At 63.0% G+C, this 115,343-nt stretch carries 107 protein-coding genes, 2 tRNA genes, 1 other RNA gene and 1 pseudogene (2 of these 111 cut by a window edge); 43 read left to right on the top strand and 68 right to left on the bottom strand.

Translation table 11 applies throughout. The annotated features are described in order from the left end of the window. From ligA to P0M12_RS23875, 8 genes are all read right to left on the bottom strand, one after another. Positions 1-1,867, bottom strand: the 5' portion of a protein-coding gene (gene ligA, locus P0M12_RS23910; RefSeq protein WP_277376928.1) for an NAD-dependent DNA ligase LigA. The gene continues 236 nt to the left of window position 1, outside the view; the window shows 1,867 of its 2,103 coding nt (coding positions 1-1,867); it begins with the start codon at positions 1,865-1,867; its stop codon lies beyond the left edge, outside the window. Positions 1,868-1,926: 59 nt separating this feature from the next. Further along, positions 1,927-2,949, bottom strand: a complete 1,023-nt coding sequence (locus tag P0M12_RS23905; protein ID WP_054828364.1) for a methionine synthase — start codon at positions 2,947-2,949, stop codon at positions 1,927-1,929. Continuing rightward, a complete protein-coding gene (gene mnmA / locus P0M12_RS23900; RefSeq protein ID WP_065455554.1) occupies positions 2,946-4,058 on the bottom strand; it encodes a tRNA 2-thiouridine(34) synthase MnmA in 1,113 nt (370 codons plus the stop codon). Before mnmA ends, P0M12_RS23905 begins: the two co-directional genes overlap by 4 nt. Continuing rightward, on the bottom strand, positions 4,058-5,287 hold the full coding sequence (locus P0M12_RS23895; RefSeq protein ID WP_007729397.1) for a cysteine desulfurase family protein: 1,230 nt from the start codon (positions 5,285-5,287) through the stop codon (positions 4,058-4,060). The genes mnmA and P0M12_RS23895 overlap by 1 nt, the downstream gene beginning before the upstream one ends. Before the next feature lie 52 nt (positions 5,288-5,339). Next, positions 5,340-6,239: a lysophospholipid acyltransferase family protein gene (locus P0M12_RS23890; RefSeq protein WP_007729400.1), complete on the bottom strand. Its 900-nt coding sequence runs from the start codon at positions 6,237-6,239 to the stop codon at positions 5,340-5,342. Then, complete coding sequence (locus tag P0M12_RS23885) at positions 6,239-7,075, bottom strand: GNAT family N-acyltransferase (protein ID WP_277376921.1); 837 nt, start codon at positions 7,073-7,075, stop codon at positions 6,239-6,241. The genes P0M12_RS23890 and P0M12_RS23885 overlap by 1 nt, the downstream gene beginning before the upstream one ends. A 135-nt stretch (positions 7,076-7,210) precedes the next feature. After that, on the bottom strand, positions 7,211-8,167 hold the full coding sequence (locus P0M12_RS23880) for an electron transfer flavoprotein subunit alpha/FixB family protein (RefSeq protein WP_003944698.1): 957 nt from the start codon (positions 8,165-8,167) through the stop codon (positions 7,211-7,213). 48 nt (positions 8,168-8,215) lie between these two features. Beyond that, positions 8,216-9,016: an electron transfer flavoprotein subunit beta/FixA family protein gene (locus tag P0M12_RS23875; protein ID WP_003944754.1), complete on the bottom strand. Its 801-nt coding sequence runs from the start codon at positions 9,014-9,016 to the stop codon at positions 8,216-8,218. Positions 9,017-9,287: 271 nt separating this feature from the next. Here P0M12_RS23875 and P0M12_RS23870 point away from each other — a divergent pair, with 271 nt between their 5' ends. From P0M12_RS23870 to P0M12_RS23860, 3 genes are read left to right on the top strand one after another with little or no spacing between them, the layout of a single operon-like run. Continuing rightward, positions 9,288-10,067 carry a class I SAM-dependent methyltransferase gene (locus P0M12_RS23870; protein ID WP_277376920.1) on the top strand — a complete coding sequence of 260 codons (780 nt, stop codon included), beginning with the start codon at positions 9,288-9,290 and terminating at the stop codon, positions 10,065-10,067. Positions 10,068-10,096: 29 nt separating this feature from the next. Then, entirely contained in the window at positions 10,097-11,623 is a 1,527-nt protein-coding gene (locus P0M12_RS23865) for a glycoside hydrolase family 57 protein (RefSeq protein WP_083057535.1), read from the top strand. Then, a complete protein-coding gene (locus P0M12_RS23860) occupies positions 11,620-12,864 on the top strand; it encodes a glycosyltransferase family 4 protein (RefSeq protein ID WP_277376919.1) in 1,245 nt (414 codons plus the stop codon). Before P0M12_RS23865 ends, P0M12_RS23860 begins: the two co-directional genes overlap by 4 nt. A 10-nt stretch (positions 12,865-12,874) precedes the next feature. On the opposite strand, the gene P0M12_RS23855 is transcribed toward P0M12_RS23860, so the two are convergent. Together P0M12_RS23855 and P0M12_RS23850 are read right to left on the bottom strand one after the other, a co-directional pair. Then, a complete protein-coding gene (locus tag P0M12_RS23855) occupies positions 12,875-13,510 on the bottom strand; it encodes a maleylpyruvate isomerase family mycothiol-dependent enzyme (protein ID WP_042451128.1) in 636 nt (211 codons plus the stop codon). 97 nt (positions 13,511-13,607) lie between these two features. Beyond that, on the bottom strand, positions 13,608-14,372 hold the full coding sequence (locus tag P0M12_RS23850; RefSeq protein WP_003944741.1) for an acyltransferase: 765 nt from the start codon (positions 14,370-14,372) through the stop codon (positions 13,608-13,610). Between the two features lie 137 nt (positions 14,373-14,509). Between P0M12_RS23850 and P0M12_RS23845 the strand changes: the two genes are divergently transcribed. Next, on the top strand, positions 14,510-15,817 hold the full coding sequence (locus P0M12_RS23845) for a PQQ-binding-like beta-propeller repeat protein (protein WP_054827839.1): 1,308 nt from the start codon (positions 14,510-14,512) through the stop codon (positions 15,815-15,817). A gap of 1 nt (position 15,818) precedes the next feature. On the opposite strand, the gene P0M12_RS23840 is transcribed toward P0M12_RS23845, so the two are convergent. The 5 genes from P0M12_RS23840 to P0M12_RS23820 are packed head-to-tail and all read right to left on the bottom strand — an operon-like array spanning position 15,819 to position 20,534. Beyond that, on the bottom strand, positions 15,819-16,976 hold the full coding sequence (locus P0M12_RS23840) for a class I SAM-dependent methyltransferase (RefSeq protein ID WP_125050662.1): 1,158 nt from the start codon (positions 16,974-16,976) through the stop codon (positions 15,819-15,821). A 1-nt stretch (position 16,977) separates the two neighbouring features. Beyond that, entirely contained in the window at positions 16,978-17,994 is a 1,017-nt protein-coding gene (locus P0M12_RS23835) for a class I SAM-dependent methyltransferase (RefSeq protein WP_003944733.1), read from the bottom strand. 53 nt (positions 17,995-18,047) lie between these two features. Beyond that, positions 18,048-18,827 (bottom strand): enoyl-CoA hydratase-related protein, encoded by a 780-nt coding sequence (locus P0M12_RS23830; protein WP_003944701.1) that lies wholly within the window; start codon positions 18,825-18,827, stop codon positions 18,048-18,050. Positions 18,828-18,837: 10 nt separating this feature from the next. Then, entirely contained in the window at positions 18,838-19,656 is an 819-nt protein-coding gene (locus P0M12_RS23825) for an NUDIX domain-containing protein (RefSeq protein WP_003944751.1), read from the bottom strand. Between the two features lie 56 nt (positions 19,657-19,712). After that, the gene (locus tag P0M12_RS23820; RefSeq protein WP_003944728.1) at positions 19,713-20,534 is read right to left on the bottom strand and encodes an ABC transporter ATP-binding protein; all 822 of its coding nucleotides are present in this window, start codon (positions 20,532-20,534) and stop codon (positions 19,713-19,715) included. A 51-nt stretch (positions 20,535-20,585) separates the two neighbouring features. Here P0M12_RS23820 and glgX point away from each other — a divergent pair. Continuing rightward, positions 20,586-22,628, top strand: a pseudogene (gene glgX / locus P0M12_RS23815) (glycogen debranching protein GlgX); the annotation flags it as partial. On the opposite strand, the gene P0M12_RS23810 reads toward glgX, so the two are convergent. The 4 genes from P0M12_RS23810 to ctaD form a co-directional block, all read right to left on the bottom strand. Continuing rightward, on the bottom strand, positions 22,541-23,335 hold the full coding sequence (locus tag P0M12_RS23810; RefSeq protein ID WP_257899094.1) for a membrane protein: 795 nt from the start codon (positions 23,333-23,335) through the stop codon (positions 22,541-22,543). The pseudogene glgX and the gene P0M12_RS23810 sit on opposite strands and share 88 nt — an antisense overlap. Before the next feature lie 37 nt (positions 23,336-23,372). Then, complete coding sequence (locus P0M12_RS23805; RefSeq protein WP_063836273.1) at positions 23,373-24,158, bottom strand: peptidyl-tRNA hydrolase; 786 nt, start codon at positions 24,156-24,158, stop codon at positions 23,373-23,375. Next, positions 24,155-25,375 carry a phosphoserine phosphatase SerB gene (gene serB, locus P0M12_RS23800; protein WP_003944761.1) on the bottom strand — a complete coding sequence of 407 codons (1,221 nt, stop codon included), beginning with the start codon at positions 25,373-25,375 and terminating at the stop codon, positions 24,155-24,157. The genes P0M12_RS23805 and serB overlap by 4 nt, the downstream gene beginning before the upstream one ends. Before the next feature lie 116 nt (positions 25,376-25,491). Next, on the bottom strand, positions 25,492-27,282 hold the full coding sequence (gene ctaD, locus P0M12_RS23795; protein WP_020907234.1) for a cytochrome c oxidase subunit I: 1,791 nt from the start codon (positions 27,280-27,282) through the stop codon (positions 25,492-25,494). A 350-nt stretch (positions 27,283-27,632) separates the two neighbouring features. Between ctaD and P0M12_RS23790 the strand changes: the two genes are divergently transcribed. The 3 genes from P0M12_RS23790 to P0M12_RS23780 all read left to right on the top strand — a co-directional run bounded on the left by P0M12_RS23790 (position 27,633) and on the right by P0M12_RS23780 (position 30,312). Beyond that, positions 27,633-28,628, top strand: a complete 996-nt coding sequence (locus P0M12_RS23790) for an iron-siderophore ABC transporter substrate-binding protein (RefSeq protein WP_030534954.1) — start codon at positions 27,633-27,635, stop codon at positions 28,626-28,628. 49 nt (positions 28,629-28,677) lie between these two features. Next, on the top strand, positions 28,678-29,772 hold the full coding sequence (locus P0M12_RS23785; protein ID WP_162114284.1) for an iron-siderophore ABC transporter substrate-binding protein: 1,095 nt from the start codon (positions 28,678-28,680) through the stop codon (positions 29,770-29,772). A 66-nt stretch (positions 29,773-29,838) separates the two neighbouring features. After that, entirely contained in the window at positions 29,839-30,312 is a 474-nt protein-coding gene (locus P0M12_RS23780; protein ID WP_073512987.1) for an NUDIX domain-containing protein, read from the top strand. A gap of 73 nt (positions 30,313-30,385) precedes the next feature. On the opposite strand, the gene nrdF is transcribed toward P0M12_RS23780, so the two are convergent. Next, positions 30,386-31,351 (bottom strand): class 1b ribonucleoside-diphosphate reductase subunit beta, encoded by a 966-nt coding sequence (nrdF, locus tag P0M12_RS23775; RefSeq protein WP_003944744.1) that lies wholly within the window; start codon positions 31,349-31,351, stop codon positions 30,386-30,388. Positions 31,352-31,521: 170 nt separating this feature from the next. Here nrdF and P0M12_RS23770 point away from each other — a divergent pair, with 170 nt between their 5' ends. Both P0M12_RS23770 and P0M12_RS23765 read left to right on the top strand, forming a co-directional pair. Next, the gene (locus tag P0M12_RS23770) at positions 31,522-32,439 is read left to right on the top strand and encodes an SPFH domain-containing protein (RefSeq protein ID WP_003944699.1); all 918 of its coding nucleotides are present in this window, start codon (positions 31,522-31,524) and stop codon (positions 32,437-32,439) included. Between the two features lie 12 nt (positions 32,440-32,451). After that, positions 32,452-32,664 carry a hypothetical protein gene (locus tag P0M12_RS23765; protein WP_003944723.1) on the top strand — a complete coding sequence of 71 codons (213 nt, stop codon included), beginning with the start codon at positions 32,452-32,454 and terminating at the stop codon, positions 32,662-32,664. 61 nt (positions 32,665-32,725) lie between these two features. On the opposite strand, the gene nrdE is transcribed toward P0M12_RS23765, so the two are convergent. The 3 genes from nrdE to nrdH form a co-directional block, all read right to left on the bottom strand. Next, positions 32,726-34,807, bottom strand: coding sequence for a class 1b ribonucleoside-diphosphate reductase subunit alpha (gene nrdE / locus P0M12_RS23760; protein WP_233272402.1), 2,082 nt, complete (start codon positions 34,805-34,807; stop codon positions 32,726-32,728). A gap of 59 nt (positions 34,808-34,866) precedes the next feature. Continuing rightward, complete coding sequence (gene nrdI, locus P0M12_RS23755; protein WP_003944767.1) at positions 34,867-35,346, bottom strand: class Ib ribonucleoside-diphosphate reductase assembly flavoprotein NrdI; 480 nt, start codon at positions 35,344-35,346, stop codon at positions 34,867-34,869. Between the two features lie 82 nt (positions 35,347-35,428). Further along, positions 35,429-35,659 (bottom strand): glutaredoxin-like protein NrdH, encoded by a 231-nt coding sequence (gene nrdH, locus P0M12_RS23750; RefSeq protein ID WP_003944717.1) that lies wholly within the window; start codon positions 35,657-35,659, stop codon positions 35,429-35,431. A gap of 291 nt (positions 35,660-35,950) precedes the next feature. On the opposite strand from nrdH, the gene P0M12_RS23745 reads away from it, so the two are divergent. Next, positions 35,951-36,778: a siderophore-interacting protein gene (locus tag P0M12_RS23745; RefSeq protein ID WP_277376916.1), complete on the top strand. Its 828-nt coding sequence runs from the start codon at positions 35,951-35,953 to the stop codon at positions 36,776-36,778. Between the two features lie 55 nt (positions 36,779-36,833). Here P0M12_RS23745 and P0M12_RS23740 read toward each other — a convergent pair whose 3' ends face one another. After that, positions 36,834-37,400: an NAD(P)H-dependent oxidoreductase gene (locus P0M12_RS23740; protein ID WP_030534957.1), complete on the bottom strand. Its 567-nt coding sequence runs from the start codon at positions 37,398-37,400 to the stop codon at positions 36,834-36,836. A gap of 106 nt (positions 37,401-37,506) precedes the next feature. Here P0M12_RS23740 and P0M12_RS23735 point away from each other — a divergent pair, with 106 nt between their 5' ends. Continuing rightward, positions 37,507-38,106: a TetR/AcrR family transcriptional regulator gene (locus tag P0M12_RS23735; protein WP_003944690.1), complete on the top strand. Its 600-nt coding sequence runs from the start codon at positions 37,507-37,509 to the stop codon at positions 38,104-38,106. 35 nt (positions 38,107-38,141) lie between these two features. Continuing rightward, positions 38,142-38,921: an META domain-containing protein gene (locus P0M12_RS23730; RefSeq protein WP_054187783.1), complete on the top strand. Its 780-nt coding sequence runs from the start codon at positions 38,142-38,144 to the stop codon at positions 38,919-38,921. Positions 38,922-38,940: 19 nt separating this feature from the next. Here P0M12_RS23730 and P0M12_RS23725 read toward each other — a convergent pair whose 3' ends face one another. Beyond that, positions 38,941-39,495: a nucleosidase gene (locus P0M12_RS23725; RefSeq protein ID WP_003944766.1), complete on the bottom strand. Its 555-nt coding sequence runs from the start codon at positions 39,493-39,495 to the stop codon at positions 38,941-38,943. Positions 39,496-39,563: 68 nt separating this feature from the next. Between P0M12_RS23725 and nadE the strand changes: the two genes are divergently transcribed. After that, positions 39,564-40,388: an ammonia-dependent NAD(+) synthetase gene (gene nadE / locus P0M12_RS23720; RefSeq protein ID WP_277376915.1), complete on the top strand. Its 825-nt coding sequence runs from the start codon at positions 39,564-39,566 to the stop codon at positions 40,386-40,388. Positions 40,389-40,413: 25 nt separating this feature from the next. Here the strand turns inward: nadE and P0M12_RS23715 are convergent, their stop codons facing one another. The 3 genes from P0M12_RS23715 to moaA all read right to left on the bottom strand — a co-directional run bounded on the left by P0M12_RS23715 (position 40,414) and on the right by moaA (position 42,792). Then, entirely contained in the window at positions 40,414-41,169 is a 756-nt protein-coding gene (locus P0M12_RS23715; protein WP_003944763.1) for a hypothetical protein, read from the bottom strand. 314 nt (positions 41,170-41,483) lie between these two features. Next, the gene (locus tag P0M12_RS23710) at positions 41,484-41,741 is read right to left on the bottom strand and encodes a MoaD/ThiS family protein (RefSeq protein ID WP_003944706.1); all 258 of its coding nucleotides are present in this window, start codon (positions 41,739-41,741) and stop codon (positions 41,484-41,486) included. Then, positions 41,734-42,792 (bottom strand): GTP 3',8-cyclase MoaA, encoded by a 1,059-nt coding sequence (gene moaA / locus P0M12_RS23705; protein ID WP_047271625.1) that lies wholly within the window; start codon positions 42,790-42,792, stop codon positions 41,734-41,736. Before moaA ends, P0M12_RS23710 begins: the two co-directional genes overlap by 8 nt. Before the next feature lie 111 nt (positions 42,793-42,903). Between moaA and glp the strand changes: the two genes are divergently transcribed. The 4 genes from glp to P0M12_RS23685 all read left to right on the top strand — a co-directional run bounded on the left by glp (position 42,904) and on the right by P0M12_RS23685 (position 47,195). After that, positions 42,904-44,106 (top strand): gephyrin-like molybdotransferase Glp, encoded by a 1,203-nt coding sequence (gene glp, locus P0M12_RS23700; RefSeq protein WP_277376914.1) that lies wholly within the window; start codon positions 42,904-42,906, stop codon positions 44,104-44,106. Between the two features lie 28 nt (positions 44,107-44,134). Continuing rightward, positions 44,135-45,121, top strand: a complete 987-nt coding sequence (moaCB, locus tag P0M12_RS23695) for a bifunctional molybdenum cofactor biosynthesis protein MoaC/MoaB (RefSeq protein ID WP_065455546.1) — start codon at positions 44,135-44,137, stop codon at positions 45,119-45,121. Beyond that, a complete protein-coding gene (locus P0M12_RS23690) occupies positions 45,114-45,527 on the top strand; it encodes a molybdenum cofactor biosynthesis protein MoaE (RefSeq protein WP_003944730.1) in 414 nt (137 codons plus the stop codon). Before moaCB ends, P0M12_RS23690 begins: the two co-directional genes overlap by 8 nt. Before the next feature lie 228 nt (positions 45,528-45,755). Beyond that, positions 45,756-47,195, top strand: a complete 1,440-nt coding sequence (locus P0M12_RS23685; RefSeq protein WP_042450056.1) for a DEAD/DEAH box helicase — start codon at positions 45,756-45,758, stop codon at positions 47,193-47,195. A 14-nt stretch (positions 47,196-47,209) separates the two neighbouring features. Here P0M12_RS23685 and bluB read toward each other — a convergent pair whose 3' ends face one another. The 3 genes from bluB to P0M12_RS23670 form a co-directional block, all read right to left on the bottom strand. Further along, positions 47,210-47,839, bottom strand: coding sequence for a 5,6-dimethylbenzimidazole synthase (bluB, locus tag P0M12_RS23680; protein ID WP_007731309.1), 630 nt, complete (start codon positions 47,837-47,839; stop codon positions 47,210-47,212). After that, positions 47,836-48,888: a GTP-binding protein gene (locus P0M12_RS23675; protein WP_277376913.1), complete on the bottom strand. Its 1,053-nt coding sequence runs from the start codon at positions 48,886-48,888 to the stop codon at positions 47,836-47,838. The genes bluB and P0M12_RS23675 overlap by 4 nt, the downstream gene beginning before the upstream one ends. 81 nt (positions 48,889-48,969) lie before the next feature. Next, a complete protein-coding gene (locus P0M12_RS23670) occupies positions 48,970-49,572 on the bottom strand; it encodes a lipocalin family protein (RefSeq protein WP_277376912.1) in 603 nt (200 codons plus the stop codon). Between the two features lie 178 nt (positions 49,573-49,750). Between P0M12_RS23670 and P0M12_RS23665 the strand changes: the two genes are divergently transcribed. Then, the gene (locus P0M12_RS23665) at positions 49,751-52,285 is read left to right on the top strand and encodes an alpha/beta fold hydrolase (protein WP_003942356.1); all 2,535 of its coding nucleotides are present in this window, start codon (positions 49,751-49,753) and stop codon (positions 52,283-52,285) included. A 10-nt stretch (positions 52,286-52,295) separates the two neighbouring features. On the opposite strand, the gene P0M12_RS23660 is transcribed toward P0M12_RS23665, so the two are convergent. From P0M12_RS23660 to P0M12_RS23595, 14 genes are all read right to left on the bottom strand, one after another. Beyond that, positions 52,296-53,411 (bottom strand): FAD-dependent oxidoreductase, encoded by a 1,116-nt coding sequence (locus tag P0M12_RS23660; RefSeq protein WP_277376911.1) that lies wholly within the window; start codon positions 53,409-53,411, stop codon positions 52,296-52,298. A 225-nt stretch (positions 53,412-53,636) separates the two neighbouring features. Then, positions 53,637-53,709: transfer RNA gene (locus P0M12_RS23655), tRNA-Ala, on the bottom strand. Between the two features lie 145 nt (positions 53,710-53,854). Next, entirely contained in the window at positions 53,855-54,598 is a 744-nt protein-coding gene (locus tag P0M12_RS23650) for a DsbA family protein (RefSeq protein WP_054827383.1), read from the bottom strand. Positions 54,599-54,640: 42 nt separating this feature from the next. Next, positions 54,641-55,129 carry a MauE/DoxX family redox-associated membrane protein gene (locus tag P0M12_RS23645; protein ID WP_003942318.1) on the bottom strand — a complete coding sequence of 163 codons (489 nt, stop codon included), beginning with the start codon at positions 55,127-55,129 and terminating at the stop codon, positions 54,641-54,643. 25 nt (positions 55,130-55,154) lie between these two features. Beyond that, the gene (locus P0M12_RS23640) at positions 55,155-56,408 is read right to left on the bottom strand and encodes an MFS transporter (protein WP_030534968.1); all 1,254 of its coding nucleotides are present in this window, start codon (positions 56,406-56,408) and stop codon (positions 55,155-55,157) included. A gap of 42 nt (positions 56,409-56,450) precedes the next feature. Continuing rightward, complete coding sequence (gene pgm, locus P0M12_RS23635) at positions 56,451-58,088, bottom strand: phosphoglucomutase (alpha-D-glucose-1,6-bisphosphate-dependent) (protein WP_042924497.1); 1,638 nt, start codon at positions 58,086-58,088, stop codon at positions 56,451-56,453. 97 nt (positions 58,089-58,185) lie between these two features. Then, a complete protein-coding gene (gene crcB, locus P0M12_RS23630; RefSeq protein ID WP_003942344.1) occupies positions 58,186-58,530 on the bottom strand; it encodes a fluoride efflux transporter CrcB in 345 nt (114 codons plus the stop codon). Next, positions 58,527-58,904 carry a CrcB family protein gene (locus P0M12_RS23625; RefSeq protein ID WP_007731302.1) on the bottom strand — a complete coding sequence of 126 codons (378 nt, stop codon included), beginning with the start codon at positions 58,902-58,904 and terminating at the stop codon, positions 58,527-58,529. Before P0M12_RS23625 ends, crcB begins: the two co-directional genes overlap by 4 nt. Before the next feature lie 23 nt (positions 58,905-58,927). Then, the gene (locus P0M12_RS23620) at positions 58,928-59,731 is read right to left on the bottom strand and encodes a DUF1295 domain-containing protein (protein ID WP_141487442.1); all 804 of its coding nucleotides are present in this window, start codon (positions 59,729-59,731) and stop codon (positions 58,928-58,930) included. Continuing rightward, positions 59,728-61,044, bottom strand: coding sequence for a cyclopropane-fatty-acyl-phospholipid synthase family protein (locus P0M12_RS23615; RefSeq protein ID WP_277376907.1), 1,317 nt, complete (start codon positions 61,042-61,044; stop codon positions 59,728-59,730). Before P0M12_RS23615 ends, P0M12_RS23620 begins: the two co-directional genes overlap by 4 nt. Continuing rightward, a complete protein-coding gene (locus tag P0M12_RS23610) occupies positions 61,041-62,330 on the bottom strand; it encodes a cyclopropane-fatty-acyl-phospholipid synthase family protein (RefSeq protein WP_277376906.1) in 1,290 nt (429 codons plus the stop codon). The genes P0M12_RS23615 and P0M12_RS23610 overlap by 4 nt, the downstream gene beginning before the upstream one ends. After that, positions 62,327-63,070: a DUF1365 domain-containing protein gene (locus tag P0M12_RS23605; RefSeq protein WP_277376905.1), complete on the bottom strand. Its 744-nt coding sequence runs from the start codon at positions 63,068-63,070 to the stop codon at positions 62,327-62,329. Before P0M12_RS23605 ends, P0M12_RS23610 begins: the two co-directional genes overlap by 4 nt. Then, positions 63,061-64,341, bottom strand: a complete 1,281-nt coding sequence (locus P0M12_RS23600; RefSeq protein WP_277376904.1) for an FAD-dependent oxidoreductase — start codon at positions 64,339-64,341, stop codon at positions 63,061-63,063. Before P0M12_RS23600 ends, P0M12_RS23605 begins: the two co-directional genes overlap by 10 nt. Beyond that, positions 64,338-64,970 (bottom strand): alpha/beta fold hydrolase, encoded by a 633-nt coding sequence (locus P0M12_RS23595; RefSeq protein WP_030534974.1) that lies wholly within the window; start codon positions 64,968-64,970, stop codon positions 64,338-64,340. The genes P0M12_RS23600 and P0M12_RS23595 overlap by 4 nt, the downstream gene beginning before the upstream one ends. Before the next feature lie 53 nt (positions 64,971-65,023). Here P0M12_RS23595 and P0M12_RS23590 point away from each other — a divergent pair, with 53 nt between their 5' ends. The 3 genes from P0M12_RS23590 to P0M12_RS23580 all read left to right on the top strand — a co-directional run bounded on the left by P0M12_RS23590 (position 65,024) and on the right by P0M12_RS23580 (position 68,319). Continuing rightward, on the top strand, positions 65,024-65,845 hold the full coding sequence (locus P0M12_RS23590; RefSeq protein WP_277376903.1) for a GNAT family N-acetyltransferase: 822 nt from the start codon (positions 65,024-65,026) through the stop codon (positions 65,843-65,845). Positions 65,846-65,953: 108 nt separating this feature from the next. Beyond that, a complete protein-coding gene (locus P0M12_RS23585; RefSeq protein ID WP_277376902.1) occupies positions 65,954-67,237 on the top strand; it encodes an HNH endonuclease signature motif containing protein in 1,284 nt (427 codons plus the stop codon). 101 nt (positions 67,238-67,338) lie between these two features. Next, positions 67,339-68,319, top strand: a complete 981-nt coding sequence (locus P0M12_RS23580) for an alkaline phosphatase family protein (RefSeq protein WP_277376901.1) — start codon at positions 67,339-67,341, stop codon at positions 68,317-68,319. Positions 68,320-68,420: 101 nt separating this feature from the next. Here P0M12_RS23580 and ssrA read toward each other — a convergent pair. The 3 genes from ssrA to P0M12_RS23565 form a co-directional block, all read right to left on the bottom strand. Next, positions 68,421-68,791, bottom strand: a transfer-messenger RNA (tmRNA) gene (ssrA, locus tag P0M12_RS23575). A gap of 66 nt (positions 68,792-68,857) precedes the next feature. Next, positions 68,858-70,414 carry an SDR family oxidoreductase gene (locus P0M12_RS23570; RefSeq protein WP_277376900.1) on the bottom strand — a complete coding sequence of 519 codons (1,557 nt, stop codon included), beginning with the start codon at positions 70,412-70,414 and terminating at the stop codon, positions 68,858-68,860. Between the two features lie 20 nt (positions 70,415-70,434). Continuing rightward, entirely contained in the window at positions 70,435-71,382 is a 948-nt protein-coding gene (locus tag P0M12_RS23565) for an NAD(P)/FAD-dependent oxidoreductase (protein WP_054831920.1), read from the bottom strand. 65 nt (positions 71,383-71,447) lie between these two features. Between P0M12_RS23565 and P0M12_RS23560 the strand changes: the two genes are divergently transcribed. From P0M12_RS23560 to P0M12_RS23550, 3 genes are all read left to right on the top strand, one after another. Then, positions 71,448-72,032, top strand: coding sequence for an XRE family transcriptional regulator (locus P0M12_RS23560; RefSeq protein WP_007731290.1), 585 nt, complete (start codon positions 71,448-71,450; stop codon positions 72,030-72,032). A 412-nt stretch (positions 72,033-72,444) separates the two neighbouring features. Further along, positions 72,445-73,371 (top strand): aldo/keto reductase, encoded by a 927-nt coding sequence (locus P0M12_RS23555; protein ID WP_030534980.1) that lies wholly within the window; start codon positions 72,445-72,447, stop codon positions 73,369-73,371. Positions 73,372-73,584: 213 nt separating this feature from the next. Continuing rightward, positions 73,585-74,463, top strand: a complete 879-nt coding sequence (locus P0M12_RS23550) for a sugar phosphate isomerase/epimerase (RefSeq protein ID WP_081305372.1) — start codon at positions 73,585-73,587, stop codon at positions 74,461-74,463. Between the two features lie 225 nt (positions 74,464-74,688). Here P0M12_RS23550 and P0M12_RS23545 read toward each other — a convergent pair whose 3' ends face one another. From P0M12_RS23545 to ftsE, 4 genes are all read right to left on the bottom strand, one after another. Beyond that, on the bottom strand, positions 74,689-75,546 hold the full coding sequence (locus P0M12_RS23545; protein ID WP_218680783.1) for a DMT family transporter: 858 nt from the start codon (positions 75,544-75,546) through the stop codon (positions 74,689-74,691). 8 nt (positions 75,547-75,554) lie between these two features. Then, entirely contained in the window at positions 75,555-76,028 is a 474-nt protein-coding gene (gene smpB / locus P0M12_RS23540; RefSeq protein ID WP_003942330.1) for an SsrA-binding protein SmpB, read from the bottom strand. 76 nt (positions 76,029-76,104) lie between these two features. Further along, positions 76,105-77,010, bottom strand: a complete 906-nt coding sequence (gene ftsX, locus P0M12_RS23535) for a permease-like cell division protein FtsX (RefSeq protein ID WP_003942367.1) — start codon at positions 77,008-77,010, stop codon at positions 76,105-76,107. Positions 77,011-77,091: 81 nt separating this feature from the next. Continuing rightward, entirely contained in the window at positions 77,092-77,781 is a 690-nt protein-coding gene (gene ftsE / locus P0M12_RS23530; protein ID WP_003942294.1) for a cell division ATP-binding protein FtsE, read from the bottom strand. 75 nt (positions 77,782-77,856) lie between these two features. Here ftsE and P0M12_RS23525 point away from each other — a divergent pair, with 75 nt between their 5' ends. After that, a complete protein-coding gene (locus tag P0M12_RS23525) occupies positions 77,857-78,120 on the top strand; it encodes a hypothetical protein (protein ID WP_003942353.1) in 264 nt (87 codons plus the stop codon). A gap of 205 nt (positions 78,121-78,325) precedes the next feature. On the opposite strand, the gene P0M12_RS23520 is transcribed toward P0M12_RS23525, so the two are convergent. Further along, a complete protein-coding gene (locus P0M12_RS23520; protein WP_003942304.1) occupies positions 78,326-79,210 on the bottom strand; it encodes a mechanosensitive ion channel family protein in 885 nt (294 codons plus the stop codon). Between the two features lie 22 nt (positions 79,211-79,232). After that, the gene (gene prfB, locus P0M12_RS23515; protein ID WP_003942364.1) at positions 79,233-80,339 is read right to left on the bottom strand and encodes a peptide chain release factor 2; all 1,107 of its coding nucleotides are present in this window, start codon (positions 80,337-80,339) and stop codon (positions 79,233-79,235) included. 109 nt (positions 80,340-80,448) lie between these two features. On the opposite strand from prfB, the gene P0M12_RS23510 reads away from it, so the two are divergent. The 3 genes from P0M12_RS23510 (at position 80,449) to P0M12_RS23500 (ending at position 83,420) form a co-directional block, all read left to right on the top strand. Beyond that, positions 80,449-80,943, top strand: a complete 495-nt coding sequence (locus P0M12_RS23510; protein WP_007731285.1) for a carbonic anhydrase — start codon at positions 80,449-80,451, stop codon at positions 80,941-80,943. A gap of 19 nt (positions 80,944-80,962) precedes the next feature. After that, the gene (gene hisN, locus P0M12_RS23505) at positions 80,963-81,745 is read left to right on the top strand and encodes a histidinol-phosphatase (protein WP_007731284.1); all 783 of its coding nucleotides are present in this window, start codon (positions 80,963-80,965) and stop codon (positions 81,743-81,745) included. A 136-nt stretch (positions 81,746-81,881) separates the two neighbouring features. Further along, entirely contained in the window at positions 81,882-83,420 is a 1,539-nt protein-coding gene (locus tag P0M12_RS23500) for a multicopper oxidase domain-containing protein (RefSeq protein WP_277376898.1), read from the top strand. Here P0M12_RS23500 and P0M12_RS23495 read toward each other — a convergent pair. Both P0M12_RS23495 and P0M12_RS23490 read right to left on the bottom strand, forming a co-directional pair. Beyond that, complete coding sequence (locus P0M12_RS23495; RefSeq protein ID WP_030534984.1) at positions 83,414-84,052, bottom strand: response regulator transcription factor; 639 nt, start codon at positions 84,050-84,052, stop codon at positions 83,414-83,416. The genes P0M12_RS23500 and P0M12_RS23495 overlap by 7 nt on opposite strands. After that, complete coding sequence (locus tag P0M12_RS23490) at positions 84,049-85,194, bottom strand: histidine kinase (RefSeq protein ID WP_277376897.1); 1,146 nt, start codon at positions 85,192-85,194, stop codon at positions 84,049-84,051. Before P0M12_RS23490 ends, P0M12_RS23495 begins: the two co-directional genes overlap by 4 nt. A 103-nt stretch (positions 85,195-85,297) precedes the next feature. On the opposite strand from P0M12_RS23490, the gene P0M12_RS23485 reads away from it, so the two are divergent. The 3 genes from P0M12_RS23485 (at position 85,298) to P0M12_RS23475 (ending at position 89,770) form a co-directional block, all read left to right on the top strand. Beyond that, positions 85,298-86,746, top strand: coding sequence for an acyl-CoA dehydrogenase family protein (locus P0M12_RS23485; RefSeq protein WP_003942317.1), 1,449 nt, complete (start codon positions 85,298-85,300; stop codon positions 86,744-86,746). A 27-nt stretch (positions 86,747-86,773) separates the two neighbouring features. Further along, positions 86,774-87,979: an acyl-CoA dehydrogenase family protein gene (locus P0M12_RS23480; RefSeq protein WP_003942363.1), complete on the top strand. Its 1,206-nt coding sequence runs from the start codon at positions 86,774-86,776 to the stop codon at positions 87,977-87,979. Positions 87,980-88,135: 156 nt separating this feature from the next. Further along, positions 88,136-89,770, top strand: a complete 1,635-nt coding sequence (locus P0M12_RS23475; protein WP_003942348.1) for an acyl-CoA synthetase — start codon at positions 88,136-88,138, stop codon at positions 89,768-89,770. A 6-nt stretch (positions 89,771-89,776) separates the two neighbouring features. Here the strand turns inward: P0M12_RS23475 and P0M12_RS23470 are convergent, their stop codons facing one another. The 3 genes from P0M12_RS23470 to P0M12_RS23460 are packed head-to-tail and all read right to left on the bottom strand — an operon-like array spanning position 89,777 to position 93,329. After that, positions 89,777-91,105 (bottom strand): amidohydrolase family protein, encoded by a 1,329-nt coding sequence (locus tag P0M12_RS23470; RefSeq protein WP_047271661.1) that lies wholly within the window; start codon positions 91,103-91,105, stop codon positions 89,777-89,779. A 40-nt stretch (positions 91,106-91,145) separates the two neighbouring features. Next, on the bottom strand, positions 91,146-92,123 hold the full coding sequence (locus P0M12_RS23465; RefSeq protein WP_003942293.1) for a 2-oxoglutarate and iron-dependent oxygenase domain-containing protein: 978 nt from the start codon (positions 92,121-92,123) through the stop codon (positions 91,146-91,148). 15 nt (positions 92,124-92,138) lie between these two features. Continuing rightward, on the bottom strand, positions 92,139-93,329 hold the full coding sequence (locus P0M12_RS23460) for a hypothetical protein (protein ID WP_007731279.1): 1,191 nt from the start codon (positions 93,327-93,329) through the stop codon (positions 92,139-92,141). Positions 93,330-93,580: 251 nt separating this feature from the next. Between P0M12_RS23460 and P0M12_RS23455 the strand changes: the two genes are divergently transcribed. The 4 genes from P0M12_RS23455 to P0M12_RS23440 are packed head-to-tail and all read left to right on the top strand — an operon-like array spanning position 93,581 to position 97,024. After that, positions 93,581-94,363 (top strand): ABC transporter ATP-binding protein, encoded by a 783-nt coding sequence (locus P0M12_RS23455; protein WP_003942349.1) that lies wholly within the window; start codon positions 93,581-93,583, stop codon positions 94,361-94,363. After that, the gene (locus P0M12_RS23450; protein ID WP_277376895.1) at positions 94,360-95,265 is read left to right on the top strand and encodes an ABC transporter permease; all 906 of its coding nucleotides are present in this window, start codon (positions 94,360-94,362) and stop codon (positions 95,263-95,265) included. The genes P0M12_RS23455 and P0M12_RS23450 overlap by 4 nt, the downstream gene beginning before the upstream one ends. Then, complete coding sequence (locus P0M12_RS23445; RefSeq protein ID WP_030534989.1) at positions 95,262-96,332, top strand: 2-oxoglutarate and iron-dependent oxygenase domain-containing protein; 1,071 nt, start codon at positions 95,262-95,264, stop codon at positions 96,330-96,332. The genes P0M12_RS23450 and P0M12_RS23445 overlap by 4 nt, the downstream gene beginning before the upstream one ends. Before the next feature lie 47 nt (positions 96,333-96,379). Then, positions 96,380-97,024, top strand: a complete 645-nt coding sequence (locus P0M12_RS23440) for a GntR family transcriptional regulator (RefSeq protein ID WP_007731273.1) — start codon at positions 96,380-96,382, stop codon at positions 97,022-97,024. Between the two features lie 4 nt (positions 97,025-97,028). Here P0M12_RS23440 and P0M12_RS23435 read toward each other — a convergent pair whose 3' ends face one another. Then, positions 97,029-97,805 carry a lipase gene (locus P0M12_RS23435; protein WP_277376894.1) on the bottom strand — a complete coding sequence of 259 codons (777 nt, stop codon included), beginning with the start codon at positions 97,803-97,805 and terminating at the stop codon, positions 97,029-97,031. A 73-nt stretch (positions 97,806-97,878) separates the two neighbouring features. Then, positions 97,879-97,952: transfer RNA gene (locus P0M12_RS23430), tRNA-Met, on the bottom strand. 450 nt (positions 97,953-98,402) lie between these two features. Between P0M12_RS23430 and P0M12_RS23425 the strand changes: the two genes are divergently transcribed. Beyond that, positions 98,403-98,957 carry a transglycosylase family protein gene (locus tag P0M12_RS23425; protein WP_003942299.1) on the top strand — a complete coding sequence of 185 codons (555 nt, stop codon included), beginning with the start codon at positions 98,403-98,405 and terminating at the stop codon, positions 98,955-98,957. Positions 98,958-99,044: 87 nt separating this feature from the next. On the opposite strand, the gene P0M12_RS23420 is transcribed toward P0M12_RS23425, so the two are convergent. Beyond that, on the bottom strand, positions 99,045-101,960 hold the full coding sequence (locus P0M12_RS23420) for a UPF0182 family protein (RefSeq protein ID WP_256082503.1): 2,916 nt from the start codon (positions 101,958-101,960) through the stop codon (positions 99,045-99,047). 189 nt (positions 101,961-102,149) lie between these two features. Here P0M12_RS23420 and P0M12_RS23415 point away from each other — a divergent pair, with 189 nt between their 5' ends. Further along, a complete protein-coding gene (locus P0M12_RS23415) occupies positions 102,150-102,737 on the top strand; it encodes a PPA1309 family protein (protein WP_007731266.1) in 588 nt (195 codons plus the stop codon). A 26-nt stretch (positions 102,738-102,763) separates the two neighbouring features. Here the strand turns inward: P0M12_RS23415 and P0M12_RS23410 are convergent, their stop codons facing one another. Next, positions 102,764-103,786: a PDZ domain-containing protein gene (locus P0M12_RS23410; protein ID WP_058226487.1), complete on the bottom strand. Its 1,023-nt coding sequence runs from the start codon at positions 103,784-103,786 to the stop codon at positions 102,764-102,766. A gap of 123 nt (positions 103,787-103,909) precedes the next feature. Here P0M12_RS23410 and P0M12_RS23405 point away from each other — a divergent pair, with 123 nt between their 5' ends. The 3 genes from P0M12_RS23405 (at position 103,910) to P0M12_RS23395 (ending at position 107,671) form a co-directional block, all read left to right on the top strand. Continuing rightward, positions 103,910-105,310 carry a zinc-dependent metalloprotease gene (locus P0M12_RS23405; protein WP_047271667.1) on the top strand — a complete coding sequence of 467 codons (1,401 nt, stop codon included), beginning with the start codon at positions 103,910-103,912 and terminating at the stop codon, positions 105,308-105,310. Between the two features lie 98 nt (positions 105,311-105,408). Next, positions 105,409-106,323 carry a hypothetical protein gene (locus tag P0M12_RS23400; RefSeq protein WP_311094688.1) on the top strand — a complete coding sequence of 305 codons (915 nt, stop codon included), beginning with the start codon at positions 105,409-105,411 and terminating at the stop codon, positions 106,321-106,323. A 4-nt stretch (positions 106,324-106,327) separates the two neighbouring features. Next, positions 106,328-107,671: an AarF/UbiB family protein gene (locus P0M12_RS23395; protein WP_277376891.1), complete on the top strand. Its 1,344-nt coding sequence runs from the start codon at positions 106,328-106,330 to the stop codon at positions 107,669-107,671. A gap of 26 nt (positions 107,672-107,697) precedes the next feature. Here the strand turns inward: P0M12_RS23395 and P0M12_RS23390 are convergent, their stop codons facing one another. Further along, the gene (locus P0M12_RS23390) at positions 107,698-108,021 is read right to left on the bottom strand and encodes a WhiB family transcriptional regulator (protein WP_003942321.1); all 324 of its coding nucleotides are present in this window, start codon (positions 108,019-108,021) and stop codon (positions 107,698-107,700) included. 513 nt (positions 108,022-108,534) lie between these two features. Next, positions 108,535-110,673 (bottom strand): ATP-dependent DNA helicase UvrD2, encoded by a 2,139-nt coding sequence (locus tag P0M12_RS23385; RefSeq protein ID WP_003942300.1) that lies wholly within the window; start codon positions 110,671-110,673, stop codon positions 108,535-108,537. A gap of 103 nt (positions 110,674-110,776) precedes the next feature. Here P0M12_RS23385 and P0M12_RS23380 point away from each other — a divergent pair, with 103 nt between their 5' ends. After that, positions 110,777-111,034 (top strand): mycoredoxin, encoded by a 258-nt coding sequence (locus tag P0M12_RS23380; protein WP_003942350.1) that lies wholly within the window; start codon positions 110,777-110,779, stop codon positions 111,032-111,034. A gap of 14 nt (positions 111,035-111,048) precedes the next feature. Here P0M12_RS23380 and nudC read toward each other — a convergent pair whose 3' ends face one another. Together nudC and P0M12_RS23370 are read right to left on the bottom strand one after the other, a co-directional pair. Further along, on the bottom strand, positions 111,049-111,948 hold the full coding sequence (gene nudC / locus P0M12_RS23375; RefSeq protein ID WP_007731249.1) for an NAD(+) diphosphatase: 900 nt from the start codon (positions 111,946-111,948) through the stop codon (positions 111,049-111,051). A 38-nt stretch (positions 111,949-111,986) separates the two neighbouring features. Further along, the gene (locus tag P0M12_RS23370; RefSeq protein WP_003942296.1) at positions 111,987-113,054 is read right to left on the bottom strand and encodes a potassium channel family protein; all 1,068 of its coding nucleotides are present in this window, start codon (positions 113,052-113,054) and stop codon (positions 111,987-111,989) included. 156 nt (positions 113,055-113,210) lie between these two features. On the opposite strand from P0M12_RS23370, the gene P0M12_RS23365 reads away from it, so the two are divergent. Beyond that, the gene (locus P0M12_RS23365) at positions 113,211-113,612 is read left to right on the top strand and encodes a hypothetical protein (RefSeq protein WP_003942341.1); all 402 of its coding nucleotides are present in this window, start codon (positions 113,211-113,213) and stop codon (positions 113,610-113,612) included. Here P0M12_RS23365 and P0M12_RS23360 read toward each other — a convergent pair. Then, a protein-coding gene (locus P0M12_RS23360; RefSeq protein ID WP_065352233.1) for an ATP-dependent DNA helicase crosses the window boundary here: on the bottom strand, positions 113,609-115,343 show its 3' portion. It continues 1,658 nt past the right edge of the window; 1,735 of the gene's 3,393 nt are visible here — the last part of the coding sequence; its start codon lies beyond the right edge, outside the window; the stop codon is at positions 113,609-113,611. The two genes, P0M12_RS23365 and P0M12_RS23360, sit on opposite strands and share 4 nt — an antisense overlap.

Here is a 115,343-nt window from a genome sequence, read left to right as displayed (position 1 = left end):
AACCGGTGACGACGATCGAGAGACCCTCGAGATTGCGCGGAATCGAATCGTCGCGTTCGTCCTCCATGCGTACTCCGGCCGACGCCCACTTGTCGACGATCTGCTGGTGCCAGTCGACGGAGAACCACTCCACGACGGCGGCGGCGATAGTCGATCCGACGCCGTCGACTGCAGCCAACTCGTCGACCGAGGCTTCCCGAATGCGTTGCAGCGAGCCGAATTCGCCGGCCAACGCCCTCGCGGCAGTGGGGCCGACGTGCCGAATCGACAGTGCCACAAGCACTCTCCACAGCGGCTTGTCCTTTGCCGAATCCAGGTTGGCCAGCAAGCGTTTTCCGTTGGCGGACAGGGATCCCGCATTGGTGCGGAAGATCGGAACTTCGATCAGTTTCTCGGCGTCGAGTGAGAAGAGATCACCCTCGTCACCGATGACCTTCGCCTCCAACAGCCCGGTCGCGGCCTCGTACCCGAGCACCTCGATGTCGAATGCACCGCGCCCCGAGACGTGGAACACGCGCTCGCGCAACTGCGCCGGACAGTACTGCTGATTGGGGCATCGCACGTCGACGTCGCCCTCTTTCGCGGGTGCCAACAACGTGCCGCACTCGGGACAATGCGTCGGCATGACGAACTCGCGCTCGGTACCGTCACGAACGCCTGCCACGGGCCCGAGGACCTCGGGGATAACGTCTCCGGCCTTACGCAACACCACGGTGTCGCCGATCAGCACACCCTTGCGCTTGACCTCGGATCCGTTGTGCAGCGTGGCCAAGGACACAGTGGAACCCGCCACCGTGACGGGTTCCATGTACGCGAACGGCGTCACACGACCCGTACGTCCGACACTGACCCGGATGTCGAGGAGCTTGGTCGTGACCTCTTCCGGCGGGTACTTGTACGCGATAGCCCACCGTGGTGCGCGCGACGTGGTGCCCAGACGTCGATGTAACGACATCTCGTCTACCTTGACCACCAATCCGTCGATCTCGTGCTCGACGTCGTGGCGGTGTTCTCCCCAGTACTTCATCTTCTCGACCACGGCGTCGGCGCCGACCACCCGTGAGGTGTGCGTGGACACCGGCAGACCCCAGGCGGCGAGGGCCACGTAGGCGTCGTACTGCGAGGCCGGCTCGAAACCTTCCATGCGCCCGAACCCGTGGCAGATCATTCCGAGGCGGCGACGCGCGGTGACGGCAGGATTCTTCTGACGCAGGGAGCCCGCCGCGGAGTTGCGCGGATTGGCGAACGGCGCCTTCCCCTCCTCCACCAGGGAGGCATTGAGTGCTGCGAAGTCCTCGAGGCGGAAGAACACCTCGCCACGCACCTCGAGCAGGCTCGGAATCGGGTACTCGTCCGTGGCGGTAAGGCGCTCCGGGATGTCGTTGATCGTCAAGGCGTTGAGCGTGACCAGCTCGCCCGTACGACCGTCACCGCGGGTTGCGGCACGAACGAGTTTGCCGTTCTCGTAGACGAGATTGAGGGCGACACCATCGATTTTCACTTCACAGAGATAGTGCAGTTCCGGCCCGGTTTCCTGCTCTACCTTGGCGATCCATGCTCGGAGCTCCGACTCGTCGAAGACGTTGTCGAGGCTGAGCATCCGCTCGAGGTGGTCGACGGACGTGAAGTCCGTCGCGAATCCGCCACCGACGAGTTGCGTCGGAGAGTCGGGAGTTCGCAGATCCGGGTACTGCTCTTCGAGAGCATTGAGCTGCCCGAGCAATGTGTCGAATGCACCGTCCGAAATGACGGGCGCATCACGAACGTAGTAGCGGAACTGATGCTGGCGTACCTCTTCGGCCAGCTCCGTCCACTGCTCGCGCGCCTCGTTGGGCGCTGGCTGCATTGCATCCGCGGTTTCAGTCACAGCTAGAAGATTATCGGTTCACACCGACACACCACACGACTCACATCGGAACGCACACACTAGAACGCCGACGGATCGTCCACCAATGCCTTGCCGACGTCTGTACACAGCCGAAGGGCGGCACGAGCCCAGTCGAGGTTCGCACCCGAAAGACCGCAACGCGGAGTGACCGCGACCTGGGTCTGCAGGAGTTCACGAGAGAAGCCGAGACGATCTACCAGTGTGACGGCGGGCATCGCACACTCTTTCCACGTCACCGGCTTTTCCGGCTCCACGGACGGAACCAGACCGAGCGCCAATTCCTTGCCGGCGTCGAACAACTGGCCGATACCGTCGAGATCGCGTGAGCCGATGAGCGACATGTCGAAGCTCACGCCGAACGCCTGGCTTCGCCTCAGTAGATCCCACGGCATGTCTGTGCCGCAACTGTGGACGATTGTGGGCAGTCCGCAACCGCTGATCGTCGAGTCGAGTACGGCGAGTGCCTCGGGTTCCGGCAGTGCCGGAACGCTCTCCATCTTGGTGCGCCCAGGCAGCGAACCGGCCAGAACTGCCGCGATCTGCGGCTCGTCCAACTGAATCACCACTGCGGCGCCGGTGCGGCGAGTGACCTCGGCCGCATGACGCGCGAGACCCTCACCGAGTGATTCTGCGACGTCGCGGAGCGCACCGCGGTCGACGAGAACTCGCGAACCGTTTGCGACTTCGATCTCGGCGCCGAGTGTCAGCGGGCCGGCGACTTGGAGCTTGACGACGTGGTCTTCGCCGACCAAGCGCGCTGACTCCCAGGCTTCCTCGAGCGCGTCGAGATCCTGATTCAGAAAGTCCTCGGCTCGCTTCGCGACATTGCCCCTCCGAGGCACGACTCGATAGGCACGGGTCGAGGCGTCGAGGTTGATATCGACCAGAATTGCCCCCGCCCGGCCGACCATGTCAGCGCCGAGTCCACGGCTCGGCAACTCCACCAGATGCGGGAAACCACCCAGCTCGCCGAGGATGGTTGCGGCACTTTCGCGGGCATCCGTGCCCGGCCAGGATCCGATTCCGGTGACGAGACCACCGATGGAAACCTGCTGCGTCACAGTGTGTTCGGCTCGGATTCGGTACCCGAGATGGTGCCACTGCCGAGGACCTGGTCACCCAGTTCGCGGTCGGGGCGATACAACACGACGGCCTGTCCCTTTGCGACGCCGGTCAGTGGTTCGCGCAACGAGATCGAGATACCGCCGCTTGAAGTACCGTCGTCGACGGCCTCCGCAACGGCCTGCGCCAGTCCACCGTGCGCACGAACCTGCACCATGCATTCGACGGGGCCCTCCGGCGCCTGGCCCGAGGTCCAGATCGCACGCTGCGCCGAGATGGCCCAGACCTCGAGATTCTTGGCCGAACCCACTCGGACCGTTCCGGTTTCGGGCTCGATCGCGGTCACGTACCGCGGACGGCCGTCACCCGCCGGACCTTCGACGCCGAGACCCTTGCGCTGTCCGATCGTGAAGCCGTGTACGCCGTCGTGTGCAGCGAGGACTTCACCCGAATCGGCGTCGACGACGCTTCCCGGACGAACGCCGATGCGCGCACCCAGGAATGCTCGTGTGTCGCCGGTCGGGATGAAGCAGATGTCGTGACTGTCAGGCTTGTTCGCCACAGCCAGACCGCGCTCGGCGGCTTCCTCGCGGATCTGTTCTTTCGGTGTGTCACCGATCGGGAACATCGCTCGCGAAAGCTGCTCAGCCGTCAGCACACCGAGGACATACGACTGGTCCTTGTCAGCGTCGACCGCCCGGCGCAGGACGCCGTCTTCGAGGCGCGCGTAGTGACCGGTCGCCACGGCGTCGAAGCCGAGAGCGACTGCACGGTCGGCGAGTGCGGTGAACTTGATCTTCTCGTTGCAGCGCAGGCACGGATTGGGGGTCTCACCCGCTGCGTACGACGCCACGAAGTCGTCGATCACGTCTTCCTTGAAGCGATCGGCGAAATCCCAGACGTAGAAGGGTATTCCGAGAACGTCGGCGGCGCGCCTGGCGTCGCCGGCATCTTCCTTCGAGCAGCATCCACGCGAACCCGTCCGCAATGCGCCCGGCGCCGTGGACAAAGCAAGATGAACGCCGACGACGTCGTGTCCGGCGGCGACAGCGCGGGCGGCGGCGACAGCGGAGTCGACACCTCCGCTCATGGCTGCGAGTACTCGCATCAGCGATCCCCTCCACGCGAACCGGCACCGGCAAGACCGGCGGCCCGAGCGCGCTCTACTACTTGTGGAAGCGCAGCGATGAGCGCGTCCACATCGGTGACACTCGACGTATGTCCGAGCGAAAATCTCAGTGAGCCACGCGCGACGGGCGATTCGACGCCCATCGCGATCAAGACATGGCTGGCTCTGGCCACACCGGCGGTGCAGGCCGAACCGGTGGAACATTCGATACCGGCGGCGTCGAGCAGCATCAGCAACGAATCGCCCTCGCAGCCGGGGAAGGTGAAGTGCGCGTTACCGGGAAGCCGATCGGATCCGGTCGGGCCGTTGAGCACCGACTCGGGAAGAATCTCCAGGACTCCGTCGATCAAACGGTCACGCAACTGCGCCAATTCCCTTGTGCTGGAATCGAAGTTCTCGACGTTTGCGCGCAGCGCCGCAGCCATCCCGACAACGCCCGCAGTATCCGGAGTGCCCGAACGCAGATCACGTTCGTGTCCGCCGCCGTGAAGGAGCGGCACACACGGAACCTGGCGTCCGAGCAGCAGTGCGCCGACGCCGTGCGGACCACCGAACTTGTGCGCCGCGATGCTCAGCGCGGACAATTTGCTCGCCGCGAAATCGACCGGCAATTGTGCAACTGCCTGAACCGCGTCGCTGTGCATCGGAATCTCGAACTCAGCCGAAATCTCCGCCAACTCCACGATCGGCATGATCGAGCCGACCTCGTTGTTGGCCCACATCACCGTCACGAGTGCGACCTCGTCGGCGTGGACGGAAAGCTCGTCACGCAAGGTCTGCGGATCGACGACACCGTTCTCGTCGACCGGCAACCACGTCACGCGCGCGCCCTCGTGCTGCTCGAGCCACTCGACGGCGTCGAGCACAGCATGATGCTCGACGGAGCTGGCCAGGATGCGATTGCGTCGCGGGTCTGCGTCACGGCGAGCCCAGTAGATGCCCTTGACCGCGAGATTGTCGCTCTCGGTGCCTCCGGAGGTGAAGATGACCTCCGACGGCCGCGCACCCAGGCTGGCGGCGATCGATTCGCGCGATTCCTCGACGCGGCGCCGGGCCGCACGGCCGGAGCCGTGCAGCGAGGACGCGTTGCCCACGGTTTTGAAGGTATCGGTCATCGCCTCGATAGCGGCTGCCGACATCGGAGTCGTGGCGGCATGATCGAGGTACACCGGAAATCCGGCGTGGGCACTGTGTGCAGGCAGAGTCATGGCTTGACAAGGATAGCCCAGCACGAGAGTTCGACCAGCCTCGCTCAGCAGGCTAAGCGCTCATCGCCGGGGAAGGATCGATTTGTCCCACGGCTTGTGTCACGAGTTCCGGTGCGGGGTCGAAGATGTCGTGAGCTGCCAGATCGATGATGTCGACGCCGCGTACGGCTCTCTCGCATCGCTGCGCGAGATCGGCTCGACACTCCCCTGCCTCCTCGAGCGGAGCCAGCCTGACCTTCACCTCGACGTTCTTCTGACGCAGGATCCGACGGATGGACTGACCGATCGTTTCGGTGCCGACAAAGCAGGGTCCGGTGCACAGGGAACCGTCGGCGTTCTCGTAGCGGATCGCCATCGGCTGAACCGGGCATTCGGCGTCGACGGCTGCTTGGAACATCGCCGGACGAAAACCGCCGTACGCCCGCCCGCACCAGGTCGTTCCCTCGGGGAACACCATCACCCGGACACCTCGCTGCAGGCGTTCGCGAACGACGTCGACGGTTCCGGGGAGTTCACGCAGGCGAGCGCGGTCGATGGGGACGACGCGCATCCGGCGCGCGAGACCGCCGAGCACTGCCCAGTCGAGCAGGTCGGCGCGGGCGACGAAGTTGGCCGGAGCAACGGCGCTCGCGACGAGGACGTCGGTCCAGGACACGTGACCGGCGACAACCATGACCCCGTCAGGTTCCGCGCGCCCCAACCGCTGGTCGTCGACCGTCAGCTTCATCCCCAGACAACGAAGCAACGCGCGCGAGTATCCGCGTTGCATCTCAGTACGCCAGGTGCGCGGGAGGAGCCAGCCGGCCGAAAGCACAGGCGCAGTCAACAGTGCGGCACCGACCATGACCCCGCGGGCCATCACGGTGATACTCGACACACCGGGTGCGTCCGCGGGTAGGCACCCGTCGCCGCAGGGGCTCGTCGGCACCCAGTACGGCACCGCCGCGGTCATCAGCCGATCCCCGACTCGTGTGCGGCGGCCGCCGATCGCAGCCGTTCGAGGTACCGCTTGTTGGCGGAGTGAAGGCCTTGCAGCGCAACAAAATCGGCCACACCGAACTCGGGATCGTGAGCAGGTTCCCCGCAGATCATCGCGCCCATCCGCAAGTAACCACGGAGCAACGGTGGCATCGTCACGCGTTCCGGTGCGGCGATCTCGTCGAGCGTCAGACCCCCGAGGACCACCGGGTTTCGTGGGATCACCCGCCGCGACCCCGGACTGGCGTGCTTGTTCATCACGAAGTCACGGACGCCGCGGACATCGGCGCCGGCAATTGAATCGGGGCTCGGCAAGACGGGCACGGAGACGCAGCCCATCACCCACTCGTATCCGGTCAATTCGAGATAGTGCAGGATGCCCGACCACATCAGGCTCAGGACGGATCCGGTGCGGTGAGCGGGATCGACGCACGCGCGACCCATTTCGACGATCCTGTGCGCCACCGGATCGAGCGCGGAGATGTCGAATTCCGTTGCGGTGTAATACCCACCGGCCGCCGCAGCGGAATCCGGCGGCAGCATTCGGTAGCAGCCGACGTACTCCTCGGTGATGTTGTCGCGAACGAGAAGATGATCACAGAATTCGTCGAAGGCGTCGGCGTCGAGTTCGAACACCCCGGCCGAAGCGGGGAGGGAGAAGCCTGGCTCGGAGGCGAACACTCGGTATCGAAGGCGCTGCGCAGCGACACGATGCTCGCGGTCGGAGGAGACGATCAGGGAATATCTCGGCTGGGCGACCTCACGGCCGAGATTGTCACTCGCGGAGCGAAGGACTGACGTAATTGTCATGCGCAAGGTTTATCGAGCGCGAACGGCGTCTCGGTATCGACGAAGTGACATGCCGATGCAGGCCGGGTGAATAAAGCACTGTGCGCCTTTATCAACCGCGGGGGGTTGATAAAGGCGCACAGCAGTTTGTGCTTTTCAGCCCTTGTGGGACTTCACAGCTTCGGTGAGCTGCGGTGCGACGTTGAACAGGTCGCCCACGATGCCGAAGTCGGCGATCTCGAAGATGGGTGCCTCTTCGTCCTTGTTGACCGCGACGATGGTCTTGGACGTCTGCATGCCGGCACGGTGCTGGATGGCACCGGAAATGCCGAGCGCGATGTACAGCTGCGGGGAGACCGTCTTACCGGTCTGACCGACCTGGAACTGTCCGGGGTAGTAACCCGAGTCCACAGCGGCACGCGAAGCACCGACTGCAGCACCGAGGGAATCGGCCAGCTCTTCGACGACGGAGAACTTGTCCGCGCTGCCGACACCACGTCCACCGGAGACGACAACCGACGCCTCGGTGAGCTCCGGGCGGTCGCCGCCGACAATGGGCTCACGCGAGGTGACCTTGACGGCACTCTCGTCCTGAGCCGGAACCTCGACGGTGATCTGCTCGCCTGCGCCGGCCTGCGGAGCAGCCTCGACTGCGCCCGGACGAACCGAGTAGACCGGAACGTCGCCGTTGGCCTTGGCCTCGACGGTGAACGCGCCACCGAAGATGGAGTGGACGCCGGTGCCGTCAGCCTTGATCTCGATGACGTCGGTCAGCAATCCGGAGCCCAGACGTGCGGCCAGACGACCGGCAACCTCTTTGCCCTCGGTGCCGGCTGCGGTGATGACTGCTGCCGGGCTGGTGGACTCGACCAGAGCGGCGAGGACGTCGACCTTGGGGGTGACGAGGTAGCCGTCGATGTCGTCGGACTCGGCGACGTAGATCTTCTCGGCGCCGGCTGCTGCCAGAGCGTCGGCGAGCTTTGCTGCGGTGCCCGCGGGGCCGGCGACAACTGCCGACGGCTCACCGAGTGCGCGTGCAGCGGTGATGAGTTCGGTGCTGACCTTCTTCAGCGCACCCTCTGCGTGCTCTACGAGCACAAGTACTTCTGCCATGACTTAACTCTCCCTGAGTTCTTCTGCTGGATGTCTAGAAGGGCGCGATCAGATGACCTTGTTGCTGACGAGGTACGCGGCAATCTTGGTGCCACCGTCTCCCTCGTCGACGATGCGCTCACCAGCGGTACGGGGGGGCTTGGGGGTGGAGGACGTCACGGTGGTGCCGGCGTTGGCAACTCCGACGGTCTCCGGGTCGACTCCGAGGTCGGCCAGCGTGTAGACGAGAACTTCCTTCTTCTTCGCGGCCATGATGCCCTTGAAGGACGGGAAGCGCGGCTCGTTGATCTTCTCGGTGACCGAGACGATCGCGGGCAGCGAAGCCTCGAGGCCGAAGACGCCCTCGTCGGTCTCGCGCTCACCGGTGATCTTGCCGTCGGCGACGACGACCTTGCGCAGCTGCGTGAGCTGCGGGATGCCCAGGTACTCGGCGATGATGGCCGGAACAGCGCCGACGCGGCCGTCGGTGGCCTCGTTGCCGGCGATGATCAGGTCGGCAGGCTCGTCGTTCTCGAAGGTGATCTGTCCGAGAGCAGCAGCGAGCGTCCATGCGGTCTGGATCGCGTCGGAGCCGTGCAGTGCCGGGTCGTTGATGTGGACGGCCTTGTCGGCGCCCATCGAGAGAGCCTTGCGGATAGCGTCGGTGGCGCGGTCGGGACCTGCGGACAGCACCGTAACCTCACCGCCCTGAGCTTCCTTGATGAGGAGTGCTTCTTCGACGGAGCGCTCGTTGATCTCGTCGAGGACTGCGTCGGCGGCTTCACGGTCAAGCGTGTAGTCGCCGTCGGTCAGCTTGCGCTCGGACCATGTGTCGGGGACCTGCTTGATCAAAACAACGATATTCGTCATGGGTCTTCGTCGACCTCCTGTGTGTAATTCACCTGATAAATCGTCTGTGGTGCTCGCGCAGTCCGAGCGTCCGAAAAGAGAGTCCGACAGGTCTCCCCACGGGCGAATTTCTCGGTTCACGTCGGCTGTGCGTTAGATTACCCCACGTTAAGTTACCGGTGGGTAACTTAACGTGGAACCTCGTCCACCATAACGGCACGAACAGGAATTGACAGCAGTGATCTGGACCACGGCGAACACGTTCTACTCGGATGGCACTAATCTCGCACGGGTGAGTGAAACGAGTGTCAGCAACCACGAGGACGCACCCCTGCCCTTGACGGGCGAACGAACCGTGCCAGGAATCCCCGAGGAGAACTACTGGTTCCGACGCCACGAAGTGGTGTACCGCGCACTTCTGGAGCGCTGCACGGACCGCCGAGTCCTCGAGGCCGGTTCCGGAGAAGGCTACGGCGCCAACATGATTGCGGACGTCGCAATAAAGGTTACCGGCCTCGACTACGACATCTCCGCGGTCGAGCACGTCCGTGCCCGCTACCCCCGCGTCGAGATGCTCCACGGCAACCTCGCCGAGCTTCCACTGGCGGACAACTCGGTTGACGTCGTCGTCAATTTCCAGGTGATCGAGCACCTGTGGGATCAGGGTCAGTTCCTACGCGAATGCTTCCGAGTTCTCGCTCCCGGCGGTGAACTTCTGATCAGCACCCCCAACCGGATCACCTTCTCCCCCGGCCGCGACACGCCGCTCAACCCTTTCCACACTCGTGAGCTCAACGCCTCCGAAATGACCGAATTGCTCGAAGACGCCGGATTCCGCGTTCAGTTGATGACCGGCGTCCATCACGGTTCGCGCCTGAAGGAACTCGACGCCAAGCACGGCGGATCGTTCATCAATGCGCAGATCGACCGCGCGTTGGCCGGCGAGCCCTGGCCGGAAGATCTCACCCGCGACGTCGAGGGCATCACCGTCGACGACTTCAGCATCAGCGAACCCGACATCGACGACAGCCTCGACCTCGTCGCTATTGCCGTGAAGGAAACCGGCGAGTGAGTAACGCAACACCCGTCACCGAACCGGGGATGTTCGCCCTGGTTCTGCACTCCCATCTGCCGTGGCTCGCCAACCACGGCAGATGGCCAGTCGGCGAGGAATGGATCTACCAGTCCTGGGCTGCGTCGTACATTCCGCTCGCCGCCGCGCTACGACGCCTGGCCGACGAGGGCCGATCGCACCTGCTGACGCTGGGAATCACGCCCGTACTCGCGGCCCAGTTGGACGATCCCCACTGCCTCGCCGGGATGCATCACTGGCTCGGCAACTGGCAGATCCGCGCCCACGAGGCTGCCGGCATGCCGGACGCGGCGCACCGCGAACTCGGCGCGCGCGAGCACCGGGCCTCAGCTGCCGCTCTCGCAGATTTCGAGACTCACTGGCAGCACGGCGCCTCACCGGTGTTCCGCGACCTCATCGATCGCGAGGCCTTCGAGCTTCTCGGCGGGCCGCTGGCCCACCCGTTCCAACCGCTGCTCGATCCTCGCTTGCGGGCGTTCTCCCTCCGCGAAGGTCTCGCCGACGCGCATGCCCGGTGGAATCACACTCCGACCGGGATCTGGGGACCCGAGTGCGGGTACACCCCGGGCATGGAGCGCGGGTACGCCGAAGCGGGCGTCACCCACTTCATGGTCGACGGCCCCGCCTTGCGCGGCGACACGTCCCTCGGCCGCCCGGTTCGAGAATCCGACGTGGTCGCATTCGGCCGCGACCTGCAGGTCAGCTACCGGGTCTGGTCCCCCAAGTCCGGATATCCGGGTCACGCCGCCTACCGCGACTTCCACACCTACGACCACGAGACGGGTCTCAAGCCGTCGCGAGTCACCGGACGGACCGTCGACTCCGCCGACAAGTTGCCGTACGACCCCGAACTCGCTGCGGCCGCCGTCGACAAGCATGTTGCCGACTTCGTCGAAACCGTTCGGGCGCGTCTGCGCAGTGAATCCACCCGCATCGGCCGCGACGCCCTCGTGGTCGCAGCTTTCGACACCGAACTGTTCGGGCACTGGTGGCACGAAGGTCCGCAGTGGCTCGAAAAACTCCTGCGCGCGCTTCCCGAGGCCGGAATTCGCGTCGGCACCCTCGCCGACGCCAAGGCATCGGGATACGTCGGCGAACCCGTTCAACTCGAGGATTCGTCCTGGGGATCGGGTAAGGACTGGCGTGTCTGGGCCGGCGATCAGGTGTCCGACCTGGTGCAACTGAACTCCGAAGTGGTGGAGACCGCGCTCGGCACCGTGGACAAGTCTCGCGGACGCGACAACGCACCCGGACGACCGGAACTGCGAAACCGCGTCAACGATCAGATACTTCGCGAGACACTGATGACAGTTTCGAGCGATTGGGCATTCATGGTGAGCAAGGATTCGGCCGCGGGGTACGCCCGCGAACGTGCGCACAAGCACGCCCATGCGACCAGGGAAATCTCCGAAGCGCTCGTTTCCGGCCGCGATGCCGTCGCCGTGCGACTCGCCGAAGGCTGGAATCGCGCCGACGGGTTGTTCCCGGGACTGGATGCTCGCCGTCTACCTGACACAGAACTGAGTCCGTCGTGAAAATTCTCATCGTCTCGTGGGAGTACCCACCGGTCGTCGTCGGCGGGCTCGGTCGACACGTCCACCATCTCGCCACCGAGTTGGCTGCTGCAGGCCACGAGGTCGTGGTTCTCTCGCGTCGCCCCTCCGGAACGGATGCGTCGACGCACCCGACGATCACGCACATTTCCGAGGGCGTCCTTGTCGTCGCAGTGGCCGAGGACCCCGCGCACTTCGTCTTCGGCGAGGACATGCTCGCGTGGACCCTCGCGATGGGTCACGCGATGGTCCGTGCCGGGATGGCGCTGCACAAGCCAGGAGTGGGCGAGGGCTGGCAGCCCGACGTCGTGCACGCGCACGACTGGCTGGTCGCACATCCGGCGATCGCCCTGGCCGAATTCTATGATGTCCCACTGGTTTCCACACTTCACGCCACCGAGGCGGGTCGCCACAGCGGCTGGATCTCCGGACGCATCAACCGCCAGGTCCACTCCGTCGAGTGGTGGCTGGCAAACGAATCCGACTCTCTCATAACTTGTTCGGCGTCCATGCAGGAAGAAGTGACCGAGCTCTACGGCCCGACGCTGCCGCCGATCACCGTCATCCGCAACGGAATCGACGTGACCACGTGGAACTTTCGCGAACGTGGACCGCGATCCGGACCACCGAAACTCCTCTTCGTCGGCCGCCTGGAATACGAGAAGGGCGTGCAGGACGCCATCGCAGCACTCCCCCGAATCCGTCGTAGCCACCCCGGCACGACCCTCGCGATCGCGGGCGAAGGCACCCAGTTCACCTGGCTCTACCACCAGGCACGCACGCATCGCGTCGCGCGGGCGGTGGACTTTCTCGGCAACCTCGATCACACGGAACTGCTCAGCTGGCTGCACGGAGCGGACGCCATCGTCCTGCCGTCGCGCTACGAGCCGTTCGGAATCATCGCCCTCGAAGCGGCGGCGGCCGGCACTCCGCTGATCACGTCCACCGCAGGCGGACTGGGCGAAGCCGTCGTCGACGGGGTGACGGGGATGTCCTTCCAACCGGGCGACATCGCCGGGCTCACCTCGGCTGTCCGCGAGGTACTCGACGATCCCGCCGGGGCGCAGGAACGGGCAGTGGCCGCCCGCGCACGCCTGACATCGGACTTCGACTGGCATCAGGTCGCCGAGGAGACTGCTCACGTCTACGCGGGCGCGAAGCGTCGGGTGCGGCAGCCGTTGGCACGGCCACAGATTCCCGAGCGGCCGCTCCCTGGTCGCTGACGCGCTGACCTCAGCGGGTCGGGAGGGGCGCGGTGAAACGAGAACTCGCATCCCCGAGCAGATGGCCTGGTGGCAGCATCCGGCCGCACAGCACGAGCAGGAGATCCTGCGCCGCCCCGTGAACCTCGGCGCCGGCACCGTACGTCCAGTCTCGGTCGTCGGCGCGCAGCCGAGCGCCGTCGAGGTCAGTTCCGAAATACTTCACGGTTTTGGGCGAGAGTCCGCTGAGCACACGAGTGAGCCGGTCTTCGGGCACCACGTAATCGTCGCCGAGTGCCACGCGAATGTCCTGACCGTGGATCACGTCGTGTGAGAGCGCACCCTCGAAGCCGCCGCCTGGTGGCTTCCACGGGTGTGCAACGTTGTCGCGAAGCGAGGCAAGCAGTTGTCGCTCACCGACTTCGGACGCATCGGCGAGCGCTCGCCGGTTCGACATCTTGTTGAAGTTTCCGCGTGACTTGACCATTTCCACGACGAATCGCGGCGCCGAGTATCGGTAGGGCATGGTGATGTGCGCGATCACTTCGCGGACCCGCCACCCCTCGCACAGGGTCGGCGCGTTCCACTGCTCCGTGCTCAGGCCTTCGAGAAATCCCACCAGTTCGCGGCGCTGCGCCACGACCCATTCGGGTGTCTGTTCGCTCATGTCGGCACTCCTTTCACCGGCGCAGACTTTCGGCGCCGATACCGATACAGACCGGTGGCGGCGCCGAAAGTAATCGCTGGTTCTGCCAAAAAGTGAGCTACGACGTCGACGACGCGTCGGCAGCGTCCGCAGCAGCCTTCTTGCGTGCGATGTCCTCGAGCGCCGCGATGTACTTCGCGCGATCGGCAGCGCCGGCTTCCCAATCGGACTTGCGGTTCTTGACCGCCTTCGCGGGCGAGCCGACCGCGATGCTGTAGTCCGGGATGTCTCCCTTGACGACGGCGTGCGCCCCGAGGACACAACCGCGTCCGACGCGGGTATTTCGCAGCACGGTGACCTTCGCTGCCACCCACGTGTCCGGGCCGATACGGACGGGGCCCTTGACGATGCCCTGGTCCTTGATCGGTGTGTTGATGTCGTCCATGCGGTGGTCGAAGTCGCAGATGTAGCACCAGTCGGCTACGAGCGTCGACGCACCGATTTCGATGTCGAGGTACGTGTTGACGACGTTGTCCTTGCCGAAGACGACCTTGTCGCCGATGCGCAGCGAGCCTTCGTGGCAGCGGATCGCGTTGCCGTCACCGATGTGCACCCAGCGCCCGATCTCGAGGCGGGACAGGTCGGGGGTGGAATGGATTTCGACGTTCTTGCCGAGGAACACCATGCCGCGCAGGATCACGTGCGGGTTGGCCATCTTGAACTTGGCGAGACGGTAGTACCGCACCAGATACCAGGGTGTGTACGCCTTGTTCGCCAGAACCCATTTGAGGGAATCGACCGTCAAGAACTTGGCCTGATCGCTGTCGCCTCGGCGTGATCCCCGCCATCGAGTGCGCAACGGTGCGCCCCACATGCTCGTCATGAGTGTTCAGCCTACGTGGGGCCGACTCACCGACCCTCGGGGTGTGCCCCGTCACGTTGCCCCGGTCGGGATAGTCTCTGGTCCGGGCTTGTGCAGTTACCGAGGGCTCTTGATCAAGTGAAGGCAGGGAGATTGTGATGCGGCGGGTCCTACGGTCGTCCGTGATGGTGTCGACGGCGATCGCTGCGGCCCTGATCGCCGGTTGCGGCAGCGACGACGGACGGGTGGACCGGTACGCGTCGGCGGGTTGGCCGGCCATGCATGCCGACGCCCGCAACAGCGACACGAGCCCGGTCACCGGATCACGCGATGTCGAGTTCGCATGGTCACGCCCTCTCGGCGGTCCGGTTGCCGCGTACGCCTCGGTGGCCGCGAACGGCCAGAGCTTCGTCACCGCCCGCACCGAGAACGGCTGCAATCTCTTCTCGTTCCAGATGGATACGGGTCGCAAGAAGTGGTGCGCTCGACTCAACGACGGAGTAGTCGCGTCCACACCCATCGTCGACACGGCCACCAATGTCTACGTCGGCGAGAGCGGCGCGATGATGTCCTTCACCGAGACTGGTCAATTGCGTTGGCGCACGCTCGTTGTGGGCACTCCTCTCTCGTCACAGTTCACCGGCGACGGAAACCTGTTGTTCATCACCCAATTGGGTCAGATCAACGTGCTCAACCCGCAGACCGGCGCAAAAGTGGTTCCGTCGTTCGACCTGATCCCGCCGCCGTCGATCGACCAGGGCGCGAATGCAGAACTCATTCCCGACAACAAGGGTTTGAACGAGTGCTTCCTCGGCACGTCCGGCTGCCCGGTGGCCAATACCCCGGCAGTGGACCTGGGCACCGGCAAGTTCTACTTCACCTTCTACGGACCCAGTTCTCAGGCAGCCGATCTGGTCGCCATGAAGTACACGGGCGGCGACAATCCGTCCATCACCCGCGAGTGGTCCACCGACGCGCTTCCCGGTGGAACGGCGTCGAGCCCGGACCTGTCGAAGGACGGCAAGACCGTCTACGCCACCGACAACAACGGATCTCTCTGGGCAGTGAACGCCGAAACCGGTGACACCAGGTGGAGTTACGACATCGGCTTCAACTCGGCCGGTAGTGCCTCGACGTCCGACGACGGTTTGATCATTCCCGCCGGCGGCGACAAGGGCCACCTCCTTGCCGTGCGCGACGAGGGAGATCACGCCGAACTGGCCTGGGAACGTAAAGACCTTCTGCAACTGGGCGTTCCGGCGCAGACCGCCGGCGACACCGGATACACCGTCGTCCGCGAGGGTGAGAACGGACTGAGCCTGATCACCTTCGACACCGAAACCGGTGAGACGGTGGATCAGGACACGTTGCCGGGAGCAGTCGGCTTCACCGTCGGCACCTCGATCGGCCCCAAGGGCGAAGTGTTGACGCCCAGCGCAATCGGTGAGCTGTTCGTCTTCAAGTGAGCTAGCGGGACGCCTCACAGATGAAGGCCGACGCCGATCGTCCGATCCGTACGATCACGACGCTCAGTGCACGCGAGCCCTTGAGCTTGAGCCGTGGACGCAGCACTGCCGGGTCCACGTCGACTCCTCGCACCAGGATTTCAGCCACACCGCAGTTCCGCTTGGACAGTGTCTGTTTGAGCAGTTTCTCGGAGTACTTGATCTGCTCGAGGATCCGGAATCCGCGAACTCCCTCAGGGACGCTGTCACCGGTCAGATAAGCGATGCGTGGATCGAGCTGCCAGAGGCCGTGTCTGGCCGCGTAGTGGCGCACGAGGCCCGCGCGCACTACCGCTCCGTCCGGGTCGATGATCCACTCCCCCGGCGCTTGCTCCGGAATCACGTCGTCCTCGGCGTCGGTGATCGCCCACCCGCTCCCGTCGGAGCGAAGCACCGAAGCTCGACGCGTGACGCCGGACTCGGCCAGCCCCGTCGACCACAGGCAGGCTTCCTTGACGCCGCCGTCGAGTGAGACGACCTCGACTTCCCCGTCCCAGCCCAGATTGTCGAAATCGAGTCCGGGAGCACACTTCACCGCGAGATCACGGCCGGAGTACGCCTCTATGAGGTCCGGTAGAGGTGGCATCAACGCTGCCGGATCGTGAGTGCGGCGACCGCCCGATCGCCGTGCGGGGTCTGCCAGTACGACGGTGTCGCGTGTCGTCGGGCGGAGCGCGTCGGCCCGCAGCAACGCTGCGCTCGGCACATTGCGCTGTGCCATCGCCAGGCGAACGGAATCGATGTCGCTGCCGATCACGCGATGCGCAACTCCGGTCAAGGCATGCAGTTCGGCGCCGATGGAGCACGTCACGTCGTGGACGTCGCGCCCGATCAGACGCTGCGCGCGGTGGGCCGCGACAACGCCGGGAGTGGCTTGTTGCATCGCGTCGTCCGTGAACAACCACTGATCACTGCCGGGCAGTTTCGTAGCGGCCTTTCGTCGAAGCAGGACGGTGTCCACGAGCGCAGGCATGTGATCACCGAAACGCGTACGCGCCCGGCCGATGTCGGCCAGACGCGTACGCGTGGACAGTTCGAGCTGATCCACCTCGGCCAAGGCAGCTACGCCGGAATCACTTCCGAGATAGTCGACGTCGCCGAGGGTGAAGTCATAACCCAATTCAGTTGCCGGGCTTCACGCCGGTGATCATGACGTTGTAGAAGAATCCGCGAGGAACGACGTGGCGGAGCACCTTCTCGTCGACCCAGCTGAGCGTCTTCCAACCACCGAAAGCGAAACGCCCCCAGCCCCAACCGAGCTTCTCCGGCGGAACAGCCGCCTCGAAGGTACGGACCGGCCAGCCGAGCAGCGCCGCGGCGAATTCCTCGGTGGCAGCGTGGACCTGATCGGCGCCGGCGGACTTCGCCATGTTCTCGAGGTCCGTGGGGTCGAACGTGTGGATGTCGACGACAGCTTCGAGAGCTGCTGCACGAGAAGACTCGTCGAGTTCCTCTTGCGGACGACGCCAGTCTGCGAGGAACGGCAGCTTGGTCACGCGTGTGGTTGCTTCCCACGTCGCGCGGCCGAGCCAGCGAGCGTAGAAGTTGCCGACAGTGGTGGGCTCACCGGCGAAGACGAAACGTCCGCCGGGTTTGAGGACACGAAGGACCTCACGCAGCGACTTCTCGACGTCCGGAATGTGGTGCAGCACGGCGTGGCCGACCACCAGGTCGAAGGTGTTGTCCTCGTACGGAATGGTCTCGGCATCGGCAACACGGCCGTCGACCGGAAGGCCGAGGCTTTCGGCATTGCGCAGTGCGACCTTGACCATGCCGGGCGAGAGGTCGGTGACCGAACCGGTCTTGGCGACTCCACCCTGCATCAGGTTCAGGAGGAAGAATCCGGTGCCGCAACCGAGTTCGAGCGCGCGCTCGTACGGGAGCGGCTGATCGCCCGCGACGGCGTCGAAACGACCACGTGCGTAGTCGATGCAGCGCTCGTCGTACGAGATGGACCACTTGTCGTCGTAGGTTTCGGCTTCCCAGTCGTGGTAGAGCACCTGGGCGAGCTTGGTGTCCTTACGAGCGGCCTCGACCTCTTCGGCCGTGGCGTGCGGCCGCGGCGCGGGGTCGACTACCGAGGTGTCGGTAGCGGCGGGCGGCGTGACGGTTGCGTCGTCATTCGGGCTGGCTGTCATGGCGGCTATCCTACTCGCTGGTAAGAGATGAACAAGTTCTAGTTTAGGGGAGCCTACTCGCCCGTGAACTCGGCCTTGCCCGGACCGTTGGCGATGAACGACTCCATGCCGATCGCCTGATCCTTGGTCGCGAACAATCCGGCGAACAGATGCTGCTCGATCTTGAGCCCGGATTCCAGGTCGGTGTTCAGACCCTCGTCGATGGCTGCCTTGGCAGCAGCCAACGCACGTGACGCTCCCCCGACGAACTGCGAGGCCCATGTCCGGGCCGCGGTGTACACGTCGTCGGGAGCGACGACCTCGTCGACCAAACCGATGGCCAACGCCTCGTCAGCCCCGACGAAACGGCCGGTGAAGACCAGATCCTTGGCCTTGGCCGGACCGATCAGACGAGCCAGGCGCTGCGTTCCGCCGCCACCGGGAATGATTCCGAGCAGAATCTCCGGAACTCCGAGCTTGGCGTTGTCTCCGACGATCCGGCGATCGGCCGAGAGTGCAACTTCGAGTCCACCACCGAGTGCGTATCCGGTGATCGCGGCAACGGTCGGCTTCGGGATGGACGCCACGGCGCCGAGTCCGGCCTGCATGCCACCGATGGCGTCACGGATCTGGCCGTAATCCATCTCGGCCATCTCCTTGACGTCGGCACCGGCTGCGAAGACTTTCTCGCCGCCGTAGACGATGACGGCCTTGACTGCCTTGTCGACGGTCGCAGCGTGTGCGGCAGCAGCCAACTCGTCCTGAACCTGACGGTTCAGAGCGTTCATGGGCGGACGCGCCAGACGGATGGTGCCGATGCCTTCGGAAACCTCGAGAGTCACAAATTCAGCCATGGTCGAGAGGTTACTTTGCCGCCTTGACCGACCACGGATGCGGCCCGGCGACGTAGTAACCGTCCTGGTTCGGGAACTCGACGCGCAGCGTTTCCTCGTCGGTGATCAACGTAGGCAGGATGACGGGAATCTCCGGCTCGGCTGCGAGTATCTCCGCCACCGAACTGAACTTGGCCAATTCGGTCAGCTGACTCCACGTCGGCGGCAACAGGATGCTGCCACCCTCCCGCCAATGCGCGAGCGCGTCCTGCGGGCTCTGCCAACGCACCTCGGCGGCCTCGGAGGTGACCCCGTCCGCGATCTGTCCGGTCGGTGACGCTGCGACGAAGAAGCGCGTGTCGTAGCGGCGGGTCTCGCCCACCGGCGTGATCCAGTTCGCCCACGGCCGCAGCAGATCCGTGCGCAGGACCAGGTTCTCCTTCTTCAGGAAATCGCTGAACGACAGCTCGTGCTTTTCGAGAGCAACGCGGTCCTGTGCATAGCCGGCCGTGTCCGCGACGACCGTGTCAGCCGTGGGGCCGGCCAGCAGGACACCGCACTCCTCGAAAGTTTCCCGCACCGCAGCCAAGACGAGAGCCTTCGCCCGAGCAACATCCGTGCTGAACCGCTCGGCCCACCACTCGACCGACGGTCCGGCCCACTCGACCTCGGCCGTCGCATCGGACTTGTCGACGCCCCCGCCGGGGAATACCGTCATGCCCCCGGCAAACGCCATCCCCTGTACTCGTTGAAGCAGGAAGATCTCGATACCGGATTCGGCATCGCGCACCAAGATGACGGTCGACGCATCCTTGGGCTCGGGGACAGCGTTTGCATTCTCGTTAGCCATGCTTCGCGAACCTACGCGATCTGTGATCTGGGCCGCATTTCAGGTCCCGCTGAAGCTCACGCGCGATGAGCTCCGGACGGCCTCGCGCGGCGCGCGAAGTATCGGCCGTCCGCCTTGTCGAGGCTGATGGACTGGCTGAATGCCGCGCTCAGATTTTCGGCGGTGATGACGTCGTCCAGAAGGCCCTGAGAGACGACCTCCCCTTCCTTGAGAAGGAGTGCGTGGGTGAATCCCGGCGGGATTTCCTCGACGTGATGGGTGATCAGAACGGTAGCCGGGGCGTCCGGATCGGCAGCCAGTTCGGCGAGTCTGGCCACAAGTTCCTCACGTCCACCGAGATCGAGCCCGGCGGCGGGCTCGTCCAGGAGAAGAAGTTCGGGATCGGTCATCAAGGCTCGCGCGATGAGGACGCGCTTGCGCTCGCCTTCGGAAAGCGTCCCGTACGTCCGATCCGCCAGGTGCTCGGCGCCGAGGCTTTCGAGCATCTCCACAGCGCGCGAGGTGTCCATGGATTCGTACTCCTCGCGCCACCGACCGAGAACGGCGTAGCCCGCCGACACGACGAGGTCGCTGACCTTCTCGTCGCCGGGCACGCGGTTCGCCAACGACGACGAGGACAAACCGATTCGCGGGCGCAACTCGTTGACGTCGACCTTGCCGAGAACTTCGCCAAGGAGGTGGGCAGAACCACTGGTCGGGAAAGTCTCACCGGCCGCGATGCGCAGCAGCGAGGTCTTGCCGGCACCATTGGGTCCGAGCACCACCCATCGCTCGTCCAGCTCCACTTTCCAGGTGACGGGCCCCACGAGAGTGGACCCTCCCCGACGGATGAGTACGTTGTCGAAATCGATGAGCAGATCTGGATCAGGTAGCGGCACCCGAACATCTTCCCGCACATTCTCCGGCCGTTCACGGCAGGATCATCTTGCGTGTCGCCTCTCATCGAAACTCACACCCCGACGCCCGGGTCTCCGTTCCCACTCGGCGCCAACATCGTGGACTCCGGAACCCAGTTCGCGGTCCACGCCCCGGCCGCGTCGAGCGTCCACATCTGCCTGATCGACCAGGACGGAAACGAAGATCGCGTCGAACTTCGGCAACACACGTACGGAATCTGGCATGGAATCATCTCCGGGATCGGTGCGGGGCAGCGTTACGGAATTCGGGCGTCCGGCCCGTGGAATCCGCGCGCCGGGCTGAGACTTAATCCACACAAGCTGCTCGTCGATCCGTGGGCGCGCCGCATCGAGGGGGATCTCGGTGATCACCGTGCCCTCCTGTCGTACGCCGACGATCCCTTCGGCGACCCGTCGACGGTCGACTCGCTCGGCCACGTGCCGCTGTCCGTGGTGACTCCCGGCCTCGCGCCCGCCGGAGCCCGCCTCGAGACGCCGTGGGAGGAAAGCGTCATCTACGAACTGCATGTGGGCGCGTACACCGCCAGTCATCCAGGAGTACCCGCCGCCCACCGCGGAACGTACCTCGGCCTGACGGCACCGGCCGTGATCGATCACCTCGTCTCACTCGGCGTCACTGCCGTGGAACTGCTTCCCGTACAGGCGTTTCTGACCGAACAGAGCGTCCGCGAGCGAGGGATGCGCAACCACTGGGGATACTCGACGGCGTCGTACTTCGCCCCGCATCCCGGATACGCGGCAACTCCGGGCGGCGAAGTCACCGAGTTCCGGATCATGGTCGACGCACTACACGCGGCAGGCATCGAGGTCGTCCTCGACGTCGTCTACAACCACACCTGCGAGCAGAGTGTCGACGGAGTCAGCGTCAGCTGGCGAGGTTTGGACGGCCCCGGCTACTACCTTCTCGACGGCGACGGCCGCGACATCGACCTGACCGGGTGCGGCAACACGGTCGACGCCTGCTCCCCCATCGCCGTCCGCATGATCACCGACAGCCTCCGCTACTGGGCCACCGAAATGGGTGTCGACGGCTTCCGATTCGATCTCGCGAGCGCGTTGGGTAGGCCGCGCGGCGGCGGCTTCGACCAGCGGGCGTCCATCTTGTCGGCCATCTCCTCCGATCCGGTACTGACCCGGTGCAAGCTCATCGCCGAACCGTGGGATGCCACTGCCGACGGTTACCAGGTCGGAAACTTCGGACTCCAATGGTCGGAATGGAACGACAAGTACCGCAGCACCATTCGCCAGTTCTGGAACGGCGGCTCCAGCGTCCGGAAGGTCGCGTCGCGCCTCGCCGGTTCCGAGGACATCTTTGCCGGCAGCGGCAGTCGCCCCTGGGCGTCGATCAACTTCGTCACAGCGCACGACGGGTTCACCGCCGCCGATCTGGTCGCGTACAACCACAAGCACAACGAAGCCAACGGTGAAGACAATCGTGACGGCGCCGATCACAACGATTCGTTCAACCACGGAATCGAAGGCCCGAGCACCGATCCCGAGATTCAGGACGCCAGGGCACGTCATGTACGGGCGCTACTGGCCACGCTCGTGCTGTCGACAGGCACACCGATGCTCACCGCCGGAGACGAGTTCGGCCACAGTCTCGGCGGAAACAACAACGCGTATTGTGTTCCCACACTTGCCTCCCCAGCCGATTCGTGGGCCCTGGACTGGACGGCGGCCGATCAGTCGTTGGTGCAGTTCGTCTCCCGAGCGTTCGGATTACGCCGAGCAGCACCGGCGTTGCGTCAGCCCGAATTCTTCGAAGGCAGAAGAAGACTGGAGCACCCGGACCTCGTCTGGTTCGACGCTGCCGGCGTCGAGTTCGACGACACCGCATGGTACGACGAGAGTCACCGAACGCTGCAGGCCTGGATCGACGGAGCCGACGTTCGGTCTCACACTCGGACCGGGCGCCCGCTCGGTGACGACAGTTGGCTCCTGATCCTGCATTCCGGTGGACCGGTTCAGGTCACCGTCGGCACTCCGGAATGGTTCGACGGCACATTGACTGCATCGTTCGATTCGACGTCACCGACCGGCGAACCCGCTTCCACGGCCGAAGTTCCCGTCGGCACGGAGATCTCATTGACCGGCCCCACGGTCTTGGCCTTACGTTCCGTGACACGTCCTCCGGTCACCGCTGCTGTCATGGAATCCGGCAGCACCTTGATCAGGAATTGAATGGTCGGTCCGATCCCGAAGGCGTACAACACGGTTCCGATGCCAACCGTTCCACCGAGGAGCCATCCGGTAGCGAGGACCGCGATTTCGATGCTGGTACGCACGAGCCTGACCGACAAGCCGGTGCGCGCCACCAGTCCTGTCATCAACCCGTCGCGGGGGCCCGGCCCCATGCCCGCGCCGATGTAGAGAACGCTGGCCAGTCCGTTGAGGAGGATTCCCGCGACCATGATCACGGCTCGAACTGGCATGGAATCAAAGACGGGCAAGAAGGCCAGTGAGGTATCCACCGAGATGGCAATTACAACGACATTGGCGACCGTTCCGAATCCTGGCCGCTGGCGGATCGGAATCCAGAGCAGCAGTACCACCGCACCGGTAATCGCAGTGATCACGCCGAAACTGAGCGAAACGTGCTCGGCCACACCCTGATGAAACACGTCCCAAGGATCCAAACCAAGACCGGCCGTGATCATCATGGCCATCGAGAAGCCGTACAACCACAGACCGACGAACAGCGAGGCGAATCTCCGTATCAACACTCGACCATCTTGAAGGCCACTGGACTGTTCATCCATAGCCAAGTTGCCGATACTGGACTGGTCGGTTATGTCTCTACGGAACCGCGATGACTGTCATGGAGCCTGGTGCCACTTCCGTGAAACCAGCGTCACGAACCGCGACGGCCTCCGACTTCTTCAGCCGAACTACTGCTTCGGCCCACTGTTCCGGGCTCGCGTCGCGCACCGAGCAGCGAAAGTCGTTCTGCGCCCAGGCCCAGCACTGTTTCTCGGACATGGCCGCCGCCAACAACATCGAGGCATGCCCGACCTGTGCCGACGCCTTGCCAACCGTCATCTCGAGCGCCGAGTCGATCCACAGCACCGGAAGACCAGGCTCCGGCGGGCCAGGCTCGTCGTGCTCGAGATCGGTCCCACCGATCTGCAACTTCTTGATTCGCGGGTCCAGTTCTCCGACCGGCCCGGGAACCAGAGCCCGCGCCTGCGCGCCATCCACATCGACGGTGATTCCCGGTACCTCCTGCGCGGCGAGCCACTGTGCTCCTCGCGCTCGACGAGACACCTTCCGAATCCGGGCACCCACCCACGCCGAATAGTCCTCGTGCCAGGGGCCGGGTTCCCCGTCTTCGGTGAACCCGACGCGTTCGTCCAGACACAGAGCCACAGCCGCCGTTGCCGCAGCCTCGAGCAGTGCGGTGCGCTTGGGCGGGTCTGCCTTCGGAATGTGCAGAACGATCGGCATCGCCAACACCAGTGCCGGATCCGCGGGATCGTCTCGCCCTCCGTACCCAGCAGCCAGCACCGCGTGGCGCTCGCGCCAGCGCGAATCGGGGCCGGACATCACAGCTGGATCGGAACTGAATGCTGGATCGGAACTCATGGAATCGGTACGCGTCGCACGCCACCGTCGACGGCGTCCGCAGCCTCGACCTCGTCGCGGGTCACACCGAGAATGAACAGCACAGCATCGAGGAAGGGATGCGACAAAGCAGCGTCCGCGACCTCCCGCAACGCAGGCTTGGCGTTGAACGCCACGCCCAGGCCCGCGGCGTTGAGCATGTCGATGTCGTTGGCACCGTCACCGACGGCGACGGTCTGTTCCATCGGCACACCGACCTGATCGGCGAACTTGCGCAGCGCAACGGCCTTCGCGGCGCGGTCGACGATTTCACCGATCACACGTCCGGTCAGCTTGCCGTCGACGATTTCGAGGGTGTTGGCGTGCACGAAGTCCAGTTCGAGTTCGTGTGCGAGGCCTTCGATGACCTGACGGAAGCCACCCGACACCACGCCGCAGTGGAATCCGAGACGGCGCAAGGTGCGAATCGTGGTTCGCGCACCCGGCGTCAGTTCGATGCTCTCTGCCACCTCGTCGATGACGGAGGCGTCGAGACCGGCGAGTGTCGCCACACGCTGGTGCAGTGATTCGGTGAAGTCGATCTCGCCGCGCATCGCAGCTTCGGTGACGGCGCGGACCTCGTCCTCGACGCCGGCCTTCGCGGCGAGCATCTCGATGACCTCGCCCTGGACGAGCGTCGAGTCCACGTCGAACACGATCAGACGCTTGGCCCGGCGAGCGAGACCTGCGCGCTCGACCGCGATGTCGACGTTTTCGAGAGCGGCGACCTCGGCGAGTCCGGTGCGCAGCTTCGCGTCGCCGTCGGCCGTATCGGCCGCGCTGACGCTGAGTTCGAGGCCGGTGACCGGATAGTCGGCGACACCACGGATGGAATCGATGTTTGCGCCCTGCTTCGCGAGTTCGCGTGCCACCGATCGCATTGCGCGAGCATTGACCGGGCTACCGAGAACAACGACCGCGTGGGTGGACACCGCGGGCCGTCCGGGATCGGCACCGATTTCGATGTCGACGTTCATTCCGACCGTCGCCATCGCCTGTTCGAGTTCTTCCTGAAGCGCTTCGGGATCGTTCGGGCAGGCAACCATGACACCGAGTGTCAGTCGACCTCGAATCACCACCTGCTCCACGTCGAGTAGACGCACATCGTGCCGCGACAGCGCCGCGAACAGTACCGAGGTGACGCCAGGGCGGTCCGGCCCGGTCACAGTCACCAGAACAGTGGTGTCAGAGGCACCCACCGAAAACTCCGATCGTTTCTTCGTTCGCGTCTTGATCGTCACTATTGTGCCAAGCGAAAGGCCCCACCCGTTACTCGGGCGGGGCCTTCGCTGATTACTTCAGTGTGTTACTTCGCTCAGGAGCGGCTGTCGGTTCCGGGGTCGCCTTCGTCCCCGACCGTGAGCGGCTCGTGACGAGCATCTTCGAGCACGGTGCTGGCGTTCTTCCCGCCGTGGCCGGGGCCGACGTGCGCTTCCGCGCGCATCCGCTCCACCATGTGCGGGTAGTGCAGCTCGAACGCCGGACGCTCGCTACGGATGCGCGGCAACTCGGTGAAGTTGTGACGCGGCGGCGGGCAGGTGGTTGCCCACTCCAGCGAGTTTCCGTAACCCCACGGATCGTCGACGGTGACCACCTCGCCGTAGCGGTAGCTCTTGAAGACGTTCCAGATGAACGGAAGCGTCGAGGCACCGAGTACGAAGGCAAAGATCGTGGACACCGAGTTCAGAACCGTGAACCCGTCCGAGGGCAGGTAGTCGGCGTAACGACGCGGCATACCTTCGGCACCGAGCCAGTGCTGAACGAGGAACGTGCCGTGGAAACCGACGAACGTGGTCCAGAAGTGCCACTTGCCGAGGCGCTCGTCCATCATGCGACCGGTCATCTTCGGGAACCAGAAGTAGATACCGGCGTACGTGGCGAACACGACCGTGCCGAAGACCACGTAGTGGAAGTGGGCGACGACGAAGTAGCTGTCCGTGACGTGGAAGTCGAGCGGCGGGCTCGCGAGGATGACACCCGACAGACCACCGAAGAGGAAGGTGATCAGGAAGCCGATCGAGAACAGCATCGGCGATTCGAAGGTCAACTGTCCCTTCCACATCGTGCCGATCCAGTTGAAGATCTTCACACCTGTCGGCACGGCGATCAGGAACGTCATGAACGAGAAGTACGGCAGGAGAACAGCGCCGGTTGCGTACATGTGGTGGGCCCACACCGCGATCGACAGAGCGGCGATGGCCAACGTTGCGTACACCAGGCCGCTGTAGCCGAAGATCGGCTTACGGCTGAAGACCGGGAAGATCTCCGAGACGATGCCGAAGAACGGCAGCGCGATGATGTACACCTCGGGGTGACCGAAGAACCAGAACAGGTGCTGCCACAGGAGCACACCGCCCGTTGCCGGGTCGAAGATGTGCCCACCGAGATGGCGGTCGACGAACAAGCCCATGAATGCAGCGGTCAGCAGCGGGAACGCCAGCAGGATCAGGATGCTGGTGATGAAGATGTTCCAGGTGAAGATCGGCATGCGGAACATGGTCATACCGGGTGCGCGCAGGCAGATCACGGTGGTGACCATGTTGACGCCACCGAGGATGGTGCCGAGGCCGGCGACGGCCAGACCCAGGACCCACAGGTCGGCGCCGACGCCGGGGCTGTGCAGCGCGCTGGTCAGCGGCGTGTATGCCGTCCAACCGAAGTCTGCTGCGCCACCGGGCGTGACGAATCCGGCCGTCGTGATGATCGCACCGAACAGGTACAGCCAGTAGCTGAACGCGTTCAGGCGCGGGAACGCGACGTCGGGTGCACCGATCTGGAGCGGAAGAATGTAGTTCGCGAAGCCGAAGACGATCGGGGTCGCGTACAGCAGCAGCATGATCGTGCCGTGCATGGTGAACAGCTGGTTGAACTGTTCGTTGGAAAGGAACTGCATGCCGGGTACAGCAAGTTCGGCACGCATCATCAGTGCCATGAGGCCACCGATGAGGAAGAAGGCGATGGAAGTCGCCAAGTACATGATTCCGAGCACCTTGGGATCGGTGGTCGTGATCATCTTGAAAATGAATGAGCCCTTGGGTCCCTGCCGCGGCGGGTAAGGCCTGGCCGGCGCTATCGTGGGGACTGGCTGGGGCGCTACGGCAGTCACTGATCCTCCTGAATGTGCCTTTGGTCGCTCCGCAGACTCCGTCAAAGAGCCCTTGGTTGCGCCCGCAGGGTCCGTCGCCCGGGCTGCGGACAACGGCTTCTGGCTTGCGCTCATCGAATCGTAGACCGTGACTCCGAGGCACCGCGACCCGGTCCTACTCTGCGTCGTACTCGAGCATCCGTTTTTCACGGCACCGAACGAACGACCTGCGGTTTATGTTCCCCCGGGAGTCCGAACCCACTTCCGAATCGGCGTGTCGTGCGCGTCGAAGAATTCGGTCGGTGTCCGTTTTCGGCCAACCTCTCCACTGATAAGGTCACCCTCGCCTAACTCATCTCAGGAGCCAATCAGTGAAATTCTTTCCCCGCCGGGCCGCGCTGGTAGCGGTCGCAGCTTCGATCGCCTTGGTCGTTCCAGCGTGCTCGAGTAACGACGAGCCCGCTGCAACCACCATCTCGACCGAGTCGGGCGCATTTCCCCGTACCGTCGAGCACTTCCGCGGAAGCACCGAAATCCCGGCCGCACCCCAGCGGATCGTCGCGCTCGACAACAGCTTCACCGACGCCGTCCTTCTCCTCGAATCCCCGCTCGTCGGCTACGTCGACTACCGCGAGCCCGGTCTGCCCGACTACCTCGGATCCTCCCGGGAGGAATTCGCCCCGGACGCCGTCTCGGTCGGCACGGTCAGCAGCGCAAGCCTCGAGAAGATCGCCGCACTGCAGCCGGACCTCATCATCTCCGCCGAGGTCCGCGACGGGAAGAACTACGAGCAGCTCTCCGCAATCGCGCCCACCGTCTTCACCCAGACAACCGGTCCGACGTGGAAGGACAACATCCGTGTAGTCGGTCAAGCGCTGGGCAAGGAATCGCTGGCCGAGGCGAAAATCTCGGAGTACGAAACTCGCGCGGCTGCCGTCGGCAAGGAAATCAACGAGAAGGCGAACAACCCGGTCATCTCGGTAGTCCGGTTCGCCGGTGAACCGACCGCACGCCTCTACCGCACTACCTCGTTCAGCGGCATCGTTCTTCAGGATGCCGGGCTGAAGCGCCCGGACAACCAGGGACCTGACCCCGCCGATGCCGGCAACATCATGATGAAGATCAGCCCCGAGCTGATCAACGAAGCCGACGCGGACGTCATCTTCATCAGCACCTGGCAGGACGCCGAGGGCAAGAGCGCCGAAGCTGCGAAGCCGTTCCTCGAGAGCCCGCTGTGGCAGACCCTTCGGGGGCGCAAGGTGGACGTGGACGATTCACGGTGGATGTCGCCGGTCAGCATCCAGGGCGCGCACATGATCCTCGACGACCTCTCGGACACGTTCGAGGTGGACAAGCAGAACAGCTGAGTCGAACAGCTAACCTGAACGGCGCCCGCTCACACAGGAAGCCGTCGACTTGTCTGTTCTCTCACGCACGTCTGTTCTCTCACGCACGACCGCCCGCACGTCCGTTCGTCGTGTCTCGATCCTGGGGATCGCCGCCACGATGCTCGTCCTCGGTGGTTGCTCGTCCGACTCGTCGGACGATCCCGCGAGCACCATCGTCCGGACCACTACGTCGATCGCCGGTGCCGGCGTGATGGGCATCGAACGCGACACCGCCACCGCGTGCCCGACGCCGACGCAAGCCGACCCGGGAGCGGGCCCCGGGGTGAAGCGTCGAGTCGTACACACTGCGGGTGAAACCGAGGTTCCTTCCGATCCCCAACGGATCGTGGTCCTCGACAGCGTCTCGATGGACGCCGTGTGCGCCCTCGGCCTGTGGGAGCGGGTAGTGGGCGCCGCGACCGGTGTCGACTCACCTCAACCGTCGTACCTGGGTTTCGGCATCTCGGAGATTCCGAGTGTCGGCCCCGTGAGCGCACCTGACGTCAACGCCGTGAAGGCCGCCGCGCCGGACTTGATCCTCGGGTCCAGTCCGGCGTCCGACGGCTTGTACGGGCAACTCGACGCCATCGCCCCCACCGTGTTCGCGGGCTCGGATCCCGTGTACTGGAAAGCGCAGTTCGCCCTCGCCGGCCAGGCACTGGGCCGTTCGTCCGCGGCTGCGACGGAGCTCGACCGCTACCAGCAGGACGTCGTGCAGCTCGGCGACGCATTGAATGCATCGCAGACGCAGGCATCAGTGGTTCGGTTCGGTTCGAAGGACCTGCAGATCGAGGGCCCTGCATCCTTCGCCGGACAGATCCTCAGCGACGTCGGCGTCCGGCGCCCACCGGCGCAGCGATTGACCGATGCGACCACGGCACCGATTCCGGCCGACGATCTCAGCGCCGCCGAAGGGGACTTGATCTACGTCCTCTTCGACGGGCCGAACGGCCGTACCTACGGCACCGAGATCATGAAGAGCGACCAGTGGCAGGACCTCGCCGCCGCCACCGACCGGCGTGTGTTCGTCGCTGAAGACGAAATCTGGAACGGAAACGGGATGACTGCCGCCCGTGCCGTATTGGCGGACTTGAAGGGAACCTTGAACGGATATGCGAGCTGACCGGAACGAACCACTACTCCCACATTCGAGGCGGCTCGCCACAACTGTGACGGTCGGGTTCTGATCATGCCGATCCCGGAATTCATTGTCGCTTTGCGCGAGAAGGTCGGTCATGCGCCGCTCTGGCTGTCCGGCGTGAGCGTCGTGATCCGCGACGACGACGGCCGGGTCCTGCTCACCCGCCGCGCCGACAACGGTCAGTGGGCCGTCGTGTCCGGCGTTCTCGAGCCCGGAGAGGAACCGTCGGCGGCGGCGGTGCGGGAGGCGAAGGAAGAAACCGGCGTCGACGCCGAATTGATTCGGATCACGAGTGTCGATGTCACAGAACCCATTACGTACCCCAATGGTGACGTGACTCAGTACCTCGACGTCTGCTTCCTGGCCAGGTGGACCGGCGGAGATGCACACGTGGCGGACGACGAAAACCTCGAGGTCGCGTGGTTCGCGCCGAGCGCACTGCCTTCGGACATGACGGAAACCTCGCGTCTGCGCCTCGCAAAAGCGTTGCTGGACAAGCCGGAAGCGTGGTTTCAGCGCTAGTCCGCTCCCAATACACGGCCGAAGCCCGATTCCCGCGCGTGCAGGAGTCGGGCTTCGGCGTGTAGGTCGCTCTCTAGAAATCCCAGTCGTCGTCTTCGGTGTTGACGGCTTTGCCGATGACGTAGGAGCTACCCGAGCCGGAGAAGAAGTCGTGATTCTCGTCCGCATTCGGTGAAAGTGCCGACAGGATAGCCGGATTGACGTCCGTCTCGTCCTTCGGGAAGAGGCCTTCGTAGCCGAGATTGTTGAGCGCCTTGTTGGCGTTGTAGCGCAGGAACTTCTTGACATCCTCGGTCAGACCGACGCCGTCGTAGAGGTCCTGGGTGTAGTCGACCTCGTTCTCGTAGAGCTCGAAGAGCAACTCGAACGTGTAGTTCTTGAGCTCTTCACGCTCGGCCTCGGTGAGCTGTTCGAGGCCCTTCTGGTACTTGTAGCCGATGTAGTACCCGTGCACGGCCTCGTCGCGGATGATGAGGCGGATGAGGTCTGCAGTGTTGGTGAGCTTGGCTCGCGAGGACCAGTACATCGGCAGGTAGAAGCCGGAGTAGAAGAGGAAGCTCTCGAGGAGCGTCGATGCGACCTTGCGCTTGAGCGGCGACTCGCCGTTGTAGTAGTCGAGAACGATCTGCGCCTTGCGCTGCAGGTTGGGGTTCTCCTCCGACCAGCGGAACGCGTCGTCGATGTCCGGGGTGGAGCACAGCGTCGAGAAGATCGAGCTGTAACTCTTCGCGTGCACCGATTCCATGAAGGCGATGTTGGTGTACACCGCTTCTTCGTGGGGAGTGATCGCGTCCGGGATGAGGCTGACGGCGCCGACCGTTCCCTGGATGGTGTCGAGCAGCGTCAGGCCCGTGAAGACGCGCATGGTGAGCTGCTGCTCCTGCGCGGTCAGCGTTCCCCAGGACGGGATGTCGTTGGAGACCGGCACCTTTTCGGGCAGCCAGAAGTTGCTGACGAGGCGATCCCATACCTCGGCGTCCTTCTCGTCCTGGACGCGATTCCAGTTGATGGCGGAAACGCGACTGACCAGCTTGACCATAATTCCTACCTAGCGAGAGAGATACTGCCGAATGTTGGCTTGCCTGAACACTACCCGTTGTGTCGGGTCCGCGATGCCAACACAACAACATGTGTCGCACGCGCCCCTCCACGAGTACAAAAAATGTGATATCAATTAAATATCACTTACCGATGGAAAGCGAGTCTCGCATGACCAGCACACCCACCGTGGCCGAGAAACCGACCGGTGTCGCCACCACAACGATCGCCGAACGCCCAGGCTGGGACCTGTCCGGCAGCTGGATGCTCCTCGGCGGCGTCCTTCTCTTCCTGGCCGGAATCGCGCTGTCCGTCGTTGGCGGAGTTCTGGGACTCTTCGCCCTGATTCCGGTCGGAGTGGTGCTGTTCATCGCGTCACTCCCCCTCCTGATGGGCCTGACCTTGGTGCAACCTAATCAAGCCCGAGTTCTGCAACTTCTCGGAAGCTCGTACAGCGGCACCTTGCGCACGCCGGGACTGCGATGGACAAACCCGCTGACGGTCCGTCGATCGATCTCGACGCGCATCCGAAACCATGAGACCGGTCAGGCGAAAGTGAACGACGCCGACGGCAATCCCATCGAGATCTCGGCGGTGGTCGTCTGGCAGGTGGCCGACACAGCGCTCGCCTCGTTCCAGGTGGACGATTACGAGGAGTTCGTCTCCGTACAGACCGAGGCGGCCGTCCGCCATATCGCCGGTAGCTACCCGTACGACGCCGAAGGCCGAGTCTCGTTGCGCGAGAACGCCGATATCATCACCACCACCTTGTCGGAGGAGGTTCACGCCCGCGTGCGTGCGGCGGGTGTCGAAGTTATCGAGACACGCATCAACAGGCTCTCGTATGCACCGGAGATCGCCAGCGCGATGCTTCGGCGCCAGCAAGCGGGTGCAGTGATCGCCGCCCGCAAGCAAATCGTCGAAGGTGCGGTGTCCATGGTCGACATGGCTCTCAAGCAGCTCGAGGAAAAGCACGTCGTCGAACTCGACGAGGAACGCAAGGCGACGATGATCAGCAACCTTCTGGTCGTGCTGTGCGGCGACCGCGACGCACAACCGGTGCTCAACACCGGTTCGCTCTACCAGTAAAGGAAAGGCCACATGGCCACGGATCCAGCTCCGCGATCCGAGCGTAAGAAGATCCTTCTTCGGTTGGACCCAGCGGTACACGACGCCCTCGCCCGCTGGGCCGCCGACGATCTCCGAAGTACCAACGCCCAGATCGAGTTTCTCCTTCGGCGCGCACTCACCGAGCACGGTCGAATGCCGAAGAACGCCGGCAAGATGCACGGTCCCGGCCGCCCGCCGGCCTGATACCCCTGTGCGCCTTTTTGGTAGTAACCACTACCGAAGAGGCGCACGGGGGCGGAGCCCTCTACAGCATGCAGGAAACGCAGCCCTCGACCTCGGTGCCTTCGAGTGCCATCTGACGCAGACGGATGTAGTACAGCGTCTTGATGCCCTTACGCCACGCGTAGATCTGCGCCTTGTTGATGTCGCGGGTGGTTGCGGTGTCCTTGAAGAACAGCGTCAGCGACAGGCCCTGGTCGACGTGTTGCGTTGCGGCAGCATAGGTGTCGACGATCTTCTCGTACCCGATTTCGTAGGCATCCTGGTAGTACTCCAGGTTGTCGTTGGTCAGGTAGGGCGCCGGGTAGTAGACGCGGCCGATCTTGCCTTCCTTGCGGATCTCGATCTTCGACGCCACCGGGTGGATGGAGCTGGTGGAGTAGTTGATGTACGAGATCGAGCCGGTCGGCGGGACGGCCTGAAGGTTCTGGTTGTAGATACCGTGCTTCTGAACCGAAGCCTTCAGCTCACGCCAGTCGTCCTGGGTGGGGATGTGCAGCTTCGCATCGGCGAAGAGTCCGCGAACCTTGTCGGTTGCAGGCTCCCAGGCCTGGTCGGTGTACTTGTCGAAGAATTCACCCGAGGCGTACTTCGACTCCGGGAAGCCCTTGAAGTACGAGCCGCGCTCGATGGCGATCTTGTTCGACGCACGCAGTGCGTGGAACAGCACAGTGTAGAAGTAGATGTTCGTGAAGTCGATGCCTTCTTCGCTGCCGTAGAAGATCCGCTCACGAGCGAGGTATCCGTGCAGGTTCATCTGACCGAGGCCGATGGCGTGAGAGTCGTTGTTGCCCTGCTCGATCGACGGCACCGAGTAGATGTGCGTCTGGTCGGACACCGCCGTCAATCCGCGGATCGACACTTCGATGGTCTTGGCGAAGTCGGGCGAGTCCATGGTCTTCGCGATGTTCAGAGAACCCAGGTTGCAGGAGATGTCCTTGCCGACCTTCGAGTAGGACAGGTCGTCGTTGAACAGTGAAGGCGTCGAAACCTGCAGGATCTCCGAGCACAGGTTCGAGTGCGTGATCTTGCCTTCGATCGGGTTTGCCCGGTTCACCGTGTCCTCGAACATGATGTAGGGGTAGCCCGATTCGAACTGCAATTCGGCGACGGTCTGGAAGAACTCGCGAGCTTTGATCTTGGACTTGCGAATTCGCTTGTCGTCGACCATCTCGTAGTACTTCTCGGAGACGTTGATGTCGGAGAACGGAACTCCGTAGATGCGCTCGACGTCGTACGGCGAGAACAAGTACATGTCCTCGTTCTTCTTCGCCAGCTCGAACGTGATGTCCGGGATCACGACGCCGAGTGAGAGCGTCTTGATACGGATTTTCTCGTCGGCGTTCTCACGCTTGGTGTCGAGGAACCGGTAGATGTCGGGGTGGTGCGCATGCAGGTACACAGCACCGGCACCCTGACGCGCACCCAACTGGTTGGCGTAGGAGAACGAGTCCTCGAGAAGCTTCATGATCGGGATGACACCCGAACTCTGGTTCTCGATCTTCTTGATCGGGGCGCCGTGCTCACGAACGTTGGTGAGCAGCAAGGCAACTCCGCCACCGCGCTTGGACAGCTGCAGTGCCGAGTTGATGGAGCGACCGATGGACTCCATGTTGTCTTCGATACGAAGCAGGAAGCAGGACACGGGCTCACCGCGCTGCTTCTTGCCCGAGTTCAGGAACGTCGGGGTGGCGGGCTGGAAGCGTCCGGCGATGATCTCGTCGACGAGTTCGACGGCCAGGTCTTCGTTGCCTGCGGCCAGGGTGAGCGCAACCATGCAGACACGATCTTCGAAACGCTCGAGGTAGCGCTTACCGTCGAAGGTCTTGAGCGTGTAGGAGGTGTAGTACTTGAATGCACCCAGGAACGTCGGGAAGCGGAACTTCTTGGCGTACGCGTGATCGATCAGGAACTTCACGAAAGTACGTGAGTACTGATCGAGAACCTCGGGCTCGTAATAGTTTTCCTCGACGAGGTAGTCCAGCTTCTCGTCGAGGTTGTGGAAGAACACGGTGTTCTGGTTGACGTGCTGCAAGAAGTACTGACGGGCTGCAGCGACATCCATGTCGAACTGGATCTCACCGTTGGCGCCGTACAGGTTGAGCATGGCGTTGAGTGCGTGGTAGTCGAGACCGTTGGTGGAATCGCCGCCGCGCGCATCACGCTCTACGCTTCCTGCCGCGATCGTGTCAGTGATGGTTGGCGCCACTGCCCGTGCTCCTTCTCTGTTTCGAGATGATTCCAGAACTCCCCCAAGCCTTCTCGTACCCGGTCGACGTCCTCGGCAGTGCCCATGAGTTCGAACCGGTACAGAAAAGGAACGTGGCATTTCTGGGAAATGATGTTTCCTGCATAGCAAAAGGACTCACCGAAATTGGTGTTTCCCGCCGCGATCACTGCTCTGATCAACGACCTGTTGTGTGGATTGTTCAAAAAACGAATGACCGGCTTCGGTACATAACTGGTGTCGCGCCCTGTCACGGTGACCCCGCCACCATAGGTGGGCAGAATCAGCACATAGGGCTCGTCTACACGAAATGAGCCGTCACGGTCATGGATAGGTATACGTGTCGCAGGCAGGCCGAGACGTTGAACGAATCGGTGGGTGTTCTCCGACACGCTGGAAAAATAGACCAGCGAAGTCATCGGTTGTCACCATTTTCTTGTACGGTGCCCGGAACTACTCAGATGTGTCGGCGGAGGTGTCCACCGCCGACACTGCGGCGCTTCAAGCAGCGACGGTCAGGGTCTTGATGCGATCGGGACGGAAGCCCGACCAGTGATCTTCACCGGCAACCACGATGGGTGCCTGGAGGTACCCGAGAGCCATGACGTAGTCGCGGGCTTCGGCATCCTCGGTGATGTCGATGACGTTGTATTCGAGACCGGCCTTGTCCAGGGCGCGGTAGGTGGCATTGCACTGAACGCAAGCGGGCTTGGTGTAGACGGTGATGCTCATGAGAGTCCCTCTTTCGCTTAGCCAACAAAGGCCGATGTAGTGATGTTCAGCACCGATACGACCGATTGCCGGAGTCTCGCTCGAGGCGTTCCGCGTTGTGGTCTCTCAGTGCTCAAGACACTACACCTAGTGGCCGACAGAAACACATAACGCGAGATGTTGTGAGTCACATCGTTGGAATTCCCAGGTCGCCCCAGTTCAGCGCCTTCATTTCCCGGCGCGTCGGCGTGTCGCGCGTCACAGTTTCTTTTTGTGCTCGCCAGCCCCTGGGAGCCGCGCCACGGACCTACCATGAGCGTCGTGGAAACACCCCCGAAGGACGAGGCTCCACGCCACGAGGCAACCGTGACGAGAACACAGCAGGTGACACCGTTGATGCGCAGAATCACCTTCGGTGGGGAGGGCCTGAGCGACTTCGAGACGAGCGGGAGCCCCGACGAACGGGTGCTCGTCAGATTCCCCCTCGATCCCCCTCACGCCCGTAGTTACACGGTCCGGCGCTGGCAGCCGTCGAAGAACGAACTGGAGATCGACTTCGTTCTCCACGGCCACGGCGGCGCGGCACTCTGGGCCGCGACTGCGCAACCGGGCGAGACCGTTCACCTCTCGACGGCGAGCGGGTGGTTCACGCCGCCGGCAGGTTGCGACTGGCTGCTGATGGTCGCCGATCACGCCGCTCTGCCCGCGATCGGGCGAATTCTCGAAGAAGCACCCGACGGTCTACCGATCCACGTCATCGCGCAGGTACCCGCGCCGAGTGAACGGCAGACGTTCACGACGCGCGCCGACGCTCACTACCGATGGATCGAGGAATCGGACTCGCTGCTCGCCGAATTGGCCGACGCTGCCCTGCCCCCCGGCGAGGGCTACATCTGGTGTGCAGTCGAGGCCGCGGCCGCCAGACGCATCCGCACCCACCTGCGTCGAACATGGGAAATCCCGGCAAACCGCATGCACGTGATGGGTTACTGGCGGGAGGACAAGGAGAACTGGGAGCGTCGGTACGCCGCCGTCGCCGACCGTATCGATGCTGCGATGGGCGAAGCGATGATGGCCGGCAAGGATTTCGAGTCGGTTCGCGACGCGGTCGACGACGCGATGGAACGCGAAGGGCTCTAGCGCGCATACGAGTGAGGACCACACCTTCCGGCATGGCCCTCATTCGTGAAACGGATTACGCGTTGACGAGCTGCTTGCCGGCGTCGACGAGGTCGGAGACGACCTTGGAGACCTGAGCGAGCACCTCTGCGTTCTCACGCGGGTGCAGCTCACCGAACAGTGCGCCGGTTCCACCGATGCTCAGTGCAGTGTCCTCGACGACCTTGCCGCCGGCGATACGGACCGCCTTGGTGGTGTCTTCGTGTGCCCACTTGGCGCCGTTGCCGCTGGGCGAAGCGCTGATGACTGCGACAGCCTTGTCCTTGACTGCACCGACACCGTACGGACGCGAGATCCAGTCGATGGCGTTCTTCAGAACTGCGGGAATGGTGCCGTTGTACTCGGGGGTGACGAGCAGGAACGCGTCCGCGTCGCTCGCAGCGGAGCGCAGTGCGTCGACAGCGGGGATGGAAGCACCCTCGACGTCGATGTCTTCGTTGTAGAAGGGGACGTCGGCGAGGCCTTCGAAGACCGTCAGCGTGGCACCCTCGGGTGCGGCGGACACAGCCGTCTCGGCAAGTTGGCGGTTGACGGATCCGGCGCGCAGGCTGCCGACGAGAACGAGAACATTGGTCTGTGACATAGCGAGTTTCCTTCGAGAGTGGTGCGGTTGGTGGCTCCGGTTGAAAGTTATATCAACTAAACGGACCGCGGTCCACTTACATTCCCCGGCCCTGTAACCTGATCCCGTGAGCGCAATCCCCCTCCCCCAGATCGGCGCCGCGCCGGTCGAGCGCGGTGACGCAGCACGTAACCGCGTACTTCTGCTCGACGCCGCAGCCCTCCTCGTTGCCGAGCGAGGTGTCGACGCGGTGACGATGGACGCTGTCGCGTGCCGGGCAGGTGTGGGCAAGGGCACAGTTTTTCGGCGCTTCGGCAATCGATCGGGACTGATGCAGGCACTGCTCGATCACACCGAGCGAGAACTGCAGCAGGCATTCATGTTCGGCCCCCCACCGTTGGGTCCGGGCGCGCCGCCGATCGAGCGCCTCATCGCGTTCGGACGAGCCCGGATTGCCATGGTGGAAGTACAGGGCGAAGTCCTCCGAGCGGCGGAAAACGCTCCTGAATACCGCTTCGGCGGTCCGGCCCGGGCGCTCGGCATCGCTCACGTCATCGGGCTTCTTCGAGGAGCCGGCGTCGAGGGCGACCTCGATCTGCTCGCTTCAGCACTGTTGGCACCACTCGAAGCGTCGCTCGTCCTTCATCAGGTGCGCGATCTCGGGATGACCACCGAGCGCCTGGCGGCCGGCTGGGAAGACCTTGCCCGGCGCGTTACTCGATGTTGACTCCCCCGATCCGTCCCACCACTTAATGTGAGCCCATGCGCATCGCTGCAGCCGTCATCGGCCTCCTGACCATCGCCGCGGTAAGCGGTTGCTCCGCTTCGTCCGACTCCCCCGAAGACAAGACGGATCCCTCCGGTCGTGTGTTCATCTCGACCTCCGTGGATGGAACACAAATTCCCGGCGGCGGCCCGCTGACTCTCGACTTCAGCCAGGCCGGTCGAGTGTCCGCGAGCGCCGGATGCAACACGGCAAACGGTTCGGTCGAGTTCACCGACGGCAAGCTGACCACCGGCACCATGGCGTCGACCATGATGGGCTGCCCTCCCGGCATCGCCGAATCCGACTCCTGGACAACAACATTGCTGACCGCTGCGCCGGCGTGGAGCCTCGACGGCGACACCCTCGTCCTGACATCGAAGGACGCCACAGTCACCCTGCAGGACAAGAAAATCGTCACGCCGGATCGACCGCTGCAGGGCACGACGTGGACTGTCACGTCCCTCATCAGTCCCGATGCGATCAGTACGAGCCTGGCTCTGGAGACGTCAGCTCCCGAACTGACGATTGCCGCAGACGGTTCGGTCAGCGGGAGCACCGGATGCAATCGCATGACCGGAAGCGCCCAGACGTCCGACACCACAGTCACGTTCACGCCGATGGCAACCACGCGTATGGCTTGCCCCGAGGAGAACATGGACATCGAGCGCCAGATCCTGGCGGTGCTCGACGGCGAAGTGAGCTACACCGTCGACGCCGACACGCTGACCCTGCGCAAGCCCGACGACACCGGATTGATACTGACTGCGCAGGCTTGACCAGACGCTGCAGGTTCGATCAGACGTTGTCGAGCAGCCAGCGCCCCAACTCGCGGGCGCTGGCATCGATCATCGCGGGCCAGTCCAAGGCCGAGTCGTCCGCGTGATCGCTGACGTGTTTGACGAGTCGGCAGGTAGCACCCGCAGCCTGCGCGGCGAATGCGATGGCAAATCCCTCCATGTCGACCAGATCGGCTCGCTGCGCAAGGGCGTCCCGGGTTGCAGCGTCGGCGATGAATGCGTCGCCGGTCGCCAACACCGAGTCGTCACCGCCGGCGAGCACCAAACGGTCCGCGACGTCGTGCCCCAGCGCTCGGATCGCGGTGCTGCTGATGTCGTGATTGATGACGACGCCGGGAACATAGAGGCCGCCGTGGTGCGCGTGCAGCGCACCGGCTGTCCCGATGTTGACGACCAGCGGCAGATCATCCCGCTCGTACCGCGCGAGAGCAGAGGCGACTGCTGTTGCAGCACTGACCTTTCCAATCCCCGTGATCAGCAGTTCGTATCCTTGCGGCACGTATGCCGCTTCCGACTTCGTCGCACTGACCACCAGAACGTTGTTCGCACTCATGTGCGCGACCGTACCGCCCCGGATACGGTGGCACTGCACGCGCCTGCTCACATCGCTAGAGTCCATTCATGGCCACACTGCGTGAAAGCATCATCGAAGAACTCGGCACAAAGCCGACAATCGACGCCGCAGCGGAGGTTCGCGCGCGAGTCCAGTTCCTGAAGGACTACGTGCGCTCGACCCCCGCCAAAGGGTTCGTTCTGGGAATCAGCGGCGGTCAGGACAGCACGCTCGCCGGAGCCCTCGCCCAACGCGCGGTCACGGAACTTCGTGAAGAAGGCCACGAGGCCGAGTTCGTCGCCGTTCGACTCCCCTATGGCGCTCAGGCTGACGAATCCGACGCTCAGATCGCGCTCGGCTTCATCAAGCCGGACCGCTCTCTCACGGTCAACGTCAAGCCTGGCGCCGTCGCGACGGCCCGTGAGGCCTCCGAGGCGTTGGGGAACGGCGAACTACGCGACTTCGTCCGCGGCAACATCAAGGCGCGCGAACGAATGGTCATCCAGTATGCGATTGCCGGTCAGCTCGGCTACCTCGTGATCGGTACCGACCACGCCGCAGAAGCGATTACCGGCTTCTTCACGAAATTCGGTGACGGCGGTGTCGACATCACGCCGCTCACCGGCTTGAGCAAACGCCAGGGCGCTGCATTGCTGCAGGAATTGGGCGCACCCGAGAGCACGTGGCGCAAGGTGCCGACCGCCGACCTCGAGGACGACCGACCCGCGCTACCCGACGAAGTTGCCCTCGGCGTCACGTACTCACAGATAGACGACTACCTCGAAGGAAAGGACGTTTCCTCCGAGGTAGCCGAGAAGCTCGAAAAGATGTTCACCAACACTCGTCACAAGCGCACGGTGCCGGTCACACCCCTCGATGACTGGTGGAAGTAACTCCTACCAGAGCTCTTACCAGCGACTAGCTACCGAACAGGCTGCCGAAGACGTCGCCCAGCGAACCCGTTCCCGAAGCCGGATCCTTCTTCGCGAAGTTGGTGGTGCATCCGTTGAACTGCACTGCATCGACCAGCGTCGACGTGGCGGCGGAACCGGTGCCCACACTGACGCCGTAGTGGTCGACTACCGCGTTCGGGTTCGCGGCGACGATGTCAGCCAAAGGCACTGACACGCGGTCCTTGGCGCCGTCGATGTTCTGAGTGCTCCACCACACGCCCTTCTGGAGATCCGCGTGAACGCCGCCGTCAGCCGTCGGCGTCGCGTCGGGTCCCGGGACCCACACCAGGGTGGTGAATCCGTTCTCGAACTTTCCGCCGGTGGTTCCGGTGAGGCGGAGCTGGAATGCCGCAGTCGGCGTGGCGGCGCGCTCGGCAAAGCCGATCGCCTTGCCGACTGCGTCGGACAGCTTGATACCGCCGGCCGAATGGTAGGAAACCGAACGATCGCCGGTACCGTCGACGGCCAGCTTCAGTGAACCGTCCTTGTCGAGAACGTTGTCGGCCGAGTACGACGCGGTCTGATCCTTCTCGTCGGTGAACGGGATGCCCCAACCGTTCGGCGTCGCTTCGGTGGACAGGGTCGAGCAGGAGGCTTCCGGCGCAGAAGAGCCGAGAGAACCGGTGGACGGAAGCGCAGTAGCAATTGCCGGAGCGGTGAGTGCAGCTGCCCCGAGGAGTGCTACGACGACTCCGACACGGCGCGTGGAATTAATCGACATTGAAATACCTTTCACATATCCCGAGTGGAATTGCGCCAAAATTAACACATGTCGACAATTACCAACAGCGAAGGTATTTCTTTTGTCATCCAAACAGATGACAATTCACCTTGGCAATTCGAAGTGCATTCGCTCCCCCAAAAGTAGGAGAAACTAAACAAAACGACCAATGCTGGACAATTGACCAACAATGGAGAAAACGGAGATAGATGCCACTTGAGCTGGAGTGATCAAGATATGAATATTTGGACCGGCAAACCGAAAAAGGACAATACGTCGGCAGCCCACAAATAGCTACGCCGGCAATTCTCGGACTAGCCTCCAGCGAAAGGCGGAAGAATATCGACAGCGCTACCGGAGGCTCGAGAGACGTCGCGGGTCAACTCGTCACCGACGAGGAAAGCCGAGACCGACAGCACTCGCTCCATCTCCGGTCCGTATCGCCCGACCAGCACCGCCACCAACTCGGCAAGTGTGTTGTCAGGCGAGATGGCGACTACCTCGCTACGGCAACCGGATACATCCGCTGCAGCAGCAAAGTAACGAACCGAGATCGAATGCGGATCAGCCACCAATCGCTCCCATACTTCTTTCCGGCGGAACGAAGTCCGCGGCGTCGATGCCGTGCCCAGCCCACTTGTTCCACATCGCACCGCGCCACAAATCCGCTAGTTCGTCGTCACTTGCTCCGGCCCTGAGCGCGGCACGCAGATCAACTTCACGGTCACTGAACAGACATGACCGAATTGTTCCCTCTGCGGTCATTCGCGTCCGATCGCATTCACTGCAGAACGAGCGGGTCACGGAAGCGATGATCCCTACCGTCATCGTGGTCCCGTCGACACGCCATTCTTCGGCAGGAGCCGACGGATCTTCACGGCCGATTGCTTCCAATTCGAAACGGCTTCCCAAAACGGACAACAATTCAGCCGCGGTCACCATGTTCTCGCGTGCCCATGCATGGTCTGCGTCCAGAGGCATTTGCTCGATAAAGCGCAATTCGACGCCGGCTTCGAGGCACCACTGCAAAAGATCCGCCGCGCCGTGGAGCGTTTCACGCATCAGCACCGCATTGATCTTCAGTGGCGCGAGCCCGGCCGCAGCTGCCGCTCGAATTCCCGCGAGAACGGACGGCAACCTGTCTCGACGCGTCAATTCAGCGAAATGGGCGCGATCAACCGAATCCAGGGAAACATTCACGCGGGTCAAACCAGCTGCAGCCAGCTTTGCGGCACGATGTTCGAGCCCAACGGCGTTGGTAGTCATGGAAAGTGGAATTCCTGGCACGCGCGCGGCGCACCCCCCGATGATCTTTTCGAGGTCACTACGCATCAGCGGTTCGCCGCCGGTGAATCTCACCTCGCGAATACCGACTCGTTCGACGCCGATTCCGACTACTCGAATGATCTCGTCGGCACTCAGAAGATCTTCCGCAGCGATGGCCGGCAAGCCTTCCTCCGGCATGCAATACGTGCAACGAAGTGAACACTTCTCGGTGATCGAGACTCGCAGATCTCTGGCAACACGCCCGAACCTGTCGACCAGGAGATCCGTCTCGGGACGACCGGCGAGGGAGGCAGCGTCGAACCGCACGGTGGGAATTCCCATCGAGACCACTGTCATCACTTCACCAACTTCCGTATTGCTCCAGTATGACCGAAAGCCGTACTCCGTGTGTCGGACGGACCACACCGCCTAGGATCAAAACATGTCGAGGTTGTCGAGGTTACTGTCATGAGCGCGCGTTCGGTCGAGGAACACGCGTCGCACATCTCCGGATTGCTCACCGGCCTGCACACCCTCTCTCCGACGGCAGTTCCGACGGCAGAAGCGTTGGGGCGCATAACTTGCTCGGATATCGCATCGCCGGTAGACCTGCCACTCTTCCGCAACTCGCAGATGGACGGGTATGCCGTCGATGCTGCTTCTGTGGCCTCGGTTCCGACCACACTGACGGTTCGAGGCGTGATCGCCGCTGGAAGCGGAAAACCACCGAAACACCTTCCAGGATCGGCATTTCGCATCATGACCGGTGCTCCGCTCCCCGAGGGTGCCGACGCCGTTGTTCCGGTCGAGGACACAACGGGTGTCACCGAGCACGTCGTCACGATCGAACGGGGCAGGTCGGTAGGCGAATTCGTACGCGAACGTGGCAGCGACATCACCGCCGGAATGCTACTGGTCACGGCCGGAACGCACTTGGAACCTCGCCATATCGCCGCGCTGAGTGCTGTGGGCCTGGCCTCGCTCGACACCTACACGAAGCCACGGGTCGCGATAATTACGACGGGCGCCGAACTGAAAAGTGCCGGAACAACTCTCGAACCCGGTGAGATCTACGATTCCAACGGTCCAGCTTTGGCAACATTGGCCGAAGCCAACGGCGCCGATGTCGTATCCGTCGCCCGAAGCAGCGACGACCCCGCCGAGTTCCGCGAATTGCTCTCGTACGCAACCTCGGTCGCTGATCTGGTGTTCACCTCCGGCGGAGTGTCCATGGGCGACTTCGAGGTGGTGAAGGAAACTCTCACGCCTCTGGGAGCACACTTCGGCCACGTCGCAATGCAGCCGGGCGGTCCGCAAGGCACTGCAGTGGTGAACGAAGTGCCGGTACTGAGCTTCCCGGGCAACCCGGTGAGCACGATGGTCTCCTTCGAGGTCTTCGCACGGGGCGAACTGCGCCGGGCCGCGGGCCTGCCCGAGATCCCACGCGAGCGACTCCCGTTGACTGCACCGCTGCGTTCGGTGGACGGCAAGCGGCAGTTCCTGCGGGCACGCAGAACTGCGGACGGAATCGAACTCGTTGCCGGACCCGGATCGCACCTTGTTGCAGCCATGGCGTGGGGCGACGTCCTGATCGACATCCCCGCCGCCGTGACCGAGCTCGGCGCGGGCGATCTCGTCGACGTCGTCCCGCTCTCGACTTCCTCGATCTGATTCACTCGATCTGATTCAAAGGACACTGATGACCGAATTGACACACGTCGACAGCGAGGGCCGAGCGCGCATGGTCGACGTCAGCGCCAAGGCCGAGACGACGCGTATCGCCGTCGCTGCCGGCGAACTCGTCACGACCGCCGAGGTAGTTCGCCTCGTCCGCGCCGACGGCATGCCCAAGGCTGATGTCCTCACCACCGCGCGCATCGCCGGAATCGCCGGTGCGAAGAAGACCTCCGAACTGATCCCGCTGTGTCATCAACTCGCGCTCTCGTCGGTCAAGGTGGAATTCGGGTTCACCGAAACATCGATCACCGTCGAGGCGACGGCGAAGACTCGCGGACAGACCGGCGTCGAGATGGAAGCACTCACCGCCGTCGCGGTAGCCGGCCTGACCTTGCACGACATGGTCAAAGCGGTGGACCCCGGAGCTACCATGAACGGTGTTCGTCTGCTCACCAAAGACGGTGGTAAGCGCGGACATTGGACCCGCGACACTCAGAACGCACAGACAGCTCCGGCGCACACCTTCACCTCGGCACGGTCCGCGACCGTCCTCGTGGCTTCCACCGGCGGTGCGAACGGCACCAGACCCGACACCACCGGACCCACGATCGCGACCTGGCTACGTGAACGGGACTTCGAGGTACGTGGACCGCTTGTGTACGCCGACGCAGACATAGCGGCGGGCATCACTGACGCCAAGGAGGGCTTCCCGTCACTCGTCATCAGTACCGGCGGCACGGGGGCTTCCCCCACGGATGCCACCCCGGAAGCTACCCGGGCAGTCTTGACCCGTGAGTTGCCCGGCGTCGCAGAAGCGATCCGGACCAAGGGCCTCGAGAAGACACCGCACGCGTCGCTGAGCCGTGGTGTGGCAGGTCTCACAGGTACGACGGTCATCGTCAATCTTCCGGGTTCTCCCGGTGGAGTGAAGGACGGTCTCGCCGTCCTCGGACCCATCATCGATCACCTGCTCGCGCAGGTCGCAGGCGGAGGAGCGCACGATGAGTGAGCTATTGGCTCGGATCTCCGAGCAACCGATTCACGCAGACACCGTCGACGCCGCCGTGGCCGGTCCGAAGAACGGCGCTGTTGTGGTGTTCACGGGAACGGTGCGCAATCACGATGGAGGTCAAGCGGTTTCGGCGTTGGAGTACCAAGCGCATCCGGATGCCGAACGCTTCCTCGAGACGTGCTGCCAAGAGGTTGCGGCCTCGACCGGCCTGCCGGTTGCCGCGATCCATCGCGTCGGTCACCTCGAGATCGGCGACCTCGCACTGGTCGCCGCCGTCGCCGCGCCGCATCGAGCGGAGGCGTTTGCCGCGTGCGCCGAACTGGTGGAGCGCATCAAGCACGAGGTACCGATCTGGAAGCGGCAACACTTCGCGAACGGCGTCTCCGAATGGGTCGGGTTGTAGGTCGAACGCTCCGGGAAGGTAGAGTTGCGATCACTAGGTGCCTGAAATCGGGCATCCAGCGTCGTAGAACGCAAATTTTCTTGCTGAGTGCTCAATGCACCCGCTCTTCTTACGGCGAAGAAGCCTGCCGACCGGCAGCGCCGCCACCACTGTGCTTGATTGTTCGACCGGTTAATTCCCGTGTCGGCATCCGGGCACGAACACGTGCCCGAAAGGCTCTGAACACACTTGTCTGACATCTCTACGCCCGCTACCACCTTCGCAGCCCTCGGTGTGCGCGCACCGCTGGTGAAAGCTCTCGAAGACGGCGGAATCACTTCTCCGTTCCCGATCCAGATCGACACCCTCCCCGACACTCTCTCGGGGCGCGACGTACTGGGCCGCGGAAAGACCGGAAGCGGCAAGACCCTCGCGTTCTCCATCCCCATGGTCTCCCGCCTCGCCGGCGAACTGTCCGGAGGAAAGCGTCGTCCGGGTCGACCGCTCGGCCTGGTGCTCGCACCGACGCGTGAGCTCGCCACCCAGATCACCGCAACCCTCGAACCGTTGGCCGCCGCATACGACTTGCGCGTGACCACGATCTTCGGTGGTGTCTCGCAGCACCGCCAGGTTCAGGCTCTCAAGGCCGGAGTCGACATCGTCGTCGCCTGCCCCGGTCGCCTCGAAGACCTCATGAAGCAGAAGTTCGTCAGTCTCGACGCCGTCGAGATCACCGTGCTCGACGAGGCCGACCACATGGCCGACCTCGGCTTCCTGCCCGTCGTCACCCGCATCCTCTCGTCCACCCCGCAGGACGGGCAGCGTCTACTGTTCTCGGCAACGCTGGACAACGGCGTCGACAAGCTCGTCAAGCGTTTCCTCAAGAACGAGGTCATGCATTCGGTCGACGAGGCCAACTCCCCCGTCGCCGCAATGACGCACCACGTGTTCGACGTCGACGGCGTCGAAGCCAAGAAGGCTCTGGTCGAGAAGCTCGCTTCCGGTACCGGTCGTCGCATCCTGTTCATGCGCACCAAGCACCAGGCTCGCAAGTTGGCTCGCCAGCTCACCGAGTCGGGCATCCCGTCCGTTGACCTTCACGGCAACCTCTCGCAGGCTGCTCGCGACCGTAACCTGGCGGCATTCTCCGCCGGTGAAGCGCGCGTCCTCGTCGCCACCGACGTCGCAGCGCGTGGCGTCCACGTCGACGACGTCGAGTTGGTCGTCCATGTCGATCCGCCGGCCGAGCACAAGGCGTACCTGCACCGCAGTGGTCGCACCGCTCGAGCAGGCAGCGCCGGCGACGTGGTCACCGTGGTTCTGCCCGAGCAGCGTAAGGATCTTGCGATCCTCATGCGCAAGGCAGCCATCAAGGTGACCCCGGTCCGTTCGACTGCCAATTCCGAGCACGTCGTCAAGTTGGTCGGCGACATCGCACCGCACGTCACGCCGGCTCCGAAGGCTCCTGCCCAGCCGAACGGTGGACGCGGGCAGCGTCCCGCCGGCCAGGGTGGACGCGGCGGCGCAGCACGTTCGGGTCAGGCTCGCTCCGGACAGGGCGGTCAGTCACGCGGTGCTCGCACCGGCGGAGCTGCCCGTCAGGAACATGCCGGTGGTGGCGCTCGCCGTCCCCGCACCGGCGGCGGCGCTCGCACCGCAGGCTCCACCGGTGGCCGTCCCGCACGCTAGGCCCCCGGTACAACTCAATAGGTTTCGTAGTGGACAGCGTCGGCCAATGGCCGGCGCTGTCGCCATCCGAAGCGTTCGAGATCCGGAACCTGTTGAAACTCGGTCACCTTCCCGACGCACAGCCACGCAATGGGGCGAACGGGTGACGGAATGCCCATGAGTTCGGTGAGGTACTTCTCGTCGTAGAACGAAACCCAGCCGATGCCGATCTCCTCGGCTACCGCGGCGAGCCACAAATTCTGAATTGCCAGTACCGCCGAGAACAGCCCGGTGTCGTCGACGGTATGACGGCCGAGGATGTTCGGGCCACCGCGCGACGGGTCGTAAGTGACGACGATGCCGGTACCACTCTCGGCGATTCCCTCGATCTTGATGGGGTCGAACGTCGAGCGGCGATCCTCGGGCAAGGACTGCGCGAATTTCACCCGGGCATCGGCGACGTGTGCCGCGAAGGTGTCGAGCGTCTCCGGATTACGAACGACGACAAAATCCCACGGTTGCGTGTTTCCCACGCTCGGCGCGCGATGGGCGGCGTCGAGAATGCGCATCAGAGTTTCGTCGGGGACGATCTCTCCCGAGAACTCGGCGCGAACGTCTCGGCGTCGCCGAATCGCTTCGTACACGGATACAGCTGATTCACTCACGCCCCGACGGTATAGCGGTGCAATCCCAGCATGGCGTCGGGGTGCGGTTCGACCGTTTCTTCGCGCATGCAGGCGCGGAGCGCGCTGCCGACCGCCCCCGAATCCATCCCGGTGCCGATCACGACCAGTTGCGTGGTTCGAGGTTCGCCCGACTTCCATCGCAGCGGCGTGATCCGGACATGATCACCCACCGATTGGATCTCGAATTTTCCTGTGTGGCCCGGAATCTCGAAGTTCACGAAGCCCTTGATGCGGTAAACACCCGACGGCTGATTCTCGAGAAAGTGCGTCAGAGCCCTGGCATCGAGAGGCGTCTCCGATGCGAAATCAACCGATTCGTAGCGGTGGTGCAGGTGATCGTGGTGACACGAGCCGTCCTCGTGATCGTCGTCGTGCCCGTCGCGCAGGAGCTCGTCGAGGCTCAGTTGATCGCCCGGAGCCGGAGGGGTCACCTCGCCGGTATCGAACAACAGAGCGGGGTCTATCCGCGAGTGCGAGGTTTCCACCATCGGCGCTCGCGGATTCAACTTACGAATTTCGGTCGTGAATCGCTCGCGTTCGGCGACCGGAACGCTGTCGATCTTGTTGACTACCACCAGGTCTGCCAGGCGGACATGTTGATCGAGCTCGGGATGTTCGCGGCGAACGGTGGAGAAATTGGCTCCGTCGACCAGGACCACCAGGCCGCCGTAGACGACAGACGGGTTCTCACTTCCGAGGACGAGTCGAATCATGTTCCGCGGCTCGGCAAGCCCGCTGGCCTCGATGACGATCACGTCGATCCCGGACTGCCGGTGCGCCAACTTGTTCAGCATCTCGTCCATGTCCGAGACGTCGACAGCGCAGCACAAACAGCCGTTGCTGAGAGAGACCATCGAATCGACCTGACCGGCGACCATCATCGAGTCGATGTTGACGGAGCCGAAGTCGTTGACGATCACGCCGATGCGTACACCGTCGTTGTTACGCAGAAGATGGTTGAGCAGCGTCGTCTTGCCCGAACCGAGAAAGCCTGCGACGACTATTACGGGAATCTGCTTCTTCGCCACCACACAACCTTCCGAAACCACACGTACCGATCAGTGATCGTAGTGGAGTGTGGCTCCGGAAGGTTCACGCTGACAGCAGACTCACACCGTGCAGAGCGGACGGATGTCCGACGTGCCCTCGGTGGTCGGTGACGTCAGGATCGTGCATGCGTTGTATCCACGGGATTCGGCGACCCGGCGGATCTCACTCCAGCCTGCCGCGTCGACGACCGCCGACCGTGAGAGCACGAACCCGGAAAGCCTGAGCGGATCGCCCACCAGTGCCCACGAATAGTCGTCGGCAATGTAGGTGACGATGTAGTTGGGTGGGCCGTCCAAGCTTTCCTGTGAGGGCACCCCGGGGAAGCTCACATGCAACTGGGCACCCGTTGCTGGATCGGTAACTCGGGCATTCCCGACGATCTCGTTGGCTTGACCGGTCCACGTCGTACACGTGTTCTTCACGCTCACGTTCGTGGAATCGACAATCCCGTAACTCGCCCGGGTGTCCTTCGCGCACGCGAGGTTGAAGGGCTGAGGAATCGCCGCCACCTGGTTCCATTCCCCTGCGTAGCGCGCGACGTCCAGGTTCGCCACCGGCTGCAAGGGTTCCCAGATTGGGCTCGCCTGCGCGGTTCCCGAAAACATCGTCACTGCGGCGCACACTCCCGCAATCGCAATCGCACTTCGCCCCGACCACTTCATGTCACTGCTCCTCGTCTGTACAACGCTCGATCGGCATTGGTTCCTCAAGGCATTCGGAGCTGACGGACTGGAGGATGGGGCGGTATGTAAAACTACTTTTGGTTTGTTATGGACCTACTTCACAAACCTTATGTAGTCTTTGCTAAAAGATAGCTGAAAGTCGGACGGAGCTACTGTGATGAAGGTTGTCGACTTAGGTCTAGAACGCACTCGCTATGCAGTCATCGACGAGACGATCGAGTCGAGGTGGCGCCGAGTCACCTCTATGCAGCACGACGCCGTTGCCGTCGTGACTCCGCGCGACCGGATCACTTTCGCCGAACTCGAACTCCGAACCGACGCATTGGTCCGCGAACTTCGCCTACGTGGGTCACACGGGGCACGCCCGGTTGCGGTCGATCTCGAACCAACGGCCGAGTCGGTGCCCGCCATCCTCGCCACTCTGATTTCCGGTCGGCCCTTGGTCATGATCGACCCACAACTCCCCGAGGCCCGCCGTGCGCACATCATGAGCACCTCGGGCGCCGTCGCGCTGCAGTCGATACTCGACGAGTCTGCTGCGACGGGCTTCAGATTCGACAGCGCGCTGGAACCATCGAGTTCCGACCCTGCCATGATCGCGTTCACATCAGGCACCAGCGGGGCGCCCAAGGGAGTCGTGTTGAGCCACTCCATGTGCCTGAACAAGGCCGACGAACTTGCCGCAGCAATCGACCTGCGACCCGATGATCACATCGGGAACCTGTTGCCCGTCAGTTTCGGAGCCGGAATCACGGCCCTGATCATGGGCCTGATGAACGGAGTCACGGTCTTCTGCTGGGATCCACGTATCGACGGCGTCTCGGGAATCGACGATTGGCTGATCGAGAATTCGATCACGACCACGCACTGTGCGCCGTCCTTTCTGCGGGCGTGGTCGGATCTCGATTGCGATGCAGCAAATGATGATTCGATCGGTTCCCTACGCGTCGTCGTAACGTACGGGGAAGCAGTTCACGGCGAGGACTACGCGCGCCATCGCAGTCACGGCTTCGCTCGCGTCACGTACGTCAACTGGCTGGCCACCACCGAGACCGGTGTCGTCGCGTACAACGCGTTCCCACCACATTCCGAACTACCCGTCGGAGTGGTACCGGCCGGACGTGCTCGCGACGGCAAGGACGTACAGATCGTCGATGTGAACGGCGTGCCTCTCCCCGACGGAGAGATCGGAGAGATTCAGGTTGTCTCCAGTGATCTTGCCGACGGATACCACGGCGACCCGGATCGAACTGCAACACGATTCACGCGCCTGGGCGACGGAGTGAGCATCTACCGGACCGGGGACCGGGGACGCATCGACGAACGCGGAGAACTGCAACTGCGGGGACGCGTCGACGACGCCGTCAAGATTCGGGGCTACCTGGTGGAACCGATGGAAGTCGAGGCGCATATTCGTCGAATTCCCGGCGTCGCCGATGTTTTCGTGGCCGTCGTCCTCGAGAACGATCGACCGGAGATCGTCGCCTACGTGGTCCTGACCAAAGCCGTGATGGCACGGTCGGGCGCCGAGATGCGGCGCGAATTGGCGACATATCTGCCGGCCTGGATGCTCCCCCGACATTTTGTTCTGATGCCGGCGTTGCCCCGCAACGAAAGAGGAAAGGTCGATCGAACAGCGCTGCCCTCCGTCGAGGTGCGGTCCACTCCACCGACTCTCGCCGGGCCCGCCGAATTGTGGTTGTCCTCGATCTGGGAGTCGATTCTCGGTATCGACTCCATCGACCGTGAGGACGACTTCTTCGAACTCGGCGGCGATTCGCTTGCTTCAACCGAAGTGGTGGCAAAGATTCACGACATGTTCCGGATCCGGATCACGGCGGCGGAGTTCGCGGCCGCCAGTACCGTCAAAGACCTTGCAGCGCTGGTGGATCGGCGCAGAATCGATCCCGATGATCGCGTCTGTCACAACACGATGGTGCCACTGAAGCTCGAAGGCTCCGGGCGACCGCTGTTCATCATGAACGGAGCGGGGTGCCCATCGACGACGCTGTCCACCTTGTCGAAAGCGCTTCACACCGATCGGCCGGTTTACGCACTTCAGCCACACGGCTTCGAATCTCGCGGACTACCCGACCGGTCGGTGAAAGCAAGCGCCCGCCGTTTCATTTTCGAAATCAAGAAGATTCAGCCCACCGGGCCATACCTCCTCGCCGGATACTCGTACGGCGGCTACGTGGCGCTGGAAATGGCGACACAGCTGTCCGAGTCAGGTGACACTGTCGAACACGTCACCGTTCTCGACACCAGAATCTCCACCGAGGCTGCCGCACGACTGGCTGGTCGAGCGGGCATCACTTTGGATCCGTCGATCGTCGACCTTGCACCACAACCATCCACCAATGCCCGCTGGAAGCCGACCAGACGCACCGTCGCGGCCATGTGGATCCGCACGCTGTTCGCCGGCATTCTGCAGTACCCGCCGGCCACCCAGTGGACCGTGTTCCTCTACATAGGAGGCCAGGCGCTCCGGAAGCATCGGATACGAGCATGCGCCGCGCCCGTCACCGTGATCCGTGGGGCCACCAACAACCGTGGACGCGAGATCTGGTCACTCATTGCCACGGGCTCACTGGATTTCGACGACGTCGACGCGTGCCACGAAGACGTCGTCCGCCAACCGTACGTCCGCAAGACTGCGGCGATCATCGATCGAGTCTGTGATCGAGCGTGACCAGCGCTCCTCATGTCCAGCTGTAGAAGAAAGAGCGGCGCGGAGTGAGGGCCCAGTCGGTCGTCGACGAACACACTCGTTCCTTGACGAACGCACCCGCCCCGCCTGCGACGAACATGCCCGTTGCGTTGTCGACACGAGTGGTCCGCTGGAACACACCTCGCCGCCTCCCGAGACTGATGCACCGGCCTGCGAACTTCGGAGCCACCGGGCGCGGCGCGGAACCTTCGAGTCGATGCAGGATCGTCTCGGCCGCATGGACTCCCAAGGGAATCGCGGCCTGACAACTCATCCTCAGTAAAAGATCACCGACTGCGACCGCATCACCCGCACCGACGATGTTGGGGTGGGACGAGCATTCGAGTCGGTCGTCGACCTTCAGACGACCGAGACCGTCGACGGGAAGGCCACTTCGGCGCGCCAGATCGGGGACCCCGAATTCTGTCGCGAGAATCGTGCAATCTGCCTCCACCCGTGCGCCTCCCGCAAGCTCGCAGGACGAACCGTCGATCCGCGTCACCCGGGATTCGGTGACGATGTCGACCCCAAGATCGGTCAATGTTCTGAGAATTGCAGATCGCGCACGCTCTGACAGATCCGGGGCCACGATTCCTCCGGTCACCAAAGTGATTCGGCTGCTTCGCTGCTCAGCCAATTCTGCGGCAGTCTCGATTCCGGTGAGACCGCCGCCGACAACGCAGACCGTAGCCTTCCCGTCGAGTGTCGCCAGTCTGGATTCGAGGCGAACCGCGTCCTCGAATTCGGAGACGCTGAACCCGTGCTCCGCCGCCCCGCCGATAGTGCTGGGTAACTGCCCACTTCCGACTGCGTAGACCAGATAGTCGTAGTCGAGCACACTGCCGTCGTCGAGGGTAAGCCTGCCGAGCCCCGCCTCGATCGTCGTCACCTCTCCGAAGACTCGGTGTGCCGCACGCGGTAGCGCCCTGTCGAACGAGACCGTCGCGTCGTAGCCAGCCGCGATCATCTGATGGAGCCTGATTCTTTGCACGAAGTGTGGGCGCGGATTCACGACGGTCACCGTGATGTCCGACCGAGTTCTCAGCAGTCGCTTCGCTGCCATGCCGCCCGCATATCCTGCCCCGATTATCACCACGTGTGCACTCATGGTTCTCCGTTCCGCCAACGGTCCCCATGCTGAGAATGCACGGGATGATCAGGCCTCATCGCGGACGTTATTGAACATTGACGCCCTGGCGTTATGGCGGTCGACACATCTAGGCAGAACTGTGCTGCATGCAATAGAGACTCGAAAAACACAGGGTCGACAACACAACACTGGCTCGAAAACAACAAATGCTCTGCACCAATGGTGCAGAGCATTTGTATTGGGTGGAGCTAAGGGGACTCGAACCCCTGACCCCCACACTGCCAGTGTGGTGCGCTACCAGCTGCGCCATAGCCCCGTATTCAGTTCGCTCTAACAGTCGAACTCGCAGCGGCTGTTCTGCTTTCCGCTTGCTGGAAGAAAGTTACACCACTTGACTCGTGGGCAACAAATCGCCTGGTCAGAGCGAAGCGGCCGCTCCTTGTCGAAGCGGCCGCTCCAGCTCAAGAGGAGAGCTTGGAAACCCAGTCGCTGCTGCCTGTGTCAACGATCTTGCCGTTCGCCACAACCGTGGGCGTCCCGTTCGACCCGACATCCTTGAGCGCCTGGCTGGCGGCCGTGGCATTGGCCGCGGCGGCTTCGACGTTGGTACCGGAAGAGATGCAGGTTGCCACGTCCTCGGATGCGCCCGCATCACGAGCGATCTGGGCGAGGTCGTCGTTGGTGTGGTCGCTGCTGCCGCCCTCGGCAGGCTGCGTGTCGGTCGCGAAAAGCTTGTTGTGGAATGCGGAGTACGCAATCGCGTCACCACCCTGAGCGACGCAGAGCAGAGCGGCGCCGGCCCGTGTGGAGTAGTCACCGCTGCCCGACGCCCGGTTGAGGAAGTTCAGCATGTGGTATCGCACGGCGACGTCACCGTTGTCGACAGCGGCCGCGAGAGCCTGGCCACTGAGGTGTTCGAGAGCGGCACAGGCGGGGCACAGCGGATCCTCGAAGAGATCAATGGTTGTCGCGGCGGAGGGCTTGCCGAGCAGCACCACTCCGTTGTCCTGCACCGTGACGGCAACTTCGGAACTCTGCACGGAGCCGTAGCCGTCGTTCTGGGGCTTGTTCTTGCTGTTCGTCCACAAGACACCGCCGATGACGAGGGCCGCGATCACGAGCACCGCGAGGCCACCGATGATGTAGGTGGAGCGGCTCGAGACCGGTTCCGGCGAGTATTTGTTCTTGCTGCTCTTGGTGCTCACGCTGATGCAGTCCTTCGTGCGTCGAAACGATTTACCGATTGCTTACCTTGCCACTGAAGACTGAGTATCCACTGAGAACGCCGCGCGTGATCCGGGCCCCAATGCGAGTGGCGAACGCGGGAACACGAGCAGCCAGACGGCAAGTGCCAAGAAGCCCAGGTCGCGGAGAATCTCCTTCGAATAGTCCCAAGCGCCGACGTCGGCTGCACCTCCGCCGCCGAAACATCCGCAGTCGATGGACAATCCCCTGGCCCACACCGAAATGATCACCGCAATGAGAACCGTGAGGATGACCACCGAGACTGCAGCGGATGCTCGCACCGCCAACCCGACGAGGATCAGCAGGCCCAGGACTATTTCGACCAGGGGAAGAGCCGTCGCCACCGGACCCACCAGTGACTCGGGCAATAGTTGATAGGCGCGCACCGCGATCTTCGTCTGAACGGGATCAAAGAACTTGAGTCCCCCGGAAATCAGCCAGACGGCCGCCAAACCCAATCGGGCCACAAGACTCACGATGCGAATTGCCACCCGATCGAGAGTACAGAATGCCCGGTCAGTCCAGGTTTGTCCGCGCAGGAGTATCCGTTAGCACCGTCACATCAGTCAGATCTTCTACAACGGATTCGACAGGCTTCGTTCGCGACGGGACGAACAGCCACCCCGTCGCCGACACGACAACGACGGCTCCCATCACTGCGAAGGCCGCCGAGTACGAAACATGTTGGGCGATCAGCCCGGCACAAATCGGCGCCACTACCCCACCGATGTCGGACATCATCTGGAATACCGCCAGAACGGGTCCGCCTCGGGCCGTCGATCCGACAACATCGGCAACCGCGGCCTGCTGGGCCGGACTCATGAGCCCGGAGCCGACACCAGTCACTGCGGCGATGGCGAAGAACACCACGAGGTTGTCGGTGAATCCCATTGCGATGGTTCCCAGACCACAGATGAGCAGACCGCTCACGACAAAGGGCTTGCGTCCGAAGCGGTCGGAGAGTCGTCCGGACACGATCAACACCAACGCATTGCCGACGGCGAAGATCGTCAGGGCGTAGGCCGCAATCGAGGGGTCTCGGCCGAGGAACTCGACGACGAACAGGGGAACCATGGCAACGCGAACTCCGAAGATCACGCCGCCGAAGGCGAGATTCGATCCGAGCGCTGCCCGGTACACCGGAGACTGGAGGCCTTCTGTGAGAGTCATCGACTTCACATCGACAGCCTTGTCCGGTGACGCCAAATGAGATCCACGCAGGCTCACGAAGACAACGAGCGCGGCGATCACCAACGCAATTGCGTAGATGATGAACGGCATCCGCAGACCGAACTGCAACAGCGCACCGCCGACCAGCGGGCCGCCGATCGATCCCATGAGAAAGCTCGTCGCGTACAGACCCGACACGCGGCCGCGACTGTCCGGCGGTGACATGCGAATGATCAGCCCGAGAGCCGACACCGTGAACATGGTCGACCCGATGCCGCCCAACGACCGGAACAGCAGAAGTTGCCAGTACTCCCCCGCGAAAGCGCACGCACCGGTCGAGACCGCGACGATCAAAAGGCCGACGATGTAGACCGGACGCTCACCGAGTTTCTGTACCAAAGTGCCGCTCATCGGCGCGAACACCAACCGCATGAAAGCGAAAGACGAGATCACGATCGTGGCGGCGGTGACCGATACATCGAAGCTGCGTGCGAACTGAGGTAGTGCCGGGGCGACCAACCCGAATCCGAGGGCGATGACGAAGCTGGCGGCGACCAGTACCCAAATTTCCTGTGGCAGCTTGGCTGCACGAGTTTTCATGTCGCCCGGAATTCTAGCCGGGCGACATGAGCGGTCCGCGGGCTAGTTCGCCTTCAAGACGCTGGACACCAAGTCCTTGGCCGCTGCCTGAACCTGAGCCAGATGATCGGCGCCCTTCATCGACTCGGCATAGATCTTGTACACGTCCTCCGTGCCGGACGGCCTCGCTGCAAACCATGCGTTCTCCGTCGTCACCTTGAGACCACCGATCGCCGCGCCGTTTCCGGGCGCGGCAGTCAGTGTCGCGGTGATCGGTTCACCCGCCAGCTCGGTTGCACTCACCTGGTCGGGAGACAGTTTTGCCAAGACTGCCTTCTGTGCGCGTGTCGCGGGCGCATCGATCCGTGCGTACGCCGGGCTCCCGAACTTCTCGGCCAACGCGGCGTAGTGCGCTGACGGAGACTTTCCCGTCACCGCGGTGATTTCCGACGCGAGCAACGCAAGGATGATGCCGTCCTTGTCCGTCGTCCAGACGGAACCGTCGTGTCGGAGGAAGGACGCGCCGGCGCTTTCCTCGCCGCCGAATCCCACAGACCCGTCGAGCAATCCGGGAACGAACCACTTGAACCCGACCGGAACCTCGAGCAATTCGCGGCCCAGGCTGCTCACGACACGGTCGATCATCGAGGAACTCACGAGGGTCTTGCCGACCTTGGTATCTGCGCCCCAACCTGGCCGGTTCGCGAACAGGTACTCGATGGCAACGGCCAGATAGTGATTCGGGTTCATCAAACCGCCGTCGGGAGTGACGATGCCGTGGCGGTCGGAGTCCGCATCGTTTCCGGTCGCGATGTCGTAGCGATCCCGAATCCCGATCAGCGACGCCATCGCGTCGGGCGACGAGCAGTCCATGCGGATCTTGCCGTCCGTATCGAGCGTCATGAACCGCCAGGTCGGATCGACGAGAGGATTCACCACTTCGAGGTCGAGTCGGTGAGTTTCGGCAATCGCGCCCCAGTAGTCGACGCTTGCCCCGCCGAGGGGGTCTGCACCGATCGTGATTCCGGCATCGCGGATCGCGTCGAGGTTGAGGACACTGGGGAGGTCTTCGACGTAGTAGCGGAGGAAGTCGTAGCGTTCGACGCGGTCCAGCGCTTGTGCCGCCGTCACACGCCGTACCCCGGAAAGCCCCTTGCGCAGTAGCTCGTTCGCTCGATCGGCGATAACCGACGTCGCATCCGTGTCCGCGGGCCCGCCGTGCGGCGGGTTGTATTTGAAGCCACCGTCACGAGGCGGATTGTGTGACGGTGTCACGACGATGCCGTCGGCTTTGGCCTCCGGACCCGTCGAGTTGTATCGCAAGATCGCGTGACTGACAGCCGGGGTGGGAGTGTAGGCGTCGCGTGAATCGACGAGGACGACGACGTCGTTGGCGACCAGGACCTCCAAGGCCGACAGCCAGGCCGGCTCCGAGAGCGCATGTGTGTCCCGGCCGATGAACAGCGGGCCGTCGATTCCCTGCGAAGCGCGGTACTCGACGATCGCCTGGGTTGTCGCCAGGATATGAGCTTCGTTGAACGCCGAGTCGAGACTGGAACCGCGATGTCCTGAAGTGCCGAAAAGTACCTGCTGCATCGGGTTCTCAGGATCCGGAGTGCGCGTGTAATACGCGGTGACCAGATGAGGAACATTGATCAGATCCTCTGGCAGAGCCACTTGTCCTGCTCGTTCGTGCGCCACGAATCCCCCTCGGCCCGGTGGTCGACCACTGTGTCGACGCGACTGTGGACAATTGTCTACCCTGGCCGCGTGGCGTGCACGCTCGGCGCCGGATCCGTCAATCCGTGATCTGGATTCCCAACCACGCAGCGGACAGTCCCACGATCAGACTGAGGACGATGTAGATCAGAGAAAGCGCCGTCTGGCGCCTCTCGATCATCCCGACGTTCTCGGTCGCGAATGTCGAATAGGTGGACAAGCCGCCGCAGAAGCCGGTCGCCAGAAGTGCGGCCATCTCGGTGGAAAGAGCTGCCCCGGTGAACAATCCAAGGAGGAAGCAGCCGATCACGTTCGCGGCGAACGTCGCAGCCGGAAATCCCTTGTACGCGGGCACATACCGCGCCAACAGGTACCGGCCACTCGCACCAGCGCCGCCGCCGAGCGCCACCAGGAGAACTGTCATGCCGACGCTCCGTCCCGCGCGCGGATCCAGCGTTCACCGAGCCCTTTGCCCAGTGCTGCAGCGAGGATCGCGGGAATCAACGTCCCGAGAACATAGAGAATCGATCGCCACGGACTCTCCGTCACGGCGTGAACCGCGAAGGACGAGAAGGTGGTGAAGCCGCCGCAGAAGCCCGTGCCGAGAAAGAGGTACCCAACCTTGTTGTGCACGAGCAGGGCCGCGAGAACACCGAGAACGAACGAGCCGACGACGTTGATGACCAGCGTCGTCCAGATGTGGGGAAAGAGCTCCCCCAGACCGTAGCGGCTGAGCGCGCCCAACCCTCCGCCGACGGCAACCGCGCATACCGCAGCCGGCAGTTTCAGATCACCCATGCTCTGGCCTCACCCGAAAGAGCCTACGTCCCGGAGCGGGCTTTCGGCGGGCGAGGAATGAAGTAACTTGTCCGCTGCTGATACTCGCGATAGCCCGGACGCTGTTCCATGTGTCGCTCGAGCAACCGCGCTCCGGTGGCGAAGACCAGGAAGTAGGTCATGGCGATCGGTGAGAGGACGGTCAACACCCCCGGCCACACGGACGCCGAGACGAGGAAGATCCCCCACCAGACACACGCGTCGCCGAAATAGTTGGGATGCCGCGTCCATGCCCACAAACCTTGATCCATGATGTGGCCACGGCTGCCCGGATCGGATTTGAACTCCTCCATCTGTCGGTCGCCGACCGTCTCGAACGTGACGCCGACAATCCACAGCGCGATTCCGAGTACGACAAGAAGTCCGAAGCTGCCGTTCGACACTGCTGCGACCTGGATCGGCAGGGAGACGAACCACAACGAAATCCCCTGCGTGAGATAGATCTTGCGGATCGCATACAGCGTTCGACTACCCGTCGCTCGTCCGAGCATTTCTTCGTACCGCGGGTCTTCACCTTTGCCACGCGATCGAATCGCCATGTGCGTCGCCAACCGCAGACCCCAGATCGCCACGAGCGCAAGCATCAGCAACCGGCGCCAGAGGTCGCCAGTTCCCACTATCGCGGACACGAGCGCGATCAGAACGAAGCCGGCGCCCCATGACACGTCGACAACGTTGTGGCGCCCGATCCGTACACCGATCGTGGCTGTCACCGCCATTCCGACGGCGATCGCCAGCAGACTCGTGAGTGTGACCACTCCGAACGCGCCCCAGTCGAATCCGTTCATCGCCGCGACACCCACTGCGGCCGTACCGGTTCCATACCCGATCGACCATCACCGTGCGGCCGGACCGACAGAATCTGATCGACGCCCATCCTGCCGTCCCGAAATGCCATCCCTCCGCCGACGAGGTAGAGACGCCACACCCGGGCGACTTCGACACCTACGAGTTCCACGACGCGATCCCAGTTCGATTCGAAGGTCTCGACCCACGCGTCGACGGTCCGCACGTAGTGCTCACGCAGGGCGTGGACGTCCCGCACTTCGAGTCCACCTTCCTCGATCATCGCAACAGTGCGACCGACGGGCCGCATGTACATGTCCGGCGCGATGAACGACTCGATGAACGGACCTCCCCCGGGGTGCGAGCCAGTGCGGGACATCTGCTGAATCAGCACACGGCCACCGGCAATAACATTGTCGTGGAGCGCTTTCACGTAGGTCGGATAGTTGTCCTCACCTACATGCTCACCCATCTCGATGGAAGCGACCGCATCGAAGGGACCGTCTGGAATCTCTCGATAATCTTGGAGGCGAATCTCGACCCAGTCTTCCAAACCGAGCGCGCGGACCTTCGCGTCGACAAAAGCCTTCTGCTCCGCCGAGATCGTGATTCCGACAACCCTGGCGCCGTACTCCCGCGCTGCATGCAGGCTGAGCGAGCCCCAACCACAGCCGACATCGAGAAACCGCAAGCCTCGCGCTCGATCGAGACCGACCTTGCGGCACACCAGGTCCAGCTTGTCTGTCTGTGAGTCTTCGAGCGTGTAGTCCGGTGCATCGGAAGTCCAATAGCCCGAGGAGTACGCCATGTTCTCATCGAGGATCAATTGGTAGAAATCGTTCGACAAATCGTAGTGGTGCCCGATTGCCTCGCGGTCGCGGGCGAGGCTGTGCAGGCGCCCCTTCACCTGAGCCTGCGACGCCGGCGGAGCCAAAGGTCTCCCGAAAGCACCGAAGGATCGCGCAGCCTTGACCGCGGCCAAGACGAGCGACGGTGTCGGGGTAATCGACCCGAGCCCCCGCTCGGCAGACACCTTCCACACGTGTGTGAGTGCATCGCCTAGATCGCCCTCGACGTCGAGTTCACCGAGAACATATGCCTGCGCAGCCCCCAACTCGCCGGGATTCCAGAGCAAGCGTCGCAAAACGTTCGGGCTGTAGAGCGTCACTTTCGGAGCATCTTCCGGACCTGCTGTGCTGCCGTCCCAGGCAGTCAATCTCACCGGAAGTTCGCCGCCGACAAGTGGACTGAGGATGTCCGAGAGACGGCCCGCAACGCCGGTACCCTGTGCCGTTCGATCCATCGTGGCGGTCATCGCTGGTTCCTCCGATCGAGAACAATTTGCTGGACGTCGAGATACCCCGACCGAAACCCCGCCTCGGAGTAGCAGAGATAGAAATGCCACATGCGTGCGAACACTGCGTCGAACCCGAGCGCGGACGCCTCGTCGGTGCGAGCGCTGAATCGCTCGTCCCACAGTCGCAACGTCTGCGCGTAGTGATCGCCCATCGACATCCGCTCACGCACCCGCAGGGTTGTCATGCGCTCGGTGACGTCCTCGATCGCCCGCACCGACGGGAGAAATCCGCCGGGGAAGATGTACTTGTGCACCCAGGTGTAGGTGTTGCGGGTCGCGAGCATTCGATCGTGCGGCATCGTGATGGCTTGGATCGCCGCGCGCCCACCCGGCGCCAGCAGGGCGTCGATCGTCTGGAAGTAGCTTCCCCAGTACTGGTGGCCGACGGCCTCGATCATCTCGACCGACACAACGGCGTCGTACTCCCCCTGTACCTGCCGATAGTCGAGAAGGTCGACCTGAACGCGATCTGCCAGTCCCGCAGCGCTTATCCGCTTCGCTGCCAATTCCTGCTGTTCGACCGAAAGTGTCACCGAGCGCACCGTCGCTCCCCGTTGGGCAGCTCGGATCGCCAATTCTCCCCAGCCTGTGCCGATTTCGAGCACTCGCGAACCGGGTCCGACACCTGCGCCATCCAGCAGTCGATCGATCTTCCGATGCTGCGCCGCTGCGAACACGTCCCACGACGGGGTCGCCCCTACCGACAGATCCTCGAAGAGGGCACTGGAATACGTCATGGTGCCGTCGAGGAACAGTTCGAACATCTCGTTCGAGAGGTCGTAGTGCCGGGAGATGTTCGAGCGCGTGTTCTGCGTCGAATTCCGTTCACTGCGAGGCTGCTTCGGAATGTAGAGGCCTCGTAGCCGCTGCAGGAAGTCGGGAATGAGCGTCGCCACGCGGGAGGCGAAGACTTCCAGGACCGCAGTGAGGTCGGACGCTTCCCAATCGCCCGCCATGTACGACTCGCCGAATCCGATCAAACCACTGTCACCCACACGAGCAGCGAAGTCGTCTGGGCGGTGAATGACCATCAACGGCGAATCGGGGCTACCGCCACCGGAGAACTCACCGTTGGGCATCTGGACACGCAGCGGCAAACGTGCGACCGCCTTGTGGAACAGGGCGCGGGCAACCGGTGATGCAACCCGCACTTTGAGCCCGCTCGGCACTGTGGCGACGCCCGGCCACCGCTCGGTTTCGATCGTGTGAGCGGAAGGTTCGGTGCCGAGAGTGGTCGTGGTCATTGCACTGCCTCCTGCGGGTGATGTTGCGGTCGGGGAACGATGGGTAAGCGCCTGGCCCACAGCCGGATTCCTTGAAATCTGATCTGCGCGGAGACTCGGAGCGGAGCCAGCGGGATGGCGAGCGCACTGCGCACGATCTCGCGCGTCGTCGCCGGCACACAACGACCGGACACCGTGGCCACGAAGGGCGCCTTGCCGTCACGGGCCAGAACTATCGAGAGCGCGAGCGCGGTGTCGGGTAGCGGAAGTCGCATCCGGTACTCGCCGTCCAGATCGTTGAACGGAGATACGTAGAACTCTTTGGACGTGCGAACCCCGCCACGTTCGTCGGTTTCGAGCAGGTAGCAGTGCCGTTCGCCGTAGGTGTTGTGAACCTCGGCAACGACGCACCGCTGACTGCCGTCGTCGTTCAGACACCAGAACACACTCAGCGGGTTGAACACATGGCCGAACACACGCGCGTTCGTAAGCATGAGGATGCGACCGCCGGCGAACTCCAGTCCGTTGGTTGTCAGAAAAGTCTCGACGTTGGCACGAATCGATCGAGTGGGGTCGCCGAGGTGATCCCCGGCGTCGAACTTCGCCAAGGGCCGCAAAGCCTTCGGGAGCTCGGGCAAATCGTCGACGTCGACGAGCCAACTGTAGCTTCGGTACTCGAACTCGTTGTGCAACGGCTCCGTTCGTACGTGTCGGATGCTCGTATGAACGATGGACGGCGTGATGGGAGTAGTCACGGCCACCGACCTCCGGCGCGTTCGGCGGCACGCAGGCCAGACAGTGCACCGTCCTCGTGGAAGCCCCATCCGTGGTACGCGCCGGCAAACGCGAGTACGTCCGAGTCCAGCTCGGGAAGCCGCGCTTGAGCGGCGACGGAGGTGGGTGTGTACTGCGGATGCTCGTAGGTCATCTGATCGATCACCGAGTCCGGGGACACCATTTCGCCTCCCCCCAAGGTCACTAGGTAGCGCCGGCCAGTCTCCGGGAGCCGCTGCAACCTCGTCATGTCGTAGCTGACCAGAACGTGATCCGGCTTCGCGTTGCATTCAGGGATGTAGTAGTTCCACGACGCGCGCGCATTGGTGTTGCCGGGCAGCACATTTTCGTCGGTGTGAAGCTGGGTGTGGTTGACGGAGTACGGCATTGCGCCGAGGACCTGGGATTCGACAGGCGTCGGATCCGCCAAAATCTTCAGCGCTTGCTGCGGATGCGTTGCGACCACGGCTGCGTCGAAGGTCTGGATCTGGTCGTCGCCGTCACGAATGTCGACGCGATCATCGAACCGGTGGATTGCGCGCACCGGCGTGTTGAGGCGGATATCCCCGATACTCTTGGCGACGAGACGAACGTATTCGCCCGATCCACCGGTGACTGTTCGCCAGGTCGGCGATCCAGTGACGCTCAGCATTCCGTGGTGATCGAGGAACGAGAACAGGTACCGCGCGGGATATTTCAGCGCCGAGCCGGGATCACACGACCAGACTGCCGACACGAGCGGAGTCATGAAGTGAGCGGTGAAGTAGTCGGAGAACCGGCCGCTGCGCAGAAACACCCCCAGTGTCTGGTCGGGTGCCGACGGATCCGTGTTGTCGAGCAGGGCTCGGGCACGGCGATGGAAGCGCTTGACCTCCATCAACATCGACAGAAAGCTGCCGTTGACAAGGAGCCCCGGCGTCGGGAGAACGCCGCGCAAACCTTGGCCTCCCGAGTACTCGAGCCCGCACCCCCCACACCTGACCGACATGCTCATATCGGATTCCTGCGTAGGCACATCGAGTTCTGCGAACAATCGCAACAATGTCGGATAGGTGCGATCGTTGTGGACGATGAACCCCGTGTCGATGGCGAGGCTTCGCCCTTCCGGGTCGGTGACCGAATGGGTGTCCGCGTGCCCGCCGAGCCGTGAATCCGCTTCGTAGAGGGTGACGTCACTGTCCTTACTGAGCACCCACGCCGCTGTCAGACCTGCGACACCACTACCGACGACGGCCACCTTGCGCTTGTCGGAACTCATCGTCGTTCTCCCATCTTTGTTGCGGCTACCCCGCGACTCATTCCTGCGATTGCATCCGCGACGAGGCGATGCCAAGTCGCCGCCCGACGGAGCATGAAGTGGCCTGCGCCGTCGATGCCGATCCATTCAGCGCTCTTACCCGACTTCTGCAGTTCGTCAACTTTCCGACGAGACGCTGCCGGGTCGGTCCACGAGTCGGCCGTGCCGTGGAGCACAACCAGTGGTGTGTCCGAATGCAGATTCACCGACGTTCCATCGGGCCACCACGGCGCCAGCGCAACCACACCGACCACCGCCGGATCGCCACACAGTTCGGCGGCGACCCGTCCGCCCATCGAGTGCCCCAGCAAAATCACCCGAGCTTGTGCATTACGTTTCGTTATCGCGTCGAGTGCGGCGCGGGCGTCGGCGACCGGACTGCGCTCGGCACCGTTCCAACCTCGAACTCGATAGCGAGCCTGCACCGCTTTCACACCGGAGAGGCGAAGCTGAGCGGTGAACGGGCACATCCGAAGGTTGGACAGATGCCAGGCGCGAGCCGGGCGATGGCTCGATACCTTTCCTCCAGGCAGCACTAGCACCACCAGGTGCTGGTCACCGTCCTGCTGTTGCCGTCGGTTGGGCGTCATACACGGCATTCGGAGCCGAAAACCATTTGGATGGGGTTCGTAGAATTTCTTTTGTGAATCGTGAAGCACTCGTCGGCGATGTCCTCGACGCCATGGACGCCAACTTGGTATCCCATGCCTGCCACCTGCATGAACACTTGCCGACGGGATCGGTCACGGTCTCTGCAGATGTTGTCGTCGCAGACAGCGGCCTCACCGACGACACTTTCAACATCATCGCTGGTGCGCGCTTCGCTGTACCTGCTGCTGAAGGCCCGGAAGAAGACCGACGACTACTCGACGTACTCGCGTGGCTTCGAGCAACCGGTCGTCCGTTCTCCTGGTGGACAGGTCCGCGCGACAAGCCCTCTGACCTCGGCGCTCGCTTGTCAGCCCTCGGCTGCGTGCGCTCCGAGGAAGAAAGAGCGATGACGGCAGACTTGGACGTCGTCCCACGCCCAACGCCTGTCGCAGAACTGTGCGTTCAGCGAGTGACGACTCGTTCGCAGCTCGCCGACTACGCCGCCGTGATGGCCGCCAATTGGTCGCCGCCCTCAACCGCAGTAATACGTTTCTTCGAAGACACCGCCGATGACATCCTCGATGAGCGCTCGCGGAGTTCGTTTGTCGTGGGATACGCGAACTCCCAGCCTGTCGCCGGAGCCGAGGTCCATTTTGCCGCCGACGTCGCCGGACTGTACGGCGTCGTCACACTCGAAACGGCGCGCCGACGCGGATTCGGCTCGGCGGTCACCCTTGCCGCACTCGACATCGCCCGCGAGCGAGGTGCCCGAACAGCAGTACTTCAGGCGTCCAGCGACGGCGCACAGCTCTATCGAAACCTCGGCTTCAAGGATGTCGGCACCTACGCCGAGTACTCGATCGGCAGCAGTTAGACGTCCCCGCGGGGACGCTTTCACCCCGTATCCGTGAAGGTGTCGGCACCCACATCTACCATCGAACGTACATTCGAAATGATGTCGGACGCGAGCCGGGGGGCAACCATGAACGCAGCATTAACCGAGAACGCAGCACTGATCGATGAAGATACGCAGGGTTCCAACCGAGACGACGTGGATCAGCTCGGCTCGGAAATCTGCGCCCTCGCCGGCCAGATCGCCGCGGCCACGGCTCGATTCATTACCCTCCTGTCGAAATTCGACGAAGACCGCGGATGGACCGGTCCGGGACTTCACTCGTGCGCCCACTGGCTGTCGTGGAAGTGCGGAATGAGCCTGCACACCGGCCGTGAATACGTTCGCGTCGCCAAAGCCCTCCGACCTTTGCCCGAGATGCGGAAGGCCTTCGAGCAAGGCCGCCTGTCCTACTCGAAGGTTCGCGCCCTCACCCGGGTCACCACGCCCTCCAACGAAAAGCAGATGGTTCGGTTCGGATGTGAGGCGCCCGCAGCCCAGATCGATCGTCTCGCCGCAGGTCTGCGTAAAGCAACCGACAACGAATCCGGCAAAACCAAAGCGGTCGAACATCTTCAGGTCCGCTGGCATTGGGACCCGGATACGGGCGAATTCGTCATCAAAGGACGCCTGCCTGCGCAGGACGGCGCCCGAATACTCGCAGCGTTAGCTGTGGCGGAACGTGAACGCACCCGAATCGCCGCCATCCGCCCCGTCGACGAGAAGGCCGCAAAGAACCCGGTCGGAAATATCGGGCCAGGACTCGTCGCGATGGCAGAGCTCGCCACCGCCGCAGTCACGGACCGCACGCCCAAGGCCGCCGCGAACGAAGTTGTGTTCTTCCACGAAGCGAACACCGTCCGAGTGCCGAGCGGACCCGCATTGCCTCAAAATGCCGCCGAGGAAGTGCTCTGCAACGCCAAGCTTCGCCTGGGAACGACCAAGGAAGGATGCGTTTTGAATCTGGGCCGACGGACCCGCGTCGTCAGCGCCAAACAAATGCTGGCATTGAATTACCGCGACGGATGTTGCCGCACACCGGGTTGCGGGCGCACTCGCTTCTTACACGCACATCACGTGAAATTCTGGGGACGCGGCGGAAATACGGACTTGGACAATCTGATCATGCTGTGCGGCACCTGCCACCGCGCGCTGCATGACGGCCAGTTCACGATCACTGCTCTCGGGGAGCAGAAGTTCGAGTTCCTTTACGCCAATGGTGACGTCATCGACCCAGCACCACCGACCGAGGGATTCGCTGATGGCCTACTGCGCGGAGACATACCCGACGACGCGATCATCCCAAGATGGGACGGCGAGCCCCTTCACCTCGATCACGCGGTCAGCGCCATCCTCGACGGTTGGGCCGCCTGAGGAAACATTGGTCTAGTCCAATCTGAATCTGCCGTGAACAACAGGACAACCCTCACATCCAGGTAGTGCAATTGGTCTAGTCCTATCGCAAGATGCTTAGCGTGACCAAGAAAATCGCACGCACCTCAGCCGCTATCACACTCCTCCTCGCCGGCGCTGTTGCTGCCGGAACTGCAACTGCTGCAGCAATTCCCGGATCGTCCGACCTCAATCCGTCGGCCGCCGAGAAGACAGTTGTCATCGGCCTTGACGGCACCATGCTCAGCCACATCAAGACCGCCGACGCTCCCCGCCTCCAGAAGCTGATCGCCGAAGGAACCAGCGGAGAATCTTCCATCCTCGGCCACACCACCATCTCCGGACCGTCGTGGTCGACCATCCTGACCGGAGTCTGGGACACCAAGCACGGTGTCAAGGACAACACGTACGCAGGCGCCCGCTTCGACCTCTACCCGAGCGTGTTCACACGGTTGGAAACAGCACAGCCCTCTCTGCTCACCGAGTCGATCTCCACCTGGGGCGGCATCGACAACATCGCATCCAGCGGCACGCCGAAAGCCGACGTTGTCGTCACCACTGCCGATGCAGGTTCCGGAGCGGCCACCGACGCTGCGACGGCAGACGCCGTCGCCCGCGACATCACAGACAAGGGACCTGACCTGATCTTCACCCAACTCGATCAGGTGGACGGCGCGGGACATAGCGGCGGCACCAACGGCGCTGCGTACGAAGAGTCCATCGCCTCGGTCGATGCTCAGGTGGGCAAGATTGTCGATGCCGTCGATCAGCGCGCAGCAAAGACCGGTGAGAAGTGGACCGTACTGGTCACTGCGGATCATGGGCACAAGCCCATCGGCGGGCACGGCGGTCAGACACCCGCGGAAGCAACGACATTCGTCATAGCACGCGGCTCGGGATACGCGGCCGGTAAGAACACAGACTCGTACACGATCGCCGACATCACCCCGACAATCCTCCAGAGCCTGGGCGTTGCATTGCCTACCGATTTGGACGGCAAGCCGCTGGCCAAGGAAGCTCCCGGCTTCGTCGGCTCGGTCGACCTGGGATTCTTCGGCTCCTGATCGCAAGAAGTCCCGAGCGCGGCAGCAAAGCGCCGCAACAAAACAGCAGCAAGGCAACAAAAAGGTCGGGCCGGAGAGCGTGTGCTCTCCGGCCCGACCTGTTGTGGAGCTGCCGGGAATTGAACCCGGGTCCTACGTTGAATCGCTAGGGCTTCTCCGTGTGCAGTTCGCTAAGTCTCTACTTGGATCTCCCAGTCTCGCGAACAAGCCAGGATGACGATCCCAGTCACTGTTTGATGTCCCATCCGACTCCGTGACCGAGCCGAACAGTAAAGCCCTCTAGCTGATGCCAGGAACCGGGTCGAGGGCAACCCCGGGCTGACAGACACGCTTCGCTACTTAGGCAGCGAGAGCGTAGTCGCGCTGATTGGAATCGGCGCTTATAGGTTTGCAGCGACGCTTACGGTGGTCTCTTGCCTGCACCGACACGCTTCCCCTAACTCAACACACGCAGTCGAAACCGTTCAGCCCCGTGTGTGCCCCGCGTCTTTCGTGGGGCTATTCACTATAACGCGCCGAAGTTCGGAAGTCATACCAATTAATCGGCGGCACTTTCCGTGTCCTTCGCCCCAGCTGATTCCTGCACCCCAGCCGTTTCCTGCACTGCAGCCATCTCACGCTCGGCGGCACCAGTGATGTTGGTGATCATCCCCTGGAAGACGACTCCATGGAAAGGCAGGATCGAATACCAGTACGCCCGACCTGCGAGCCCGCGAGGGAAGAAGACCGCACGCTGATCGAGATGCGAACCCACCGGCCGTCCGTCGGCACCGGCTGGGCCTTCTGATACTCGCAACTCCAACCATGCTCCGCCGGGGACCTTCATCTCGGCTCGCAGACGGAGCAACTTGCCTCGGTCGATTTCTTCGACCCTCCAGAAGTCCAGGGCTTCACCGGTGTTGAGCCGACGGGGATCGCGTCGACCTCGGCGCAGTCCGACCCCGCCGACCGCGCGGTCCATCCACCCCCGGATGGCCCACGCCAAAGGGAATGAATACCAACCATTCTCGCCGCCGATCGACTCGACGACCGACCAGAGGGTTTTCGGATCCGCAGCACAGTCACGTTCGCGGTGGTCTACGTAAACTGCCTCCCCTGCCCAGTCCGGGTCGGACGGAAGAGGATCGGACGGCGCTCCCGCGATCGTCGCACCGGACCACGCCGTCTCCACCTCACCGGTCTCGATCTTGCGAAGCGCCAAACGCACAGCTTCCCGGTACGGCGTGAGGCCCTCAGCGGGAGGCGGGATGAAGTCGTCGATGTCGTGGTTGTGCATCACCGCGTCGTTCTGCAGTGATTCGATCAGTGGCATCGCCAAGCCCCGTGGGATCGGCGTGACCAATCCCACCCAGTGACCTGCCAGACGCGGGGTGAGGACCGGCAAGACGAGGATGCGTCGGCGTACCAATCCTGCGACGTCGGCGTAGGTGTTCATCATCTCGCCGTACTGCATGACATCGGGCCCACCGATGTCGAAGGCGCGGTTGACCTCCGGCGTCGTCGCCGCGGCTGCGATCAAATAGTGGAGTACGTCACGCACTGCGATCGGCTGAATGTTGTTGTGCACCCACTTGGGTGTGGTCATCACCGGAAGTCGATTGGTCAAGTGGCGCACCATTTCGAAGGACGCCGAACCCGATCCGATCACCACTCCAGCTTGGAACACAACCGTCGGAACCTCGGAGTCGAGCAGGATCCGACCGACTTCGAGCCGGGACTGCAAGTGAGTCGACAACTCTCGGTCGGACGGATGAAGCCCGCCCAGGTAGACGATCCGTCGCACCCCCGCATCGCGGGCAGCGGCGGCGACGTTCTCCGCGCTTCGCTTGTCGATATCCGAGAACGACCCTCCCCCACCCATGGCGTGAACGAGGTAGTAGACCACGTCGATATCGTCGAAAACACCTGAGAGGGTGGCACTGTCGGTCAGATCCCCACGCTTGATCTCCACGGAATCATGCCAGGGAACATCGCGTAGTTTCTCCGGGCTGCGCACCACCACTCGAACGCGATGGCCCTCTTCGACCAGGCGAGGGGCAAGGCGTCCGCCGATGTATCCGGTCGCACCCGTGATCAACACTCTCACTGCGTCCATCACCCCACGCTACGCACAATTCAACTGCGAAGCGCCAGTGCAACCTCGAGATCGTCGTTGGTCAACATCATGTTGATCCCCGCTCCAGCCTTCGCCCCGGCGGCTGCGGCCATGATGACCTGGGCACCCGGGTCGACGACGTTGCCCGCAGCGAACACGCCGCGCACACTCGTCGCCCCCATCATGTCGACTGTGACGAAATCGCCCATCATCGTCTCAGCGCGCTGCGCACCGAATGCGCGCAAGATCGCATCGTTGGGGTCCATCGTGAGAGCGCCACCGACAAAGACCGCCGAACGCGCGACCACAGTGCCGTCGGCCAATCGCACGCCCACCAACCGATCATCCTCGACGACGGGACCAGCGACCTCACCCTCGACGATCGAAATATCGCGAGCTGCAAGCTTTTCCCGATCTTCGGAACTCAGTTCGGTGATTCGATGGAGGAAGAGAACCACGTCATCGGACCACTGGCGAACCATGAGCGCCTGGTGCATCGCAAATTCCGCGCTCTTGGCGATCACGCCGAGCGGCTGATCACGCACGCCGTACCCGTGGCAGTACGGGCAGTGCAACACATCGCGTCCCCAACGCTCGCCGAAGACTTCGAGTTCTACCGGTAGGCGGTCCGTCAGACCCGTCGAAACAAGCACCTTGCGCACCTGAATCTTGCTGCCGTCAGCCAGTTCTACCGAGAATTTCTCGCCGTCCCGTGTCACGGAGACAACGGTGCCGTCATGGAACTCGCCGCCGAATTTGCGGACCTCACCTCGGCCGATGGTCAACAATTCTGCCGGGTTCATGCCGTCACGGGAGAGGAATCCGTTCATGTGGTCGGCGGCCGCGTTCCGTGGCGATCCGTTGTCGAAGACGATCACGGACCTGCGTGCCTGACCGAGAATGAGTGCGGCGTTGAGGCCTGCCGCACCGGCTCCGATTACTGCTACGTCGAATGAGTTCTGCGTCATGAATCCAGAATGACAAGAGAACGCAGTCTTGACAAACACTGTTGCCACTTTGGCAAAATGAGTGCATGACCGAAACATCGTTCGAAGCCGTACTAGCCGGCATCGGCCCTCGCCTACGTGCGTTGCGCCAACAGTCCGACATGACCCTGGCCGATTTGTCGGAGACCACCGACATCAGCGTCAGCACACTGTCGAGACTCGAATCCGGTACTCGCCGAGCCAACTTGGAGCTTCTGCTGCCGATTGCCAAGGCACACGGCGTCCCCTTGGACGACCTCGTGAACAGCAAGATCAAAGATCCGCGCGTGCGCGAAGAACCTCGGACGGTCGGATGTATGACGGTCATTCCGTTGACGAGTCAACCCGGCAATCTGCAGGCCTACAAGATGATCATCTCGCCCACCGACGACGATCGCGAACCGGGATCCCACGAGGGCTACGAGTGGGTCTACGTTCTGTCCGGGCGCATCCGACTCCAACTCGGCGACCGGGATTTCATCATGGGGGCAGGCGAGGCCGCCGAGTTCGACACGCACATCCCGCACCGCATCAGTGCTGCCGACGGACGGCCGGCCGAGGCGATCAGCCTCTTCGGAAAACAGGGCGAGCGGGTTCACCTACGCGCAGCGCCGGCCGACAGACGCGGCTGAGGAAAATTCTCCGAGAAGCGAGGACATCTACAAGCGGGTGACTCGGTGGAGCGGGTGCACATCGTTGAGAGATGACTGAGAATCCGGCCAAACCAATTCCACCTGTTGTACCGCGCCGCCTGTCTCCGCGCGAGATAGCTAGCCCGATGAATCATCATGACCGAGAAGAGGAATCCCGATGAGTGGAAAAACCACTTCCTACTGCGGTCCGGGCTCGTGCACGATTTGAATCGCTCCGATGAAGTGGTTCGGCGGACCCACCTTGTCGATGTATGGAATGTAGATGTTCGTTCGTCCCACAGGGCCTGCCGACCGCTCAGAGCTCTTGCAGGGTAATTGATCTTGCGTCCAATCATTCGTCGAGTTCGCGGGGCGACGAATTCACGTAAGTGGCGAAAACAAGGGGAATGACATGGAATTACGACAACTCGCGCGCGATCTTCAAGTCTCGCGTATTGGCTTAGGGTGTAACAACTTTGGTACCCGACTGGACCCTGAGGGGAGTACGGAGGTCGTCCGTACTGCTCTCGATGAGGGCGTCACCCACTTTGACACAGCGACGATGTACGGAAACGGGCGCTCGGAGGAAATCCTCGGCAAGGCGCTCGCAGGTCAACGAGACCAGGTGGTAATCGCCACCAAAGCGATTCCACGCCCGCGTGAGGTCGATTACAAGCCCGGAGTACTCGCACGAAGCATCGAGGATAGCTGTGAGGCAAGCTTGCGGCGACTCAGCACCGATCGAATCGACTTGTACTACCAGCATGTCCCTGACCCCGATGCTCCACTGGAGGAGGCCATCGAGGCGTTGAATGGGCTGGTAGCCAAAGGGAAAGCCCGCCACGTAGCTTGCTCGAACTACTCCGCGGATCAGATGAGGCAGGCCGAGGGCATCGCCACCGGTACTGGCGCATCGCATTTATTGGCGAACCAGGTCGAATGGAATTTGCTCAACCGCGCGATCGAGGCAGACATTGTTCCCGCCGCACACGAGGTCGGAATGTCAATCATCCCTTTCTTTCCGCTTGCTTCCGGAATGCTCACCGGTAAGTACACGATGCGACGGCCGTTTCCGACCGGCAGCCGACTAGCCAGTGCGCCGTACTTCGCCACACTGGCAACGGAAGAGAACTTCGAGTACGTGGAGAAACTGTCAGCGTTCGCACAAGCGCACGGACACTCGATACTCGAACTCGCCATAGCGTGGCTGTGCGCGCAGGAGAGCGTTCCCTCTGTGATCATCGGTGCGATGAACCCCGAACAAGTGCGATCAAATGTTGCCGCCGCGGAGTGGAAGCTCGACGACGACGTTCTTGCGGCGCTGCCTTCGCGCCCCTGAAAGTCTGCGGTTCAACTCCTTTTGCTGATTTGACTACTGAGCAGCCAGATAGAAAACAAACGGCCCGCGCACTGGTAGCTCGCTTTCGCAATCCAATGTTGGACTTCCAACCTGTAAGCCGCGTCGACCGTATTCGTTCCGCCGGCAGTCGCAACGACAGGACCAGCACATCACCTCCGAGTGTGTGTGAGTGACGAAGAGAAGTGGCCATCGATGACCTACCAGGCTGTGCAGCCAATCGAGGGCACTGCCCTCTGCTGGGGATGCATCCCACACGCTGATTTGATACAGCTCGCCGAGTTGGCCCGTAGGGGCGGCTTTCCAGAGATCACTGTTCATCCCTCGCAATATTCGATTGTGAAGAGTGCCGACTCCCGAGTGCGGGAGCGCCTGGACGATCTAGGTGTGACTGTTGGCGTGATCGATGCGCTCATGACCTATCTACCCGGCTCTGCTCGACTGGATGAGGTACCTCCACACTGGCGCAAGCTCATGGTAGATCTCGACGAGTGTCTCGAAGCCGCTGAGGCGCTTCACGCTCGCACTCTCAACGTCGCCCATTTCTTGGGTGATCCGACAGTGAAGAGAAACGCGCTGGCGTCGGCGGTGCGACAAGTCGCCGACCGCGCAGCCGAGGTCGGAGTTCGTGTCAGTCTGGAGTTCATCCCCGGCACAGGAATACCGGATCTCGGTGCGGCGTTGGACATCGTCCGGCGAGCCGACCACCCCGGCGTTGGAATCCTGTTCGATACTTGGCACTTTCTGCGCTCGGGTGGTACGCCGACCCAGCTTGCAGAGGTTACCCATGGTCAGGTATTCGAAGTGCAGATCAGCGATCGTGTCCAGCCTGGCCGCCACGATCCCTATGTACCGATGACCGGCCGCCTGGCTCCTGGCGAGGGAACGGCGCCGATCGCGGAGATTGTGCGGGCGTTGGGGGTCGTGGCTCCCGACGTCGTGTTGGGAGTCGAGGTGTTCACCGCTGATATCGGAGATCCGGAGGAAACCGTGGCCCACCTTTCCGCGGCCACTCGGATGTTCCTGCGGAGTACTGAATTTGGTTCGCCCGCGGGCATTGTCGAGCCGTCATGAGCTATTCCGAGGCCCTGAGTTTGGTGCGATACCAAACTCGCACCGCCGCCGCGTTTCCAATTTGGCCACTCCGCCAATCGGAGACCAGTTCAAACCACGCGGGACTCTTTTGACAGGATGGTGGCGGATCGGGGTATCCGGCGTGCAAGTAGCCCAAGTACTCGTCGAGGAATGAAACAGCGCGTTCCTACGATGGGTGCACGGGTCACAGCCGCTGAAAAGGAACTACGCCCCAGCGACGGCAATCATGCCGACTGCCGCCAGCGCCAACAGCATTCCCGCTTGTTGGACGCGGCTTACCCGCTCGCCCAGCATCACCATGGCGAGCAGAACCGTCGCAGCCGGATACAGCGAACCGATCACGCTGACCAGTGAGAGCATTCCGCCTTGGAAGGCGTAGATCATCGTCCCGTTCGCGACGACGTCGAGGACGCTGACGTACACCGCGAGCTTGAGTGGCTCGCGTCGTGGGAGAACGAAGTGACCGGCCGCCAGCGCGACCAACCACACCACGACGGTCGCGGCGCCTCGAGATACGGCCAACGCCCACAGTCCGCTGCCCTCGCCGATCTGGTGAAGTGCGATGAACGAGAGTGCAAATGCGCCACCGCTTCCGACGGTCAGAAGCGCCACTTGCCTGGTGAAGCGGAGAGTGATTCCGCCGGCGACCTCACCCGCGGTGTCGTCAGGCGACTCGCGGCTGACCAGGACGACGGCGACCAGCGCGACGGCAATACCCAGGTACGCGATCAACCCCGGCCGCTCACCGAAAGCGAAGCCGACGAGCACCGGAATACCCGCCACCAGAACAGCTGTCAGCGGCGAGACCACCGACATGGGGCCAGTTGCCAGCGCGAGATAGAACCACCACACCGCCAGACCACTCGTGACGCCCGCGATCGCACCCCAGATCAAACCGTTCAGCGTCAGCGTCCCGGATACGAAAGGTGCTGCGATCAGAACGATGACGAGCGAGAGTGGATACGAGACGATCACCACACGCAGTGCGGCAACTCGTCGTGATGCAACTCCCCCGACGAAGTCGCTGACTCCGTAGGCAACTGCCGCCACGAGGGCAAGCAGGATGGAGGTCAGCGCATGCCCTTGATACGACGACCGAGCTCGCGGGTCACCTCGCGCTCGGCGGTGCGCTTGGCCATGTCCTGGCGCTTGTCGTAGTCCTGCTTACCCTTTGCCAGTGCGAGTTCGACCTTGACCTTGCCGTCGTTGAAGTACATCGACAGCGGGACCAGCGTCTGGTTTCCCTCGCGGGTCTTGCCGACGAGGTGCTCGATCTCACGCTTGTGCAGCAGGAGCTTTCGGGTACGACGTGGCGAATGGTTGTTCCACGTGCCTTGCGTGTACTCCGGAATGTGCAACGAGCGCAACCACACTTCGCCGTTGTCCACCGTGGCGAACGCGTCGACGAGCGACGCCTTGCCTTCACGCAGACTCTTGACCTCGGTCCCGACGAGAGCGATGCCGGCCTCGTAGGTGTCGATGATCGTGTAGTTGTGGCGTGCTTTGCGATTGGTCGCAATGACCTTGCGGCCCTTTTCCTTCACTGTCCGGGCCTCTCAGTCCGCTGTCTTGCTGTCGAATGGTTCTTGCTGTTCCAGCATAGAAGCTCGTGCAAACCGATTATTCGCGGACGTACAGACGCAGTGTCACGTACGCCGTCACCGCGGCCATTCCGACACCGGCAAGTACGAGGATCGGCGAGACGAACAGCACGTCACTGTTGGATATCCGCGCCACGATGTTTGCTTCGTAGACGTCGGACAGGACCCCGTCGATGAAGACGTTCTTCGCCGTGAACAGTCCGGCAATGGCGAGCACCGCACCGATCAAGGCCGCCACGACGGCTTCGAGGAGGAACGGAAGCTGGGTGTACCAACGCGTCGCGCCGACCAACCGCATGATGTTGACCTCGGTACGACGCGTGAACGCGGCGATCTGGACCATGTTGGCGATGAGCAGGATGGCCGCTATCGCCTGGACGATCGCGATCGCGAACGCTGCGTTGCGCACTCCACCGAGCACGCTGAACAGTCGGTCCACCAACTCGCGCTGATTGAGCACACTCTCGACGCCGGGCCTCGAACCGAAGGTGTCGTTGATGACGCCGAACCGCTCCGGGTCACTGAGCTTGACCTTGAACGACGCCGGGAAGCTGTCCGGGCTCACCAGGGCTGCCAGTTCTGGCTGATCCTTGAACACGCGCTCGGTGGCGTCCTTCACGGCGTCTTCGCGGTTGAGGTACTGAACCGCGACGACGGACGGAGTCTGCTCGAGTTCCTTGCGCAACGAACTGCAGATCTCCTGCTCGCAACCGGGATCGGCCGAAGAGATGTCGTCGGTCAGGAAGATCTGCACCTCGACGCGTTCGAGGAAGATCTGCTGGGTCTTGCCTGCCATCTGCACGACCAGCAGACCGCCGCCGAAGAGTCCGAGGGAGATCGCCGTCGTCAAGATCATGGCGATGGTCATCGTGATGTTGCGGCGTAGGCCGGTCAGGACTTCGCTGAAAATAAAGCTGGCGCGCATCGGGGAATCCGATTCCTTTTCGAGAGGCCGGTTGTTTCACGACAACCGGTGGGCGTACGGGACGTGTGGTCGTAGTCGGCGCTACCTGCCGACGCCGTACACACCCCGCGCTTCGTCTCTGGTCACCTTGCCGAGATCGAGTTCGATGACGCGTCGACGCATGGAGTCGACGATGTGGTGATCGTGGGTCGCCATCACGACGGTGGTGCCGGTGCGGTTGATCCGCTCGAGCAGCAGCATGATGTCCTGGCTCGTTTCGGGGTCCAGGTTGCCGGTGGGCTCGTCGGCGAGCAGCACGAGAGGGCGGTTCACGAATGCGCGGGCGATGGCGACGCGCTGCTGCTCACCGCCGGAAAGTTCGGTGGGCAGTCGATCGGCTTTGCCGGCCAGACCGACCATGTCGAGAACCTCGGGCACAGTGCGCGCGATGACGTTGCGGGGCTTGCCGATGACTTCCAACGCAAAGGCCACGTTCTCGGAGACCGTCTTCTGCTGAAGCAAGCGGAAGTCCTGGAACACACAGCCCATGCTCTGGCGAAGCTTCGGCACGCGGCGGGCCGCCAACTTGTTGACGTGGAAATCCGCGACCTCGATGTCGCCGGACGTGGGCGACTCCATCTTGAGCAGCAACCGCATGAACGTCGACTTGCCGGAGCCGGAGGGGCCGATGAGGAAGACGAACTCCCCCTTCTCCACCTCCACACTGACCTTGTCGAGCGCCGGCCTGGTGGAGGCCTTGTAGGACTTCGACACATTCTTCATGCTGATCACAACTAGCCAGTCTAGCCGTTATCTAACGGTGACCTTGGCGCCACGCGCGAGCACCCTCGTCCTTATCCGGTACCGGTGGTCGCGGGTGACTGCGGCACAGACGTCGGTGCCTGCATCGCCGCGCCAGGTTGGGGAACGGTCGTCGTCGCCGGAGTGGTCGGCACCGTGGTCGCGGACTGTTCGGCGTTGCCCGGCGCAGGCGCGGGACCCGAAGTCGGCGTCGGAGAACCTGAGCTGCCCGTGCTCGATTCCGGAGACTGGGTCTCGGACGTAGTCGTCGGCTCGGTCGAGGACGGCACGGGGGTCGTCGTCGACGGTTTGACTGAGGGCGCGACGTAAGGCTCGGTCTGCGACGTGTCCACGCTGGGCGGTGGTGTCACTGCGGTCGGGTCCTCAGGATTGAGATACGTATGCAACAGATAAGTCAATATCCACGCCACGATGAGAATGAAGGTAGAGGTTCGCATCCGGCCGCCGAAAATCCGGGACGGGAGCCAGTCCAGGTGAAACAGTCGGTCGAGTCCGCGGCGCGGTTCCTGATCGGTCATTCGCTCGCCTCCTCGGTCCGTACGGTGTGCAGATCCGGTGACACCGTGATCCCCTGACGTCGCAGTGCTGCGGCGACGCGGACGCGAAGAGCGCGTCCGACCTGGAACTGTTTGCCAGGGAGTGTGCGCGCGACCATCCGCACGTTGACCTGATCGACCTCCAGGCTTTCGACGCCCATGACCGTGGGCTCGTCGAGCAGCAGTTTCTTGAGTCCGCGGTCGGCCATCGCGTCGACTCCGACCTGGCGAAGCACCTCGTTGACCCGGGTGAGATCGGCGGTCGCCGGAACCGGAACGTCGATGACGGCGCGTGCCCAATCCTTGGACAGGTTGGTCGCTTTCACGATCTGGCCGTTGGGAACGGTGATGACCTCGCCGTCGGAGTTCCGCATCCGCGTCACGCGCAGGGTCACGTCCTCGATGACACCCTCGGCGTCGTCGGAGGAGCCGGTGATCGCAAGCCGGACGGTGTCACCGAAGCCGTACTGACGTTCGGTGATGATGAAGAAACCGGCAAGAATGTCCTGCACGACGCGCTGCGCACCGAAACCGAGCGCCGCACCGAGAACGGTCGCCGGCGCGACGAGACTTCCGATCGGCAGGTTCAGTTGGTCGAGAACCTTCAGCGTCGCGATCACGTAGATGAACGTGATGACCACCCAGGTGATGACCTGCGCGACCGAGTGACGATGCTTGGTCGCCTCGGAACGAACCAGCGCATCGCCCAACTGATAGTTGGAGTCGATCTGGTCGGTGACCTTGTTGCCTCCCCAACTGACCAACCGGGCGAGAATCATCGCCCCGAGCACGGTCATGAGGACAGACAAACCGGTGGTTTGAAGCCAATCGAGCAGGTTCTGCCCAGGTCGAAGTAAAGTCATCGTGCCTTTCGGTATCCGAACGCTATGCGGACTGGTTCTCGCTCATGCGCCAGCGGATGCCGGCCTCGAGGAACCCGTCGATGTCGCCGTCGAGCACTGCCGACGGGTTGTTGACCTCGTACTCGGTACGCAGGTCCTTGACCATCTGGTACGGATGCAGAACATAGGAGCGCATCTGGTTGCCCCACGAGCTGCCGCTGTCGCCCTTGAGCGCATCCATCTCGGCGCGCTCTTCCTGACGCTTGACCGCGAGCAGCTTCGCCTGCAGGACGCGCATCGCCGACACCTTGTTCTGGAGCTGCGACTTCTCGTTCTGACAGGTGACGACGATTCCCGTCGGGATGTGCGTGAGTCGAACGGCGGAGTCCGTCGTGTTGACCGACTGGCCGCCGGGACCGGACGAGCGGTAGACGTCGACGCGGATGTCGTTCTCGTTGATCTCGATGTGGTCGGTCGTCTCGACGACCGGCAGTACCTCGACCTCGGCGAACGACGTCTGACGACGCCCCTGGTTGTCGAAGGGGCTGATGCGAACGAGCCGGTGGGTGCCCATCTCGACGGACAACGTGCCGTACGTGTACGGGCCTTTGATCGCGAACGTCGCGCTCTTGAGTCCGGCTTCTTCGGCGTACGACGTGTCGTAGACCTCGACGCCGTAGTCGTGCTTCTCCGCCCAGCGGATGTACATACGCATGAGCATCTCGGCCCAGTCTGCAGCGTCGATACCGCCGGCACCGGAGCGGATGTTGATGAGCGCGTCGCGCTCGTCGTACTCGCCCGAGAGCATGGTCTTGACTTCCATCGCCGCGATGTCGTCTCGCAGGCTCGCGCGCTCGGCGTCGGCGTCGGCCACCGCGTCGGGGCCTTCGTCTTCTGCCAGTTCGTAGAGGATCGGCATCTCGTCGAGTCGCTCGCGTAGTGCCACGATCCGGCGCAGCTCGGCCTGCGCGTGGGAGAGCTGGCTCGTGACCTGCTGGGCGTGTTCCTGGTCGTTCCACAGACCCGGGTCGGCTGCCTGGTGCTCGAGCTCGTCGATGCGTCGGCGCAGCTCCTCGACGTCCACAACCGATTCGCAGGTGCGAAGGGTGGTGTCGAGGGCGTTCAGGTCTGCAATTACGTCGGGATGCACGGTTCTCAAGGCTACCGGGTGCCGACCTCGGCCCTGCCGCCCGTCACGTATTGGGATCACCGGGACTGGAAGCCTTGCCAACCTCGCTCCGAGGGAACCTACTGGAACGATGACTGTCACCGACGAATACCTGCAGAACAACGCCGCCTACGCCGAGCAGTTCACCGGACCGCTCCCCCTCCCACCCAGCAAACACGTCGCCGTACTCGCCTGCATGGACGCCCGCATCGACGTCTATCGGGTGCTCGGAATCAAGGAAGGTGAATCGCACGTCATCCGCAATGCGGGTGGAGTCGTCACCGACGACGAGATCCGATCCCTGGCCATCAGCCAGCGTCTGCTGGGAACTACCGAGATCATCCTCATCCACCACACCGACTGCGGAATGCTGACGTTCACCGACGACGACTTCAAGCGATCCATCCAGGACGAGATCGGCATCAAACCAAATTGGGCTGCCGAATCGTTTCCCGACATCGACGAGGACGTCCGTCAGTCGTTGAAGCGCATCGAGAACAGTCCGTTCGTCACCGCGACGACCTCCCTACGCGGATTCGTCTTCGACGTCGCAACCGGAAAGCTGAACGAGGTCCTCCCCGATTGAGCCGGTAGGTTGTGTACCCGTGACCGATCGCGCATCCGACCTCGCACTCGCCCTCCGTATCGCCGACGAGGCTGACGCGATCACTCGCGCCCGCTTCGGCGCCCTCGACCTTCGAGTGGACGACAAGCCGGACCTCACCCCCGTCTCCGACGCCGATCTGGCTGTCGAGCGAGCAGTGCGCGCGACGCTCGGTGAGCATCGTCCTGCGGATTCCGTACTCGGCGAAGAATTCGGCGGCGACGCAGTCTTCGAGGGCAGACAGTGGGTGGTCGACCCCATCGACGGGACCAAGAACTTCGTCCGCAACGTACCGGTGTGGGCCACGCTGATCAGCTTGCTCGAGGACGGCGTCCCGGTCATCGGCGTCGTGAGCGCACCTGCACTGAATCGGCGATGGTGGGCTGCAACAGGTTTGGGTGCACATACGTCCTTCGGGGACAGTGATGCGCGGGCGATCCAGGTATCCGCCGTCGATCGCAGCGAGTCAGCGAGCCTGAGCTTCTCGAGCCTCTCGGGGTGGAAGGACCGCGGAATTCGCGATCAGTTCGTCGAACTCACCGACCACGTCTGGCGCGTGCGCGGTTACGGGGACTTCTTCTCCTACTGCCTCGTGGCCGAAGGCGCCGTCGACATTGCTGCCGAACCCGAGGTTTCCCTGTGGGATCTGGCAGCGCTCGACGTATTGGTCCGTGAGGCCGGCGGCGCGTTCACCGATCTGGACGGCGGCGCAGGTCCGCACGGCGGCAGCGCGGTCGCCACCAACGGACTGCTGCACGAAGACGTTCTGGCCCGCCTGCGGTAACACCCGAGTACCAGAACATCCCACCCGCCGCAAGGGTCCGAGGGAGGAGTTCCGACAGGCCCGTCGGCAGGATTCGGCACGACATCTCGGCCCGTTGACTGGAAGTAGTTGATCACGCACTACTTCCAGGAGAACGATGAACCGGATTTCCAGGCGCACGATTCTGTTCGGTCTGGCCGCAGCGCCCCTCGGGCTCGCGGTGGGCTGCGGCGCCGACCCGGCAGCGAAGAGCGCCACGTTGGCGGTGGCCGGAACTTCGCGTCCGCTACCGATTCCACCGCTTGCCGAATCCACCGTCGACGACGCCGGTGTTCGCCACTTCACACTTCGTGCCGGTGCCGGGACCACCGAGATCGTCGCGGGAAAACTCACCGACACTTGGGGTTTCAACGGATCCATTCTGGGGCCGACCGTCCGCGCCGAACGCGGAGAATCTGTCGCATTCACGATCGACAACACACTGGCAGAGCCCACGACCGTCCATTGGCACGGCATGCATCTGCCCGCCCGATACGACGGCGGCCCGCACCAGACCATCGAAGCCGGCGGACGCTGGGAACCGGCGTGGACGATCGGCCAGTCGGCGTCGACGCTCTGGTATCACCCACACCCGCACGGATCCACCGAACGGCACGTGCAGCGCGGTCTCGCCGGACTGTTCCTGATCGACGACGCCGACACGCGGGCGTTGGACATCCCCAAAACCTATGGTGTCGACGATGTTCCGCTGATCATCCAGGATCGTCGATTCCTCGCCGACGGCAGCTTCGACGAATCGGATCCGACCGACATAGGCCTGCTCGGCGACACGATAGTCACCAACGGCATCTCCGACGCCTACCTCGACGTCACCACCGGGGTCGTCCGGTTACGCATTCTGAACGGCTCTTCCGGCCGTCTCTACAACCTGGGGTTCCCCGACGACCGCACGTTCGATCTGATTGCCACCGACGGCGGACTGCTCGAATCACCTATTGCGATCAAGCGGATTCAGCTCAGCCCCGGCGAACGAGCCGAGATCGTGGTTCGCGTCGACCCCGGTGCGACGACCACACTGGTGTCGTTCCCGATCGAGGACGGCGGTGGCGTGAGTTCCTCCGACGCCGAGAACTTCGGCATGAACGACCGCTTCGACATCCTCGAACTGCGGGGCGTTGCCAGCCGCGCGTCACGGTCGACTCTCCCGGCGCAGTTGGCCGTACTGCCGAGTCTGGATCCGTCGAAGGCAAGCGTTTCCCGAACCTTCGATCTGCAGTGGTACATGATCAACGGGCAACGAATGGACATGAACCGCATCGACTTCGAGGCCGAGGTCGGCGCGACCGAGGTGTGGACGATCACCAACAAGGACAACTGGCCACACAATTTCCATGTCCACGACGTACAGTTCCAGATCCTCGACGTCGACGGTCGCACTCCTCCGCCTCACTTACGAGGACTCAAGGACACTGTTTACACACCACCGGGCAGTAGGATTCGCGTCGCGCTGCAGTGGTCCGAGTACGCCGATCCCACCTTCCCGTACATGTTCCACTGCCACCTGCTGATGCACGAGGACCAAGGGATGATGGGCCAATTCCTCGTCCTCGAACCGGGGCAGAAGGCGGCTCCGATGCAGATGGACATGCCGATGGACATGCCGATGCCTTCGTCTGGTTCGCACTCCGGTCACTGAAAGTTCTGCAAGTGGTACACGGCGAGGCGAACCCGATTGTCGCAACCGGTCTTCGACATCAGGTTCGCCACGTGCGTCTTCACCGTGGTCACACCGAGATGCAGCGTGTCCGCGATCTCCTGATTGCTCTTCCCTTCTGCCACCAGTGCGAGGACCTGCGATTCGCGATCGGTCAACGGAACCTTGTCCGTCACAGCAGTGTCTGCGATACCACCGATCACCGCTCGATCCACAACGCGGCGGAGAAGTTCCGGAGTGAACACCATCTCGCCCTCGGCGATCCGCCGAATGGCACCGAGCAACTCGGCGGGTTCGGTGTCCTTGACGAAGAATCCCGAAGCCCCCGCGGCGAGTGCGGGATACAGATGATCGTCGTCGTCGAAGGTGGTCAGCACGAGAATGCGCGCTCGACGACCGGCCTTGACGATCTGCTGCGTGGCGCCGATCCCGTCCAGCCCGGGCATTCTCAAGTCCATCAGAATCACGTCGGGATCCAATTCTGCAGCGAGCGCTACCGCCTCGACGCCGTTCGACGCCTCACCGGCCACGGTCATGTCCTCGGCTGCCGCGCACAGCATCCGCAAACCGGCGCGCACAAGTCGCTGGTCGTCGACGATCAGCACGCTGATCACGAGACATCGCCCGAGACAACGAGTGGAATACTCACGTGCACTTCCCATTTCCCGTCACTGTTGGTGCCGGTGGTCATCTCGCCGCCGACCAACTCCGCACGCTCCTGCATTCCCACCAGGCCATGACCTGCACTCCGAGGCGATCCCTCGACGTCGTTGACAACCCTGACATGCACCCGGTTGTCTTCGCGACCGACCGAGACCGATACCAGCCCCTTCTTGTCGCCGTGCTTCATGACGTTGGTCAGTGATTCCTGAATCACCCGCAACAACGTCAGCCTCCCGATCGCGTCGAGATCGGCTGCGCCTGACTCGACATTCTCCTGGGCATCGAAGACTGCCTGCACCTCGAAACCCGCCGCACGCACACGATCTATCGCCGCCTCGATTTCCGCCTCGACGGCATCCGGCTCGACCAGAGCGACCTCACCGAGCGAAGGATCACGAAGTGCGACCAGGAGGCGACGGATATCGGCCAGCGCATCGGACGCAGTCCCACGCACATCCGCGAGGACCTCACGCACGGCCTCGTCCTGGGGCGCCAAGACATGTTGAGCCACGCCGATTCTCAGGACGATCGATGCCATGTGGTGCGCAACCAGGTCGTGCAGTTCGCGGGCGAGCGCACTGCGCTCCGCAGCGCGGGTCTGCGCAAGATTGTTCGCGGCCAATTCACGCTGCGAGCGTAGATACAGCCCGAGCAGCAGTGGCAACCCCACGTACGCAAGCACTTTCACAGCCGTCGTGACAGACCAGAACGCTTCGTGAGATTCGAACCAGATACCCGCGAGCACCGAACCGCACCATCCTGCTGCCGATACGGCAACCATTTCTCTACGCTCGGCCCGCATCGTGACGTCGACGACGGCGACCGCCCCGAGATACGGAACAAGCTCGGACAGCCCCCAGGCGTCGGCGACGAACATCGGAACGGCGAGCGCCGAGATGACCAGGGACGCGAAGACCGGCCATCGACGGCCGACGGCGAAGGCGAGCGACGACAGCATCGACAGAATCCAGTAGGTGAGGGGAACTCGATACTCCCCCGGATACGTGCTGGCGATCAACAGGCACGGGACCACCACCAACGGCGTGTAGCGCACGTACCGCTGTATCCGATCTGGCACCTCTGTCCGGTTCACCCCTCGAGCCTATGACGCGCATCATTTCGCGGTTTCTCGACAACAGACCTTACTGATGAGTAAGATAAGGATCGTCCAACGCCCCAACACCGAGAAACAGCTGGTGATCATGACCAAGCAAGACAGTGTTGCCCCCGACAAGAGCGCTCAGCGCAGCGAATCGGGCGCGCAGCGCGGCGGCGCCAAGGGTGCGCCCCGCGACACGTCCGCCGTCGGCCTGAACCCGATCAAACGCGACGCCATGGGCGCAGCCATGCGTGTGCTTACCAAGATCACCGGTTCGGAACTGGCCGAGAAGTTCAATCTGCGTCAGACCATCGATCGCGTGACCTACGAGGGCACCAAGACGGGCTTCAAAACCCTGGGTGCCGCCACTCGAGGATTCCAGAAGGTCTCGGGCAACGGCGCACCCAAGCGCCTGCCCGACAACCCGAGCAAGAACGCCGACTACTTCGATCTGACCCCCGACGACGACCAGAAGATGATCGTCGAGACCGTGCGCGAGTTCGCGGCCGAAATCCTGCGTCCCGCAGCGCACGACGCCGACGGCGCAGCGCAGGCACCCGCCGATCTCTCCAAGCGCGCAGCCGAGCTCGGCATCACGCTGATCAATGTTCCCGAAGAACTCGACGGAGCAGCTGCCGATCGCGGCGCAGTCACCAATTCTCTTGTTGCCGAGGCACTTGCGCACGGAGACATGGGGCTTGCACTTCCGATCCTCGCACCCAGCGGCGTTGCGGTCGCACTGACGCAGTGGGGCACCGACGCGCAGCAGAAGACCTACCTTCCGGCCTTCACCGGCGAGCAGGTCCCCGGCGCAGCAGTGGTGGTCAACGAACCACGCGCACTGTTCGATCCGTTTGCCCTGCAGACCAAGGCAGTTCGCTCCCCCAGCGGCTACAAGCTCAACGGCGTCAAGAGCTTGGTGCCCGCCGCGGCTACGTCCGAACTCTTCGTGATCGCCGCAGAACTCGACGGCAAGCCCTCCTTCTTCATCGTCGAATCCGACACCAAGGGACTCGTCGTCGAAGCAGATCCCAGCATGGGTCTGCGCGCCGCAGGCCTGGGTCGCCTGATCCTCACCGATGTCGCTGTGTCGGAGTCCGCACTGCTCGGCGACGGTGACGCCGAGCAGCGCAAGGCCGAATACGCCGACGCGATTCGCCTGGCTCGCCTCGGTTGGGCGTCCATGGCCGTCGGAACCAGCCAGGCAGTTCTCGACTACGTGATTCCGTACGTCAACGAGCGCGAAGCGTTCGGCGAGCCGATCAGCCACCGCCAGGCGGTTGCCTTCATGGTCGCCAACATCGGCATCGAACTCGACGGACTGCGTCTGGTCACGCTTCGGGGCGCTTCACGCGCCGAGCAGGGCTTGTCCTTTGCTCGCGAATCCGCTCTGGCCCGGAAGCTGGCTTCCGAGAAGGGCATGCAGATCGGCCTCGACGGTGTGCAACTCCTCGGTGGACACGGGTTCACCAAGGAACACCCGGTCGAGCGCTGGTACCGCGACCTCCGTGCCATCGGCGTTGCCGAGGGCATCGTCCTCATCTGACGCCGCTGAACTTCCAGGAGAACCACGATGATCAACCTCGAACTTCCCAAGAAGCTCAAAGCATCAGCGAACCAGGCACATCAGGTCGCGGCGCAGATCTTCCGACCCATTTCACGTAAGTACGATCTCGCTGAGCACGAGTATCCCGTCGAGCTCGACACCATGGCCGCCATGGTCGAAGGCCTCTCCGATTCCGGTGGAGACATCGGCGGTGCCAGCGGCGGACGGTCCGACGCGAGCGCCAAGGGTGGCAACGCCAACGGCGGCAACATGTCTGCGCTCCTCAACTCGCTCGAAACGTCTTGGGGCGACGTCGGACTCATGCTCTCGATCCCCTACCAGGGGCTCGGCAACGCCGCGATCGCCGCAGTGTCAACCGACGAACAGCTCGAACGTTTCGGTAAGGTGTGGGCCTCGATGGCCATCACCGAACCGAGTTTCGGTTCCGACTCCGCCGCAGTGACCACCACCGCCGTTCTCGACGGCGACGAGTGGGTTCTCAACGGCGAGAAGATCTTCGTCACCGCCGGTGAGCGTTCGACGCACATCGTCGTGTGGGCGTCGGTCGACAAGTCGAAGGGCCGAGCGGCCATCAAGTCGTTCGTCGTTCCGCGTGACGCACCGGGCCTGAGCGTTGCCCGCCTCGAGCACAAGCTGGGCATCAAGGCCTCCGACACCGCAGTACTCCTGCTCCAGGATTGCCGCATTCCCGCGGACAACATCCTCGGCAGCCCGGAGGTCAACGTGGAGCAGGGCTTTGCCGGCGTCATGCAGACGTTCGACAACACCCGGCCCCTCGTTGCAGCCATGGCAGTCGGCGTCGGACGCGCAGCTCTCGAAGAACTGCGCGGCATCCTGACCGAAGCCGGTGTCGAGATCTCCTACGACACACCGGTCTACAACCAGCATGCAGCTGCAGCCGAGTTCATCCGTTTGGAAGCCGACTGGGAGGCCGCGTACCTGCTGTCTCTGCGCGCGGCGTGGATGGCCGACAACAAGAAGCCGAACTCGCTCGAAGCGTCCATGTCCAAGGCGAAGGCCGGCCGCACCGGCACCGACGTGACGCTCAAGGCAGTCGAGTTGGCCGGCACTTACGGCTACTCGCAGCGCCCGTTGCTCGAGAAGTGGGGCCGCGACTCGAAGATTCTCGACATCTTCGAGGGCACCCAGCAGATCCAGCAGCTGATCGTCGCACGCCGCCTGCTCGGAAAGTCGTCCGCCGAACTGAAGTGACGGTCGCACGGACCAGATCCCGAAACACTCCGCCCCGCCACCTTTCGAGGTGGCGGGGCGGAGTGCTCGGTCGCCATCGTGAAACTTCACCACCGAAACCTGATTGCGCATTAGTGTGTAATCAGTCCTACAACGACGCTCGGAAGAGGTTCACGTATGCCCGGATTGGTCACCAAGGTCACTGACACCATCGGCGCGGCGGGGGTCATGTTCCGAGCCGGACTCGTCCCGTTCCCTCGCCTCGATCGCGGACTCAAATCCATTGCAGCCGTGGACAAGTACGGACCCTTCGCCGGGCCGGTCCATGCACACGCCGAGAACGGCTACGACGCGGTGGCGATCATCGACGAGCGCGGCCCCATCACCTATGCCGAGCTCGAGCGTCAGAGCAACGCGTTGGTCCGGGCGTGGCAGGCCGACGGCATCACCTCCGACTCCGTCATGGGTGCGATGTGCCGTAACCATCGAGGCTTGGTCCTGACCATGCTGGCGGCAGCGAAGAACGGAACGAAGCTCGTTCTCATGAACACGGGCTTCGCTCGGCCCCAACTCGTGGACGTCGCCGCGCGGGAGAAGGTGGTCGCCTTCGTCTACGACGACGAGTTCGCGGACATCGCCGATGCCTTGCCGGACGACGTCGTCGTCTATCGTTCCTGGCCAGAGGGCACGGCCGCTGACGGTTCCACGGCAGCCACTCTCGACGAGGCCATCGCCGGACGCACCACGTCGTCGGTGCCGGCACCCGAGAAGAACGGTGGCTTCGTCCTCCTCACCAGCGGCACAACGGGAACTCCCAAGGGTGCGCCGCGTGGCCACACCTCCCCTCTCGCGTCGGCACAGTTCCTCGACCGCGTGCCGTTGCGCCGCGGACAGACCATGATGATGGCGGCCCCCGCCTTCCACGGAACCGGTGTCTCGCAGTTCGCTCTCGCGTTGGCGCTCGGCCAGACCGTCGTCATGCATCGAAAGTTCGATCCGGAGAACACGATCAAGCTTGTCGCCCAGTACAAGTGCGACAGTCTGGTCGTGGTCCCGACGATGCTCACTCGCATCATCGACCTCGGTCCCGACGTGCTGTCCAAGTACGACACGTCGAACCTGAAGATCATCTTCTCGGCAGGTTCGTCACTCTCGCCCGACCTGTGCAAGCGAGTCACGGCCTCGTTCGGGTACGTCCTCTACAACCTGTACGGATCCACCGAGGTCGCAGTGGCCACGGTCGCGACTCCCGAGGATCTGACCATTGCGCCGGGAACCGCGGGCCGCGCTCCGGTGACCTGTCACGTCGAACTGTTCGACGAGAACAACAAGAAGATCACCACCCCACACACGATCGGCAGGATCTTCGTCGCCAGCGGGCTGAGCTTCGAGGGATACACCGACGGGCGCGACAAGGAACGTATCGACGGACTTCTCTCGACCGGCGACGTCGGACACTTCGACGCCAACGGCCTCCTCTTCGTCGACGGCCGCGACGACGACATGATCGTCTCCGGTGGCGAGAACGTCTACCCGCTCGAAGTCGAGAACCTGCTCGCCGATCGAGAGGACGTCTTGGAAGCGGCAGTCATCGGAGTCGAGGACGCCGACTTCGGGCACCGCCTGCGAGCTTTTGTCGTCGTCGCCCACGGCGCCGACCAGAACTCCGACGAGCTGAAGGATCACGTCCGGTCGAATCTCGCGCGCTACAAGGTTCCCCGCGAGATCGTCTTCATCGACGAACTTCCCCGCAACGCCACCGGAAAGCTGTTGCGCCGCGTCCTGATCGAGATGGAGATCAGCGAAGACTGAGCACAGTCACAAAGCGCTGAGCGTGCGGATCAATTCCGCCTCGTCGACGCGAGTCGAGTGCCCGTCGCGGAGCACGACCTCGCCCGCAACCAACACCGTGTCCACTATCTGACGACTGCCCGTCGTGAGAATGGACGCACCCGGATCTCGCACCGGGAGGCAACCGAAGTCGCGTTCGAACCGAATCATGGTGAGGTCGGCGGGATCGCCCACGGAGATCCCGCCGGACCTGGCCGGCAGACCGAGTGCTGCGTTTGCACCGCCGGATGCGATGTCGATCATGGCTTCGAAGCCGAGCAGGTCGGCACGGCCGCGCGCGGCTCGCTGCACATAGGCGCCGGTGCGCAGCGTCTCGAGCATGTCCTGAGTATCGTTGCTGGCTGCGCCGTCCACACCCAACCCCACCGCGATCCCCGCGTCGAGGAAACTCGGGACGGGCGCGATTCCGCTACCGAGCCGCATGTTGCTGACGGGGTTGTACGACACTCCGACGCCGCGCTCCGCCAGCACCTTCTGACCACGGTCGTCGAGTTCGACGCAGTGGACCGCCAGCACCCGGTCCCACAAGAACCCATGGGAATCCAGGTAGTCGACCGCGTTCATGCCCGCGTGTTCGGTACACATCGTGTTGTCGGTCTGCGTCTCGAGCAGGTGAATCGAGACCGTCAGGTCGCGAGCCTGCGCGAACTCACGCACTTCCGACATCCCCTCCGGGGTCAGCGAACGCGGGTTCGGTACCGCGACTGCCACGTCGACGCGGGAACCTGCGATGTCGCGCATCATCTGATCCGTATGTGCGAGAACGTCTCCGAGTGGTTGCATGAGCCGCGGATCGAAGCCCCACTTCCTCGTCTTGTCCGCCCGGTCTGCGGTTCCGCGTCCCAGTACGGCACGAATCCCGGTGTCGTGCAACGCCCGGATCACGGCATCGTGAACCTCGCTGGACGGATGCGGCCACATGTGTTCGACCAGGGTGGTCGTACCGCTGCGCAATGCCTCCAGCGAGGCTGCGACAGTGGCCGTGTATGCGCGCTCCGGCGTGATCTGAACCGACTCTTCTGCGACCGCGAGTAGCCATTCGAGAAGCGGTGTCCCTTCGGCGATCCCACGCATCAGTGACTGCTGAAGGTGCGTATGGGTGTTGACGAACCCAGGGATCAGATACGCCCCCGATCCGTCCACACTTCCAGGTGTGGCGGTGCCGGTCGACTTCTCGATCGATTCGACCACCCCATTCGAGACGACGACGTCGTGGCCGGTCAGCCATTGCCCGCCGCTGTACAACGTCACGTCCCGGATGATCGCGTCGGTCATGTTCTTGGGCGCGGTAGTCATCGCCAGTTCTCCTGAAAGTGTGTGACGGAACGGATACGGATCAACGCGCGAAGTTCGCGCGTACTCGCTGGTCGATGTAGTCCTCGGCAGTGATCGGCGGGTACTTGCCCGCCGGCCCCTCGATGGTCACGTCGCGGTTCGCCTGAGCGAAGAACGCGAGGCTGTAGCGGGCTCCCCGATAGTCGGTGACTCCGGGACTCTTGACTCGATGAAAATTCGACGGCAGGACGTCATCACTCCATCTCATCAGCATGTCGCCGATGTTGCAGGTGATTGCTTCCTCAGCCGGCACCACCGACGTCCATTCCTGGGTGTCCATCTCCTTGCCCGGGCACAGTTGCAAGCCGCCCTGACCGTCACGCTGGAAAAGCAATGTCAGGCAATCGAAATCGGTGTGTGCTCCGGCACGCCACATCCCTTCGACATCTGCGTCGGCGGCAAGGGGGAAGTAGTGGAGTAGTCGCAGCGTGCTCTGGTAGGTGTCCACCGACGGGTCATGTGCCCTGGTGAAGAAGTCTCGTTCGAATCCCAGCTTCTCGGCGAAGCACGACAACAGGTCCATCGCAATGCCCCAGCACTTGGCTTCGAAGTCCAGGATCGTTTCGCGGAATCCGCCCAATTCGTCTGCAGTGGGCCACAGATCACCCATATGCGGGCGGGTCACCTGATAGGACTCTTTCTGATCAGGTGTTCCGATGGACGGACGCACCTGCGTCATGCTCTCCCAGCCGGAGTTGAAACCCTTCTTGAGCGGATACTGCGCTTTGACCTCGGTGGGCAGTGCAAAGAATCGCTCGGCCGCCGCGAAAGCCTCGCGGACCTGGTCCAGATCGATCCCGTGATTGACGATTTGGAAGAATCCGATGTCGGTCGCTGCCGACCACAACTCCTCGGCGATCTCGCTGCGCCGGTTCTCGAAATCCGAGAGATCGATTCTTCGGACCTCGCGGTCGGTGGTCTCCGTGCCCAGGCCACCCATGCGGGTCTCGCGGTTGAGTTCTGTCATGTCGTACGTCATTTGCTGTCAGCTCCTTCAGCGGATTCCGATGGACCGATCGGTGAACTTGTCGGTGTAGATCTCTTCTGCAGTCAATGACTGCGGTATCGCCGCACCCCCGGCGTTCAGGATGGGCTTCAGTTCTTCGACGGTGTGAGCGACTCGCGTCATGTCGAACGTGCCGACGGATCCGTCCGCCTCGTTCGCGATCAGGCCCTTCTCTTTCAAGAGTTGGGCACTGAACGCTGCTTCACCCTCGGTGTAGGGAGAGAACGACACGTCCTGCGAAACGACGTCGACAATGGCAGCATTCGCCGTATCCGGCGCAGTGATGTAGTCCGCGGTGGCCTGCTGAATGATCGGAACCAGCTTGCTCAAACACGGGGAGAGTGTCTCGACCTTGTCGGCACGAACGGAAACATTGGACGCGTAGATGTCGAAACCCGAATCTTTCAGCAGGTCATAGGAAACCGGCTTGTCCCACGCCGGCGTCTCCTTCTCGTACGTGTACGGTTCCGAATTCGCGAATCCTTGCTGAGCGATGGTCGGGTCACCGACAAATCGCGAGGGAGCTCCGTCGTAGCTCGTGTCGAGCTGAGACTGCTTCAGTAGGCCTTTCGCCACGAGCCACTGCGGAAACAGTTGCTCCTTGGAAACGACGACACTCGCGTCGGACTTGCCGATATCGGCAACACTCGCCCATTCCGGATGAGACTCTTTGTCCCACATGAGGATTGCCGGGCTGTACTTGAGCAATGGCGTGACGGCCACAACGGGCTGACTTGCCGCTGCCGCGATCACCTGATCGCCGTGCACCAAGCCGAGAGTGATCGAATCGTCGACGTACATCTGGGAGCTGACGGATTGGAACCCGATTGCCGGTCCCCCGGCCCGCAAGGTCAAGTCGACTCCGGTGTCCTTCCCTCCGGCGACAAGAGTCCCGCTGACGGACTTGTCGTCGGTGTCGACCGAATAGCCGGGACCAAGCATCTCGAAGAGCGCTCCCATATCCGACTGTGGCTGCCATTGGAGTTGAACCACAACGTTTTCCGGACAGAGACCCGCTAGGTTCTGAGCCTCGGCAGCTGGTTCGAGAGATTCAGCCTTGGCCGTCTCAGCCTCACTGGAGCTGCACGCAGTCAATCCGATGGCTGCACACATGGCCAGTGCCGCGCCGGCCGCTCCCACACTTCTGCGATTGGAATGCACCTTGCGATTTGAATACACAGCGTCTCCTTCGTGAAAACAATTGGGATGTGGGCGAACCAGGAAGGATGATCCGATGTGCACACTCTGCAGCACATGGATTACATGCAATCGACTAGTTGTTTCCATCAGGTAACGCGCGTCAGGATTCTCGCTTCACCTGCAATGTCACCTCACCTTTACATTCAGCAATCTAGGCGACATACATGCAATTCAAGATGGTTCATACATCTTGAAGAACTTTTGCATGCATTATTGAACCGGAGGCTCAGATGGAACTCGCGAACACGATGCAGGATGCCGACGCTCGCAAGCTCACCGCACCGATGCAGATGGTCTTTTCCGATGTCGTCAAGAAGTTCGATACCGGAACTGTCGCGCTGGACGGCATCGATCTGAACGTGGAGCGAGGAGACTTCGTCGCCGTGGTCGGACCCTCCGGCTGCGGCAAGTCGACTTTGTTGCGCATGGCGGCCGGCCTCGAGCGACCGACCAGCGGCGCGGTTGCCCTCGACACCGAATCAGTTGGCTTCATCTTCCAGGAGCCGACTCTCCTCCCCTGGCGAACCGTGCAGGCCAACGTCGAATTGTCCGCCGAACTCGGTGGCGGCGACAAAGCAGCCCGAAAATTGCGCGCCGACGAGGCAATTCGCGCAGTGGGACTGGCGGACTTCGCGAAACAACTGCCCAACGCGTTGTCGGGCGGAATGAAGATGCGCGTCTCGTTGGCGCGTGCGCTCACCCTCGCACCTGCTGTGATGCTGCTCGACGAACCTTTCGGTGCTCTCGACGAGATGACACGACTGGAGATGCAGGTAGAGCTGCAAAGGCTCTACACCGACAAGGGTTTCACCTCGATGTTCATCACGCACTCGGTATCCGAGGCCGTGTACCTCGCAAACAAGGTGGTCGTCATGACCGCCCGGCCCGGACGAATCCATTCGGTCGTGGACATCGATTTCCCCTACCCGCGTAGCCCGGAACTGCGCTACGACGCCCGATACACCGAACACGTCGCCGAGATCTCGGCCAGTCTCCATGGGAGCTCACGATGACCGAAGTCCTTGCAGTGCAACAGGGCACCACCGCACGCAATTCCGCCGTTCGCACTGATTCTGCGACCGCTGCGCGAGCACAGTCACAGCCCGGACGGCCCTCTCGAATGAGAGCGCTCGGCACCTTCCTGCTCTATCCGCTGCTCTCACTTGCCGGCGCGGTCGCAGCGTGGTCGATCGTCAGCTACCTCGTTCTCTCCCCGGAACGTCGATTTCTCCTTCCGCCGCCGAGTCAAGTACTGACAAAGTCGCTACTCGACTGGAAGCACCTCTCGCCCATGCTCGAAGCCCTCGCAGTGACGGCACAGGTAGCACTGGTCGGCTTCGTCGTCGCGGTGGCAGTCGGCGTCGGAACCGGCGTGCTGATGAGCCAGGCCAAGTGGATCGAGCGGATCGTCTATCCCTATGCCGTTGTGCTGCAGGTCATTCCCATCCTAGCCATCGTCCCCCTCATCGGGCTCTGGTTCGGCTACGGCATGACCGCGCGCACCCTGGTGTGCGTTCTCATCGCAGCCTTCCCGATCATCACCAACACACACTTCGGATTGCAATCGGTCGATCGCGGACTGCACGAACTCTTCACCCTCGGCCGCGCCTCGCGTTGGGATCGACTTGTGAAACTCGAACTGCGAGCGGCAATGCCGGCCATTCTCACCGGCATCCGCACCGCCTCCGGCCTTGTTGTCGTCGGTGCCATCATCGGCGACATGTTCTTCGCCAAAGGACAACCCGGTATCGGGACCCTGCTCGACGTCTACCGAAGCCGCCTTCAGTCCGAGGATCTGATCGCCGCGATCGTGATCGCGTCGGTGTTCGGTGTCCTCGTCTTCTCTGCCTTTGGATTCCTCTCACGTGCGCTCGTCGGTAAGTGGCACACGTCCGGCCGCAAGGACTTTAAATGACCCACGAAACTCCTGTCTTCGAAATCCCTACGATCGATATCAGCCCGTACCTCCGCGGCGAGGCAGCGGTTGCAAACGCCACCAACAGCACTGCCTGTGCGGAAGTGGCAGCTCAACTCGATCGCGCGTGCCGGGAGGTCGGATTCATACAGATTGTCGGACACAGCATTCCACGATCGGCGACCGAAGGACTGGCCGACGCTCTCGACGAGTTCTTTGCTCTCCCACTGACGGTGAAGAACAACTATCGCCGTCCCTCGTCCGAGAACCGCGGCTACTCACCACCGAAATCGGAATCACTCAGCATGAGCCTGGGCGTCGCCGCTGCGAACCAGATGAACGATTTCTACGAAGCAATAGTCGTGGGCACAGAGGTGAGCGACTATCCGGGCGTCGACCTACCCGAGTCCAGCTACGCCGCCAACACCTGGCCCGTGGCCGCGCCCGGATTCCGACCGGCAATCGAAGAGTATTTCCGTCATGCCCAGGGCTTGGCACGAATCCTGATGTGCGCCTTTACCGACGCTCTCGGATTGCAGCCCGGGTACTTCGATTCGATGCTCGACCATTCGATCGACGCGATGAAGATGAACAACTACGCACTGCCCGAGGGCGAGATCCGCATCTCCGGCGACATGACGGGAATGGGCGCTCACACCGACTTCGGAATCTTGACCATCCTGTGGGCAGATCAAGTTCCGGGCCTTCAAGTTCTGAGTGCCGACGGCGTATGGCACGACGTCCAACCTGCCGACGGCGCACTCTTGATCAACCTCGGCGACGCGATGGCACGCTGGACGAACGACCGATGGCGCTCGACAGTGCACCGAGTCGACCCACCTATCGTCGATGGTCAGATCATCCGACGTCGCTCTGCCGCATTCTTTTTCGACGGGAACTACGACGCCGTCATCGAAGCACTGCCAGGGACTCTCACACCGGGCGAAGTGGGATACCCGCCGATCACGATCGCTGAGAACATCGCGGCCAAAGTGGCCGGACTGAAAGGCGCGACGGCGCCCGACGTCGACAGTCGCAGCGCTGACCGGGTGCGCGCCGCTGGATAGCGCTCCCGGGTACCGTCGACATCGTGCAGGATCGAAGTGAGGACAAGATGACCACCACCGAACGAGCTTTACTCACCGAGTCCGTGCACGAGACGCTTCGCGAACTGATCTTTTCGGGCGAGCTGGCGCCGGGGACACCACTGAGTGTTCCCGCGCTGGCGAGCAAGCTCAATGTCAGTCGAACGCCGGTCCGCGAGGCCGTGCAGCAGTTGATCTACGAGGGCATCGCCGTCCACACACGGAATGCGGGTGCAAAAGTCGATTCGCTGGACGCGGAGTCTCTGCGCGCGGTCTTCGAGGTGCGTGAGGTACTCGACGGTCTCGCGGCGTTCAACGCGACGGCCAATGCCACGCACGAAACCGTGTCACAGCTGAACAAGATGGTGCAGGTGCAACGCGAACTTCTCGAGAGCCCGCCGGATCAGCGTCGGGATTCGAAGCTCGACCTCGAGTTCCACACCTTGATTCGTGAGACTGCATGCAATCACCCGCTCAGCGAAGCCCTGCATCGTCTGGACGGACAGTCACATCTCTACCGTTCGGACATGTGGAGCCTCGAGCTCAATCGGCGGATCGCTGTCACCGAGCACGCACGTATAGTCGCGGCCATCGAATCGGGTGACGCCTTGGGGGCGAGGACTGCCGCGAGCGCACACGTAGCCGGGCTACTCGTCCGAACAACCCGGACCTGAAGCTTTACCGAAATGACGGAAACAGCGTGTCAGGCCAGGTGATGTCGCCGTCGTTCTCGTCCACGAACGTACCGACACAGTCTCGCTCCAAAGCGCTGATCGCTCCCGAGATGACCTCTGGATGCTCGAGCTCGGTGAGATGGTCTCCTCCGGTTCCGGCCCCGGGAACGCCATCGACGTACACCCGGCACTGGCCCCCGTCCAACCGACCGTCCGCCCACTCGCCCGAACTCTGCACCACCGAATAGTAGGCAGATCCAGGAGTGTCCTCACCGGCATTGAGCTTGGTGAGAACTTCGGAGAACATGCAGGTGTCGTAACCGTCGGCAGGGCCTTGTACGCAGCCACCGGGGCTACCGTACTGCGGCGCACCGATGGCGACGAATGAATCCACTACTTCGGAGCCACCGAGGAACTTCGCGTAGTACCGGGAGCTCAGTCCACCCGCACTGTGCGCGATCACCCCGACGGAGTCAGCGCCGGCAGCGTAGGAGCGAATCGAATCGGCAATCAGCTCGGCGTCGGCCGCAATCATCTTGCCGGGTGCGTCGACGAAGTGTGTCTCGTAGCCCGCAGCGCTCAGTGCCTTGTCGAGGGCGCGGTAGGTCGCCTGGTGCGTTTCTCCCGAGTTGTAGAGCTGCTGCCCCGGAACGATGAAGACCACGCGCTTCGCATCGGTGATCCGCCCACCGGCGGCAGCGCTTCCTGCCGAGAACGCCAGAGCGGTGGTCACCAGCGAAGTAGTCACCGCCATCGCCAAGAGAATCTTCGAGAGTCGCACGTCGCCACCCTACGACGGCTGCGCACAAAAAAGGACCGCCGCACTGGAATCCAGTGCGGCGGTCCTTTTCTAGTAGCGGGGACAGGATTTGAACCTGCGACCTCTGGGTTATGAGCCCAGCGAGCTACCGAGCTGCTCCACCCCGCGATGCATGGACAAAGTTACACGAGCAGGTGAACGGAACGCAAATCGCCTGCGCTGGAGCGAAATACACGCCTGAAAGTCGAAGAATCGGGTGACTGGGTTCACAAAATGCCCGTGAGCATCAACACATAACAAGCATGTAACGAACGTACGTCGAAACGGCATCGGAAAGGCTCTACCAGCACAAACGCTAAAATTTTGGGTCGAGAGCAGACCAGACAGTCCGGAAAATTGCGAATCGACCCTCGTTCGACGCTCCCGTACGGTCGGTCCCGGCCCGAATCAACCGGGCGAACGCCGACCCGCCGCTGCTCCACTCTGCCCCGCGGGATCGGAACCCCCGAAACCTTCGAGGGGCAGAGACACGGAGAGACAAGCGCCCGGGAAAGTCAGCATCATCGCCGACCCGCAGGCCCGCCGATGTCAGCAAGCGCGGAGAGGATTTACCCCGACATGACGTACACCAGCATCAGCAAGCGTGCATTCGGCACATTGGCAGTAGCCGGCGCACTTGTCGCAGTGCCCCTCACCATGAGCACCGGCACCGCTTCCGCAGCCACCCACAACTGGGACGGCGTCGCACAGTGCGAGAGCGGTGGCGACTGGAACATCAACACCGGAAACGGCTACTACGGCGGCCTGCAGTTCTCGCAGAGCACCTGGACCGCCAACGGTGGCACCGGCTCGCCCGCCAACGCTTCCAAGGAAGAGCAGATCCGCGTCGCCGAGAACACCCTGCAGAGCCAGGGCCCCGGCGCATGGCCCGTCTGCGGCCAGCGTCTGACCGTCGCGAGCGAGCCTGCAGTCGAAGAAGCTCCCGCCGCAGCGCCGGCTCCCGTCGCCGAGGCACCCGCAGTTGCTCCCGCCATCGAGATCCCGGCCGAGCTCAAGCCCGCCGCACAGCAGGCTTACGACACCGCTCGTGACCTCGCCGGCCAGTACGGCTTCGCCGCACAGTTCCAGCAGCTCTCCGATGCCAACGCACCGATCGTTGCAGCACTGCGCTGATTCAGCTCGTACAGCTTCACCTGAGCACAAGAAGGCCCACCATCCGATCGGATGGTGGGCCTTCTGCTATTCATGAACTGACGCCGCTTACCTCGGCAGCGCCTGGTACGCGTCAACAGCCTTCTGCAGGCGGTCGAGCGCAGCACCGTAGCTGGTGAAGTCACCGCTCTGTTGCGCCGACTTCAATGCCGCCATTGCCGAATTGACCTCGGCCAGCGCCTTCGTGACGTCATCCGAAGAAGCCGGCGGGGCCGGTGCCGTCTGAGTTGTCGGCGTTTCCGGTTGCGCTCCGGTATCCGGATCGGGTGCCGGCTGGGTGACCGTCGCTGCCGAACCTGCGCCCGGCCAAATCTGACTGATCGCCTCGGAGACGGTCGGTGCATAACCGATCCGAATGCCGTTGGTGTCGCTGAAGCTCACCAATACACGCGCCAACTGAGGGAACGCGTTCTGCGAGTTTCGCTGCGAGTACAAAGGCTCGACATAGAGGATTCCGCCCTCGGCAATCGGCAGAGTCAGCAAGTTTCCGTACTGAATCTTGTTCGACTGCTTGAGCAGTGACACTTCCGAAGCAACACGCGAATCCGACGTCATCGCAGACTGAGCCTGCTGTGGACCCTGAGTCTGCGTATCGGTCGGCAACTGCAGCACCGTGAACTTGCCGTAGTTCTCCTTGTCGTTCGCCACCGAGATGTAGGCCGACAGCAACTCACGACTGAACCCGACCATCGGACTGGTCAGACGGAAATCCGCCTTCGCGGTGTCCTTGTCGCCCACCAGCACGTAGTACGGCGGCTGGTTGGCCGACGTGTCGATCGTCGGATCGCTCGGAACCGACCAGAACGCGTTGTTGGTGAAGAACTCACTCGGATCGTCGACGTGGTACTTCGCCAGCATCTCTCGCTGAACCTTGAACATGTCTTCCGGGTAGCGGAAGTGTGCCTGCAAGTCGTCCGAGATTTCGCTCTTCGGCTTCACCGTGTTCGGGAAGACCCCCATCCACGCCTTCAGAACCGGATCCTGCTCGTCGACCTGGTACAGCGTGACAGTGCCGTCGTAGGCATCGACCGTGGCCTTCACTGAGTTACGGATGTACGAGAACTCCTGGCGCGGAATGAGGCGCCCGGTCGTCTGGTCGATACTGTCCTCGACCAACCCGTCGAGCGAACTGCGCTGCGCGTACGGGTAATCCTGGGCCGTGGTGTAGCCGTCGATGATCCACTGCATCTTGCCGTCGACCACTGCGGGGTAAGCAGCGCCGTCGGTCGTCAGCCAAGGCGCGACCTCCTCGACCCTTTCCTTCGGATCACGCTTGAAGATGATCTTCGAGTTCGAGCCGATTGCACTCGAGAACAGGATGTTGCGCTCGGTGTACTTCGCCGCGAATGCAAGACGGTTGAACCAGTTGCCGATCGAAACGCCACCCGAACCTGTGTAGGTGTACTTCGAGGTGTCGGTGTCGTACTCCCGCGGTCCCTCACCGTCGACGGAACCGACGATCGAGTAATCGGCGTCCGACTGACTGATCACCTCGCCGTAGTACGAACGAGGATTGTCCACCTTGAGATTCTCGTTCTCGGGCGTGGTCGTCAGGTCGCTCACCGAGTAGATCGGGTAGCCACCGGTGTTGTTCTGACTGTCGCCCTGCACGGCCGTGACTTCGTTGGCCTGGGCGGCGACGAAACCGTTGCCGTGCGTGTAGACCGTGTGCTTGTTGATCCAGTCCGTCTGGTTGCCGGAAAGGTTGTTCGGCGACAGCTCACGCGCGGCGACAACGAAGTCACGCAACTGGCCGTCTTGTTCGTAACGGTCGACGTTGAGCGTCTGCGGGAACCCGTAGAAGTTCTTGAGCTGACGCTGAGCGGTGAACGTCGGCGACAGAATGGTCGGATCCAACAGGCGTGTGTTCGCGATCGTGGTCCGGTCTGCCGGAACGTCCTGGGGCTGCTTGGTGCCAATTCCCGGATAGTCGACGTAGTCGACGTTTTCTTCCGTGATCCCGTACGCCTGACGGGTCGCTTCGATGTTTCGTTCGATGTACGTGCTCTCCTTCTGCGCCGCATTGGGCTTGACGGAGAACTGCTCGACGATCATCGGGTAGACGGCACCGACGAGGACCGACGAAAGAACCAGTAGAGCGACTGCCATGGCCGGTATCCGAAGATCCCGCGTGAAGATCGAGGCGAAGAACGCCAAGGCGCAGATGACCGCAATGGACAACAGAATGAGCTTCGCAGGCAGAACCGCATTGATGTCGGTGAAGCCCGGGCCGGTGAACGTCGGTTCCTTACGACTACTCGACATCAACGAGTACCGATCAAACCAGTACGCCACCGCCTTGAGAAGCACAAAGGTGCCGGCGATGACAGCCAGCTGAATACGAGCGGCCGTGGTGAACGTCCCATTGCGCCCGGCCAACTTGATCCCACCGAAAACGTAGTGGGTGACCAGGTTTGCCACGAAGGCAAGCAGAATCGAGACGAACAACCAATTCAGAACGAAACGGTAGAACGGCAGATCGAACGTGTAGAAGCCGACGTCCAAGTTGAACTGCGGATCGGTGATCCCGAAAGCCTGGCCGTTGAGGAACAACTGGATAGTGACCCAGTTGGCCTGTGCGATGAGACCGGACAGGATGCCGATCGCTACCGGAATGATCACGCCGAAAAGACGAAGACGCGACATGACGGTGGTGCGGTAGCGCGCGATCGGATCATTGGGTCCGGAGACCGGGACGAACACCGGGCGTGCGCGGTACGCGAGAAGCATCGCGAGCCACACGATGGCGCCGACGACAATTCCGACGACCAGGAAGAGCACGAATCGCGTCAACAGAACCTTGGTGAAGACACCGCGGAAGCCGACTTCGCCGAACCACAACCAGTCCGTGTACATGCCGATCAGTCGCGGCCCCACGAGCAGCAAGGCCGCCACTACGACAGCCACCACCAACAAGATTCGACTGCGTCTGGACAGAGAGGGTAAACCTGCGGGGGGCCGCATGCCCACGTGCCACGCTCCAAGATTTGGCGACGCCGTGGCGTCGCAACCGATTGCATCGATCACTGCGGCCACGCCCGAGTGGACTTGGCCGTTTCCGACCACTCTACGTAACAACGGTCACGGGTTGACAACACGGAGAGCGGGGAGCCGGACAGAAGGTGGGAGGATGAACGTGTGAGTGAAGAGAATATGAGCAGATCACCGAGTGCCCTCGCCCGGTGCGTTCATGAAGTTGTCGACCACATCGACGCCGAAGGCTGGGATCAGCCGCCGAAGCTGTACGCGTTGGTACCCACCGAAATGCTCGCCGCGGCCGAACCCGGACTGCTCGACCAACTCGCCGAGGGCGCCGAATACACACCGATCGAACAGGAATCGCTTCCCGAGGACATCATCGGCGGTTCACGGGCACTCGACGAGTTCCTGGCGACGACGCATTGGCCCGAGTCCGTGCAGGGTTGCATCCTGGTGCAGGAGATCGTCGTCCTGCCGCCCGAGGCGGAATCGGATCTCGACCACGCCACGGCGCCGGTGTTGACCGATCAGCACGCGGCGGACGAGGTCGCGCGGCTGACGGCCAACGCGCATCCCGATCGACGCGAGGCTCGACTGTTCGTCGGCGTGCTCCGTGACGGTCCCTCGCTGTCGCTCCTACAGATGCGTCCCGACGAGGATGCGGATCCGTACGGTGACTTGGAACTGCTCACCTACGACGGTCTTGCACCTCACCTCGTGCACGCCCTGTACGCGACGCTCGACGAGGTCGAAGAAGACTGACAGAGTCGTCGGCGGCCAGGCAGCTTTCAGCAGCGGGGTGCGTCGCCACCCGTGTTGAGGCTCTCGAGTGAGTCCACTGCGCCGGGCAGGTTGTCGACCTTGACGAGTCGAAGCCCGTCCGGCGCATTCTGTTTCGCCTCGTCACAGTTCTGGGCCGGCACGAGGAAGGTCTCAGCACCGGCTTCGGACGCGGCGATCAACTTGTACCTGATGCCGCCGATCGGACCGACCTCGCCGTCGGAGTCGATGGTGCCCGTTCCGGCCACGAACTTTCCACCGTTGAGCTCCCCCGGAGTCAGCTTGTCGACCAAGGCCAGTGTGAACATCAGTCCGGCAGAAGGACCGCCGATGTCGGCGAGATTGAACTGCACGGTGAAGGGAACGTCCGGGACCTCGTTGGGTGTGACGCCGAGGTAACCCGATTCGGGCTTGTTGGGCCGCGCCCCGACGGTGACCGGCACCACGGTCTCCACACCCTCACGTAGGACGGTGACGTCGATCGCGGTGCCGGGCGCGATCGCACCGACCGTGTCCTGAACGCCGGTGATGGTGGTTACCGGAGTGTCGCCGATCTTGACCAGGACGTCGCCTTCTTGCAGGGCACCCGCAGCGGGACCGTCCGGGGTCACCTTCGAAACAGTCAGTGACACCGGCTTGCCGAGAAAGTGCAGTGCCGCCAACTCGGCACTGTCCTCGGACTGCTGGAAGTCGGCGGTGTTGGCCTGCTGAATCTCTTCCTTCGACTTCTCGGGTGGATAGATCTCCGAGCGAGGGACGAGTCCGTTGCTGCCACTCGCCCACAGTCCGAACGCTTCGAAGATGTTGAGGCCGTCGCGAACCGACACCGTTGTCATGTTGAGGTTGCCGTCGGTGGGATCGACCTCGGTCCCCTGGATGTCCACGACGGGCTTACCGTCGACGTCGCCGAGCGTGTTGAAGGTGGGGCCAGGACCGAGTGCGACATAAGGAACAGTGACCATTGTTCCGACGACTCCCAACACGACGATGGGTGCGAGTGCGGCCAAAAGCGTCACTATCCGTCGATTCACCTGATCCAGAGTAAAGCGCGAAGGCTCCGGAGCACCGATCGCACCGCCTGAGCGCCGTGCGTGTTCGCCGTCAGCGTGACTCGGAGGGCGACTCCGACCGCTCGAGCCTTGTACCGTTGAGGTATGAGCAATATGCCGTTCGGCTTCTCCAACTCCGACGACGATCCCGATCGCGACAAGAACGCGGCGGGTGGCAATCCGTTCGGGGGTGGTGACATGCCGTTCGGGTTCGGCGCGGGCGGTGAGGGATTCGATCCGGCTCAGCTCGGCCAGATGCTCACCCAGTTCGGGCAGATGCTGAGCGGAATGGGCTCGTCGATGGGCCAGGGCGGTACGTCCGGCCCGGTCAACTACGACATCGCCAAGAAGCTGGCACGCCAACAGATCGGATCGGTCACACCGATCACCGAGGGCAACGTCAAGGCGATCGCCGACGCCGCGCACCTGGCCGAGATGTGGCTGGACGCCGCGACAACGCTCCCTGCCGGAGCGAGCCGCACTCTTGCGTGGACTCCGAACGACTGGCTCGACAACACGATCGACACGTGGAAGCGACTCTGTGATCCGGTGGCCGAGAAGGTAGCGGGCATGTGGGTCCAGGGGCTTCCGGCCGAAGCACAGCAGATGGCTGGCCCGATGCTGGGCATGCTCGGCCAGATGGGCGGACTCGCGTTCGGCTCGCAATTGGGCCAGGCACTCGGCCAACTGTCCACCGAGGTGCTCTCCTCCACTGACATCGGCCTGCCCCTCGGCCCCGAAGGCACCGCGGCCCTTCTCCCGGCTGCGGTTCAGGCTTTCAGTGAGGGTCTCGAACAGCCGCATCAGGAAGTTCTGGTTTTCCTCGCCGCGCGGGAAGCCGCTCATCAGCGCCTTTACAGTCACGTTCCGTGGCTGCGCCAGCGTGTTCTCGCGACAGTGGAGGAATACGCCCGCGGAATCACCATGGACTTCTCGGCGATGGAAGAATTCGCCAAAGACCTCGATCCATCCGCTCTCACCGATCCGAGCAAGCTCGAAGCGCTGATGCAGCAGGGCACGTTCGAGCCGCAGAACACACCGGAGCAGAAAGCCGCTCTCGAACGTCTCGAGACTCTGCTTGCGCTGGTCGAGGGTTGGGTGGAGACGGTCGTCACCGCCGCACTCGGCGAGCGACTGCCTGGTGTTGCCGCGATGAGTGAGACGTTGCGGCGTCGCCGCGCTACCGGCGGCCCCGCCGAACAGACCTTTGCGACGCTGGTCGGACTAGAACTTCGTCCTCGCAAGGTCCGCGAAGCGGCCGGGTTGTGGCAGAAGCTCACTGCGGAAGCCGGTATGGACGTTCGCGACGGCGTCTGGTCGCATCCCGACCTGATGCCCGATTCGAGCGATCTCGACGCACCGGACGGATTTGTCGCCCGTGTCCTCGGCGCCGGCGAAGCCGGTAATTTCGACGACCCGATAGCCCAGCTCGAAGCCGTCGAGGCAAAAGAGCGTGCGGCCGAGGAAGCGATGGACAAGACCCGCGAGGACGACGAAGAGAAGTAATCTCTTCTCGACACATTTTCGCAGATCAGCCGCGATGACGGCCTGTGGATAACTGCCGCTGACGTGGACTCGCCGAGGGCCCGTCGTGCCAGCATCGAATGATGACCAGTCACACGCAAGACGACGCCAGACAAGACAGCACTTCACAGCGATCCGCGGGACCCCGATGGGACCCGCGGATCGCTGTTCTGTCGCGCCCGGACGGTCGACTGCAGCTGGGATGGACCCCCGGACGTGCCGTCCTGCTGACTCTGCCTGTCGGGGTCGACGATCGCGCGGTGAAGTCGATCCTGCGCAAAATGGACGGCTCGAGATCCCGCGCAAACATCCTCTGGGAAGCGTCGAGGCGCGGGATTCCCACGTCGGTGACGGAGGAGTTGCTCGAGCAACTCGCCGATTCCGGTTTCGTCCACACTGCCCGCAGAAGCACCGCGACGGTCCGGATTCACGGTGTCGGTCCGCTCTCTGATGCCATCGAGCGCGCACTCGTCACCGGCGGGGTCAGCACGCGTCGCTCGCGCGGGTATCGCAACACCGACGTCGTGCGCACGTGGAACGAACAACTGGTGGTCCTGGCCGACGACGTCGTGACTGATCCTCGTCTGGTCAGCGATCTCGTTCGCTGTGGACTCCCCCACCTTTCCGTCCGCATCCGCGACGGCAACGGTGTGGTCGGTCCTCTTGTCCTGCCTGGTCAGTCGAGTTGCCTGCGGTGCGCAGACATCCTCCGATCCGAACTCGACCCTCATTGGCTTCATCTGTCCGCGCAGCTACTCGGCAGCGCAGGCCACGCGGAATCGGCGATGATCCATGCAAGTGTCGCGCTGGCCCTGGCCGAGATCGACTCCGCATTATCGGAGACAGCGGCGACGCATGCGGCCAGTCTGTCGTCGACGCTCGAGATCGCGCTCCGTCCGTATCGGATCACAACCAGGCGCTGGCCTCGGCAAATATCCTGCAGTTGCCAATACCTGGCACCTGTTTCGGGCAAAGGACGCCCCAGTCAGACATGATGGTGTGGTGTCCGAGATCCCACGCAAGAGTTCTGCCCGTACTGCCAAACTCGCGAGCATCCCCCTGGGGATGGCCGGTCGCGCCGCCATGGGCTTCGGACGCAAGCTCGCCGGCGGCGACAAAGGCGAGATCGACGCGCAGTTGAGCGCGAAGGCGGCCGAGCAACTGTTCGCGGTGCTGGGCGAACTCAAGGGCGGCGCGATGAAGCTGGGCCAAGCGCTCAGCGTCATGGAGGCGGCAATTCCGGAGGAATTCGCCGAGCCGTACCGCGAGTCGCTGAACAAGCTCCAGGCCGCCGCCCCGCCGCTGCCGACCAAGCAAGTACACAAGATGCTCGACCAGCAACTCGGAACCAAGTGGCGCGACCGATTCCAGTCGTTCGACGATGAACCGACCGCGTCGGCAAGCATCGGGCAGGTTCACCGAGCCGTCTGGGCGGACGGCCGCGACGTAGCCGTGAAAGTTCAGTACCCCGGCGCCGACGAAGCTCTACGCGCCGATCTCAAGACCCTGGGCAGATTTGCCGGTCTCTTCGGTTCGGTCATGCCCGGTGTCGACGTACGGCCCGTGATCGAGGAGTTCACCGCGCGCACGGAGGAAGAACTCGACTATCGGATCGAGGCGAACAATCAGCGAGCTTTTGCCAAAGAGTTCGACGGAGATCCCCAATTCGTGATCCCGCACGTCGTGGCGAGCGCGCCGAAAGTGGTCGTGACCGAATGGATGACGGCAACCCCGTTGACCAGAATCATCGAGAGTGGAACGCCGGAGCAGCGCAATGCGGCCGGTGCACTACTCGCCGAATTCCACTTCGCGTCTCCGGCCCGTGTCGGATTGCTCCACTGTGACCCGCACCCCGGCAATTTCATGCTTCTCGAGGACGGCCGACTCGGCGTCATCGACTTCGGTGCTGCTGCGCCGTTCCCGAACGGACTGCCACGGGTTCTCGGCGCGATGGTGCGCTTGGCTGTCGAGGAACAATTCGACGAGTTGACGGAGTTGTTGCGCGCCAACGGTTTCGTGATCCCCGGACGCACGGTGACCGACAAGGAGATCGCGGATTACCTGCGACCCTTCACCGACCCGATCCAGACCGAGTCATTTCACTTCACTCGGGCATGGCTGCAAAAGGCCGCCGGAACCGCCACTGACTTCAACAGTGCGCAGTTCCGAACGGCCCGTGCACTCAACCTTCCGGCCGAGTATTTGATGATCTTCCGTGTTCTTCTCGGTTCGGTCGGCATATGCGCCCAGTTGGACGCATATGCCCCGTACATGGAAATCCTGACTCGTTGGTTGCCAGGGTTCGCGGAGCCGGTTCTGGATGACACCGGCTCCGCCGACTAAGACACCGGCTCCGCCGAATAGGGCTCTCACGCGCACACAAGTTGCTTGCGTGGGCGCCCTCTCGGTCTCTTGCGCGCTATGACGGCCCCCTGATCGAGGATCTCGCCGCCCCACACCCCCCATGGCTCGGCGCGGTCGAGAGCCGCACTGAGACAACGGGAACGGATGGGGCACTGCGCGCACAGTGCCTTGGCCTGCTCGAGTTCGGCCGGAGCTTCGGCGAACCAGAGATCGGGGTTGGATGCCCGGCACGGCAAGTCGCGGCGGGTGGACGCGACCTCGATGAACGTGACTGCAGCCGAAGTGACGTCGGTGGAAGTTACTGCAGTGGTGGAGTTTTCGGATTCCACGCGGATTGTCTGGGCAGACAACTCGGTCTCCTAGTGCTCGGATGCGAAACTGTGTCGCACGATATGGGTTCGATGGGTGCGAACCTGAGCCGAGTCGGAAACCAGATGAAGAGGGCTATCCAACACAAAGGCCACGGTCCGCAGGGGCTGCGGGTCCGTGGCCGTAAGTGAACGGATGTGTCCTACCGAGAAATACCTCGATGGCTTAAGAACACGGACTCGACAGCTGCTTTCTTTGCTGCTGCTTGAGGGCGCAGGCGGAGCGCATGCTGCGCCCATCCCGCTGCACGCGGCAGCATGGGGGCGGCAACAGCGAACTTTGCGCTTGCGCACGCTTCGTAAGAGATCAAGTTCGTCATTTTTTTGCCACCTCCATTTCGTGTCGGTCCGGATAGTTTCTGCGCACAGGTTGCCCCGTAACACTGAAAACCAGAGTAGAGAATCTGCCGAATCTGCACAACCTATTTTTGACCTGCGGTTATGTAACTCACCGTTGTCGATTCGGATGTGTTGTCAGATATCGAGTGTTGCCGCTCGCAGTTCACCGCGAATGACAGCTAGTACGTCTTCCCCGAAGTTGTCGAGTTTCTTCGGCCCGATTCCAGGGATCGAAACCAGTCCACGATTATCTTGTGGTCGTTGTTCGGCAATAGCCATCAGTGTGTTGTCACTGAAGACGACATAGGCCGGAACTTTGAGTTCTCTGGACTTGTCCAGACGCCAGGCCTTGAGGTGCTCGAGCAATTCCAGGTCGACATTGGACGGGCATTTTTCGCAGCGCCCAAGCATGGTCGCCGACGTCCCGATCAACGGTTTGCCGCATACGCGGCAGCGCGGACGCTTCTTGTTTCCCGACGACGGCGCGGCGACGCGCGAGGCCGGCGAGTCCTCGGGGATTAGTCCGTTGAGAAATCTCGACCGGCGACGGGACTTGCGTCCACCCTCATTGCGGGCCAATGCCCACGACAGCTGCAGATGCTCGCGAGCGCGAGTAACCCCCACGTAGAGAAGCCGACGCTCCTCCTCCACCGCGACGTCGTCGGCGCCCGAATTGGCGTCGCCGAGAACGTGTTGGATAGGCAGGGTGCCGTCGTTGAGGCCGACCAGGAACACCGCATCCCATTCGAGTCCCTTGGCCGCGTGAAGGGAGGCCAGCGTCACACCTTGCACGGTCGGTGGGTGCCGCGCCTCGGCTCGGGCCGTGAGCTCCTGTAGAAGCCCGGTGAGCGTCAGTTCAGGTTCGTGGACAAGTTGTTCTTCGGTGAGCGCCACGAGAGCCGAGAGCGACGCCCAGCGCTCGCGTGCCTGAGTACCCGAAGGCTCTTCGTTGGTCAGGCCGAGCGGCGCGAGCACAGCGCGGACGAGTGAGACCAGCGCTTCGCCGTTGTCGGCACCTTCGGGGAGGTCGTCGCGTCCAGCTGCCTGACGCAGCGCTGCCACCGCCTGACGTACCTCGGTGCGAGTGAAGAAGCCCTCTCCACCGCGCACCTGGAACGGAATGCCCAGCTTCGTCAGGGCCTGCTCGTGCGCCTCCGACTGAGCATTGATCCGGTACAGAACAGCGATCTCGGCCGCAGGGGTGCCTGCCGCGATCAGCCGTTTGATCGCCCGCGCAACGCCGAGTGCTTCGGCCGGCTCGTCGTCGAACTCCATGAACTCCGGCTCAGGCCCCGGCGCGCGTTGCCCGATCAGCTGCAGACGCGTCCCGGCGATCCGCCCGCGCGCGGCACCGATCACGCGGTTCGCCAACGACACGACCTCAGGGGTGGAGCGGTAATCCCGTTCGAGCCGAACGACGGTCGCTTCGGGGAATTTCCGGGAGAAGTCCAACAGATAGTTGGGGGTGGCTCCGGTGAAGGAGTAGATGGTCTGATTCGCATCGCCCACCACGGTCAGATCGTCTCGGTCGCCCAGCCAGGCGTCGAGCACACGCTGTTGAAGTGGGGTGACGTCCTGATACTCGTCCACGACGAAGCAGCGATACCGCTCGCGGAACTCGTCGGCGACTGTCGAATGCTCTTCGAGAGCTGCCGCCGTGTGCAGTAGGAGATCGTCGAAATCAAGCAGCATGCCGTCCTGGCCGCGTGCTTTCAGCTCTTCGTATGCGGCATACACCTGGGCCACCTTGGTGGCATCGACCGGTGCCTCACGGCGAATCTTGGCGATCGCGCGTGGGTAATCCTCCGGCGCGATCAGCGACGCCTTCGACCACTCGATTTCACTGGCGAGGTCGCGGACGCTTTCCGTGCTGGTGGACAATCCCACCCGGGCTGCGGCACTGCTGACAACCGCGAACTTTCGGTCCAGCAGACGCCACGGCGTGTCGCCGACAACCTGCGGCCAGAAGTACTTCAGTTGACGGAGAGCAGCAGCGTGAAAAGTTCGAGCCTGCACCTGCGGCCCACTCCCGCCGACGCCCAGCTCACGGAGACGTCCACGCATTTCCCCGGCCGCACGAGCGGTGAACGTCACGGCAAGCACCTGACCGGCCGACACGTGACCGTCGGCAACCAGATGAGCGATCCGGCGCGTGATGGTGCGGGTTTTGCCTGTTCCAGCGCCCGCGAGGACACATACCGGGCCGCGTGGCGCGAGCACGGCGGCCGATTGTTCTGGATCCAGTCCGGTGTCCGCAGGCATGGGGACCATCATGGCAGGACGTTCCGACACTCCATTCGCCGCGCCCGACGGTATGTGGGCAAGAGAACACGGGCCGATACGGAACAACGCTCTCGGTCGTGGTGTTATATCGGCCGTGACTTCTACCGAAAATGCGCCTGCCCTGACCATCTACTCGACCACGTGGTGCGGCTACTGCCGTCGCCTCAAGACGCAGCTCAACGCGTCGGGGATCGAGTACACCGAGATCGACATCGAGAACGATCCGGCAGCAGCCGATTTCGTCGGCAGCGTCAACGGTGGCAATCACGTCGTTCCGACCGTGAAGTACGGCGACGGCAGCGTTGCGACCAACCCGTCGCTCAACCAGGTCAAGCAGGCTCTGGGTCTGTAGACCTTCTCCGGCTGCTACTTGACCCAGCTCTCGAGCATTCCGCGAGCGATGGAGATCGACCCGGGCAGCAGCAGTGGCGCGTCCGCTTCCGAACCCCAGTCGCCGAGTTCGAGAGCGGCGCGCACCTCGTCCTTCGTGAACCAGGTGCCCTCGGCGATCTCGCCGTCCGCGAACAGCAGCGGAGCGGCGGGGTCGCCGATTGCGGCGAAGCCCAACATCACCGAGCGAGGGAACGGCCAAGGCTGGCTCCCGAGGTATCGAACGCTGTGCACGTCGATACCGACTTCTTCCTTGATCTCGCGGACAACACACGTTTCGAGTGACTCCCCGGCCTCGACGAATCCCGCGAGAATCGAGAAACGGCGCTGCGGCCAGGTCGGCTGACGCGCGAGTAGAACTCGATCGCCGCCGTCGTGCACCAGGCAGATGACCGCCGGATCCGTTCGGGGAAACTCCTCGTGGCCGGTGGACGTGGAAATGCGTGACCAGCCGGACATCGTGGGTTCACTCGGTGCGCCGTCGATAGCGCTGAATCCGGCACTGTCGTGCCAGTTGAGAATCGCGACGGCACCGGTCAACAAACCGGCGTCCGCGTCGTCGAGTGTTCCGCCGAGCATCCGCAATTCAGACAAAGTGCCCGCCAGCAGCGACACCCGCACCGCCCAGACGTGGCGATTCTCCCGAATTCCCAGGAAGACCGCGCCGCGCACCGGTTCGGGCCCCAACTCGGTTGCCTCGGCGAAGACCAATTGACCTTCCGGCGACACCTTGACCTGACCCCGTGAATTCACACGGAGGAGCAGTGCGTCCGCCCAACCCGTCGTCAGTGCAGCGGCGTCCGACCGCAATTCCTCGGCGCGGCCGACGCTCGAGCGTGAGAGCAGAGGTGTTTCGGTCAGCTGGAAGTCGTTCACGCTCACGACATTACTGCGCGCACGAAGCTCGGTAACACTCAGTTCGTGACGCGGCGAATGTAGAGCAGTCGATCGTTCTCCTCGACGGCGTCCACCTCGGGCGAACCGACGCGAACCAGACGGCCGTCGCGAACGACCCCGAGCACGATGTCGGAGAGATGACGCGGAGAGCCGCCGACCTCGTCGCGCTCGACGGCACGCTCGGCAATCGCGAATCCGGCCTCCGGAGTCAGCAGGTCTTCGATCATCTCCACGACGGTCGGCGTCGTGGTCGCGATGCCGAGGAGTCGACCCGCCGTCTCCGAGGACACGACGACGGAGTCTGCGCCGGACTGACGCAGAAGATGCGCGTTGTCGGCTTCACGGATGGCTGCGGCGATCTTGGCTTTCGGCGCGATTTCGCGGGCTGTCAGCGTCACGAGCACTGCGGTGTCGTCACGGTTGGTTGCCACGATGATCGACGACGCATTCTGCGCACCTGCCAACCGAAGTACGTCCGATTTCGTCGCCGAACCGAATACCGTCACCAGGCCTTTGCTCGCCGCCGAATCGAGGACGGTCTGATCGGTGTCCACGACCACGATCTCCGACGCCGGTACACCGTCACCGAGCATTGCTTCGATTGCCGTCCGCCCCTTGGTCCCGTATCCGACGACGACGGTGTGATTACGCACGTGCTGCCTCCAACGCTGAATTTTGAACGCCTGACGCGAACTCTCGGTCAGAGCTGAAAGTGTGGTTCCGACCAACACGATCAAGAAGAAGATCCGAAGTGGCGTGATCAACAGGACGTTGACCAGGCGCGCCGACGGCGTGAACGGAGTGATATCGCCGTAGCCGGTGGTCGAGAGCGAAACCGTCGCATAGTAAATGCAGTCGAGCAGCGACAGCTCGTTGTCCTGTGCGTCCCGGTATCCCGCGCGATCGATGTACACGATCAACACGGCGGCGCCGAGAGCACCCAACGCGATGAGAACTCGCTTGTAGATGGCCCGCGCCGGACTTGTCTGTAGCTGGGGAATGCGCAGCACCCCGACAAGGGCGAAGTCAGGCTGATCGGTCAATGCTTCCGACCTGGTCAAACGCGCCCGGAGCTTACCGGCCATACATCGACTCTCTCACTCGAACTTACGAAATACCTACACGGACATCGGCAGGCAGCGTAACCCTCGAAGATCGACTTCGGAACTCGGGCGCCGAATAGCGCGCGGGTCGTGGCGCCGGTAGTGGCAAGAAGGTCCACCGTGAGGCAGGCTGGGCAAATGCCTTTCACCGGTTCGACGTCCACTCCCAGCCAAGCGGCCGCTCTTCGTTTGTCGGCCCTCCTTCTCGGCGCCGGCACCATGCATTTCGTGGCGCCTTCCTTCTTCGACAGCACCGTTCCCCGCCAGCTTCCCGGACAGGCCCGCACCTACACCCAGGTGTCCGGCGTCGCGGAACTGGCGATCGGCGCTGCCTTGGCCGTGCCGAAGACCCGCAAGCTCGGCGCGGGCCTTGCCGCCGCGCTCTTTGTTGCCGTGTTCCCCGCCAACATCCAGATGGCGATCGACTGGTGCCGAAGCCCGAAGACGTCCACACCGCAGAAGATCGGTTCGATCGCACGTCTTCCCCTGCAGGTTCCGCTGGTGACCGAAGCACTCAAGGCTCGTCGAAACGCAAGCTAATCTTGCGCGCCTGCCGTTCGGATGAGGCGAGCGAGAGCCTCACCGTCCGGCAGGTTCTCGGGTGCGATGGTGCGACCCGATCGAACGTAGTGAAACGCCGCCCGCACCTTGTCGGCCGGAAACTGTTCGTTGCGCCCCGCCGAACGGGCTCTGGCGGACATCAATTCGGCCCAGGCCACCCGATACGCGGCCAACTGCATCACAACAGCGTCCTCGTTGGCGGCCGACGGTTCGGCACCGGTCTTCCAGTCGATCACCGTCCATCCGCCGTCGGGATCGGCGAACACAGCGTCGATCCGACCGCGGAGAACCGTTCCGGCAATGGATGTTTCGAAAGGAACTTCCACTTCGATCGGGCTGCGATTGGCCCACGGGGACCGCAGGAACGCATCCTGAAGTTTCACCAGATCGGTCTCGGGACCCGCGCCGGTATCCGCGGCGCCGGGTAGTTCGTCGAGATCCAACAGTCGGGTCGCACCGAACCTTCGCTCGATCCAGGCGTGAAAAGCCGTGCCGCGCCGAGCGAGCGGGTTCGGTGGGTACGGCAGTGGTCTACGCAGCCGTGCCGCGAGTTCATCCGGATCTGCCTTGAGGTCGACGAGCTGAGTCACCGAAAGCTGCGCCGGGAGAATCACTTCGGCACGCGCGTTTGCCCGGGCTTCGCGCTCGGCCAAGAGCACGTCGACGTCCGAGGCCCAGTTCTCCGGATCGTCCTCCGGTTCTTCCGCCTCTTGGCTGTCTTGCGGCAGCGAAGCAAGTGCGGACAGGACGCTTGCGGCTCCGGCCTCGACCGCGCCGCGCCGCGCACCCAGCGGATCCGGCGGCCACTGCGCCGTACGGGGCGTGGCGGCCAACGGGTTCTCGGTGTCAGGTTCCGGTGCAGGCGCCCACTCCTCCACGACGCCGATCGCACCGCGCGAGTCTTCCTCATCGGCATCGTTTTCGGCCGCGACCATCTGATGCAGCTCGTCCAGGAACTCCGAAGGCCCCTTCGGTTCCGAACCGGATTCCGCCCAGTGATGCGCCGAGATGAACAGCGCCCGTTCGGTTCTGGTCAGCGCGACGTAGAACAGTCGCCGGTCCTCGTCCAGTCGACGGTTGGACAAGGCCTTCTTGTGCGCCGTGATCGCGTTCTCGAGGTCCTTGCGGTTGTAGAGCTCCTCGAGGTCGAGCACCGGAACTCCGTCGGCCGAATCCGCGTCGACGGCCCGGTCCCCACGCAACGACGGTGGCAGTTCGGCGAGCGCCCCGAGCCACGATCCGGACGCGGTGGTCGAGGGGAACACCCCGTCGCTGACATGCGGGATCGCCACTACTTCCCATTCGAGCCCCTTCGCCGAGTGCACGGTCAAGATCTGCACGCGATCCGGCGCCACCTCCACTTCGCCCGGAGTGAGGCCCTTTTCGATCTGTTCGGCGGCCGCGAAGAATGCGAGCATCCCGGGCAGATTGGCTGTTGGACGCGTCGCGTAATTGGCGACGACGTCGGCAAATGCGTCGAGATGCTCGCGGCCCGCGGTCCCGACGACACCGACTCGAGTTCGCGCGCCTGCCTCGATTCCGATACCGAGCACCCGCTCGACCTCCGCCACCAGTTCGGTGAGCGGCTGGCCGATACGTTCGCGCAACGACGCCAATTCTGCCGCTATCGCGTTGATGCGTGTGTACCCGAGAGCTGAATAGCGTTCTGCCGGGCCTGGATCGGAGATCGAATCGACCAATCCTGCTTGC

It is taken from the genome of Rhodococcus sp. RCBS9 (assembly GCF_029457415.1).
GTDB lineage: Bacteria > Actinomycetota > Actinomycetes > Mycobacteriales > Mycobacteriaceae > Rhodococcus_F > Rhodococcus_F qingshengii.
This window is presented reverse-complemented; position numbering and strand designations above follow the sequence as displayed.

Excerpts from the sequence above, each read along its gene's own strand:
- mnmA (WP_065455554.1), bottom strand. The coding sequence starts at position 4,058 with ATGCGAGTACTCGCAGCCATGAGCGGAGGTGTCGACTCCGCTGTCGCC.
- P0M12_RS23895 (WP_007729397.1), bottom strand. The coding sequence starts at position 5,287 with ATGACTCTGCCTGCACACAGTGCCCACGCCGGATTTCCGGTGTACCTC.
- P0M12_RS23890 (WP_007729400.1), bottom strand. The coding sequence starts at position 6,239 with ATGACCGCGGCGGTGCCGTACTGGGTGCCGACGAGCCCCTGCGGCGAC.
- P0M12_RS23885 (WP_277376921.1), bottom strand. The coding sequence starts at position 7,075 with ATGACAATTACGTCAGTCCTTCGCTCCGCGAGTGACAATCTCGGCCGT.
- P0M12_RS23880 (WP_003944698.1), bottom strand. The coding sequence starts at position 8,167 with ATGGCAGAAGTACTTGTGCTCGTAGAGCACGCAGAGGGTGCGCTGAAG.
- P0M12_RS23875 (WP_003944754.1), bottom strand. The coding sequence starts at position 9,016 with ATGACGAATATCGTTGTTTTGATCAAGCAGGTCCCCGACACATGGTCC.
- P0M12_RS23865 (WP_083057535.1), top strand. The coding sequence starts at position 10,097 with ATGTTCGCCCTGGTTCTGCACTCCCATCTGCCGTGGCTCGCCAACCAC.
- P0M12_RS23855 (WP_042451128.1), bottom strand. The coding sequence starts at position 13,510 with ATGAGCGAACAGACACCCGAATGGGTCGTGGCGCAGCGCCGCGAACTG.
- P0M12_RS23850 (WP_003944741.1), bottom strand. The coding sequence starts at position 14,372 with ATGACGAGCATGTGGGGCGCACCGTTGCGCACTCGATGGCGGGGATCA.
- P0M12_RS23845 (WP_054827839.1), top strand. The coding sequence starts at position 14,510 with ATGCGGCGGGTCCTACGGTCGTCCGTGATGGTGTCGACGGCGATCGCT.
- P0M12_RS23835 (WP_003944733.1), bottom strand. The coding sequence starts at position 17,994 with ATGACAGCCAGCCCGAATGACGACGCAACCGTCACGCCGCCCGCCGCT.
- P0M12_RS23830 (WP_003944701.1), bottom strand. The coding sequence starts at position 18,827 with ATGGCTGAATTTGTGACTCTCGAGGTTTCCGAAGGCATCGGCACCATC.
- P0M12_RS23825 (WP_003944751.1), bottom strand. The coding sequence starts at position 19,656 with ATGGCTAACGAGAATGCAAACGCTGTCCCCGAGCCCAAGGATGCGTCG.
- P0M12_RS23810 (WP_257899094.1), bottom strand. The coding sequence starts at position 23,335 with ATGGATGAACAGTCCAGTGGCCTTCAAGATGGTCGAGTGTTGATACGG.
- P0M12_RS23805 (WP_063836273.1), bottom strand. The coding sequence starts at position 24,158 with ATGAGTTCCGATCCAGCATTCAGTTCCGATCCAGCTGTGATGTCCGGC.
- P0M12_RS23780 (WP_073512987.1), top strand. The coding sequence starts at position 29,839 with ATGCCGATCCCGGAATTCATTGTCGCTTTGCGCGAGAAGGTCGGTCAT.
- nrdF (WP_003944744.1), bottom strand. The coding sequence starts at position 31,351 with ATGGTCAAGCTGGTCAGTCGCGTTTCCGCCATCAACTGGAATCGCGTC.
- P0M12_RS23770 (WP_003944699.1), top strand. The coding sequence starts at position 31,522 with ATGACCAGCACACCCACCGTGGCCGAGAAACCGACCGGTGTCGCCACC.
- P0M12_RS23765 (WP_003944723.1), top strand. The coding sequence starts at position 32,452 with ATGGCCACGGATCCAGCTCCGCGATCCGAGCGTAAGAAGATCCTTCTT.
- nrdE (WP_233272402.1), bottom strand. The coding sequence starts at position 34,807 with ATGCTCAACCTGTACGGCGCCAACGGTGAGATCCAGTTCGACATGGAT.
- nrdI (WP_003944767.1), bottom strand. The coding sequence starts at position 35,346 with ATGACTTCGCTGGTCTATTTTTCCAGCGTGTCGGAGAACACCCACCGA.
- nrdH (WP_003944717.1), bottom strand. The coding sequence starts at position 35,659 with ATGAGCATCACCGTCTACACCAAGCCCGCTTGCGTTCAGTGCAATGCC.
- P0M12_RS23745 (WP_277376916.1), top strand. The coding sequence starts at position 35,951 with ATGAGCGTCGTGGAAACACCCCCGAAGGACGAGGCTCCACGCCACGAG.
- P0M12_RS23740 (WP_030534957.1), bottom strand. The coding sequence starts at position 37,400 with ATGTCACAGACCAATGTTCTCGTTCTCGTCGGCAGCCTGCGCGCCGGA.
- P0M12_RS23730 (WP_054187783.1), top strand. The coding sequence starts at position 38,142 with ATGCGCATCGCTGCAGCCGTCATCGGCCTCCTGACCATCGCCGCGGTA.
- P0M12_RS23725 (WP_003944766.1), bottom strand. The coding sequence starts at position 39,495 with ATGAGTGCGAACAACGTTCTGGTGGTCAGTGCGACGAAGTCGGAAGCG.
- nadE (WP_277376915.1), top strand. The coding sequence starts at position 39,564 with ATGGCCACACTGCGTGAAAGCATCATCGAAGAACTCGGCACAAAGCCG.
- P0M12_RS23715 (WP_003944763.1), bottom strand. The coding sequence starts at position 41,169 with ATGTCGATTAATTCCACGCGCCGTGTCGGAGTCGTCGTAGCACTCCTC.
- moaA (WP_047271625.1), bottom strand. The coding sequence starts at position 42,792 with ATGACAGTGGTCTCGATGGGAATTCCCACCGTGCGGTTCGACGCTGCC.
- glp (WP_277376914.1), top strand. The coding sequence starts at position 42,904 with ATGAGCGCGCGTTCGGTCGAGGAACACGCGTCGCACATCTCCGGATTG.
- moaCB (WP_065455546.1), top strand. The coding sequence starts at position 44,135 with ATGACCGAATTGACACACGTCGACAGCGAGGGCCGAGCGCGCATGGTC.
- P0M12_RS23690 (WP_003944730.1), top strand. The coding sequence starts at position 45,114 with ATGAGTGAGCTATTGGCTCGGATCTCCGAGCAACCGATTCACGCAGAC.
- P0M12_RS23670 (WP_277376912.1), bottom strand. The coding sequence starts at position 49,572 with ATGAAGTGGTCGGGGCGAAGTGCGATTGCGATTGCGGGAGTGTGCGCC.
- P0M12_RS23665 (WP_003942356.1), top strand. The coding sequence starts at position 49,751 with ATGAAGGTTGTCGACTTAGGTCTAGAACGCACTCGCTATGCAGTCATC.
- P0M12_RS23660 (WP_277376911.1), bottom strand. The coding sequence starts at position 53,411 with ATGAGTGCACACGTGGTGATAATCGGGGCAGGATATGCGGGCGGCATG.
- P0M12_RS23640 (WP_030534968.1), bottom strand. The coding sequence starts at position 56,408 with ATGAAAACTCGTGCAGCCAAGCTGCCACAGGAAATTTGGGTACTGGTC.
- crcB (WP_003942344.1), bottom strand. The coding sequence starts at position 58,530 with ATGACAGTTCTCCTGGTGGCGCTCGGCGGCGGCGCTGGTGCGAGTGGC.
- P0M12_RS23625 (WP_007731302.1), bottom strand. The coding sequence starts at position 58,904 with ATGGGTGATCTGAAACTGCCGGCTGCGGTATGCGCGGTTGCCGTCGGC.
- P0M12_RS23620 (WP_141487442.1), bottom strand. The coding sequence starts at position 59,731 with ATGAACGGATTCGACTGGGGCGCGTTCGGAGTGGTCACACTCACGAGT.
- P0M12_RS23615 (WP_277376907.1), bottom strand. The coding sequence starts at position 61,044 with ATGACCGCCACGATGGATCGAACGGCACAGGGTACCGGCGTTGCGGGC.
- P0M12_RS23610 (WP_277376906.1), bottom strand. The coding sequence starts at position 62,330 with ATGACCACGACCACTCTCGGCACCGAACCTTCCGCTCACACGATCGAA.
- P0M12_RS23600 (WP_277376904.1), bottom strand. The coding sequence starts at position 64,341 with ATGAGTTCCGACAAGCGCAAGGTGGCCGTCGTCGGTAGTGGTGTCGCA.
- P0M12_RS23595 (WP_030534974.1), bottom strand. The coding sequence starts at position 64,970 with ATGACGCCCAACCGACGGCAACAGCAGGACGGTGACCAGCACCTGGTG.
- P0M12_RS23585 (WP_277376902.1), top strand. The coding sequence starts at position 65,954 with ATGAACGCAGCATTAACCGAGAACGCAGCACTGATCGATGAAGATACG.
- P0M12_RS23570 (WP_277376900.1), bottom strand. The coding sequence starts at position 70,414 with ATGGACGCAGTGAGAGTGTTGATCACGGGTGCGACCGGATACATCGGC.
- P0M12_RS23565 (WP_054831920.1), bottom strand. The coding sequence starts at position 71,382 with ATGACGCAGAACTCATTCGACGTAGCAGTAATCGGAGCCGGTGCGGCA.
- P0M12_RS23560 (WP_007731290.1), top strand. The coding sequence starts at position 71,448 with ATGACCGAAACATCGTTCGAAGCCGTACTAGCCGGCATCGGCCCTCGC.
- P0M12_RS23555 (WP_030534980.1), top strand. The coding sequence starts at position 72,445 with ATGGAATTACGACAACTCGCGCGCGATCTTCAAGTCTCGCGTATTGGC.
- P0M12_RS23550 (WP_081305372.1), top strand. The coding sequence starts at position 73,585 with ATGACCTACCAGGCTGTGCAGCCAATCGAGGGCACTGCCCTCTGCTGG.
- ftsX (WP_003942367.1), bottom strand. The coding sequence starts at position 77,010 with ATGCGCGCCAGCTTTATTTTCAGCGAAGTCCTGACCGGCCTACGCCGC.
- P0M12_RS23520 (WP_003942304.1), bottom strand. The coding sequence starts at position 79,210 with ATGACTTTACTTCGACCTGGGCAGAACCTGCTCGATTGGCTTCAAACC.
- P0M12_RS23510 (WP_007731285.1), top strand. The coding sequence starts at position 80,449 with ATGACTGTCACCGACGAATACCTGCAGAACAACGCCGCCTACGCCGAG.
- P0M12_RS23500 (WP_277376898.1), top strand. The coding sequence starts at position 81,882 with ATGAACCGGATTTCCAGGCGCACGATTCTGTTCGGTCTGGCCGCAGCG.
- P0M12_RS23480 (WP_003942363.1), top strand. The coding sequence starts at position 86,774 with ATGATCAACCTCGAACTTCCCAAGAAGCTCAAAGCATCAGCGAACCAG.
- P0M12_RS23475 (WP_003942348.1), top strand. The coding sequence starts at position 88,136 with ATGCCCGGATTGGTCACCAAGGTCACTGACACCATCGGCGCGGCGGGG.
- P0M12_RS23470 (WP_047271661.1), bottom strand. The coding sequence starts at position 91,105 with ATGACTACCGCGCCCAAGAACATGACCGACGCGATCATCCGGGACGTG.
- P0M12_RS23465 (WP_003942293.1), bottom strand. The coding sequence starts at position 92,123 with ATGACGTACGACATGACAGAACTCAACCGCGAGACCCGCATGGGTGGC.
- P0M12_RS23455 (WP_003942349.1), top strand. The coding sequence starts at position 93,581 with ATGGAACTCGCGAACACGATGCAGGATGCCGACGCTCGCAAGCTCACC.
- P0M12_RS23450 (WP_277376895.1), top strand. The coding sequence starts at position 94,360 with ATGACCGAAGTCCTTGCAGTGCAACAGGGCACCACCGCACGCAATTCC.
- P0M12_RS23445 (WP_030534989.1), top strand. The coding sequence starts at position 95,262 with ATGACCCACGAAACTCCTGTCTTCGAAATCCCTACGATCGATATCAGC.
- P0M12_RS23440 (WP_007731273.1), top strand. The coding sequence starts at position 96,380 with ATGACCACCACCGAACGAGCTTTACTCACCGAGTCCGTGCACGAGACG.
- P0M12_RS23425 (WP_003942299.1), top strand. The coding sequence starts at position 98,403 with ATGACGTACACCAGCATCAGCAAGCGTGCATTCGGCACATTGGCAGTA.
- P0M12_RS23420 (WP_256082503.1), bottom strand. The coding sequence starts at position 101,960 with ATGCGGCCCCCCGCAGGTTTACCCTCTCTGTCCAGACGCAGTCGAATC.
- P0M12_RS23415 (WP_007731266.1), top strand. The coding sequence starts at position 102,150 with ATGAGCAGATCACCGAGTGCCCTCGCCCGGTGCGTTCATGAAGTTGTC.
- P0M12_RS23405 (WP_047271667.1), top strand. The coding sequence starts at position 103,910 with ATGAGCAATATGCCGTTCGGCTTCTCCAACTCCGACGACGATCCCGAT.
- P0M12_RS23400 (WP_311094688.1), top strand. The coding sequence starts at position 105,409 with ATGATGACCAGTCACACGCAAGACGACGCCAGACAAGACAGCACTTCA.
- P0M12_RS23385 (WP_003942300.1), bottom strand. The coding sequence starts at position 110,673 with ATGATGGTCCCCATGCCTGCGGACACCGGACTGGATCCAGAACAATCG.
- P0M12_RS23370 (WP_003942296.1), bottom strand. The coding sequence starts at position 113,054 with ATGGCCGGTAAGCTCCGGGCGCGTTTGACCAGGTCGGAAGCATTGACC.
- P0M12_RS23365 (WP_003942341.1), top strand. The coding sequence starts at position 113,211 with ATGCCTTTCACCGGTTCGACGTCCACTCCCAGCCAAGCGGCCGCTCTT.